87 protein-coding genes and 2 pseudogenes (1 of these 89 running past the window's edge) are annotated in these 115,343 nt (G+C 60.5%); 54 read left to right on the forward strand and 35 right to left on the reverse strand.

Translation table 11 applies throughout. From position 1 onward, the window contains the following. Positions 1-270: transposase (locus tag ACWIKB_RS23190; protein ID WP_475269609.1), on the forward strand; the 270-nt coding region annotated here is incomplete at its 5' end. 77 nt (positions 271-347) lie between these two features. Here ACWIKB_RS23190 and ACWIKB_RS23195 read toward each other — a convergent pair. Next, complete coding sequence (locus ACWIKB_RS23195; protein WP_123509581.1) at positions 348-1,673, reverse strand: sigma-54 dependent transcriptional regulator; 1,326 nt, start codon at positions 1,671-1,673, stop codon at positions 348-350. Positions 1,674-2,015: 342 nt separating this feature from the next. On the opposite strand from ACWIKB_RS23195, the gene ACWIKB_RS23200 reads away from it, so the two are divergent. The 3 genes from ACWIKB_RS23200 (at position 2,016) to nhaB (ending at position 5,412) form a co-directional block, all read left to right on the forward strand. Continuing rightward, a complete protein-coding gene (locus ACWIKB_RS23200; protein ID WP_475269610.1) occupies positions 2,016-2,282 on the forward strand; it encodes a hypothetical protein in 267 nt (88 codons plus the stop codon). A gap of 274 nt (positions 2,283-2,556) precedes the next feature. Then, on the forward strand, positions 2,557-3,846 hold the full coding sequence (locus ACWIKB_RS23205) for an NHL repeat-containing protein (RefSeq protein WP_475269611.1): 1,290 nt from the start codon (positions 2,557-2,559) through the stop codon (positions 3,844-3,846). A 63-nt stretch (positions 3,847-3,909) separates the two neighbouring features. Next, complete coding sequence (gene nhaB / locus ACWIKB_RS23210) at positions 3,910-5,412, forward strand: sodium/proton antiporter NhaB (RefSeq protein WP_475269612.1); 1,503 nt, start codon at positions 3,910-3,912, stop codon at positions 5,410-5,412. Between the two features lie 117 nt (positions 5,413-5,529). Here nhaB and ACWIKB_RS23215 read toward each other — a convergent pair whose 3' ends face one another. From ACWIKB_RS23215 to gnd, 3 genes are read right to left on the reverse strand one after another with little or no spacing between them, the layout of a single operon-like run. Continuing rightward, on the reverse strand, positions 5,530-6,351 hold the full coding sequence (locus ACWIKB_RS23215) for an HAD family hydrolase (protein WP_475269613.1): 822 nt from the start codon (positions 6,349-6,351) through the stop codon (positions 5,530-5,532). Next, on the reverse strand, positions 6,348-7,871 hold the full coding sequence (gene zwf / locus ACWIKB_RS23220) for a glucose-6-phosphate dehydrogenase (protein ID WP_475269614.1): 1,524 nt from the start codon (positions 7,869-7,871) through the stop codon (positions 6,348-6,350). The genes ACWIKB_RS23215 and zwf overlap by 4 nt, the downstream gene beginning before the upstream one ends. Continuing rightward, entirely contained in the window at positions 7,868-8,848 is a 981-nt protein-coding gene (gene gnd, locus ACWIKB_RS23225; protein ID WP_475269615.1) for a phosphogluconate dehydrogenase (NAD(+)-dependent, decarboxylating), read from the reverse strand. Before gnd ends, zwf begins: the two co-directional genes overlap by 4 nt. Before the next feature lie 273 nt (positions 8,849-9,121). On the opposite strand from gnd, the gene ACWIKB_RS23230 reads away from it, so the two are divergent. The 4 genes from ACWIKB_RS23230 to ACWIKB_RS23245 all read left to right on the forward strand — a co-directional run bounded on the left by ACWIKB_RS23230 (position 9,122) and on the right by ACWIKB_RS23245 (position 14,468). Then, positions 9,122-9,301 carry a DUF6026 family protein gene (locus tag ACWIKB_RS23230; protein ID WP_054614859.1) on the forward strand — a complete coding sequence of 60 codons (180 nt, stop codon included), beginning with the start codon at positions 9,122-9,124 and terminating at the stop codon, positions 9,299-9,301. A gap of 360 nt (positions 9,302-9,661) precedes the next feature. Then, entirely contained in the window at positions 9,662-11,410 is a 1,749-nt protein-coding gene (locus tag ACWIKB_RS23235; RefSeq protein ID WP_475269616.1) for a phosphoethanolamine transferase CptA, read from the forward strand. A 227-nt stretch (positions 11,411-11,637) separates the two neighbouring features. Continuing rightward, positions 11,638-13,878: a TonB-dependent siderophore receptor gene (locus tag ACWIKB_RS23240; RefSeq protein WP_475269617.1), complete on the forward strand. Its 2,241-nt coding sequence runs from the start codon at positions 11,638-11,640 to the stop codon at positions 13,876-13,878. 383 nt (positions 13,879-14,261) lie between these two features. After that, positions 14,262-14,468, forward strand: coding sequence for a DUF2790 domain-containing protein (locus ACWIKB_RS23245; protein WP_475269618.1), 207 nt, complete (start codon positions 14,262-14,264; stop codon positions 14,466-14,468). Between the two features lie 85 nt (positions 14,469-14,553). Here ACWIKB_RS23245 and ACWIKB_RS23250 read toward each other — a convergent pair whose 3' ends face one another. The 5 genes from ACWIKB_RS23250 to ACWIKB_RS23270 all read right to left on the reverse strand — a co-directional run bounded on the left by ACWIKB_RS23250 (position 14,554) and on the right by ACWIKB_RS23270 (position 18,200). Further along, positions 14,554-15,045 (reverse strand): GNAT family N-acetyltransferase, encoded by a 492-nt coding sequence (locus ACWIKB_RS23250; RefSeq protein ID WP_475269619.1) that lies wholly within the window; start codon positions 15,043-15,045, stop codon positions 14,554-14,556. 142 nt (positions 15,046-15,187) lie between these two features. Then, positions 15,188-15,769, reverse strand: coding sequence for a DinB family protein (locus tag ACWIKB_RS23255; RefSeq protein ID WP_475269620.1), 582 nt, complete (start codon positions 15,767-15,769; stop codon positions 15,188-15,190). An 18-nt stretch (positions 15,770-15,787) separates the two neighbouring features. After that, on the reverse strand, positions 15,788-16,906 hold the full coding sequence (gene zapE, locus ACWIKB_RS23260) for a cell division protein ZapE (protein ID WP_475269622.1): 1,119 nt from the start codon (positions 16,904-16,906) through the stop codon (positions 15,788-15,790). 183 nt (positions 16,907-17,089) lie between these two features. Continuing rightward, on the reverse strand, positions 17,090-17,431 hold the full coding sequence (locus tag ACWIKB_RS23265; RefSeq protein ID WP_163909999.1) for a nuclear transport factor 2 family protein: 342 nt from the start codon (positions 17,429-17,431) through the stop codon (positions 17,090-17,092). Positions 17,432-17,483: 52 nt separating this feature from the next. Beyond that, complete coding sequence (locus tag ACWIKB_RS23270) at positions 17,484-18,200, reverse strand: helix-turn-helix transcriptional regulator (protein ID WP_475269624.1); 717 nt, start codon at positions 18,198-18,200, stop codon at positions 17,484-17,486. A 191-nt stretch (positions 18,201-18,391) separates the two neighbouring features. On the opposite strand from ACWIKB_RS23270, the gene ACWIKB_RS23275 reads away from it, so the two are divergent. After that, positions 18,392-19,444: an aldo/keto reductase gene (locus ACWIKB_RS23275; RefSeq protein ID WP_475269626.1), complete on the forward strand. Its 1,053-nt coding sequence runs from the start codon at positions 18,392-18,394 to the stop codon at positions 19,442-19,444. Between the two features lie 125 nt (positions 19,445-19,569). Here the strand turns inward: ACWIKB_RS23275 and speB are convergent, their stop codons facing one another. Together speB and ACWIKB_RS23285 are read right to left on the reverse strand one after the other, a co-directional pair. Further along, complete coding sequence (speB, locus tag ACWIKB_RS23280; protein WP_475269628.1) at positions 19,570-20,529, reverse strand: agmatinase; 960 nt, start codon at positions 20,527-20,529, stop codon at positions 19,570-19,572. Between the two features lie 13 nt (positions 20,530-20,542). Continuing rightward, positions 20,543-21,634: a polyamine ABC transporter substrate-binding protein gene (locus tag ACWIKB_RS23285; RefSeq protein ID WP_475269630.1), complete on the reverse strand. Its 1,092-nt coding sequence runs from the start codon at positions 21,632-21,634 to the stop codon at positions 20,543-20,545. A gap of 99 nt (positions 21,635-21,733) precedes the next feature. On the opposite strand from ACWIKB_RS23285, the gene ACWIKB_RS23290 reads away from it, so the two are divergent. The 3 genes from ACWIKB_RS23290 (at position 21,734) to ACWIKB_RS23300 (ending at position 25,007) form a co-directional block, all read left to right on the forward strand. Continuing rightward, positions 21,734-22,627, forward strand: a complete 894-nt coding sequence (locus ACWIKB_RS23290; protein WP_475269632.1) for a LysR family transcriptional regulator — start codon at positions 21,734-21,736, stop codon at positions 22,625-22,627. A gap of 221 nt (positions 22,628-22,848) precedes the next feature. After that, on the forward strand, positions 22,849-24,297 hold the full coding sequence (locus tag ACWIKB_RS23295) for a nucleobase:cation symporter-2 family protein (protein WP_475269634.1): 1,449 nt from the start codon (positions 22,849-22,851) through the stop codon (positions 24,295-24,297). 53 nt (positions 24,298-24,350) lie between these two features. After that, entirely contained in the window at positions 24,351-25,007 is a 657-nt protein-coding gene (locus tag ACWIKB_RS23300; protein WP_475269636.1) for a TetR family transcriptional regulator, read from the forward strand. A 100-nt stretch (positions 25,008-25,107) separates the two neighbouring features. Here ACWIKB_RS23300 and ACWIKB_RS23305 read toward each other — a convergent pair whose 3' ends face one another. From ACWIKB_RS23305 to ACWIKB_RS23320, 4 genes are all read right to left on the reverse strand, one after another. Continuing rightward, entirely contained in the window at positions 25,108-28,680 is a 3,573-nt protein-coding gene (locus ACWIKB_RS23305; RefSeq protein WP_475269638.1) for a molybdopterin cofactor-binding domain-containing protein, read from the reverse strand. A 16-nt stretch (positions 28,681-28,696) separates the two neighbouring features. Continuing rightward, complete coding sequence (locus ACWIKB_RS23310) at positions 28,697-29,173, reverse strand: (2Fe-2S)-binding protein (protein WP_475269640.1); 477 nt, start codon at positions 29,171-29,173, stop codon at positions 28,697-28,699. Between the two features lie 319 nt (positions 29,174-29,492). Continuing rightward, positions 29,493-29,978, reverse strand: a complete 486-nt coding sequence (locus ACWIKB_RS23315) for a MarR family winged helix-turn-helix transcriptional regulator (RefSeq protein ID WP_475269835.1) — start codon at positions 29,976-29,978, stop codon at positions 29,493-29,495. Between the two features lie 187 nt (positions 29,979-30,165). Further along, the gene (locus tag ACWIKB_RS23320; protein WP_475269642.1) at positions 30,166-31,218 is read right to left on the reverse strand and encodes a 2,5-dihydroxypyridine 5,6-dioxygenase; all 1,053 of its coding nucleotides are present in this window, start codon (positions 31,216-31,218) and stop codon (positions 30,166-30,168) included. A gap of 310 nt (positions 31,219-31,528) precedes the next feature. Here ACWIKB_RS23320 and ACWIKB_RS23325 point away from each other — a divergent pair, with 310 nt between their 5' ends. The 7 genes from ACWIKB_RS23325 (at position 31,529) to ACWIKB_RS23355 (ending at position 38,526) form a co-directional block, all read left to right on the forward strand. Next, complete coding sequence (locus ACWIKB_RS23325; RefSeq protein WP_403018981.1) at positions 31,529-32,677, forward strand: FAD-dependent monooxygenase; 1,149 nt, start codon at positions 31,529-31,531, stop codon at positions 32,675-32,677. Continuing rightward, positions 32,674-33,480 (forward strand): alpha/beta fold hydrolase, encoded by an 807-nt coding sequence (locus tag ACWIKB_RS23330; RefSeq protein ID WP_475269644.1) that lies wholly within the window; start codon positions 32,674-32,676, stop codon positions 33,478-33,480. Before ACWIKB_RS23325 ends, ACWIKB_RS23330 begins: the two co-directional genes overlap by 4 nt. 18 nt (positions 33,481-33,498) lie before the next feature. Next, positions 33,499-34,251 (forward strand): maleate cis-trans isomerase family protein, encoded by a 753-nt coding sequence (locus tag ACWIKB_RS23335; protein WP_123598219.1) that lies wholly within the window; start codon positions 33,499-33,501, stop codon positions 34,249-34,251. Between the two features lie 229 nt (positions 34,252-34,480). Then, positions 34,481-35,113 (forward strand): N-carbamoylsarcosine amidohydrolase, encoded by a 633-nt coding sequence (locus ACWIKB_RS23340; RefSeq protein WP_475269646.1) that lies wholly within the window; start codon positions 34,481-34,483, stop codon positions 35,111-35,113. A gap of 277 nt (positions 35,114-35,390) precedes the next feature. Continuing rightward, positions 35,391-36,701 carry an MFS transporter gene (locus ACWIKB_RS23345; RefSeq protein ID WP_123598221.1) on the forward strand — a complete coding sequence of 437 codons (1,311 nt, stop codon included), beginning with the start codon at positions 35,391-35,393 and terminating at the stop codon, positions 36,699-36,701. Positions 36,702-36,846: 145 nt separating this feature from the next. Further along, positions 36,847-37,926 (forward strand): nucleoside hydrolase, encoded by a 1,080-nt coding sequence (locus tag ACWIKB_RS23350; RefSeq protein WP_475269648.1) that lies wholly within the window; start codon positions 36,847-36,849, stop codon positions 37,924-37,926. A 126-nt stretch (positions 37,927-38,052) separates the two neighbouring features. Continuing rightward, a complete protein-coding gene (locus ACWIKB_RS23355; protein WP_475269650.1) occupies positions 38,053-38,526 on the forward strand; it encodes an LEA/WHy family protein in 474 nt (157 codons plus the stop codon). A 128-nt stretch (positions 38,527-38,654) separates the two neighbouring features. On the opposite strand, the gene ACWIKB_RS23360 is transcribed toward ACWIKB_RS23355, so the two are convergent. Further along, positions 38,655-39,578 (reverse strand): carbon-nitrogen hydrolase family protein, encoded by a 924-nt coding sequence (locus ACWIKB_RS23360; protein WP_475269652.1) that lies wholly within the window; start codon positions 39,576-39,578, stop codon positions 38,655-38,657. An 85-nt stretch (positions 39,579-39,663) separates the two neighbouring features. On the opposite strand from ACWIKB_RS23360, the gene ACWIKB_RS23365 reads away from it, so the two are divergent. Continuing rightward, the gene (locus ACWIKB_RS23365) at positions 39,664-40,608 is read left to right on the forward strand and encodes a LysR family transcriptional regulator (protein ID WP_475269654.1); all 945 of its coding nucleotides are present in this window, start codon (positions 39,664-39,666) and stop codon (positions 40,606-40,608) included. A 129-nt stretch (positions 40,609-40,737) separates the two neighbouring features. Here the strand turns inward: ACWIKB_RS23365 and ACWIKB_RS23370 are convergent, their stop codons facing one another. After that, a complete protein-coding gene (locus tag ACWIKB_RS23370; protein ID WP_054046380.1) occupies positions 40,738-40,989 on the reverse strand; it encodes a hypothetical protein in 252 nt (83 codons plus the stop codon). A 164-nt stretch (positions 40,990-41,153) separates the two neighbouring features. Between ACWIKB_RS23370 and ACWIKB_RS23375 the strand changes: the two genes are divergently transcribed. After that, positions 41,154-41,471 (forward strand): ElaB/YgaM/YqjD family protein, encoded by a 318-nt coding sequence (locus ACWIKB_RS23375; RefSeq protein ID WP_475269656.1) that lies wholly within the window; start codon positions 41,154-41,156, stop codon positions 41,469-41,471. A 121-nt stretch (positions 41,472-41,592) separates the two neighbouring features. Here the strand turns inward: ACWIKB_RS23375 and ACWIKB_RS23380 are convergent, their stop codons facing one another. Further along, complete coding sequence (locus tag ACWIKB_RS23380) at positions 41,593-42,624, reverse strand: Ldh family oxidoreductase (RefSeq protein ID WP_475269658.1); 1,032 nt, start codon at positions 42,622-42,624, stop codon at positions 41,593-41,595. A 202-nt stretch (positions 42,625-42,826) separates the two neighbouring features. Here ACWIKB_RS23380 and ACWIKB_RS23385 point away from each other — a divergent pair, with 202 nt between their 5' ends. Further along, a complete protein-coding gene (locus tag ACWIKB_RS23385) occupies positions 42,827-47,608 on the forward strand; it encodes a dermonecrotic toxin domain-containing protein (protein ID WP_475269660.1) in 4,782 nt (1,593 codons plus the stop codon). Between the two features lie 42 nt (positions 47,609-47,650). Here the strand turns inward: ACWIKB_RS23385 and ACWIKB_RS23390 are convergent, their stop codons facing one another. Then, positions 47,651-47,920 (reverse strand): PepSY domain-containing protein, encoded by a 270-nt coding sequence (locus tag ACWIKB_RS23390; RefSeq protein ID WP_054046388.1) that lies wholly within the window; start codon positions 47,918-47,920, stop codon positions 47,651-47,653. Between the two features lie 152 nt (positions 47,921-48,072). Between ACWIKB_RS23390 and ACWIKB_RS23395 the strand changes: the two genes are divergently transcribed. After that, on the forward strand, positions 48,073-49,074 hold the full coding sequence (locus ACWIKB_RS23395) for a FecR family protein (RefSeq protein ID WP_475269662.1): 1,002 nt from the start codon (positions 48,073-48,075) through the stop codon (positions 49,072-49,074). A 55-nt stretch (positions 49,075-49,129) separates the two neighbouring features. Here ACWIKB_RS23395 and pvdQ read toward each other — a convergent pair whose 3' ends face one another. Beyond that, the gene (gene pvdQ / locus ACWIKB_RS23400) at positions 49,130-51,475 is read right to left on the reverse strand and encodes a bifunctional acylase PvdQ (RefSeq protein ID WP_475269664.1); all 2,346 of its coding nucleotides are present in this window, start codon (positions 51,473-51,475) and stop codon (positions 49,130-49,132) included. A 252-nt stretch (positions 51,476-51,727) separates the two neighbouring features. On the opposite strand from pvdQ, the gene ACWIKB_RS23405 reads away from it, so the two are divergent. Then, on the forward strand, positions 51,728-52,132 hold the full coding sequence (locus tag ACWIKB_RS23405; RefSeq protein ID WP_475269666.1) for a fe2+ zn2+ uptake regulation protein: 405 nt from the start codon (positions 51,728-51,730) through the stop codon (positions 52,130-52,132). Here the strand turns inward: ACWIKB_RS23405 and ACWIKB_RS23410 are convergent. Beyond that, the gene (locus ACWIKB_RS23410; RefSeq protein WP_054046397.1) at positions 52,122-52,310 is read right to left on the reverse strand and encodes a hypothetical protein; all 189 of its coding nucleotides are present in this window, start codon (positions 52,308-52,310) and stop codon (positions 52,122-52,124) included. The genes ACWIKB_RS23405 and ACWIKB_RS23410 overlap by 11 nt on opposite strands. Positions 52,311-52,889: 579 nt before the next feature. On the opposite strand from ACWIKB_RS23410, the gene ACWIKB_RS23415 reads away from it, so the two are divergent. From ACWIKB_RS23415 to ACWIKB_RS23435, 5 genes are read left to right on the forward strand one after another with little or no spacing between them, the layout of a single operon-like run. Further along, positions 52,890-54,113 (forward strand): MFS transporter, encoded by a 1,224-nt coding sequence (locus ACWIKB_RS23415; protein ID WP_475269669.1) that lies wholly within the window; start codon positions 52,890-52,892, stop codon positions 54,111-54,113. 21 nt (positions 54,114-54,134) lie between these two features. Then, positions 54,135-55,265, forward strand: a complete 1,131-nt coding sequence (locus ACWIKB_RS23420) for a LuxE/PaaK family acyltransferase (protein ID WP_475269671.1) — start codon at positions 54,135-54,137, stop codon at positions 55,263-55,265. A 1-nt stretch (position 55,266) separates the two neighbouring features. Further along, entirely contained in the window at positions 55,267-57,696 is a 2,430-nt protein-coding gene (locus ACWIKB_RS23425; RefSeq protein ID WP_475269673.1) for an acyl-CoA reductase, read from the forward strand. After that, positions 57,693-58,982: an AMP-binding protein gene (locus ACWIKB_RS23430; protein ID WP_475269675.1), complete on the forward strand. Its 1,290-nt coding sequence runs from the start codon at positions 57,693-57,695 to the stop codon at positions 58,980-58,982. The genes ACWIKB_RS23425 and ACWIKB_RS23430 overlap by 4 nt, the downstream gene beginning before the upstream one ends. After that, positions 58,979-59,902 carry a GNAT family N-acetyltransferase gene (locus ACWIKB_RS23435; RefSeq protein WP_475269677.1) on the forward strand — a complete coding sequence of 308 codons (924 nt, stop codon included), beginning with the start codon at positions 58,979-58,981 and terminating at the stop codon, positions 59,900-59,902. The genes ACWIKB_RS23430 and ACWIKB_RS23435 overlap by 4 nt, the downstream gene beginning before the upstream one ends. Here the strand turns inward: ACWIKB_RS23435 and ACWIKB_RS23440 are convergent. Then, positions 59,891-60,817, reverse strand: coding sequence for a LysR family transcriptional regulator (locus tag ACWIKB_RS23440; protein ID WP_475269679.1), 927 nt, complete (start codon positions 60,815-60,817; stop codon positions 59,891-59,893). The two genes, ACWIKB_RS23435 and ACWIKB_RS23440, sit on opposite strands and share 12 nt — an antisense overlap. 118 nt (positions 60,818-60,935) lie before the next feature. On the opposite strand from ACWIKB_RS23440, the gene ACWIKB_RS23445 reads away from it, so the two are divergent. Next, positions 60,936-61,931 (forward strand): aldo/keto reductase, encoded by a 996-nt coding sequence (locus ACWIKB_RS23445; RefSeq protein ID WP_475269681.1) that lies wholly within the window; start codon positions 60,936-60,938, stop codon positions 61,929-61,931. A gap of 45 nt (positions 61,932-61,976) precedes the next feature. On the opposite strand, the gene ACWIKB_RS23450 is transcribed toward ACWIKB_RS23445, so the two are convergent. Next, entirely contained in the window at positions 61,977-62,495 is a 519-nt protein-coding gene (locus tag ACWIKB_RS23450; RefSeq protein ID WP_475269683.1) for a hypothetical protein, read from the reverse strand. A gap of 385 nt (positions 62,496-62,880) precedes the next feature. On the opposite strand from ACWIKB_RS23450, the pseudogene ACWIKB_RS23455 reads away from it, so the two are divergent. The 20 genes and pseudogenes from ACWIKB_RS23455 to ACWIKB_RS23550 all read left to right on the forward strand — a co-directional run. Then, positions 62,881-64,008: pseudogene (locus ACWIKB_RS23455) on the forward strand (HAMP domain-containing protein); the annotation flags it as partial. Between the two features lie 336 nt (positions 64,009-64,344). After that, positions 64,345-64,872, forward strand: a pseudogene (locus tag ACWIKB_RS23460) (methyl-accepting chemotaxis protein); the annotation flags it as partial. Between the two features lie 227 nt (positions 64,873-65,099). Next, the gene (locus ACWIKB_RS23465) at positions 65,100-65,546 is read left to right on the forward strand and encodes a DUF411 domain-containing protein (protein ID WP_475269685.1); all 447 of its coding nucleotides are present in this window, start codon (positions 65,100-65,102) and stop codon (positions 65,544-65,546) included. Further along, positions 65,546-65,980, forward strand: coding sequence for a YqaA family protein (locus tag ACWIKB_RS23470; protein WP_475269687.1), 435 nt, complete (start codon positions 65,546-65,548; stop codon positions 65,978-65,980). The genes ACWIKB_RS23465 and ACWIKB_RS23470 overlap by 1 nt, the downstream gene beginning before the upstream one ends. Positions 65,981-66,154: 174 nt before the next feature. Then, positions 66,155-67,174: an alpha/beta fold hydrolase gene (locus ACWIKB_RS23475; RefSeq protein ID WP_475269689.1), complete on the forward strand. Its 1,020-nt coding sequence runs from the start codon at positions 66,155-66,157 to the stop codon at positions 67,172-67,174. A gap of 13 nt (positions 67,175-67,187) precedes the next feature. Continuing rightward, positions 67,188-68,141, forward strand: a complete 954-nt coding sequence (locus tag ACWIKB_RS23480) for a D-2-hydroxyacid dehydrogenase family protein (RefSeq protein WP_475269691.1) — start codon at positions 67,188-67,190, stop codon at positions 68,139-68,141. A 566-nt stretch (positions 68,142-68,707) separates the two neighbouring features. Next, entirely contained in the window at positions 68,708-70,294 is a 1,587-nt protein-coding gene (gene glgA / locus ACWIKB_RS23485) for a glycogen synthase GlgA (RefSeq protein WP_475269693.1), read from the forward strand. A 16-nt stretch (positions 70,295-70,310) separates the two neighbouring features. Then, entirely contained in the window at positions 70,311-72,104 is a 1,794-nt protein-coding gene (treZ, locus tag ACWIKB_RS23490; RefSeq protein WP_475269695.1) for a malto-oligosyltrehalose trehalohydrolase, read from the forward strand. Further along, positions 72,101-74,179, forward strand: coding sequence for a 4-alpha-glucanotransferase (gene malQ, locus ACWIKB_RS23495; protein WP_475269697.1), 2,079 nt, complete (start codon positions 72,101-72,103; stop codon positions 74,177-74,179). Before treZ ends, malQ begins: the two co-directional genes overlap by 4 nt. Next, positions 74,176-76,971 (forward strand): malto-oligosyltrehalose synthase, encoded by a 2,796-nt coding sequence (locus ACWIKB_RS23500; RefSeq protein WP_475269699.1) that lies wholly within the window; start codon positions 74,176-74,178, stop codon positions 76,969-76,971. Before malQ ends, ACWIKB_RS23500 begins: the two co-directional genes overlap by 4 nt. 21 nt (positions 76,972-76,992) lie before the next feature. Further along, complete coding sequence (locus tag ACWIKB_RS23505) at positions 76,993-77,334, forward strand: DUF2934 domain-containing protein (RefSeq protein WP_475269701.1); 342 nt, start codon at positions 76,993-76,995, stop codon at positions 77,332-77,334. 252 nt (positions 77,335-77,586) lie between these two features. Further along, complete coding sequence (gene glgX / locus ACWIKB_RS23510; RefSeq protein ID WP_475269703.1) at positions 77,587-79,746, forward strand: glycogen debranching protein GlgX; 2,160 nt, start codon at positions 77,587-77,589, stop codon at positions 79,744-79,746. 1 nt (position 79,747) lies between these two features. Continuing rightward, the gene (locus ACWIKB_RS23515; protein ID WP_475269705.1) at positions 79,748-80,737 is read left to right on the forward strand and encodes an acyl-CoA dehydrogenase; all 990 of its coding nucleotides are present in this window, start codon (positions 79,748-79,750) and stop codon (positions 80,735-80,737) included. Next, entirely contained in the window at positions 80,734-81,492 is a 759-nt protein-coding gene (locus ACWIKB_RS23520) for a PIG-L deacetylase family protein (protein WP_475269707.1), read from the forward strand. The genes ACWIKB_RS23515 and ACWIKB_RS23520 overlap by 4 nt, the downstream gene beginning before the upstream one ends. Beyond that, positions 81,489-82,088, forward strand: a complete 600-nt coding sequence (locus tag ACWIKB_RS23525; protein WP_265045597.1) for a nodulation S family protein — start codon at positions 81,489-81,491, stop codon at positions 82,086-82,088. The genes ACWIKB_RS23520 and ACWIKB_RS23525 overlap by 4 nt, the downstream gene beginning before the upstream one ends. Next, positions 82,085-82,744, forward strand: coding sequence for a glycosyltransferase family 2 protein (locus tag ACWIKB_RS23530; protein WP_475269708.1), 660 nt, complete (start codon positions 82,085-82,087; stop codon positions 82,742-82,744). Before ACWIKB_RS23525 ends, ACWIKB_RS23530 begins: the two co-directional genes overlap by 4 nt. Positions 82,745-82,922: 178 nt before the next feature. Next, positions 82,923-83,681 carry a PIG-L deacetylase family protein gene (locus ACWIKB_RS23535; RefSeq protein ID WP_475269710.1) on the forward strand — a complete coding sequence of 253 codons (759 nt, stop codon included), beginning with the start codon at positions 82,923-82,925 and terminating at the stop codon, positions 83,679-83,681. Between the two features lie 308 nt (positions 83,682-83,989). Continuing rightward, positions 83,990-84,778, forward strand: a complete 789-nt coding sequence (locus tag ACWIKB_RS23540) for an endonuclease/exonuclease/phosphatase family protein (protein WP_475269711.1) — start codon at positions 83,990-83,992, stop codon at positions 84,776-84,778. A 150-nt stretch (positions 84,779-84,928) separates the two neighbouring features. After that, a complete protein-coding gene (locus ACWIKB_RS23545) occupies positions 84,929-87,628 on the forward strand; it encodes an autotransporter family protein (RefSeq protein WP_475269713.1) in 2,700 nt (899 codons plus the stop codon). Positions 87,629-87,949: 321 nt separating this feature from the next. After that, positions 87,950-89,017 carry an autotransporter domain-containing protein gene (locus ACWIKB_RS23550; RefSeq protein ID WP_475269715.1) on the forward strand — a complete coding sequence of 356 codons (1,068 nt, stop codon included), beginning with the start codon at positions 87,950-87,952 and terminating at the stop codon, positions 89,015-89,017. A gap of 150 nt (positions 89,018-89,167) precedes the next feature. Here the strand turns inward: ACWIKB_RS23550 and glgB are convergent, their stop codons facing one another. The 3 genes from glgB to ACWIKB_RS23565 all read right to left on the reverse strand — a co-directional run bounded on the left by glgB (position 89,168) and on the right by ACWIKB_RS23565 (position 96,924). After that, on the reverse strand, positions 89,168-91,399 hold the full coding sequence (gene glgB / locus ACWIKB_RS23555) for a 1,4-alpha-glucan branching protein GlgB (protein ID WP_475269716.1): 2,232 nt from the start codon (positions 91,397-91,399) through the stop codon (positions 89,168-89,170). 2 nt (positions 91,400-91,401) lie between these two features. Further along, positions 91,402-94,743 carry a maltose alpha-D-glucosyltransferase gene (gene treS / locus ACWIKB_RS23560; protein WP_475269718.1) on the reverse strand — a complete coding sequence of 1,114 codons (3,342 nt, stop codon included), beginning with the start codon at positions 94,741-94,743 and terminating at the stop codon, positions 91,402-91,404. Positions 94,744-94,926: 183 nt separating this feature from the next. Beyond that, entirely contained in the window at positions 94,927-96,924 is a 1,998-nt protein-coding gene (locus ACWIKB_RS23565; RefSeq protein ID WP_475269720.1) for an alpha-1,4-glucan--maltose-1-phosphate maltosyltransferase, read from the reverse strand. Positions 96,925-97,141: 217 nt separating this feature from the next. On the opposite strand from ACWIKB_RS23565, the gene ACWIKB_RS23570 reads away from it, so the two are divergent. Beyond that, positions 97,142-97,306, forward strand: coding sequence for a hypothetical protein (locus tag ACWIKB_RS23570; RefSeq protein ID WP_475269721.1), 165 nt, complete (start codon positions 97,142-97,144; stop codon positions 97,304-97,306). Positions 97,307-97,478: 172 nt separating this feature from the next. Here the strand turns inward: ACWIKB_RS23570 and ACWIKB_RS23575 are convergent, their stop codons facing one another. Next, entirely contained in the window at positions 97,479-97,979 is a 501-nt protein-coding gene (locus ACWIKB_RS23575; RefSeq protein ID WP_475269722.1) for an MgtC/SapB family protein, read from the reverse strand. Positions 97,980-98,101: 122 nt separating this feature from the next. Here ACWIKB_RS23575 and ACWIKB_RS23580 point away from each other — a divergent pair, with 122 nt between their 5' ends. The 3 genes from ACWIKB_RS23580 to mapR all read left to right on the forward strand — a co-directional run bounded on the left by ACWIKB_RS23580 (position 98,102) and on the right by mapR (position 101,541). Beyond that, the gene (locus tag ACWIKB_RS23580) at positions 98,102-98,335 is read left to right on the forward strand and encodes a DUF3203 family protein (RefSeq protein ID WP_475269723.1); all 234 of its coding nucleotides are present in this window, start codon (positions 98,102-98,104) and stop codon (positions 98,333-98,335) included. A 195-nt stretch (positions 98,336-98,530) separates the two neighbouring features. Then, the gene (gene ccoG / locus ACWIKB_RS23585; protein WP_475269724.1) at positions 98,531-99,961 is read left to right on the forward strand and encodes a cytochrome c oxidase accessory protein CcoG; all 1,431 of its coding nucleotides are present in this window, start codon (positions 98,531-98,533) and stop codon (positions 99,959-99,961) included. A 170-nt stretch (positions 99,962-100,131) separates the two neighbouring features. After that, positions 100,132-101,541, forward strand: a complete 1,410-nt coding sequence (gene mapR / locus ACWIKB_RS23590; RefSeq protein WP_054046464.1) for a GntR family transcriptional regulator MpaR — start codon at positions 100,132-100,134, stop codon at positions 101,539-101,541. Between the two features lie 149 nt (positions 101,542-101,690). Here mapR and ACWIKB_RS23595 read toward each other — a convergent pair whose 3' ends face one another. The 8 genes from ACWIKB_RS23595 to ACWIKB_RS23630 all read right to left on the reverse strand — a co-directional run. After that, positions 101,691-102,437, reverse strand: a complete 747-nt coding sequence (locus ACWIKB_RS23595) for an SDR family oxidoreductase (protein WP_475269725.1) — start codon at positions 102,435-102,437, stop codon at positions 101,691-101,693. A gap of 182 nt (positions 102,438-102,619) precedes the next feature. Continuing rightward, a complete protein-coding gene (locus tag ACWIKB_RS23600) occupies positions 102,620-104,701 on the reverse strand; it encodes a putative bifunctional diguanylate cyclase/phosphodiesterase (RefSeq protein ID WP_475269726.1) in 2,082 nt (693 codons plus the stop codon). A gap of 337 nt (positions 104,702-105,038) precedes the next feature. Then, entirely contained in the window at positions 105,039-106,520 is a 1,482-nt protein-coding gene (locus tag ACWIKB_RS23605; RefSeq protein WP_475269727.1) for an efflux transporter outer membrane subunit, read from the reverse strand. After that, the gene (locus ACWIKB_RS23610; protein ID WP_475269728.1) at positions 106,517-109,624 is read right to left on the reverse strand and encodes an efflux RND transporter permease subunit; all 3,108 of its coding nucleotides are present in this window, start codon (positions 109,622-109,624) and stop codon (positions 106,517-106,519) included. Before ACWIKB_RS23610 ends, ACWIKB_RS23605 begins: the two co-directional genes overlap by 4 nt. After that, positions 109,621-112,725 (reverse strand): MdtB/MuxB family multidrug efflux RND transporter permease subunit, encoded by a 3,105-nt coding sequence (locus ACWIKB_RS23615; RefSeq protein ID WP_475269729.1) that lies wholly within the window; start codon positions 112,723-112,725, stop codon positions 109,621-109,623. Before ACWIKB_RS23615 ends, ACWIKB_RS23610 begins: the two co-directional genes overlap by 4 nt. Continuing rightward, complete coding sequence (locus tag ACWIKB_RS23620; protein ID WP_475269730.1) at positions 112,722-114,032, reverse strand: MdtA/MuxA family multidrug efflux RND transporter periplasmic adaptor subunit; 1,311 nt, start codon at positions 114,030-114,032, stop codon at positions 112,722-112,724. Before ACWIKB_RS23620 ends, ACWIKB_RS23615 begins: the two co-directional genes overlap by 4 nt. 177 nt (positions 114,033-114,209) lie before the next feature. Further along, positions 114,210-114,710, reverse strand: coding sequence for a thiol peroxidase (tpx, locus tag ACWIKB_RS23625; protein ID WP_008030203.1), 501 nt, complete (start codon positions 114,708-114,710; stop codon positions 114,210-114,212). A gap of 255 nt (positions 114,711-114,965) precedes the next feature. Beyond that, on the reverse strand, positions 114,966-115,343 hold the 3' portion of the coding sequence (locus tag ACWIKB_RS23630; protein WP_475269731.1) for an SRPBCC family protein. The gene runs 66 nt beyond the window's last position; the window shows 378 of its 444 coding nt (coding positions 67-444); the start codon falls outside the window, past its right edge; its stop codon occupies positions 114,966-114,968.

Here is a 115,343-nt window from a genome sequence, read left to right on the forward strand (position 1 = left end):
AATCCAGAACTCCGAGAATCGGGGCTCCTCAAGGGCCGCAGCCCGATCTCGAAGATCGGCTCAGCGCGCTTGCGCGCAGGCCTGTACATGCCGGGCTTGGTCGCGTTGCAACACAACAAGGCGATCATCGCCATGAAAGATCGCCTGAAGGCCAACGGCAAGGCCCCCAAACAGATCATCTGCGCCGCCATGCGCAAGCTGCTGCACTACGTTTACGCAGTGCTCAAATCGGGCCAGCCATATGACCCGGAATTTGCGCTTGCTCGGTGAGATTCAAGACGGTATCTACAGGGTGAACGCATTCCAATGTAGGAGCTGCCGAAGGCTGCGATCTTTTGATCTTGTGTCTAACGTATCTGATGCTTGTGCAATAAACGGTAGAAGGTAGGCCTGGATATCCCCAGCACCTTGGCGGCGATGCTCAAATTGTCGCTGTGGCGGTTAAGTACATCGCACAGGGCCTGGCGTTCGGCGCGGGTCTTGTAGTCTTCCAGCGTGCCCATCGGCGCAGCGATGGTCTGCTGGCTGATCAGCCCCAGGTCTCGCGCTTCGATCTGGCGTCCCTCGGCCAGTACCAACCCGCGACGCACCCGGTTGGCCAGTTCGCGAACATTGCCCGGCCAGTCATGCTTACCCATGGCGATCAACGCGTCTTCGCTGAAGCTGCGCGGGCGGCGACCGGTTTCATGACTATAGAAATGGGAAAAGTGGTTGGCCAGCATCGATAGATCGCCGTGGCGTTCACGTAGCGGCGCGGTGACCACTTGCAGCACGTTGAGGCGGTAGTACAAATCTTCGCGAAAGCGTTTCTTCTCGATGGCCGCCTCAAGGTCGACGTGCGTCGCCGCCAATACCCGTACATCCACCGGAATCGGCGTACTGCCGCCGACATGCTCGATGTGTTTTTCCTGGAGGAAGCGCAGCAGATTGGCTTGCAGCTCCAACGGCAAGTCGCCGATTTCATCGAGAAACAGCGTGCCACCGTTCGCGGCTTCGATCCGCCCGATCTTGCGTTGATGCGCGCCGGTGAAGGCGCCTTTTTCGTGGCCAAACAGTTCGGACTGAATCAGGTGTTCGGGAATTGCCCCGCAGTTGATCGCCACAAACGGCTTGCTGTGGCGCTGGGATTGCCTGTGCAGGGTGCGGGCGACCAGCTCTTTGCCAGTCCCGCTTTCGCCGCGGATCAATACCGGCGACTCGGTGGGTGCCAGTTTGCTCAACAGCTTGCGCAGTTCGCGGATCGGCTTGCTGTCACCCAGCAACTCGTGCTCCGGCTGATCGATGTGAATCGTGCCCTGCCCACGCAGCCGCGCCATGCCGAATGCGCGCCCGAGGGTCACCTGGACCCGTGACACGTCGAACGGCAAGGTATGGAAGTCAAAAAACCATTCGCACACAAAATCCCCGACGTTTTGCAGTCGCAGGACTTCCTGGTTGAGCACGGCAATCCATTCGGTGCCGCTGCGGCTGATCAATTCTTTGACGGCTTCGGGACGTTCCAGATGGAACGGCTGCAATCGCAAGAGGCCGACATCGCAGGTTCGATCGGCGGCGTTTTCCAGCGTACAGCTGTCAACGTCCCAGCCTACAGAGCGCAGCCCCGGCAAAAGACGATGGCAATCGTCGCAAGGATCAACCACTAACAGACGTCGTAAGGCAGGCGCTTCGATCATGACTGTTCCTTGGCGCCAAATTTAAGGAAATATTATTAAAAACAGTCATTTGGCGGACCTGGCTGTAACATTAGCAAGAATTTGACGGGACCTTGTATCGTTTGATTATAGGAGTCTTAACTAATTAGTTATAAGTAGGCACTTTGTTAGTTACCTAACGACTGAAGCTTTCAACCAGCTTTCAAAAACTGCCTGAACATTGAGTATATGAAAGAAAGTTGAATTTTCTTTGGATTGTGTGTGACCCAACCCCCTATTGAGGGCATCAGTACAAGTAACCAGCCGAACGGTAAGCCCAACCGACGGCACATCACTTGATTGGGCATACAGAGAGAAGATCCCATGACCGCCCCGCTCCGTATCAACGAAGCTCTTTTGATTGCCGACCGCGCGTTCAAGCCATTTCAATGCGTGGCCTGGGCTCCACAAGACGGCAACGGCGAACTCTGCCTGAGCGTGATCGACCGCACCAATACCCGCATTGGCCGCACGCAAATCCCAAGCAGTGCTTATTCCGATCCGGTGCAACTAGAACATCTGCTGGAACAGGCACGTGCTGCACTCAGCGAAGATGGCTACACGCTGCAATCGTGGTCCATGCCTCATTAATTAAAGATCAAAAGATCGCAGCCTTCGGCAGCGCCTACATTGGAATATGCGTTTCCTTGTAGGCGCTGCCGAAGGCTGCGATCTTTTGCTTTATAACGGCTCGATTGTTGGCACCCTCTTCAGTGGTTCCAAAAGACACTGTTCTGGCACAAAGCGACCCTCCGCCTGTTAGTTATGACAGTTGTGCATCCAGGCATTCAGGGATTGAATGTTTCGCACGCGCAGTCACCCTCCCGGTTACCGGAATGAGGTCGACTGGCAAGGAGATGCGTGCATGCCAACCCAGACCGCTTTTGCTCGCCCTGCCACATTCAGCCCAGCCGGGCATCTCGATCCAGATTTTGCCGCCGGCGGCAAAACCCAGGTGTATTTCGCCGGCAGCTCCTCAAGCATGGCCAACGGTATCGCCATCGATTCACAAGGCCGTTTGCTGGTCGCGGCCAAGGTCGGAACCCATGGCGGTAGCCGCTTTGGCCTCGCTCGCCTGCTGGAGGATGGTTCGGCGGATCTGGCCTTTGGTCATCAGGGCAGTCTGATCGGCCAGTTCGCGCCGGGCTTCGAGGCGATGGCCAGTAAAGTCCACGTCCTGCCTTGCGGCTCCATCCTGTTGGCCGGCTTGCACTACGAAAGCGCTCACCGCACTTTGCCCGCCCTGGCGCTGTTTGACCCCGATGGCGAACCGGTTCGCAGCTTTGGCGACAATGGCCGCGTGGTGGTGCGACTACCCGGCGATCTATCCCGCGGCTTGCGGGACGACTGGTTGCCACCCGGCGTGCCGGGCGCCGAAGCCTGCGATATTTGTGTGCAGGACGACGGGCGAATCCTGCTGCTAGCCAATCACCATTTCGAACTGGCCGATCACGTCGGCCTGCTGATCCGCCTCAACACCGACGGCACTCTGGACAGCGACTTCAACGGTCGAGGTTTCGTGGTGGTTCGGCATTTATTGATGAACACCTGGCTCGGCAGCCTGACGGTGCAACGAGACGGGCGAATCCTGGCGGGTGGCTCAATCAATTTCCCCGCAGAAGGATTGCTGGCGCGCTATCACGCCGATGGCCGGCTTGACGAAAGCTTCGCGGTAGATGGATTTATGACCTTCAAGGCGCACGGGCGCGGCGCTCAGGTCAGCCAGATCATCCAGCAGGACAATGGCGACTTGCATTGCTTTGGCAGCAGCCGCGACCCGATGCACTGCCTGACGTTGAAGGTGCACAGTAACGGCCGGCCGGATATTCATTGCAACGGCGGCCAGCCGCAACGCCTGGAGATCGGCCACAGTGGCAGCCAATGGACCGCCGCCCAAGTGTTGCCGGACGGGAACGTACTGGTCGCCGGCGCCACGATCGGCGGCGTCGAAGCCGACTTTATCCTGGCTCGATACCTGCCACAGGGACTGTTGGATCGCAGCTTTGCCAATGGCATCGGCTGGGTTCGCACACGCCTGGGCCGCAGCCTGGACACTGCGACATCCCTGGCCGTGCAGGACAACGGCCGCATCGTCGTCGGCGGTTACTCACTGGACGGAAACTACCGGGCGGTGGTGGCGCGATACCTGAACTGATACGGGTTGATCTTCATCGGCACTTACGGCAAGTTGCGCGCTTCTTAATACAAGGAGTAGCCGATGTCCGGTTCAATGGCCCAGGCGTTCGCGCACAACTTTCTCGGGCACTCGCCCCGCTGGTACAAGGCGAGCATTGTCGGCTTCCTGATCCTAAACGCCCTGGTGTTGTGGACGGTAGGCCCGGTAGCCGCCGGATGGTTGTTGGTCCTGGAGTTTATTTTCACCCTCGCCATGGCACTCAAGTGTTACCCGCTGATGCCCGGCGGCCTGCTGCTGATCGAAGCGCTGCTGTTGAAGATGACCACGCCCCAGGCGCTGTATGACGAACTGGTGCACAACTTCCCGGTGATCCTGCTGCTGATGTTTATGGTGGCAGGCATCTACTTCATGAAAGACCTGCTGCTGTTCCTGTTCTCGCGCCTGCTGCTCGGGGTTCGCTCCAAGGCATTGCTGGCGTTGATGTTCTGTTTTCTGTCGGCGTTTCTGTCGGCGTTTCTCGATGCCTTGACCGTCACAGCAGTCATCATCAGTGCTTCGGTAGGGTTTTACTCGGTGTATCACCGCGTCGCCTCAGGCAACGATCCGCGCCAGGACAGTGAGTTCAGCGACGATCAGCACCTGCCGACTCTCCATCATGAAGACCTCGAACAGTTCCGCGCCTTCCTGCGCAGCCTGCTGATGCATGGCGCCGTGGGCACGGCACTGGGCGGTGTGTGTACGCTGGTTGGCGAACCGCAGAACCTGTTGATTGGCCACGAGATGGGTTGGCATTTCGCCGAGTTTTTCCTGAAGATCGCCCCCGTGTCCCTGCCGGTGCTCGTCGCCGGCCTGGTGACCTGCGTCCTGCTGGAGAAACTGCGCTGGTTCGGTTACGGCACGCTGCTGCCGGATAACGTACGCGCGGTGCTGGCCAACTACGCCGCCGAAGACAACGCCGAACGCACCTCTCGCCAACGTGCGGCGCTGCTGGTCCAGGGCGCGGCGGCGCTGATCCTGATTGCCGGGCTGGCCTTTCACATTGCCGAAGTCGGGTTGATCGGCTTGATGGTGATCGTGTTGATTACAGCGTTCACGGGTATCACCGATGAGCATCGCATCGGTAACGCCTTCAAAGACGCCATGCCGTTCACCGCGCTGCTGGTGGTGTTTTTTGCCGTGGTGGCGGTGATTCACGATCAGCAACTGTTCACGCCGTTGATTCAGTGGGTACTCGCCCTGCCGGCGGATCAACAGCCGGGCATGCTCTTTATTGCCAATGGCTTGTTATCGGCAATCAGCGACAACGTGTTTGTGGCGACGATTTACATCACTGAAGTGAAACAGGCGTTCATCTCCGGCCACATGAGCCGCGAGCATTTCGAAACCCTGGCGATTGCGATCAATACCGGGACCAACCTGCCGAGCGTGGCGACGCCCAATGGTCAGGCGGCGTTTCTGTTTCTGCTGACGTCGGCGATTGCACCGCTGATTCGCCTGTCGTATGGGCGGATGGTGTGGATGGCGTTGCCATATACCGTGGTGATGGGGGTTTTGGGGTGGTATGCGGTGAGTTATTGGCTGTAAACACCGGCCCAATGTGGGAGCGGGCTTGCTCGCGAAGAGGTCGTGTCAGACAACATTGATGTTGAATGACATACCGCTTTCGCGAGCAAGCCCGCTCCCACAGGGGGAATGGTGGTGTTATTGGGGGAGAATGTACTTCTCGATCGCCTGCGCTGCGCCGTCTTCGGTGTTGGCGCCGGTGACCACATCAGCCTGACGCTTCACCGCCTCTTCGGCCTGGCCCATGGCAATCGACAAGCCGGCACGATGGAACATCGCCGGGTCGTTGCCGCCGTCGCCCAGTGCGGCGGTCTGCTCCAGCGGCACACCGAGAAACTCGGCCAGTGTCGCCAGCGCCGCACCCTTATTGGCTTGCATCGCGGTCACGTCCAGATAAATCGGCTGTGAACGAGACACCTGAGCCTGGCCTTCCACCTTGGGCAGCAACAGCGCTTCCAGCTCGATCAACAACTGCGTGTTGTTGCTGGTGGCGACGATCTTGTCGATGCGCTCCAGGTAGGGCTCAAAACTCTCGACCACCACCGGCGGATAGCCCAGACCGTGCTGTTCACGGGGCACCATCGGGCCATTCGGATCTTTCAGCAGCCAGTCGCCACCACTGAACACCCAGATTTCGATGTCCGGCCGGTCGGCAAACAGCGCCAATGCGGTCAGTGCCGCAGTGGCCGGCAAGTAATGGGCGACCAGCAAACTGCCGTCCGGATTAACGATGGTGCCGCCATTGAAGGCTGCGGTCGGTAGGTCGACGCCCAGGGCCTCGATCTGCTGCAGCATGGCTTTGGGCGGTCGGCCGGTGGCCAGGCTGAACAGCACGCCGGCCTCACGCAACGCGCGCACCGCTTCGATGGTGCGATGGCTGAGGCTGTGATCGGGCAGCAACAAAGTGCCGTCCATATCACTGAGCAGAAAACGGATGGGTTGTTTCAGCGTTTCACTCATCCGAGGCTGTGCCAGACGCGACCGTCACGGGTCAGCAGGTCTTCGGCGGATTGGGGGCCGTCCTCACCTGCCGGGTAACTCTGCACGCTCGCGTCCTGCTGCCAGGCGTCGAGGAACGGCTGCACCGCGCGCCAGCCGTTCTCGATGTTGTCGGCGCGCTGGAACAGCGTCTGGTCGCCGGTCAGGCAATCGTAGATCAGGGTTTCGTAGCCGGTGGACGGCTGCATCTCGAAGAAGTCCTTGTAAGCGAACCCCAACTCGATGTTGGCCATCTTAAGCGCCGGCCCCGGCCGTTTGGCCAGCAGATCGAACCACATGCCCTCGTTGGGCTGGATCTGGATTCGCAGATAGGTCGGCTGCAACTCCTCAACTTCGGTGTCGCGGAACTGCGCATACGGCGCCGGTTTGAAGCAGATGACGATCTCGGTGTCGCGCACGCTCATGCGCTTGCCGGTGCGCAGGTAGAACGGCACGCCGACCCAGCGCCAGTTGTCGATCATGACTTTCAGCGCGACATAGGTTTCGGTATTGCTGTCCGGCGCCACGTTGCCTTCCTGGCGATAACCAGCCAACGGCTTGCCGTCGACTTCGCCAGCGGCATATTGACCGCGTACCGAGTTAGCCCGCGCATCTTCGACGGACCAGGGGCGGATCGCGCCGACCACCTTGGCTTTCTCGCCACGCACCGCATCGGCGCCAAACGCCGCCGGCGGTTCCATGGCCACCATCGCCAGCAACTGGAACAGGTGATTGGGCACCATGTCCCGTAAGGCGCCGGTGTGTTCGTAAAAACTGCCACGGGTTTCCACGCCGACGGTTTCGGCGGCGGTGATTTGCACGTGGTCGATGTAATGGTTGTTCCAGAACGCTTCGAACAGGCTGTTGGAGAACCGGCTGACCAGAATGTTCTGCACGGTCTCCTTGCCTAGATAGTGGTCGATTCGGTAGATCTGCTTTTCCGACATGACCTTGAGCAAGCAAGCGTTCAAGGCTTCGGCGGTTTGCAGGTCAGAGCCGAACGGTTTTTCGATCACCACCCTTCTAAAAGCTTCGGGGGCTTCTTCGAGCAAACCGGCACTGCCGAGTCGGCGCACCACTTCACTGAAGAAACGCGGCGCGGTGGCCAGGTAGAACACCGCATTGCCGGTGCCGCTGTCGGCGATTTTTGCCGCCAGGGCTTGATAGGTGCTGTCGTCCAGGAAGTCGCCCTGGACGTAGCTGATGCCTTTGGCCAGTTTGGCCCACAAAGCCGGATCAAGGGCTTCATCGCCCTTGCCGACCTTGGCGGCCGCTTCGGTGCGAATGAAGTCTTCGAGCTTTTGCGCGAAGGCTTCATCGCTGATGGCGTTGTGGTCAACGCCGATGATCCGCAGTCCATCGCCAAGCAGGCCGTCGCGACTGAGGTTGTACAGGGCCGGCATCAACAGACGCTTGACCAGGTCACCATGGGCACCGAACAGGAACAGCGTGGTCGGTGGTGCGGGTTCTGCCTTGGATTTCCTGCGGATCGTATTGGTCATTTTTTCGAAGTCTCCACGTGGCCGCCGAAGCCGAAGCGCTGGGCCGAGAGAATTTTGTCGCCAAAGGTGCCTTGCCCACGCGAACGGTAGCGGGAGAACAGCGAGTTCGACAGCACGGGTACAGGCACCGATTGCTCCATGGCGGCTTCGATGGTCCAGCGACCTTCACCGCTGTCAGCCACCGAGCCGGAATAACCGTCGAGTTTCGGGTCGCTGGCCAGAGCGTCAGCCGTCAGGTCCAGCAGCCAGGAGGACACAACACTGCCACGACGCCAGACTTCGGCGATGTCGCCGACGTTGAGGTCGAAGCGCTGGTCTTCCGGCAGGTTCTCGCTGGATTTGGTCTTGAGAATGTCGAAGCCTTCCGCGAAGGCCTGCATCATTCCGTACTCGATGCCGTTGTGGATCATCTTGACGAAATGGCCAGAACCCGCAGGGCCGGCGTGGATGTAACCGCGCTCGGCACGATCGTCGTCAGACTTGCGGTCCTTGGTGCGTGGGATGTCGCCCAAGCCCGGCGCCAGGCTTTCGAACAGCGGGTCGAGGCGTTTGACGGTCTCGGCGTCGCCGCCGATCATCATGCAGTAACCGCGCTCCAGGCCCCAGACGCCGCCGGACGTACCAACGTCGATGTAGTGCAGGCCTTTTTCCGACAGGGTCTTGGCCCGGCGGATGTCATCTTTATAGAAGGTGTTACCGCCGTCGATGATGGTGTCGCCGGCTTCGAGCAGGTTGCTCAGGGTTTCGATGGTGTCTTCGGTCGGTGCGCCGGCCGGCAGCATGACCCAGATTGCACGCGGCTTGGCCAGGCCTGCGACCAAGGCCGGCAGGTCGGCAACGCCGGTGGAGCCTTCTTTGGCCAGGTTCTCGACGAAGGCGGTATTGCGGTCGTAAACAACGGTGGTATGCCCATTGAGCATCAGGCGCCGCGCAATATTACCGCCCATGCGGCCCAGTCCAATAATCCCGAGTTGCATGTGCTGATGCTCCTTACTGCAAATAATGTGTGTCAAAGGTTATAGCCCAACGCGGCTCATGTGGGTTAGTCCAGAGCGGCGGGATGAAGTTTCCGGGCATTGTGCCCGATCCAGACTGATAACGTCGGGAATCGTGCCAAAGACACACCGACCATGAAAAATAAAAAAGTTCCATTCAAGGGCAAAAGAAATCAAAATCGGCGCCGATAGTGTTTATGTCGCTCGCAAGAACGACACAATCACAGTTGATGCAGGCCATTTGCGAGGTGAGCAATGGACACAATCGTTACCGCACGTCCCCCACAAACTCTCTACGTCACGATTCGTCGTGATGAACTGCGCCAATTGAAAGACGAGCGTGACACCTTGAAGACCCAGGTGGCCCAGCTCAGGCAATTGTTGCAGCAACAGGCTCAACTGTCCGGGCAACCGATGCCCTCGCTTAGCGCCTGATTTTCAGTAAGGCCCACTCTGCGAATACGTTTCTTTGTGGCGAGGGAGCTTGCTCCCGCTGGACTGCGCAGCAGGCCCTGCTTTTTGGGGTCGCTTCGCAACCCCGCGGGGGCAAGCCCCCTCGCCACAGCAAGCCCTTCCTCCACAAAAAAGCACTCTCTCCATACCATCCCTCCCCCACATGAAATGCCATTGGCGTCATCGCTTCCTGTCGCGTCCCTGAACAAAACTCACAAAGTTTTCACATTCGTCTAGCGATACTCCCGATCCTTGTGGCTGTTCGGTTCTCGGACAGTGGTTTCTCGTGGGTTCGTTTGATGACGCCGGTGACTCCATGACGCCGGTGGGAGTACGTACTTAATGGCATTGCTCAAACGCAGCAAAACGTCTGCGAAAGGTTTCGATTGGGCCGGGTTCATCTGGCTATTTGTATTCTTCTGGTACTTTTCCGGCATCACCCAGCTGCTCATCCAACTGACCGGCACCTCAGGCTTCACGGGGTTTCGCCAGGCCTTTGTGATGAGCGCCGTATGGCTGGCGCCGATGCTGCTGTTCCCCAATCGCACCCGCCTGATGGCCGCGCTGATCGGCGTTGTGCTGTGGGCCTGCTCAATGGCCAGCCTGGGCTACTTCTTCATCTATCAGCAGGAGTTTTCCCAGAGCGTCATCTTCATTATGTTCGAGTCGAACATCTCTGAAGCCGGCGAGTACATGACCCAATACTTTGCCTGGTGGATGGTGCTGGCGTTCCTCGCTCATACCGCGTTCGCCTACTTCCTCTGGACACGCTTGCGCCCGGTGTATATGCCGCGCTGGCAGGCATTCGTTGCCGCAACCGCGATTCTGGTGGCCGTGGTCGGTTACCCGCTGATCAAACAAACCGCCCGTACCGGTAGTTTTGCCGGCGGCTTCGAGAAGTTCGAAACCCGCATCGAGCCGGCAGTGCCATGGCAGATGGCCGTGGCCTATCACCGCTACCTCGAGACCTTGGCGGGCATGCAAGACATGCTCGACAGTGCGAGCAAGATCGCACCGCTGAAAAACCTCAAGGACACGGCGGCCGATCAGCCGTCCACCCTGGTGCTGGTAATCGGCGAGTCCACCAACCGTCAGCGCATGAGCCTGTACGGCTACAACCGGGAAACCACCCCGGAGCTGGACAAGCTCAAGGATCAATTGGCGATTTTCAATAACGTCATTACCCCGCGCCCCTACACCATCGAGGCGCTGCAACAGGTACTGACTTTCGCCGATGAAGAGAATCCGGACCTGTACCTGTCGACACCGTCGCTGGTCAGCATGATGAAACAGGCGGGTTACAAGACCTTCTGGATCACCAACCAGCAGACCATGACCAAGCGCAACACCATGCTCACCACGTTCTCCGAACAGGCCGACGAGCAGGTGTACCTGAACAACAACCGCAACCAGAACGCCGCCCAGTACGATGGCGACGTGATCGAGCCGTTCAACAAGGCTTTGGGTGATGCGGCGCCGAAAAAACTGATCGTCGTGCACCTGCTTGGTACGCACATGAGCTACCAGTACCGGTACCCGCCGACGTTCGACAAGTTCAAGGACCGCACCGGGGTTCCAGCCGGCGTGAACGACGACGAAGTGCCGACCTACAACAGCTATGACAACGCGGTGCTGTACAACGACTTCGTGGTGTCGAGCCTGATCAAGGATTACGCCAAGGCTGATCCGAATGGCTTCCTGTTGTACCTCTCCGACCACGGCGAAGACGTCTTCGACTCGGCTGGCCACAACACCTTGGGGCGCAACGAGAACAAACCGACGGCACCGATGTACACCATTCCGTTCATGGCCTGGGCCTCGCCGAAGTGGCGTGAAACCCACAACTGGAATTTTGCCGCCGACCTGAGCCGCCCTTACAGCAGCTCGCAGTTGATCCACACCTGGGCCGATCTGGCGGGCTTGAGTTTCGATGAACTGGACCACAGCAAAAGCCTGGTCAGCGACAGCTTCAAGCCGCGGCCATTGTTGATCGGCAACCCTTATGAACGTCAGCAGCGCCCGCTGATTGACTTCAGCCTGATCAAACCCAAACCTGCAACGGGTGAAGATCCGGCAGTGGTCAAGCAGTAACACCGCAAAACCCCATGTGGGAGCGAGCCTGCTCGCGAAGACGGCAGCACATTCAACATTGATGTTGAAGCTGCCGGCCTCTTCGCGAGCAGGCCCGCTCCCACATTTTTTTTGCGCGTTGAAACATCCAGAGATGACAATTATTCTCGTTTATCGCTAAATCCCTCCGCTCCCCTTCGTCTTTGAGCAAACGGAAATTTTCCCTCGAAGACAAGGAGTCGGCAGCGATGTTCGCGCCTATCACCCGTTCCATGACCTTGACCCTAGGGCTGTGCACCGCCGCCCTAAGCCCGGATTTGCTGGCTGAAACCGACCCCGACAAGGAGCCGGCAAGCAGCGCGCTGGAACTCGCCACCACCAGCGTCACCGCCGAAGGTCTGGGCAGCACCACCGAGCACACCGAGTCCTACACCACCGGCGCCATGAGCACCGCCACGCGGCTGAACCTGTCGATCAAGGAAACGCCGCAATCGGTGTCCGTGGTCACCCGCCAGCAGATGGACGACTTCAAACTCGGCACGCTCTCCGAAGCCATGAGCCAGACCACCGGCGTGGTGGTCCAGCACAATGACTCGGATCGGGTGAGCTATTCGTCCCGTGGCTACGAGATCAACAATTTCCAGATCGACGGGATGCTCAACACCTTCGGCCGGATGAAGTCCGACTCCGACACCATCATCTACGACCGCATCGAAGTGGTTCGCGGCGCCACCGGGTTGACCACCGGCGCAGGCGATCCATCCGCCACCATCAACATGGTGCGCAAACGACCGACCGCGCAATGGCAAGCCCAGACCGGCGTCAGCGGAGGCAGTTATGACGATTACTACAGCTACGTGGACGTTGGCGGCCCGCTGGCGTTCGACGGACGTTTGCGCGGGCGCAGCGTGCTGGCTTATCGCGACAGCCAGTCCTTCCGCGACCATTACCAGATGCAGCGGGAAGTCGGCTACGGGGTGCTTGAGGCCGATATCACCGACGATACGCTACTTGCAGTGGGTTACGACTACCAGGATAAACAGGTCCAGGGCACGTCCTGGGGCACGGTGCCGTACTGGAATTCATCCGGTGGCAAGGCCAACCTGGGGCGCTCCACCAATATGGCGACGTCGTGGAGTTCCTGGCCGCTGAAGGACAAGACCGCCTTCGCCAACCTAGATCAGCAACTGGGCGGTGGCTGGCATCTCAAGGCCGCCTACACCCACCGCGACAGCGATACCGACGGCAAGGTCTATTACGGCGGCGGAGGCTTCCCGAATGACGATCGTAGTGGCATGAGCGCCTACCGTGGCCACATGCTCGGCACGCAGAAAATGGAAACCTATGACTTCAACGTGGCCGGCCCCTACGCGCTGTTCGGACGCGAGCATGAACTGATGTTGGGTTATGGCGAAGCCGAACGCAGTTCAAACTCGCCGTACACGGTCGCGGGCGCTGTGCCTGCAGGGTACGGCAACATTCCTGACTGGAAATATATGGGCGGGATTGCCAAGTTCCCCGACACCGTCACCGGCCTCACCGGCTCATCGGACAGCACCCACCAGAAGGCTGGCTACCTGGCCACCCGACTCAACCTCACTGACCGGTTTCACGCCGTACTCGGCAGCCGTTACGGCAGCTGGAAAACCTCGAGCAAGCGCAACACTTACGACGATAACCTGCAACTGAACGGCGTCGAACCCCCCCCCCAGCAACAAAGCGATATCTGGACGCCGTACGCCGGTTTGCTCTACGACCTCACGCCCGAGTACACCGTCTACGTCAGCTACACCGACATTTTCAAACCCCAGGACAACCGCGACGCCAACCGCAAATACCTGGAACCGGTGGTCGGTAGCAACTATGAACTGGGCCTCAAGGGCAGCCTACTGGAAGAGCGCCTGAATATCGCCACGGCGGTGTTCTGGAGCAAACAGGACAACGTCGCCGAACTCGACGATTCCGTACCGCCAGATCCGGCAACCGGCGAAGAGTTTTACAAATCCGGGGGCAAGGGCCAGAAAGTCCAGGGCTTCGAGGTCGAAGTCTCCGGCGAGATCATGACCGACTGGAACATGACCGCCGGTTACACCTACACCCACGCGGCCAACGGCGAAAAGCAGCGCGCAAACACCGCTGAACCTTTAAACATGTTCCGGCTGTCCACGGCGTACCGACTGCCCGGCGACTGGCATGCGCTGACCGTAGGTGGCGCGGTGAACTGGCAAAGCGATATTTGGGGCAACTCCCGTCGGCCGGTCGGACGGGATGCCGAAGGCGAGTTGATCACCGAAAACGCGAAGATCCGCCAGGAGGCCTACACCGTAGTCAAACTGATGTCGCGCTACGAGTTCGACAAGCACCTGTCCGCCTCGCTCAACGTCGACAACCTGTTCGACAAGAAGTATTACGACAACGTCGGCTTCTACAACGGCGTGTTCTGGGGCGACCCGCGCACCGTTACGCTGAGCCTGGACTGGAAACTCTGAACCACACCAAGCCTCCACTGTAGGAGCGAGCCTGCTCGCGAAAGCGGTGTGTCAGTCGACAGAGATGTTGAATGTCCCAACGCCATCGCGAGCAGGCTCGCGCCCACAGGGATTGAAGCTGGATGCAGTAGTTGCGTTCACCACAGATCCATTGTGGGAGCGAGCTTGTGTGGCGAGGGAGCTTGCTCCCGCTGGGTTGCGAAGCAGCCCCAAAAAGAAGCGAGCGCTGCGCACTCGAGCGGGAGCAAGCTCCCTCGCCACACAGGCTCGCGCCCACACTTTGATCGGTGTTAATTCAGACTTAATGGGGTCTGCCGATACTGCGCCCACGCCCTTGAATCACGGATGAAAGGCACACCGTCATTCTTAGTGGGAGATACACCATGAAACGAGTCAGCCTGATCTTCGCCGGCCTGCTTCTCGTCGGCTCCGCCAGTGCGTTTGCCGAAGGTGGCGCAGAACGGATGAAGCACCATTGGGACAACTTTCCGGTCCACACGGCGCAAAGCCAGACCGATCAACGTCAGAGCCATGAACTCCGGGTCCCAGACGATCAAACCGCACAAGTGACCGAATATTACAAATCCTGAACCATGGACCTCTGACGGCCCCTGCTCCGCCGTCAGAGTTGACACGTTGGGCGTCCTGATGGACGCCCTTTTTTATGCCCGCGGTTTATAACGCCTTGATCCAGAACAGCATGCGCCCATGGGCCGGGTCGAACATGCCGGCGGCAAAACCGAACTTGGCATAGGACGCCTGGGCGACGTCGTTGCCTTCCAGGACTTCGAGGGTGATCTTGCAGCAACCGCGCTGGCGGGCGATGTCCTCGACCTTTTGCAGCATCTTCTGGCTCAGCCCCAGGCCGCGAAACTTCGGCACCACCGCGACATCGTGCACATTGACCAACGGCCGGCAGGCAAAGGTCGAGAAACCTTCAAAACAGTTCACCAGCCCCGCTGGCTCTCCGCCCACAAAGGCCAACACACTGAACGCATACGGGCGCTTGGCCAGTTCCGCCGGCAGTTGCCGCAACACCTCGGCGTCCAGCGGCTCGCCGCCGCCCATAGGGTCTTCGGCGTAGCTGTTCAACACCAGGCAAATGGCCTCTGCATGCACCGGGTTGGTGTAGCTGGCCTGTAGGATAAGTACTTCTGCGGATTCCATTTCCACCCTCGATCACACATCAAATTGGCCACGGACATTAGCGCGGGTGGCGGAGTGGATCAAGGTCAAAAGTTCGCAGCCTTCGGCAATTCCTACGGGTGTACACAAATCCACTGTAGGAGCTGCCGAAGGCTGCGATCTTTTAATGCCCCCACACCAACTCTTCGGTCCAGCCTAGTTCGGCAAAATCCTCTGCCCGCAACCCCGCCTCTCCGGCGCAGAAAAACTCATCCAGTTGCGGCGGTTTGACCGACGTGTCGCTGAGCATGGCGTGAACCTGCCCACGATGATGAATCTGATGTTCAAACAAATGAGAAAGCATGCGCAAACGGCTGTCGTGCTGCGGCGTATCCCTGGCGATGGTCACCATCTGCCCGAGATCGGCGTCACGCAGTTGTTCGCAATAAGCGATCAGCCGTCGGTCCACGTTGGCCTGCTCGTGCTTGAGGTCATCTGCGTCCGTGAACGGTTGTTCATCCATGAAAAACACATAGCAATCGGGATGCGGCACATCACCGCGCAACTCGCGCTCCAGTGCGTCCACGTAGAACCAGTCACACGTCAGAATGTGGTTGAGGGTTGCACAGATGCTCGGGAAAAAACTGACCCGCGGCGCCGTCAGTTCCGACCCGCTCAACTGCCCCCAGGCCTTGGCCAGTCGGTGGTTGGCCCAGGCGTTCTGGTAGGCCATGGTCAGCAAATGGTGAGACAGTGGCTGATTCATCGTCGCTCCTTTTGGTGCTCAAGCGTCGGCAAAGCGCTGCAGCTGCATTTCCTGCAAGCGACTCAGGGTGCGGCGGAACGGAAACTCGAGATAACCCTCGGTGTACAAGGCGTCCATCGGCACCCGGGCTTCGAGGTACAGCGGCACCTTGCGGTCGTAGCACTCGTCCACCAGAGCGATGAAGCGTCGCACACCGTCGTCGTGCACCGACAACTGCGGCAACTCACGGTCGCCGGCCACCACCCGCTCCACGCCGTCTTCCGTGCCCCGGGCGATACGCCCTTCGCGTTTTTGCGCGCTGAGGTTGGGCACTTCACTCATCAGGATAGCGCTGAAGGTGTCGCACAGGGCCATGAAGTCCATAGCGGCAAACGGTTGCTCACAGAGATCGGCGTAACGACACCACAGCACCGTGGCGCTGGCCTGCACCACGTGGACGCTGCGATAGCCGACCTGGATGGGATCGCTGGACACCGACTGCCCGGCCGTCAGGGCCTTGAACGCTTCGGCCAACCCGCTGGGCTGATCGAGTGCCCCGACCCAATACCGCTGCAACGCCGCGCCGGGATGCAGGCGATGATCTTCCCCGCCATCCACCGCAATCACCTGCATGTGCTGCTTGATCGCCTCAATGGCCGGGGTAAAACGGTCGCGGTTGAAGCCATCGGCATACAGTTGATCCGGCGGCTGGTTGGAGGTACTGACCACCACCACGCCTTCTTCGAACATCACTTGGAACAAACGGCCGAGAATGATCGCGTCGCCGATGTCGTTGACGAACAACTCATCGAAACACAGCACCCGAACTTCCTGAGCCAACTCCCGGGCCAGGGCTTTGAGCGGGTCGGCGGTGCCGGTCAGTTGAAACGAGCGCTGATGCACCCAGCCCATGAAGTGATGGAAATGCTGACGCCGGGCCGGCACCCGCAGGCTTTCGTAGAACTGATCCATCAACCAGGTTTTGCCTCGACCGACCGGGCCCCAGAGGTAAACGCCGGTGATCGACTTGCGCCCTTCGTGCAGGGCTTCGTGGCACTTTTGCAGGGCCCAGACGGCATGTTCCTGAGCCTCGTCCTGGACGAAGCCCTTCTGTTCAATGGCGTATTGCCAAGCGCTTAACGGGGAATCGAAAGTCATGAGGGCCGCGCTTCAGGTCTGAAGCCACGCAGTATGCCAGCCGCCCGATTATTTGAAACACCACAAATCCCCCCACTGTGGGAGCGGGCTTGCTCGCGAAGGCGTCGTGTCAGTCGACATCGATATTGACTGACGCGCCGCTTTCGCGAGCAAGCCCGCTCCCACAGGGTGGAGTGTTGGGTGTCAGAGGGAAATGTCCAACCGAGCAATCTTGCCCTGTTCGTTCAAGCGGAATGTGTAGCGCAATTCCAGCGGACTACCGGGAAACGTCCCGGAAATCAGGTTGTGTACCAGCACCTTGCCGGTGCGCAATTGCACGTCAAGCACCTCGACCCGAGGCTGATAACGCTGCGCCGTGTCTTGCATCCATTGGGCGATGGCCTGGGTGCCGACCTGATGCTCGCCTTCATCGAAGACGTTGGCATCCTCAGCGAAAAAACTGGCGACCCGTGAGGTGTCACGGGCATTGGCGGCGGCGATGTAATCGGCGATGGCCGGTGCCAGTGAAGTGGCTGGATTAGACATGGTGAAGGCTCCTTGTTGTTTGATTCTGGAACCATGTTAAGGCACTGCTGTGTCAGTTCTTGTCAGGAGTGAAACGCCCCGCTTCATCCAACTGCATGTGCTTGCGCCAGGTGCGCAACAGGTCGCTGCGACGGCCCGGATAGCGATCGCCCTGCTCGCTCGTTGCCGATATCCGGTCGGTGCGAAAGGTCCGGTAAGCACTGCGCAATTCGCACCAGGCAACGATGATCCGCACCTCGTTGAGAAAGCCCAGGGCCAGCGGCCAGATCAGCCGCTGGGTCGGCACCTGGTTGGCATCGGCGTAATCGATATGCAGCTTGGCCTGATCGCGAATGGCCTGGCGAAACACATTCAACGGCACCGCATTCTGCGCGAAGCCGTAACCCGGTGGGCCGGGCAAGACCGTCGGGTTGTGCAACGCCTCCAATGCTTCAGGGGCCAGCACCGCCGCGATCTTGGCCAACGCATCCGCCGCCGCTTTGCTCAACACCTCATCGCCACGCTGATCGACATAACGCAAACCCAGCACGATGGCTTCGGTTTCGTCGGCGTTGAGCATCAATGGCGGCAAAAACAGGCCGCTGCGCAGCACGTAACCGATCCCCGCTTCACCGTAAATCGGCGCGCCGAGGGCCGTGAGTTCGGCGATATCGCGGTACAGCGTGCGTTCGGAAATCTCCAGCTCGCTGGCCAGTGTGGCCGCGGTCACCGGACGGCTTTTACCCCGCAGCACTTGCAGCAAGGTCAGTAATCGAGTGGTTCGCGACACGATCGGCACGCTCTGTCCGGGAAAGTTGTCGCAGCTTAGCAAAGGCTGCTGTCAGAAACTGGCAGGAGTGAAACGCCCGATGATCGCCTCTTGAAAAAGCGTCTTGACGCTGGATATTACTCGCATCATATTAAATACATGTTGATGAACATTTATATTCAACCACAGCGTCTTTCATCAGGAGTCACCCCATGCATTACAAAGTCTTCGGCCGCAAAACCGGCCTGCGTGTTTCGGAACTGGCGCTGGGCGCCGGCAATTTCGGCACCGGTTGGGGCCACGGCGCCGAGCGCGATGAAGCCAAGCGTATTTTTGACGGTTACCTGGAAGCTGGCGGCAACTTCATCGACACCGCCAACGGTTATCAGAATGGCCAGTCCGAGGCCATGCTCAGCGAGTTCATCGCCGCAGAACGGGATCGTCTGGTCATCGCCACCAAATACACGATGGGGACGGATCGGGTTGCCGGTATTTCCTTCACTGGCAACAACCGCAAAAACATGGTGCGTGCCGTGGAAGAAAGCCTGAAACGGCTTAAAACCGATCACATCGATCTGTTCTGGGCGCACATCACGGACGGTGTCACGCCGATGGAAGAAATCCTTCGCGGCTTCGATGACCTGGTGCGCGCCGGCAAGATTCACTACGCCGGGCTGTCGAACTTCCCGGCCTGGCGCATCGCTCGCGCTGACGTACTGGCCGAAGTGCGCGGTTTCTCGCCGATTGCCGCAATCCAGACCGAATACAGCCTGGCCGAACGCACCGCCGAACGTGAATTGCTGCCGATGGCCGAAGCGCTTGGCTTGGCCGCCACCTTGTGGTCACCGTTGGGTGGTGGCTTTCTTACCGGTAAATACCGCACCAACGACGAAAACAACCGCGCGGCCAAACTGGGGATGTTGATCCACGCCGAAAAAAGCGCCCGGGAAACAGCCCTGCTCGACACCTTGCTGGCCGTGGCAACGGAGCTGGAATCGACCCCGACGCATGTAGCGATTGCCTGGTTGCGTGAGAAAGCCAAGCGTTCGACCACGGCGCTGATTCCGATTCTGGGCTCACGGACGCGGGAGCAACTGGATGCGACGTTGGGGGCGTTGAACGTGGCGTTGAGTGATGAGCAACTGGCGCGACTGGATGGTTCCAGCGCTGTGGAACTGGGTGTGCCCCATGTCATGATCGCCGGGTCGGCGGCGCGGTATACCGGGGTTGAAACGCTGGATCTGCCGAAGATTCCGGTGGCCTGATAAGGCATACACAAAACAATTGTGGGAGCGGGCTTGCTCGCGAAGGCGTCGTGTCAGTCAGCATTTTTGTCTACTGACACACCGCTTTCGCGAGCAAGCCCGCTCCCACATTTTTGAACCGCGTATTACCGGTCGACTTTGTGTTTCGCCGCATACAGGCACAACATTTCCATCGCCAACGTTGCCGCCGCCAGTGAGGTGATGTCCGCGCTGTCGTAAGCCGGGGCCACTTCCACCACGTCCATCCCCACCAGGTTGATCCCGCGCAAACCGCCGAGGATTTCCAGCGCCTGCACCGTGCTCAACCCGCCGCACACCGGAGTTCCGGTGCCCGGAGCGAACGCCGGGTCCAGGCAATCGATGTCGAACGTCAGGTACACCGGGTTATCACCGACCCGCGCCCGAATCGCCTCGACAATCGCCTCGCAGCCCTGGCGATGCACCTGCCGTGCGTCCAGCACCTGAAAACCCATGTGATCGTCGTTGGTGGTGCGCAAGCCGATCTGCACCGAGCGTGACGGGTCCACCAGCCCTTCCTTGGCTGCGTGCCAGAACATCGTGCCGTGATCGACGCGCTTGCCCTCCTCGTCCGGCCAAGTGTCGCTGTGCGCGTCGAAGTGGATCAGCGACAACGCACCATGTTTACGAGCGTGGGCCTTGAGCAGCGGATAGGTGATGAAGTGATCGCCACCGAACGTGAGCATCGCGCTGCCGGCATTCAGAATGTGCTCGGCATGGGCTTCGATGCTTTCCGGTGCTGACTGCGGCGTGCCGTAGTCGAAGTCACAATCGCCGTAATCAATCACCGCCAAGTGATCAAACGGGTCGAAGGTCCACGGCCAGTGGCGTTCCCAGGCGATCCCGGTGGACGCCGCACGAATCCCGCGCGGTCCGAAACGCGCGCCCGGGCGGTTGCTGGTGGCGGTGTCGAACGGCACGCCGCTGACGGCCACATCGACCCCGCGCAAGTCGCGGCTATAGCGTCGGCGCATGAAACTGGTGATACCGGCGTAGGTGCTTTCGGCGGCAGTCCCGTAGAGGCTGTCGCGGGTCATGGCCTGATCGTTTTGCACAGGGACATCCATGGTGAGTTCCTTATTATTGGCGGCTACGGAAAGTGGTCCAGAGGCGAGTGCGTTGGCGCATGTCCTTGAGGTTCATGCTTTGGTCGGCGTACAAGCGGTCGCGCACATCGGCGGGCGGATAGATGTCCGGGTTGGTGCGCACCGACTCATCCACCAGCGGTGTTGCGGCCTGGTTGGCGTTGGCAAAAAACAGCGTGTTGGTCAGCCCGGCGACAGATTCGGGGCGCAGCATGAATTCGACAAACGCCCGCGCCGCTTCCGGGTGCGGGGCGTCTTTGGGGATCGCCAGGTTGTCCTGCCAGACCAGCGTGCCGCCCTTGGGAATGCGGTACGTCACTTCAAACGGCTTGTTGGCCTTTTGCGCCTGATCGGCGGCCATGCTGGCGTCACCGTTGTAGGCCAACGCCAGGCAAACGCTGCCGTTAGCCAAGTCGCTGATCTGCCGGCCGGTGGCGACGTACAGCACATTCGGCTGAAGTTGATGCAACAACGCCTCGGCAGCTGTCAGATCGGTCTTGTCTGTGCTGTAGGGATCTTTACCGAGATAGTGCAGCGCCAAGCCGATCACTTCCTGAGGTGAGTCGATAATCGCGATGCCGCAATCTTTCAGCTTGCTGGCGTATTCAGGCTTGAACAGCAGGTCGAGGCTGTTGAGCGGCACGTCCGGCAGACGCTTCTTCACCGCCTCGACATTCAGCCCCAAACCCAACGTGCCCCAGGTATACGGCACGCCAAAACGGTTCCCGGGGTCGGTGGCAGCGGCCTTTTTCAGCAAATCCGGATCGAGGTTGGCGTGGCCCTTCAGACTCTCGAGGGGAATCGGCTTCAACGCATTGGCGGCAATCCCGCGCGCCATGACGCTGGAAGAAGGCACCACCACGTCATAGCCGCTGCCACCGGTCAGCAACTTGGTTTCCAGGACTTCGGAGCTGTCGAAGGTGTCGTAACGCACCTGGATGCCGGTTTCCTGCTCGAACTGCTTGATGGCCTCGGGGGCAAAGTAATCCTGCCAGCTGTAGAGGTTGAGAATCTTTTCCTCAGCCTGGGCCGACATGGCAACAGCGAATAACAACGCGGGGCAACACAGCTTGAAGAGAGGAGCCATGACGAACACCTGACCAGTTGGAGTGGTTGCAGCGTGCGCCCTCGGATACATTGGTGAAATATCAAGTTTATTAACCTGACTTTATCCAGGAGTAATGTGATGCTCGGCCAACTCCATGATCTGGACCTGCAACTGCTGCGCCTGTTTGTCAGCGTGGTCGAGTGCGGCGGCTTCAGCGCCGCCCAGGGTGAGCTGGGTTTGAGCCAGTCGAGCATCAGCCAGCAAATGGCCAAGCTGGAAACCCGTCTCGGTTATCGTTTATGCAGTCGCGGCAAGGGCGGTTTCCGCATCACGCCCAAAGGCGAGCAACTGTTGATCGCCATCCGTGGACTGTTTGAATCCATCGAAGCTTTTCGTCATCAATCCAACGGCGTGGCCGGGCGTTTGATTGGCGAGGTGCGTTTGGGGTTGTCCGAAGCCCTCGATCAATCGGTGCTGCAACGGGTGGCGGACGCAATCCGGCGCTTTCGCGAGCGGGACGAGTCGGTGCGTATCGAGCTGATCAGCGCCATGCCGGGGGAAATGGAGCGGCTAATGCTGCAACAACGGCTGGACCTGGCGATTGGATATTTCTCACAAGTGCAAAGCGCTTTTGACTACCGCGAGTTGTTCAGCGAAACCCAACATTTGTATTGCGCGCCGGGGCATCCGCTGTTCAGCAATGAGGCGCCGGATGATCAGGCGTTGCAGGCGAGCGACCGGGTGGATCATCCGTATCGGTTTTTGCGCAGTGATGAGCCGTTTCAGGGGAAGTTGTGCTCGGCGCGCTCGGAACAGGTTGAAGGCACCCTCGCCTTCATTCTGTCCGGTAAACACGTCGGTTATCTGCCGAGCCACTTTGCCCGTAGCTGGGAGGAAAAAGGTTTGCTGCGGGCGGTGCGGGTCGGGGAAATGAGTTTTGATGTGGGATTTCACCTGGCCCGGCATCGGGCGCAGGTGCCGGGGGATGCGCAGAAGGCGTTTGAAGAGGATTTGCTGGCGGCGTTTGCTTGAGCACACCACTAATCCCCTGTGGGAGCGGGCTTGCTCGCGAAGAGGCCGTATCAGTCGATAGAGATGTCGACTGGCACACCGCCTTCGCGAGCAAGCCCGCTCCCACAGGGGTTTTGCATAGGGATTTGTAATAGGGGTTTCCCACAGGGATTTGTGTCAGGTTGTAAGTTTTCTGGCATCCTGCGCCTCCATTTTCTGACCTGGCCCCTGGCGCTTTCCTCGTGACCCCATCTGAACCTGCAAAACCCCAGCCCCGCTCCGACCTGATCTACGGCCTCAACGACCGCCCTCACCTGACCGCCACGGTCTTCGCCGCCCTGCAACACGTACTGGCCAGCTTCGTCGGCATCATCACCCCGACCCTGATCATGGGCGGCGCGCTGGGCCTGCAAAGCGAAATCCCGTACCTGATTAGCATGGCGTTGTTCGTCTCCGGCCTGGGTACGTTCGTTCAGGCGCGGCGCTTCGGTCCGGTGGGTTCCGGGTTGCTGTGCCTGCAGGGCACCAGTTTTTCCTTTATCAGCGTGATCCTCAGCGCCGGGTTCATGGTCAAGGCCCGGGGTGGCGGCACCGATGAAATTCTGTCGACGATCTTCGGCGTGTGTTTTTTCGCAGCGTTCATCGAAGTCGTCCTGAGCCAGTTCATCGGCAAGCTGCGGATGCTGATCACTCCGGTGGTCACTGGCACCATCATCACGTTGATGGGCCTGTCGCTGATCAAGGTCGCGATGACCGACATCGCCGGCGGCTTCGGCGTAGCGGACCTCGGCGCCAGTCATCATCTGGCCCTGGCGGCACTGGTGCTGGGCACCATCGTGGTGTTGAACCGCGTCGATGTACCGTTCCTGCGCCTCGGCGCGATCGTGATTGGCCTGACCCTCGGCTACGTGGTCGCCTGGCACATGGGCGACGTCGATTTCGCCAGCCTGCCCGCCGTGCCACTGGTGAGTGTGCCGGTGCCGTTCAAGTATGGCTTTAACTTCGATTGGGTAGCGTTTGTGCCGGTGGCGGTGATTTTCCTGGTGTCGCCTCTGGAAGCGGCTGGCGACCTGACCGCCAACTCGATGATCTCCAAGCAACCGGTCAAAGGCCCGATCTACATTCGCCGGATCAAGTCCGGCCTGCTCGCCGACGGCCTCAACTCGGCCATGGCGGCGGTGTTCAACAGCATGCCGATGGTGACCTTCGCCCAAAACAACGGCGTGATCCAGCTCACTGGCGTGGCCAGTCGTTACGTCGCATTTTTCATTGCCGGCATGTTGGTGTTGCTGGGGTTGTTTCCGATGATTGGCGCGGTGCTGCAACTGATGCCCAAACCGGTGCTCGGCGGCGCGGAGCTGGTGATGTTCGGCACCGTGGCGGTAGCCGGGATCAAGATCCTCGCCGAAGCCGGCCTGCATCGGCGCAACATGCTGATCGTGTCGATTTCCCTGGGCATGGGCCTGGGCATCGCCGCAGTACCGGAAGTGCTGCGCGAATTGCCGCTGGCGCTGCACAACATCTTCGAATCGCCGATCACCGTCGGTGCGCTGTGCGCGATCATCCTCAACGTATTCCTGCCGGAAGAATTCATGGAACTGGAAGAGGATGATTTCGACCCGGAAGCCTCGATCCTGCAAGTCATGGAAAACCCGCCGGCCAGCGAATCGGCGCCAAGCCTGAACCGCTGAAAGGACCGTGCTACATTCGATGCGACTCTGTCTGGCACAAGGTTGACCGCACGTTGAACAAGAAGACCGGTATCCGGGCCGCCCAGGCCCAGCAGACCCGCACACGGATTCTCGAAGCGGCGGTGAAAGTGTTCACCCGCGACGGTTATTCCGGGGGACGGGTCGAGAGTATTTCCCGGGAAGCCGAGTCCAACGACCGCATGCTCTATTACTACTTCGGCAGTAAGGAGCAGCTGTTTATCTGCGTGCTGGAACACACCTACGAGCAATTCAACAAAGCCGAAAGCCGCCTCAAACTCGATCTCAGCCAGCCGTTGGTGGCGTTGCAGGATTTGGTCGCGTTCGTCTGGCATTACTACGTCAAGCACCCGGAATTCGTGGCGATCCTGAGCAATGAAAACCTGCACAACGGCAAGCATGCGCAGCAGTCCAGCGAGTTGCGGCGGTTGTCGGGGGAAGCGGTGGGGGTGTTGCGGCCGATCATTGAAGCGGGCCAGGCCCAGGGGCTGTTTCGCGAGGTGCTGGACATCAAGCATGTGTATTTGATGATTGCCTCGCTTTGTTATTTCTATAACTCCAACCGGCATACGCTGAGCTCGTTCCTCGGGGAGGATTTGGCGGACAAGGGGCAGCAGCAGGATTGGTTGGGGTTTATTCAGGATTTGGTGGTGCGCGGGGTGATGAGGTTGCCCGAGCAGGATTTGCGGTGATTGGGCCGGCCCCTTCGCGGGCAAGCCTCGCTCCTACAGGTTATGCGCGATATTGAAATAAACGCTGAACCTGTAGGAGCGAGGCTTGCCCGCGAAGCTTTTAATGGCTCCCCGGATTCGCCCGCAGATGCGCCACCTTCGACTCCAACCCTTCCCACCCCGGCGCATTCCCCGCAAACCGACTGCGCAAATACGCCGCCAATTCCGCCACCTGAGTATTCGACAAACTGTCCTTAAATGCCGGCATGTATCCCAGATCCTTGGTCGCCGGCGTATCGATGCCTTGCAGGATGACTTTGATCAAATTGTCCGGCAGGTCACTGTGCACATTGGTGTTGGTGGCCAGCGACGGACTCACGCCAAACAGCTTCGGCCCCAAGCCATCGGCATGACAGGCCTTGCACGAACCTTCGAAAACCCGCTGGCCATTGCTCAACGACAGACTCGCCACTGGACGCGTAGCCTTTTCCACCACGTGCGCTTCAGCCTGCGCGCCATTGAGTGACGCCAGGTACACCGCCATCGCCCGAATGTCCGCCGTGGGCAGCTTCGCCAGTTCCGTGACCACCGGCCCCATCGGCCCAGTCGCCACGCCATGCTCAGCGGAATATCCGGTGCTCAGGTAACCGAATAATTGCTCCTCGGTCCATGGCGTCGGCGACTTGGACAACCCGTTCAGCGCCGGTGCTTCCCAGCCATCGACCATCCCGCCCGCGAGAAACGAAGCTCCGCCCTTCTCCGCGCCCATCAAATTGCGCGGCGAATGACACGCCGCGCAGTGACCCAAACCGTTCACCAGATAAGCGCCGCGATTCCACTGCTCGCTGCGCTGCGGCTGTACGCTGATTTCACCCTTGCGCAGAAACAACGCATTCCACCCCGCCATCAACGGCCGCAGGTTGAACGGGAAGCGCATGTCGTTGGCCTTCGCCGGTTGACTGACCGGGGTTTGCGACATCAGGTAGGCGTACAACGCCTGCATGTCCGCATCGTTGATGTTGCGAAATGCGGTGTAGGGAAACGCCGGATACAGATTACGCCCATCGCGGCCAATGCCATCGCGCATCGCCCGTTCGAACGCCGAGTACGACCAACTGCCGATCCCGGTTTTCACGTCGGGTGTGATGTTGCTGCTGTACAACGTGCCGAATGGCGTCTGCATCGCCAGGCCTCCGGCATTGGTCGCACCGCCGGGCGCGGTGTGGCACACCGCGCAATCGCCGACCGCTGCCAGCAAGCGGCCGCGCTCCAGGGTGGCGGTGGACCAGGTGCCCGCGCTTGGCGGCGCAATCGGCGCGATTTCACCGTGGAATGGCCACGCGGTCGCGGCCATGCCGAGCACCGCGCCGAACGCGGCAAACAGTGAACCGAACAGCCATTTCGAACGCTTGGTCGGGGACTTCGGCGGCTCATCACAAGTGCCGGCATTCAACGCCGCCAAGACCCGTTCCGGGGTGATCGGCAGTTCACGAAAACGAATCCCGGTGGCGTCATAAATCGCGTTGGCAATCGCCGCTGCGCTGGGTACCGAAGCCGATTCGCCAGCGCCCATCGGCGGTTGGTCCTGACGCGGCATCATCAATACGTCGATTTGCGGCACTTCCGGGAAAGTCAGGATCGGGTAACCGCCCCACTCCTTGCTCGCCACCGTGGATTCTTCGAAGGTCACGCGCTCCTTGAGCACGCGACTGGTGGACTGGATGACGTTGCCATGGATCTGATGCTGCACACCCGCGGGGTTGATCATCATCCCCGAGTCATGGCCGATCACCACCCGCGTAACCGAAACATCACCCGTCGTGCGATCAATCGCCACGTCCGCCACCCACGCCGCCCATGCAGCGCCGAAACCGGGAAACTTGCTGTGAATGTAACGCGCATAGGCAAAGCCGCGACCGCGCAACAACTGGTCCTCATTCGGTGTTTGCATCGGCGCGGTGCGCGGCGTCCAGGCGGCGCGTTCGGCGGTGGATTTGACCAGGTCGATGGCGCGTTCATCGTGCAGATAACGCAAACGGTATTCCACCGGATCGACGCCGGCGGCGAACGCCAGCTCATCGATGTACGACTCGTGGGCGAAGGTGTTGGGCAGCGCTGAAACCCCGCGCATCCACGAGGCGCGAACAATCGGCGCCATGTCGTTGATGGTCACGCGCATATTTTCAAAGTCATACGGCGGGATCGACGTGCGGTCGCCCATTTCGAACATCGCAGCCACCGGCTCAACCCGCCCGGTCAGCAGCAAGGCCAGGGTCGGTGCGCCGTTGGACGGGTAACTGGTCTGGAAGTCATAAGCGGCGACGCTGCCATCGGCGTTCAAGCCGCCATCGACGTCCATCAGTTGCGCAGTACCTTTGGGTTCCCACAAGTGCTCCTGCTCACGGGTCAGTTGCACCCGCACCGGTTTGCCCACGGCGCGGGACAACAGCAAGGCGTCGGCACACACGTCGTCCGCACAGTTGCGCCCGTAACAGCCGGACGCTTCCATGCGAATGATCTCGATGGATTCCTCTTCGCACTCCAGCAACCACGCCAGATCGGCCCGCAGCAAATGTGGATTCTGGCTGCCGGACCACACGCGGCTGCCGGATGGCTGATAATCCGCCACCCCGCAGGATGGGCCGATGGAACCGTGCATCTGGTACGGCCACATATAGGTGCGCGGCATGCGCTGACTGGCACCGGCCAAGGCTTCGTCAACGTTGCCCTTGTCGAGCACCACACGTTGCACGCGCGGGTTGTCGCGCAGAGCTTGTTCGACATCGCTCAGATCCGGCAACCCTTGATTCCAGGCTTTCCAGGTAATTTTCAAGGCCTGGGCAGCCTTGATCGCCTGTTCTTCGCGTAGCGCGACAATGCCGACAAAATCGCGGATCACCACCACGGCGACGATCCCGGCGATATGCGCGATGGAGGACTCGTCGACTTCCAACAGGCTGTTGCCGACGAAGTCACCGCAGTCGAGCCCGGCGTACGGCGGGCGAATCACCCGGCCGTGGAGCATGTCCGGCACGCGCATATCATGGACGTAGGTCAGCTCGCCGGTGGCTTTGGCCGGGATGTCGACCCGCGCGGCGCCCTTGCCCACCAGTCGATAATCTGCTGCAGGTTTGAGCGGTGCGGTGCCGGAGATGCGCAGTTCAATGTGTCCGCCGGTGACAAGCTCGGCGTACGTCGCGGTTCGACCGTCCGGCGCGAGAATCACCCCGGCTGCGATTTTTAAAAGACCTGGCTCCAACTCCCAACGCTCGGCCGCCGTTTCCAGCAGAAAACGTCGTGCCTCAGCGGCGGCATTGCGCAACGGAATCGCGGAAATCTGCAATGTCGCGCTGGCAATCGTCGCGCCCTGATTCGGCGCGCGCTCGGTGTCACCGAGCACCATGCACACCTGATCCAGTTGCAGGTCGAGTTCTTCGGCAACGATCTGCGCCAATGAGGTGCGAATGCCGGTGCCGAGGTCAACGTGCCCATTGAACGCATACACGCGCCCGTCGTCGCTGATGGCAATGAACAGCCCCAGCTCCTTGGGCTTGATCAGCGGCGTACCGCCCTTCGCCACCGGGCCGGACGGCGGCAGGATGTCGTCGACGATCAGCAGCACGCCGGTCTTGGCCAGCAGTTGGTCGCGGGTTGATATGGAGAGCGGGATGGAGGGGGGGATGGAGTCAGTCATGGTCATTGATCCACCTTCAAGGCATTTGGCGGGCGGCACGCAGCACCGCGCGGAGGATTTCGATGTGGGTGCCGCAACGGCAGAGGTTGGCCGAGAGCTCGTTGCGGATCTGGGTTTCGCTGGGGTGCGGGATGCGGTCGAGCAAGGCCTTGGTGGTCATGATCATGCCGTTGAGGCAATAGCCGCATTGCGCCGCTTGTTCGTCGATAAAGGCTTGTTGCACCAGATGCGGATCGGCGCGGGTGCCGAGGCCTTCGAGGGTGACAATCTGTCGGTCGACGGCCCCGGCCAGCGGAAAAACGCAGGAGCGCGCCGCCACGCCGTCGATGATCACCGTGCACGCGCCGCACTCGCCCAGGCCGCAGCCGTACTTGGGGCCGTTGAGGTGCAGGTCATTGCGCAAGATCAGCAATAACGGTGTGTCCGCCATCGCGGTGACGGTGGTGGTGAGGCCATTGACCTCAAGCGCTACGGTGATTTCCTGGCTGCTCATTCGCTTCGCCTGCTTCGTTTGATGAAGTGGCTACTACACCAAAAGGTCGAAAAAAACGTCGCGGGCCGGATGGGGTTGTGGCGTCGCGACACACTCGACTGGTGAAGTGGCTACTACATGAAACAAGAGCAAAAACGATGCCAGTACCAACGTGTAGCAGCTGGCGAAGCCTGCATTCGGCTGCGAAGCAGTCGTCAAACCTGAGCTCACAGTCTTCCTGAAACACCGCGGTGCCTGATTTTCACGACTGCTTCGCAGCCGAACGCAGGCTTCGCCAGCTGCTACATGAGCCGAACAGCTCCTACCGGTCGCGCACGGTTTATGAGTCCTGCGGGTCGTCGATCATTTTGCGCAGCAGGAACAGCACCGCGACCCGTTCGGCCGGGTTGAGATTGCTCAGGGTCAGTTCGGTGATTTTCCCGGCGCAGGGCACGGTTTGCTGCACCAAACGGTCGCCCGCTTCGGACAGGCCGACGATGACTTTGCGCCGGTCTTGCGGGTCGGGTTCGAGGGTAATCAACTCCCGGGCCTTGAGCCGCTCAACGATGCCACGAATGGTCGCCTGGTCCACGGCGGTGGCCTTGACCAGTTCCGTCAGGGAGCTGGGACCGTGATCGCGCACGGCGCACAGGGTCACGAATTGCACCGCCGTGAGCTGCGAATCACCGACATTCTGCTGAAAAATCGCCATGTGTCGCTGATAGGCCTTGCGCAGTAGATGCCCGACTTGTTCGGAAAAAACATAGGAAGAATCAGGAGTTTCAGGCACGGCGGACTCGAAAGACGATGAGTGGTGGGGAGGCATGATGGACAGGTTGGGGGGCGGACTCAAGAGATGAACCATTTTGCGAAGTGTTCACAACCCCCTGTAGGAGCTGCCGAAGGCTGCGATCTTTTGACTTTGATTTTTAAAAACAAGATCAAAAGATCGCAGCCTTCGGCAGCTCCTACAGGGTGCAGCGTGCAACCAAAGCAAGCAGATGTTCAGCGAGTTAGCGAACCCGCGAAGCCTCCGGCGCCACCACATCCCCGCCAATCACTACCGCTTGGTCATCCAGGTACACATCGCAGTTGCGCAGTGGAATATCCAGGTGGCACGGGGTTTTGCGCTTGCCGCCGACTTCAGTGTTCGGCCCGGTGGAGAACAGGAAGTTGCCGTAGAACGCCCGGGCGTCCATGCACATGCCATCGTTCTTGTCGTGCAGGCCCATGGCGGTCCACTGGGCTTTTGGCTGCAAGCCCCAGCCGATGTGGGAGATGCCGTACACCTCGGGATCGTTGAAATACTTCATGTAGTCGCGCAGGTATTCGGCCTCGAAGCCGCCGTGGATCGAGGTGATGAAGCCCTTCTCGATTTCCAGGGTGATCTTCTCCCGGGTGTAGGTCTTGAACGGCAGCAGGATGTCGCCGATATCGAGCACCAGCACGCCTTCGGCGGTTTCTTCATTGGGCCAGGAGAACAGGAAACCGCTGGGCCAGTGGTCCCAACGCCCCGGCTCATCGGCGAAACCGTACTCGGTGACCGCCGGATATTGCCCCAGCGCCGCACGGAAATCGCTGCCGGCGCGGGACGTGACATGGATCGAACGCGCCTGTGTCAGCAGCTTCTCCGCCGCCATTACCCGCACCTTGTCGGCCTCGGTCGGCAGCATCCGCGCCAGTACTTCCGGGGGCTCCACGGCCAATAGAATCCGCGTGCCGGTCTTGAGGATCTGCTCCTGTTCTGGCGAGTGCAGCAACATCATCGTGTCGACGATCAGGTCCGCCGCTTCCAGCGCCCGCTGCGCCGCGTGATTGCCGGTCAGCGCGGTGTCGCCGCAGTAGGCGGTCATGTCGTTGCCCATGGCCGTCGGGTGGTTGAACGACGGCAATTCCACCGCGTAAACCTTGGCGCCCAGGCGCTGCGCGGCGTCCATCGCGGCGCGCACGGTGCGCGGGTCGGAATAGTGGCTCTTGAGCACGGCGACGCTTTGGGTCGGGTCGACCTTCGACAGCTTCAACACGTGTTCGAACATTTGGGTCAGTTCGCAATCGCTTACCGGCATTTCCTGTCTCCTCAATCGTCTACTGCGCACCAAGTCGAGGCGCCCTGCCTCACCCTAGTGCATTTTTATAGCGTATACGCCATTTGTTATCGATAAAACATCAAATGCGAGCGGACTGCAAGAGCCAGACCATAACGTTACAAACCCACACAAACCCAACAAACAAAGGTTACATTCGGTGGCGCTCGCTAAAAACCGCTGAAAATTAATTTTTATCAGCGGCTCTTTCTTTTTGAAAAATACAGCGTATACACTTTAAAACCTTGCGGCGACCCAGCCAGCGACCATTCGAAGAAGAGGAACAAGCCCCATGGCCAATACGCAAAAAATCGCCATCGTCGGTGCAGGTCTTGGCGGTGCAGCCGCCGCGACGTTGTTGCAACAAGCCGGGTTCCAGGTGGACATCTACGAACAGGCCCCGGAGTTCTCCCGCCTCGGCGCCGGGATCCACATGGGCCCGAACATCATGAAAATCTTCCGGCGCATGGGCATCGAGCAGCAGCTCGACCTGATGGGCTCGCACCCGGATCACTGGTTCAGCCGTGACGGCTTGAGCGGCGACTACCTTTCACGCATTCCGCTGGGGGATTTCGCCCGCAAGGAATACGGCGCGTCCTACGTCACCGTGCACCGCGGCGACCTGCACGCCTTGCAGATGTCGACGATCAAACCCGGCACCGTGCACTTCAACAAACGCCTGGAAACCCTCGAAGAAACCGACAGCCAGGTACGCCTGACTTTCAGCGACGGCGAAGTCACCTACGCCGACATCGTCATCGGCGCCGACGGGATCAATTCGAAGATTCGTGAAGAGTTGCTCGGCGCGGAAAAACCGCTGTACAGCGGCTGGGTCGCGCACCGCGCATTGATCCGGGGCGATCAACTGGCCAAGTACGATTTGAAGTTCGAGGACTGCATCAAGTGGTGGACCGAGGACCGGCACATGATGGTCTACTACACCACCGGCAAGCGCGATGAGTACTACTACGTCACCGGCGTGCCGCACCCGGAGTGGGATTTCCAGGGCGCGTTTGTCGATAGCAGCCGCGAAGAAATGTTCGAGGCGTTCCAGGGTTATCACCCGACCGTGCAGGCGCTGATCGAGTCCACCGAAAGCGTCACCAAATGGCCGCTGCGCAACCGCAACCCGTTGCCGCTGTGGAGCCGGGGTCGCCTGGTGTTGCTCGGCGACGCCTGCCACCCGATGAAACCGCACATGGCCCAGGGCGCCGGCATGGCCATCGAAGACGCGGCGATGTTGACCCGCTGCTTGCAGGAAACCGGCCTCGGCGACTACCGCACCGCGTTCGAACTCTATGAAGCCAACCGCAAGGAACGCGCCTCCCGCGTGCAGTCGGTGTCCAACGCCAACACCTGGCTGCGCACCCAGGAAGATCCGGCCTGGGTCTACGGTTATGACCTGTACGCCCAACCGCTGAAATCGGGGGTGGCCGCGTGAGCACTTTCGTCCATGGCGGCAACGTCCAGGCCAACGGCATTCGCCAGCACTACTTGCGCTACGGCGGCAAAGGCCCGGCGCTGGTGCTGATTCCCGGCATCACCAGTCCGGCGATCACCTGGGGGTTTGTCGCGGAACGCCTCGGTGAGCACTTCGACACCTACGTGCTCGATGTGCGCGGTCGCGGCCTCTCCTCCACCGGGCCGGATCTGGATTACAGCGCTGACACTTGCGCCGACGATATCGGGGCGTTCGCCGAAGCTATGCAGCTCGACAGTTATCACTTGGTCGGCCATTCGATGGGCGCCCGCTTTGCCGTGCGCAGTGCCGTGAAGCATCCGGCCGGAGTCAATCGTCTGGTGTTGATCGACCCGCCCGTCTCTGGCCCTGGCCGCCGTGAATACCCGAGCAAACTGCCGTGGTATGTCGATTCGATTCGCCAGTCGTTGATCGGGATGAACGCCGAGGCGATGCGCGCCTTCTGCGCCACCTGGACCGATGAGCAACTGCAACTGCGCGCCGAATGGCTGCACACCTGCTACGAACCGGCGATCGTGCGGGCCTTCAACGATTTCCATGACGTGGATTTCCATCAGGACCTGCCAAAACTCCAGCAACCCGTATTGCTGATGATCGCTGGCCGTGGCGGTGTGATTCAGCCCGAGGACGAAGCGGAAATCCTCGACCTGCAACCGAACATTCGCAGCGTCCACGTCGCCAACGCCGGACACATGATTCCCTGGGACGACCTCGAAAGCTTCTTCGCAGCTTTCGGTGACTTCCTCGGCCCACGTCTGATTTAAACGACTTCGGAGACTTTTATGCTCAAGCCTTACCGCATCGGCCAGATTGTGCCGAGTTCCAACACCACCATGGAAACCGAGATCCCGGCGATGCTCAATGCGCGCCAGTTGATCCGCCCGGAGCGCTTCACCTTTCACTCCAGCCGCATGCGCATGAAGCAGGTGCGCAAAGAAGAACTGGCGGCGATGGACGGCGAATCCGACCGTTGCGCAGTGGAGTTGTCCGACGCCAAGGTCGATGTGCTGGGTTATGCCTGCCTGGTGGCGATCATGGCCATGGGGCTCGGTTATCATCGCCAGTCGGAACAGCGGCTACGCAAGGCCACCGCCGACAACGACGCGAATGCCCCGGTGATCACCAGTGCCGGCGCCTTGATCGAGGGCCTGAAAGTCATGGGCGCCAAACGCATCGCCATTGTCGCGCCATACATGAAGCCGTTGACCGAACTGGTGGTGGATTACATTCGCGAAGAAGGCTTTGAAGTGGTGGATTGGCGTGCTTTGGAGATCCCCGACAACCTCGCCGTGGCCCGGCACGACCCGGCGAACCTGCCCGGCATTGTGGCTGGCATGAATCTGGAAGGGGTTGATGTGATCGTGCTCTCGGCGTGCGTGCAGATGCAGTCGTTGCCGGTGGTGGCGCAAGTCGAAGCGCAAACCGGCAAACCGGTGCTCACAGCGGCCATCGCCACCACCTACGCCATGCTCAAGGCCCTGGACCTGGAACCGATCGTTCCCGGCGCCGGCGCCCTGCTTTCTGGCGCCTACTGAAGTTGCTCGTTGTAAACCGCTTTTGTGGCAGTCGGGATTTTGTGGCGAGGGAGCTTGCTCCCGCTGGGATGCGCAGCAGCCCCCCAAACCGGCCACGAAGTTTTGTCTGAATTAACGCGGTGACGGTATTGGGGCTGCTTCGCAGCCCAGCGGGAGCAAGCTCCCTCGCCACAGGTTATTTGCAACGCCAAAGAGCGTATTGGCAAGGCCAAGAAATGAGGACACAGAAATGAGCGAACAAACCGCCAACGACAACTATCAAGGCGTGTGGGGCCAGCGTATCGGCTTCGGCCAAAAAGCCGCGTTGCTGATGATCGATTTCATGCGCGGCTACACCACCGAAGGCGCGCCACTGTTTGCGCCCGGCGTGGTCAGTGCGGTGGCCGAAAGTGTAGAGCTGCTGGCCAGCGCCCGCAGCAAAGGCATCCCGGTGGTGCACACCAATATTCGCTACCATCCCGGCCATTTCGCCGACGGTGGGATCTGGGTGAAAAAAGCCCCGGTGATGAAGGACATGGTCGAGGGCAATCCCTTGGCGGCGTTTTGCGAAGAGGTGCTGCCCCAAGCCGATGAAGTGGTGATCAGCAAACAGTACGCCAGTGCGTTTTTCGGCAGCAGCCTGGCCTCGATGCTGCACGCCCAAGGGATCGACACCGTGGTGCTGGCCGGTTGCTCGACCAGCGGCTGCATTCGGGCGACGGCGGTGGATGCGGTGCAACACGGTTTCCGCACCATCGTCGTGCGTGAGTGCGTCGGCGACCGGCATCCGGCGCCCCACGAGGCCAATCTGTTCGACATCGACAGCAAATACGGCGATGTCATCAGCAAACAGGAGGCCATCGCCCACTTCGAAAATATGTAATGCGTGCCACAAGAACCGCGCCATAGAGCGCAGGTCTTGGTAAAAAGCTGAGGCTTGCACCTGTAGGAGCGAAGCTTGCTCGCGAAGGACGTTAACGATAACGCGCTCATCAGGAATGAACGCGGCGTCCTCTGGTCCTTCGCGAGCAAGCTTCGCTCCTACACAGGGTGCGACCTCAATCTTCTGACACTGCCTTTGGACGTCGCTTTTGCAGCGCGCCAGAGCGCTGGAAAAAGCGGCTGTATAAAAACCATAAGTCACCGCCAGGAGACATCCGATGCCCATTGCGAACGCAGCACCCGCGACCACGGTCGCCGACCCGATTCAAGCGCTGTACCACAAGATCACCTGGAAGCTGATTCCGTTCCTGTGTTTCTGCTACCTGGCCGCGTACCTCGACCGGATCAACATCGGCTTCGCCAAACTGCAGATGCTCGATCAACTGCATTTCAGCGAAACCGCGTTCGGCCTTGGCGCCGGGCTGTTCTTTGTCGGCTACATCCTGTTCGAAGTGCCGAGCAACCTGGTGCTGGAAAAGGTCGGCGCGAAAATCTGGATCGCCCGGATCATGATCACCTGGGGCCTGCTCTCGGCCTGCACCATGCTGGTGACCTCCACCACCCAGTTCTATGTCCTGCGTTTCCTGCTCGGCGCCGCCGAAGCGGGTTTCCTGCCGGGCGTCTTGTATTACCTGACCACTTGGTTTCCGACCTATCGACGGGGCCGCATCATTGCGCTGTTCATGATCGGCTTGCCGCTGTCCAGCGTGATTGGCGGGCCACTGTCCGGTTGGGTGATGAGCCATTTCGACAGCCTCGGCGGTTTGCGTGGCTGGCAATGGCTGTTCCTGATCGAAGCGGTGCCCAGCGTGTTGCTCGGTGTACTGACCTTCTGGGCGCTGCCTAACAGCTACCAGCAAGCCAAGTGGCTCAACGATGAAGAGAAAGCCCTGCTGGAACAGGAACTGCGCGCCGACGAAGCGAGTGCCGGCGACAGTAAACACAGCTTTCGCGACGGCTTCTTCAACCTGAAAGTGTGGATGCTCGGCGGCATCGATTTCTCGATTCTGCTCAGCGCCTACGCCATGGGTTTCTGGATGCCGACCTTCATCCGCAATGCCGGGATCGTCGACACCTTCCACATCGGCATCCTCACCGCATTACCGAGCGTCGCCGCGCTGCTGGGCATGCTGCTGATCGGCGCCAGTTCGGACAAACACCGCGAACGCCGCTGGCACATCATCGTGCCGTTCCTGGTCGGCGCGGCAGCCATGGCCACTGCACCGTTCTTCGTGCACAACGTGGTGGCGACCGTGGCGTTGTTCGCCATTGCTTCGGCGGCAATCATCGGCGCGGTGCCGGTATTTTTCAGCCTGCCGGCGACCTTCCTCAAAGGCACGGCGGCGGCCACCGGGTTTGCCCTTGCCTGTTCGTTGGCGAACATTGCCGGGTTGGTCAGCAACTCGCTGATGGGCGTGGCAATTGACGTCACCGGCAGCAGTGCCGGGGCGTTGTGGTTCTTTGCCGGGTGTTTGATCCTCAGCAGTTTCTTGGTGATCGCCCTGCCGGCCAAACTGGTAAACCGCTGACACCAAACACCTCCCCCTGTGGGAGCGGGCTTGCTCGCGAAGGCGTCGTGTCAGTCAGTATTTATATCAACCGACACACCGCATTCGCGAGCAAGCCCGCTCCCACAGGGGATTTGTATTCCAAAAATTATCCAGGTGAGTATCCATGCAAGGTTTGATCAAACGCTGTGCCCTGCTTGTCGCCGCTGGCCTGTGCGCCGGTTCTTTGCAAGCAGCGGAAAAAGTCATTTTCGACACCGATTTCAACGTACTCAACGATGACGGCCAGGCCTTCATCATGCTCGCCCAGTTGCACGCGCAAAAACGCATCGATCTGCTCGGCATGACCCTGGTCAGCGGCAATGCCTGGGTCGATCAGGAACAGGTCGATGCGCTCAAGGCTGTAGAGCGCATGGGCGTGGAAAAGGACATCGGCGTGTATTCCGGGGCGGCGTATCCGCTACTGCATGACTTCGCCACCTATCCGCAGGAACAAGCGCTATTCGGCGCCGGTTGGCCGGGGGCGTTCAAGGCGCCGCGTCCGACCTCCGCCGCGCAACTGGTCGCACCACCGGATGGCCTGGCCACCCACACCCAACTGCGCAAGGAAACCGCCGCGCAGTTCATCGTCGACAGCGTGCGCGCCAATCCCCATGAAGTGACGCTGCTGGCGGTCGGGCCGCTGACCAACATTGCGCTGGCGATCCGTTCCGCGCCGGACATCGTGCCGTTGATCAAACGCATCGTGTACATGGGCGGCGCCCTGGAGATTCCGGGCAACACCACGCCGGCTGCCGAGTTCAACTGGTGGTTCGACCCCGAAGCGGCGAAGATCGTCCTGCGCTCGCCGATCGAACATGTGATTTTCCCCAATGATGTCTGCGAGAAGGTCACCTTCGATGCCTCGGTGTACAAGCGGGTGATCGCGAAACCGGGGGCCATTGCTGATCTGTACAAACACGAATTCGGCCCGTTGTTCGACAAGGACCCGACGTATCACAGTTTCACCTGGGACAGCCTGCCGGCGTTGTTTCTGGTGGAACCGGGCATCGTCACCGAGTCCCGGGATTTGTGGGTGGATGTGGACGCGCAGTTCGGCGCTGATTACGGCCGCGCGCTGGGTTACAAGAAAAGCCCGCCAGTGGGCACGCAAAAAGCCAAGGTGGTATTCGCCATCGACCAGCAGAAATTCTGGGACGGTTACGTCAATCTCGTGACCTTGCCGACGCCGGTCAAGGGCAACTGAAACCCCTGGCAATCATGAACAAGTGACAGCCCGGGGCGAACCCCTCACAGTGAGCGTGGTCGCACAGGTGAACCGCCAGACAATATTCAATGGCGGTTCAGTCCCTTTTTCTGTCGAGAGCCTTACATGCGCAGACTTCTTGCCCTGTCCCTTTCCCTACTGTTGCTCTCTCTGAGCGCCTGCGCGCTGTTCCCCAATCGCGATCCGCTGAACATCAACGTGGTCGGCATCGAGCCGATGCAAAGCCAAGACCTGGAAGTGCGTTTTGCGGTGAAGATCCGTGTGCAAAACCCGAATGAAACCGCCATCGACTACAACGGCGTGGCGCTGGATCTGGAAGTCAACGGCCAGCCGTTGGCATCTGGTGTCAGCGATCAGTCGGGGACAATCCCGCGCTTCGCCGAAACCGTGTTGACCGTACCGGTGAGCGTCTCGGCGTTCTCGGTATTGCGCCAGACCCTCGGCCTGACCCAGACCCAAACCCTAGACAACCTGCCCTACGTGCTGCGCGGCAAACTGGCGGGCGGATTGTTCGGCACGATGCGGTTTGTCGATACCGGCAAACTAAGCTTTCCGGGGCCGAGTGCAGCGACCTGGTAAACCCGACGAGCACCGTCCCTCGTAGGAGCTGCCGAAGGCTGCGATCTTTTGATCTTGATTTTCAAAGGCAAGATCAAAAGATCGCAGCCTTCGGCAGCTCCTACAGGGTTTCAGCGGTCCACCATGGGTTACGCGGTGAATCGCACGCCCGGTTTGGCCCGTTCATCCACGCTCAGCTCAAACACATCCGGCCGCGCATAGTGCCCGACTACATCGAAGTCGTAGCGAGCGCGAATCAGATCGTCGGTATCGATTTCAGCGGTCAACAAACCGGGGCCACCCCTTAGCGGCCCAGCCAAAACATCCCCCATCGGCCCGACAATCACACTGCCGCCGGCAATCAACGGCCGATCCACCGGCCAGTTGGCGATCTCGACGCCCAAGGCTTGCGGTGATTCCTGCACCTGGCACGCGCTGACCACAAAGCAGCGACCTTCATGGGCGATGTGGCGCATGCTGACTTGCCACATCTCGCGCTCATCCACCGTCGGTGCGCACCAGACCTCTACGCCTTTGGCATACATCGCTGTGCGCAGCAGCGGCATCATGTTTTCCCAACACACCACCGCCGCGAGGCGCCCGACCTGGCTGTCGATCACCGGCAGCGTCGAGCCATCGCCCTTGCCCCAGATCAGCCGTTCGGTGCCGGTCGGCATCAGTTTGCGGTGCTTGGCGACCAGACCAGCCTGCGGATCGAAGTACAGCGCGGTGCAATGCAATGTGCTGCCCGCGCGCTCGATCACGCCGATCACCAGATTGGCCCCGGTGCGCGCCGACAACCCGGCCAATGCTTCGGTTTCGACGCCAGGCACATCGATGGCGTTGGCGAAGTACCGCGCAAACGCTTCACGTCCCTCCGGCAAGCGGTAACCCAGTTGCGTGCCAAATGCCTCGCCTTTGGGATAGCCGCCGAGCAGCGCTTCCGGCATCACCACCAGCGCGGCGCCGGACTCGATGATCGCGTTTTCCCAGGAAAGAATCTGTTCCAGTGTTTCACCCTTGCCACCGGGCAAGGCGCCGATTTGCAAAGCGGCAACGATTGACTTGGACATGTCTGTAACTCCGACGGCAATGAGGTGTTGCTGATTTTCCGCCCGCGCTGGATCATGAATAAAGCCCCGTTCGCTGCTGAATGATATGAACACCATGAATATCGCCACCGTCGACCTCAACCTGCTCAAAGTCTTCGAAGCCCTGCACGAAGAATCCAGCGCCAGCCGCGCCGCCCTGCGCCTGGGCGTTACGCAATCGGCGGTCAGCGCTGCGTTGCGGCGGTTGCGAGAGTTGTATGGCGATCAATTGTTTGTGCGTACTGGCCGGGGTTTGGCGCCGACGCTCAGGGCCAATCAGTTGAAACCGGTGGTCAGTGATGCGCTGAACAAATGCCGGCAGAGCCTGGCGATGATCGACCCGGCCGCCAATCATTACGAAGGACGTTCGGTCACCGTGGGTTTGTCAGATGATTTCGAAATTGCCTACGGGCGGCGACTGATGGAGGAGATCGCCCGCCGTGCGCCGAAACTGCGGCTGATTTTCCGCCAGACGCATAGCCAGATCGTCGCCCATGCGTTGCTGGATCGCAGTATCGATCTGGCGATTACCGCTGGCGGATTTGCCGAGCGCTTGCTCAGCCGCCAGGTGTTGGGTGAAGGGGGGTATTTGTGTTTGGTGGACCCGCTCAGCCTGACGGAGGCACAGCAGGTCATCAGCCTGGAAGAGTTCGTCTCGCGGGAACACATTCTGGTGTCTTCCGGCGGTTTTATCGGGATCACCGATGAGGGGTTGGCGGCACTGGGCCTGAGTCGGCGGGTGTGTGCCTCGACTACGCATTTTGCCGCGTTGCCGCATTTGCTCAAGGGCAGTCAGGCGGTGGCGACTATTCCGGCCCACGCCGCGCAAAGCATCGCGGCGCTTACGGGACTGGCGCTGCTGCCCTGCCCGCTGGCGCTGCCGCGTTACCCGATCGAACTGGGCTGGCGCACCAGCACCCAGCTCGATCCGGTGGTGTTGAAGGTGCGCGAGGCGATTGCCGCGAGCTTCGCCCACAATGGCGGCAACCCTGTGAACGACATGCCCTTGTAGGAGCGAGGCTTGCCCGCGAAGGCGTCCTTGAGATCGCTATCGCGGGCAAGCCTTGCTCCTACAGGTCGTGTTCTTGAGATCGCCTTCGCGGGCAAGCCTCGCTCCTACAGGGATCGGTGTTATCGGAAATTATTTGGCGGCCATCAAACGGTTCACTTCACTGCGCACCATGTTGGCGTACTCGGGCGGCGACAGCAGATCGAGTTCGGAGCGGACCCATTCGGCCCATTTGCCTTTGCGTTTGGCCCGCTCACCAAACAACCGCGCGGCTTCGCCCTTGGACTTGCCCAGGTTGCTTTGCCAAAGGTCGAACAGACGGGATTTTTCGTCTTCAAGCGCAGCGCGCTCAGCAAGGGGTTTGTCGGCCAGATTGAAGCTCATGGGAAATACCTGCGGCGTAAATAGGCGACATCTTACACTGTAGGAGGAATCCTCCGACCCTGGATTTTTCTCCGGGGTTGAGTCTGCGCGCAAATTCACTGCAACTTTTTCAATCGCCGCAGACTCCATTGTTCACTGCCCACTTAACCGCAAGGAGTTACTCAATGGCCCGCAAAACAGCCGTACAAACCGCCGCAGACCAAATCAAGGACCAGGCATTCAGTGAACTTCAGGCGCTGATCGAAGAATCAGACAAACTGCTCAAAAGCAGCGCGTCACTGGTCGGCGAAGAAGCCGATACGTTGCGTGGGCAAGTCGCCCAGAAGCTGCAACAGGCACTGGAATCCGTGACCAGTGTGCGCGAACGCACCAAGCCTGCGGTCGACGCCACTGAAACCTACATCGGTGGCCACCCGTGGCAGACCGTAGCCATCTCCGCCGGTTTCGGCCTGGTGGTGGGGTTGCTGCTCGGTCGTCGTTAAAACACACTTCCCCTGTGGGAGCGGGCTTGCTCGCGAAGGCGGTGTGTCAGTCAACATTTACCTCGACTGACATACCGCCTTCGCGAGCAAGCCCGCTCCCACATTGTTTTTGAGGTGACTTTTAGAGACCAGCCAACTCCCGCAGATTCGCCAACACTTCCGGTTCCAACCGAATCCCATCAGCCGCCGATTTAGCGCGCTGATGATGCCGCCGATCCCCCGGCAACCGCTTGAGCCCAACCCCGTGCATCTGCCGCACCAGTTCCTGGCTGCGCTCGGCGAAGCTCTGCCCGGCAGCCTTGCTCGGATCAATCACGATCAGCAATTGCCCGGTCCACGGCGTCTTGGCACCCGGATGGTTCGACCAATCGAACTCGAAGGAGAAATTGCCGCCGGTCAACGCCGCCGCCAACAACTCCACCATCATCGATAACGCCGAACCCTTGTGCCCGCCGAACGGCAGCAACGCGCCGCCTTCCAGAATGGCTTTGGGGTCCTGCGTCGGCTGGCCGAGGCTGTCCACGCCCATGCCCGGCGGCAAGCGCTCGCCCTTGCGCGCGGCGATCTGCACGTCGCCGTGGGCAATGGCGCTGGTGGCCAGGTCGAAGACAATCGGATCGCCGTCAGCCCGTGGCGCGGCAAAGGCAATCGGGTTGGTGCCGAACAGCGGACGATCCGCGCCATGGGGCACCACGCAGGTCATGCTGTTGACCACGCTCAGGGCCACCAGGCCTTCATAGGCAAAGGGTTCGACATCTGGCCAGAGCGCGGCGAAGTGATGGGAGTTGCGGATCGCCAGCACGGCAATCCCGGCGCTGCGGGCCTTTTCCACCAGCAAGGCGCGGGCAGCGGCGAGCGCGGGCTGGGCAAAACCGTTGGCGGCATCGACCCGGACAAACCCCGAGGCCACGTCCTCGACCACCGGCACGGCTTGACCATTGACCCAGCCGCTTTTCAGCGTCGACACATAACCGGGAATGCGGAATACGCCGTGGCTGTGGGCACCGTCACGCTCAGCACCGGCGCAGTTGAGTGCCAGGGTCCTGGCGACGTCGGCCGAGGTGCCATGGCGCAGGAAGACTTGCTCGAGCAACACAACGAGTGAATCGAAATCGAGAGGTTCGGTGTTCGAACTGACGGGTGTTGCGGTCATCTGAGGCTCCAGTTTTATTATTGAGTTCGGGCTACAGGCTGAAACGGGGTTGTGCGGCAACCCGTTAATACATCGGCGATTAATCGCTGTTCTAGAGGTGTCCTGTCAAGCCTCGGCAACAGGATCGACTCAAGCAATATGTACCGCACCAAGGCTTCGCGCCCGCCTTACTGTTTTTCCTCAACCTAACCGAGGAAAAACCATGACAGCTCCCCCACTCCCCTATTTTTTTGACGAAGCCGAAACGGCGGCCATTGCCCGGCAGCCCGGTGATCGCGAAAAAGCCCTGAACTTCAGCATCGACGACCTCAAGTGGCTGAAGGCGGTTTACCTGGCCACTGATACTGCCCGCGCAGCCCACAAGCCCGGCATGCAGGTGCATCGGCTGTTGCTGACCCCGGACAAAGGATCGGCGATCACCCTGGCCGGGGCTTTTTCCATGAGCAGGCCCGACGACGGTGAAGCGACGCTCTACACCCCGTGGAAAGGCTTGATCAAATACGCGGACTTCAATGACCTGAAGAACACAGTGAAACGATGGCTAGGCGAAACCGCAGGCAAACGCGAGTTGCTGCGTTATCTGTCCATCGAACAGCGCTGCACCGTCCTGGCCGCCAGAAGCCTGAACATCTCCATCCAAGCGATTGACGGTGCAGTTTTCCAGGATCAGGAAGCCGTGATAGAGGGCAATCAGAACCACAACATCACGACGATGCTGGCGGAACTGATCAAGTGCCCAACCCTGCGCACCATGCTCGACGACGTCCTCAAGAACGCCCTGGCCAGGCACTTCCCGACACTTGACCAGCGCCGCACCCGCCTGGACAGCTTTGTCGGCAATACCCCACAGCGCAAAATATCTTCGCTGTCGTTAAGCGAAGCCGTGCTGCACTACTACCTGAACAATCAGTGGCCGGACGGCGATTCCAGGGTTTTCATCCACCCGGCACGAAACGCCAGTAGCGACACCGACAACCTGGCCTGGGAAGCGGCAATCAAGGAGATCGCGCAAAGTCTGACGCCCCACCTGCGCAGCCTGCTCGACACGTTCTGGAACAGCCCCATGGGCAACGGCCTGGCACGCTCTGAGTTTTTCGCGCAAAGCCTCGGCGACACCTATTGCGTGGACCTCTTGCTCAAACGCCAGAAAGGCATCCTGACCAGTGAGGAATACCTGCGGTTGATGGACGTCAGCCTGGCGGGCACCGGTGATTTGCCTGCCTCCAACGATCCGGTGCGGATTGAAAAAGTCCGGATCAGTGCACCGCTCAAACATTACGTCGAACCGGCCTGCACCCTGATGATCGGCACCGACAAGACCAGCGCTTTTCTGTACACCCAGACAAGAGGTGTGGAAACCAGCGGCAGCCTGAGCCAGATCAAGAACACCTTGCTGGGCATGCTGAAAAGCGAGGGCCACGATGACAATCTGTTCAACTTTCTGGCCCTCGAAGAACGCGGCCTGTTTCTGTCTTTGGAGGAACAGCAGCGGGCTATTGTAGGTGCGCCAATCAACGGCCCGGTGTTCGCACACTTGATGACGGGCGTGATGGCCAAGCAACGGCAGAACCTGACCTACGCCTTGAGCCGTTACCGGGAAAGCGCCGGCGTTCTGGACCCGCATGCGCTGCTCGACAATGCGCTGGACGTACGCGCCCTGATCGATAAACGACTGATGCCCGTCGAGGCCAATGGTCGCTGGAGCACTCGCGCCGACCGGCGCTGGAGCGCGCAACCGGCCACCGTGCGCGCGGACTCGGCCAAACAACAACTGGCGCTGCTGGCCAGCGTCGAAAACTCCCTGGAACAGCAACTGCAAATACACCCGGCCATTCCCGGCACCGTCACCACGCTTGCGCAGGCTGAAGACGGTGCTCGCGCTTCGCTGGAGCTGCTCAAACCCAAGTTCGCCCACACGCTGTCGACTGCGTTGCGCAGCGAATTCAAGCTGCGAAGCCTGAGCCGTACGTTGGGCAGCGTGGAGCAAGCGATGGTGCAGAGCGTTCTCGATACGCCGGTGCGCCTCAAGCGCGCTGCCCTGAACGGCTTCCTGCCGGATGTGTTTGGCCTGGCGCTCAAGGCCGACAGCGCTGACCCGTTGAAACTGGCGAGTTGTTTCGCGCTCACCGAACGTGGCGGCCTGGATCCTGAGCATTCCGGCAAAACCGTCCTGTGGACCCCGGCCCTGGGGTTTGAGGCCTTCCCGTCATTGACACCGATGCGGGCCGAACTCAACCGCCGCCTGCTCAGTGATTTTGAGCGCCACGGTTTGCTGGAGAACCTGGAGAGTGACGAGCGCGTCCCTGGCCGATCCTTTACCCTCGCCCCGCTGCAACTGATTCATGAAGACTTTTTTGAACATCTGCAAAAGCCCCATGTTCGGCTGGATAAAACCCTCGTCGAGCGCGCACTGGTCTCCAACCTGCCCACTCAGCATCGAGCAGACCTGCTGAGCCTGACCGCACTGGGCCTACCCAAAACCGGCCTGCAACGGGCGACGGACATTGCCCAGTCGCTGATCACCCGACAAAAACTCCCGGCGTGGCTGGCCAATGCTTCGCTGGAAGATCAGATCCTGCACACCGAACTGTTGGCGCAATACCTGAACAACGTCACGGACGACAAGGATTACCTGAGCGGCATCCGCTCCCTGGAGCGTACGACTCATCATGAGTTGCACAAACAACTCAAGGCCGACAAGCACAACCTCGACCCGGACACCGTGGAGATCCGCATCAGCCCCCGCGCGACGTCCGATGCTCGAACCCAGACCTTGCCGGCGTTTGCCTTGAGTCACCTGCACGATCTGGACACGCTCAGCTTCAAACCGGCATCGCTGACCAACAAAGCGCTGCCTGCCGGGCTCGATGAAACCTACATCAAGAACCTGATCCGCAACCTCAAGCCCGGGGAACATCAGCGCGCCGAGCTGACCCAGGCCTTCGCCGAATCCCATGCCGATGCCGCGACGCGCAGAAAGCGCTTCGCCACGCAATTGCCCTGGCAACTGCTGCATTACGCCCATGCCGAGAAACTCCAGGAACGCTTGAGCGCCACCGGGTTTGACCTGATCCGGCAAGTCATCGACATGCCCGATGCGATTGCCCGTGACGCGGTGGAAGGCAGCAACGCGATCATCCGCCCGCTTGAGCTGTCAGGTGCCAACAGTGAAACGGCGATCAAAGTGCCCGGGGTCTATCTGATCGGGCCTAAAAAAGACGCGGACGGACCTCAGGTGTTGCTGGCGCCCTACAGCCCGGAACACGGGGTCAAAGAATATGAAAACGAAAACACGTTGCTGACCGAGCTGAAAACCACCGGAGCACTGCAGCGCTGGGTGCTCAACAGCCTGTCCCCGGCAGACAGGACACGGTGCAAAAACCGCCTGGCCACCACCGGCACGCCGGCCAGCGTCGCGTCCAGCCCCATCAAAGGCTCGTTGTTCATGCAGTTGTTCAAAGACAACGCCGATCTGTTGGCCCGGCTACTGGGCTGCCAATCGGACAAGGATGGGCAAAGCGAATGGGCAACGATCAAACATGTATTGGGCGAAGACCTGAACCAGGCGTTGACCTTCGTTTCCGGCAAACTGGCTTACCCGGTCACCGTATGGCGCAGTTATCGCGATATCAAGGCGTCGGCCGAAGACCTGCAACAACACAAATGGGGGGCCGCACTGGATGCCTTTATCCGCGGTATGGCGCAACTGGCCACGTTGCGCGAATCGATGGACCCCCGCGAGCCTGCGCCGCCCGCCCCCGACACGGCCACAGCCTGTGAACGGATCGACATCACCGCCCCCGCACGCACACGCTTGCAGCGTCACGAAAACACTGACGTCGACCTCGGCGCCCTCACGCTGGACAGCAAGCTGGGGCTCTACACGGACGCGACCAGCAAGCAGCATTACGCGCCGATTGACGGCAAGGTGTATCCGATCCAGAAGCGCGGCAAGCGCTGGGTCATCCGTAGCGACAAGCTCGACGGTCCTTATGCGCTACAGAACGCCGAGAAAAAATGGGTTCTTGACTCAGAGGCCCAGGCGCCACGCTACAACTTGCTGCGACGGCTACAGACCTGGGACGCCGTCAACTATGGGATGAATGTCCAGGCCGATGGCATGTCAGAGATCCGACGGCTCTTTCCGGTCAGGGCTCGACTGATCGACGAAGGCCTCGATCTGGCGACCACCTACGCCTGGAACAGCTTCCGCAATCTGCAGTTATTGAAGAACTCGTCCACGCGAGCAACGCCGGTCCATTTGCTGATCAGGGATTTTCTGGGTGTACCTGAGGTGCTGCCCGAGCACGTGAAGATGATTGAAAAAGTCGTGCAAGAGATCCTGGGGGCGCTGCTTGATCCGACGCTCAGGAAAGAGAAATCCACGCGGTTTGTCATCGGCAGGGCCAAGGATGAACCGGAAAACGTCTTTGCGTTTGCGATCCCCTCTGATCAGAGGAACAAGATCTACCTCGCGGAGAAGTTCTTTTTCCCCAAATTCGATTTCTACCGTAGTTACCTGAAAGACGCCTCTTTCCCGATCAGTACCCACGCCCGGGCGGCGACGTTGATCCATGAGTTGTCGCACATGATCTGCAAGACCGAGGACATAGCGTACCTGGACACGCCGAGGCCCTTTGTGGACCTGTTCGAAACCACTACCTTGCGAGCGATAGAGCTCAAGACCGCACTGACGGACGTTCAGAACAAGGCACTGTCGAGCCGAACGCCGCTGACGGAGTTGTTCACGGTCTTCAATTCCGAAGACGATATCTGGGAAGATTTTGGCGACACGACGTTCGAACTCACTGACCGGCGCCTGAAACACGTATTGAGATTGACCGGCAAAAAAAACCTGGACGAGGCCAGGACAATTTTCATGAGCGATGCGACGGTAAGGCTGGCGGTGCAGTTGGGTAATGCTGACTCGGTGTCCTGGCTGATCTGTCACCTGGGGCGCCAGCTCCACACCCGTACACCGTAAGTTGGAAAGTCAGGGCACTGTGGCGACAGTGCCCTGATCGGTTCAGTCTTTCTGATCGCGCAGGATGTTCCCCGAGGCGCCATCGATGCGGAATTCATAGACCACACCATCGGCCTTGCGGCCCTCGCCTTTCCAATAGCCGTTGTTATCGGCTTCTACTTCATAGACCTCGACATAGCCTGCCTTGGTCTTCGCCGTTTCAATGGCCTTCTCGATCGAAATCCAGCCTGCACCGGGACGATCGGCCATGGCGGCACCGGCACTCAACAACGTTGCGGCGGCAATGACAGCGGCAAAGGTTTTCTTGATCATTTTTTCACTCCATTTGTGGATACTGTGTATTGAGGTCCTGTTTTTAGGGCCCTGCCGGGAAAAATAAGTTCCACTTTGATGGGTAATTGCCATGACGGATGTTCTCGCCACCTCGCCCTCAAGGTTAGAATGCAGCAAATCAGGATGAGTCAATGACCGAACACACCCTCTCGGAAGCCGAATACGACGCCATCACCGATGCCGCTGCGCACTGGTGCATGCGTCTGCACGCCATCGACTGCACCTCTGAGGAGCGTCAGGCGTTCGAGCAATGGCGGGACGCTCATCCGTTGCATGCCTTCGAATACGAAGCGATGCTGGAGATCTGGGATGTCGCCGGGGACCTGCCGCGTCCGGAGTCTGCGACGCCGCCGCTGCACGTCAAGCCTCCAACGTCGTGGCGCACTGTCGGCATCACCGCCGCCGTCTGTGCCCTGGCGCTGCCATTGGCGGCGTACACCGGCTGGAACCTCGGCTGGCTGCCTGACTCCTATCAGCATTTCGAAGCCAGCGACAATGTACGTCAGGTCACCCTGAGCGATGGCAGCCAGGTCGAACTGAACCTGGGCAGTGAGCTGACCTTCCGCAATTACAAGGATGAGCGCCGGGTCACACTGAAAAAAGGTGAAGCGTTTTTCAGCGTCAGCCACGACATGACTCACCCCTTCATCGTCAAAGCGGCCGAGGGCAGGATTCGGGTGACCGGAACCAAATTCAACGTCTGGCTGTATGAAGATCAGGTGCGGGTCAACCTGATTGAAGGCTCTGTCCTTGTGACCAGCAATGACGCCCTGGCAGGCGACGGTTTGCGCCTGGAGCCGGCGATGCAAGCGCGTTTCCGGCACGGTGATTACATGCCGCAAATCAGCCAGACCTACGCCAATGACAACGCACTGGCCTGGCGCAGCGGCAAACTGGTGCTCGATGACCTGCCGCTAAGCGACGCGTTGCCGCTGATCAATCGCTACCTGAGCAAACCGGTGATGGTGGCCGATAGCAGCACCGCTTCGATCCGAATCGGCGGCATCTATAACATCAAGGAACTCAATAACCTGGTGGCGACCCTGCCCCGGGTGTTGCCGGTCTACCTGACTCGTAACGAAAACGGCAATCCAGTACTCAACTCGATTCCGCGCCAAGCGCCAAAAAGCTGAAGACCGCTACCCCTGAGGGGTGCGGCCTTCATGTTTGCAGCCAGTAGCGCGGCGTTTACTGTGCCGCCACCTTCCCGGCTTTTTCATCCGACTCGCGAAGCGTCTGCACTTGATACTGCGGATCAGCCTTGATCTGTTGTTCGGTGAACGGCAACACGCTCAATTGTTTCTTCGAGAAGGCCTGCGTCTGGTCCCGGGCGTACTTCGACGCCGGATCACTGGACAACGAGAACGCCAGCAAACCTTGAGCATGCGGACCTTTTTCATCGAAGGTCACGATTTGCAGGTAACTGGTGCCGCTGACCACTTCAAGTTTGCCGTCGCTTCTCGGTACGCTCTGGATCGCGTTGTAAATCCCCAACGTACCTGGCCCACCGTGAATCGCCGTTTGCTGTCCACCGCTGCTGACCACCTGAATGTCGCCCCAACGGCTGTCCGGCTTGAGTCCCATTTTGCTGCCCAGTTCCACCGACGCGAGCATCGCTTCGCGAAGGGCTTTCGCCACTTCTGGCCGCTCAAGCGCCAGCCCGCGCGGGGTGTGCTGCGCATCTTTCGGGTCGAAGGCCACGCGCCAGATGTCAGGCGATGGTTGCAGCGCTTCCATGACATTCTGGAAGTGCACCAGGCCCGGGCCGCTGTCCAGATTCGCCCGGCCATCCCACGCCTTCAGGCTGACGCACAACGGCGTGAGCGCAGCCGCATCGGCGCCCAGGTCGGCGCTGCAAAACCTCAGCAGGTCCGGCATGACTTGCGCCGCCTGATAGACCTGATCATCCATCACCATGCGTTGCAGATCCGCCGCTGCCACTGGTCCGGCCTTGGCCAGCGAACCCAGGCGATCCAGGGCAAACCGCGAACGCAGCCCCAGCGGTTGGCTGTCCTGACTGATCAATGGCGAGAAACCGGTGAGCGGTTGCGCCGGGTTGGCCAGCCACGCAGAGTCATTGGAATGCTGCACAAAGTCTTTGCGCAGCAATTGCGGTAACTGGTCCGATGCATAAATGCCCTTTTGCGCGGCGTTCGGATCAATGTCCCAAGCGCAGGCACTGTTGGAGCCGTCGAGCACGATCATCTTCAACCCGACGCGTGGATCGCTGCACTTGGCGAGCTTGTCAGCACTGACGTTCGGCACCACCGACAGGTTCATGTAGAGCGTCTGCCCCTGATCATCCGCCGCCAGGGTGTTGACCCATGGAATGCCCTGGATTTTGTGCACCGATGCTTGCAAATCCTTGAGGCTGGTGGCGCGGTTCATCGCATACCACTGCTGCAGGACGCGGTCGTTTTCCAGGTTGGCATCGCGCAGGCTGTAGGCGAACTGACGGTCCCAGTCGAGCTTCCCGGGCCACTGCACCACGGGGCCGAACACCGAACTGTAGACCACATGGGAAACCGGCTTGACCTGGCCATCGGGCTGTTTCACGTCCACCGTCAGGGTCTGTTTATCCAGCGGCAACGACTTGCCATCGAGCAGATAACGGGTCGAATCCTTCGGGTCCAGTTGCAGGCGATACAAGGTGAAATGCTTGGATGAATCCACCGTGTGGGTCCAGGCAAGGTGCTGGTTGAAACCGATGTTGATCATCGGCAGGCCCGGCAACGCGGCGCCCATTACATCCAGTTTGCCGGGAATCGTCAGGTGCATCTGGTAGAAGCGCATCCCGCCCACCCAGGGAAAGTGCGGGTTGGCCAGGAGCATGCCGCGACCATTGAACGAGCGCTCGCTGCCGATGGCCACCGCGTTGCTGCCACGGTCCAGCGCAAAGCGTTGCTGACGTTCGGCGGCAAGCTGGAACGACTGCGCGCCCGCTACCGTTTGAGCGACCGCAGCCGGTGGCGTGGCGCCGGCCAGCGCTTCGGCGAACTGCCCGACCCCGCCTTCTACCAACAGTCGCCGCGTGAGCTTCACCAAGTCCTCGGCGGCAATCGGGCGCACCCAGTCACCCTGGCACTGCGCCGGCAAACCCTGGGCCTGACGCTCGGCCAGCGAGCGGTTGTAACCGGCCACGTAACCGTCGATCAGATCACGCACTTCAGGGGTTTGTGCCTGCCAGAATCCGGCCACGGCCTGCGGGGTATTCAACCAGTTGAAAAACAGGTCGCTGGCCGGGTTCGCACGTTCTTCGATGGTGAATTGATCCGGGCCGAAATACCGCGAACGCTCGCCGTTGACGGTGACGATCTCGTTGGCCATCAGGCACAGGTTGTCCTGGGCGTAGGCATAACCGATACCGTAACCGAGCCCGCGCTCATTTTCGGCGCGAATGTGCGGCACGCCGAAACTGGTGCGACGGATATCGACGGCCGAAGACTCTGGCTGGCTGCGGGCGCTTGCCGCAAGACTCAACCCCAGCATTACACCTGCAAGACTCAACCGGGTTAACTGCCTGCTAATAATCACGCTCGCTCCTGATGGACATGGCCTGGGAAAATCACATCCTGCGTACCACGGAATGTGCCTGGCCTTAGGAACGAAAAAATCATCAGGAAATTTAGCCGGCGCAACGGTTTACCGGTGCCACATCACATGGCGCTCACATGGCGTCGACAAATTTTCTACATCAAAGCCTTCATGATTTGCCGTGCTCGTTCGTCTTAATGATTGAGAGCACCATCACTTTTTCCTGATCAGGCTCTGAAAAGGAGTTTTTGCATGTACAACTCGCAACTGCCAACGGACGGTAGCCATGCGTCAAAAGGCATCTCCATGACCTCTGGTGCAGGGATCTTCGAACAAAGGGCCGAGCGCCATGGAAACGAACGAATCAGGGTACTGCTCAAGAGCTTTGGCCTGAGAACCAGTCTGATTCGCCTGAAAGTCATCGACGCCTTGCTGAGCGCCGCCCAAAGCGAGCGCAACCTGGGCGTGCGCGGCGTGCACACGTATTTGCTGGACCTGGATATTCCCCTGTCCTTCCTGAGTGTGCGGGAGGTCTTGAAGCGGTTATGCAGTGAGGGCGTGATTACGCTCAATCCGGACAAGAGCTACAGCCTGCATCCGCAGGCTATTGCCATTCTCTACAGCGAATCAGCCTCGGGCGCGTCGCTCAAGGCTTGACCTTGCGGCGCATCACGCCATTGACGACCACGACGATCACGGCCACGCCAATGGCGATGTACTGAAACAGCTTCTCGCTGATGATCCCTGCGTTTTGCAGATACGAAAGGCCGAACATGATCCCCAGGACGACCAGGGAGATCAGAATCGAGTATTTCAAACGTTGCGACTGGGTCATTGCGGGTTCCTGAATCTTGAAATGTATCCGGTTTGTATCCGTTTGCATGCCAAGCCCCTACCTTCGGGCGGGGATAAACGCCGGCAAACGCAGTCTCATGTTACAGCCGATGAAGAGTTTTGGCTTCATTGCGGCGATAACCATGAGGATTTTGAAATGCTCCGTCGAATCACACTGCTGATTCCCCTGATCGCTCTGCTTTCCCTGAGCGGCTGTATCATTTTCCCCCACGGCGGCTGGCACGGTGACCACCATTATGATCGTGGCGGACCGGGTTATTACCAACATCGGTAGTCCACACAGTTAGATTGCGTAAGACAAAGAAGCCGTTATTAAAAACCTGAACAAATGCCCGCCCTGTTGCGGGCATTTTTCTTACAACGGATTGTTCGCATTTTTGTAAGTTTGGATCCATATCAACTCGCAAATTCGGCTATTCCGCCAACGTGCAATACGTGGCAACCCATTGAAATTCCAAGTCTCAATCGCTCTCTAGGGTGCCGCCCCATCGATGATTATTCTTTCGATACACCGATACAGGAGTTCCCTCCTTAAAGTTTAAGTATCGACAAGGAAGTCATGTACACATCATCAATAAACCTGCGCCCCTTTCAACTGATCGGTTTCTGTCTGGCCATTGCAGCGTTCGAACTCCTGACCTATATGGCCAGCGATTTGATCATGCCCGCCATGCTGGGCGTAACCGAACAACTGGAGGCCAATCCCAGGCATGTTCCGTATGCCTTCACCCTGTATTTGACCGGCGGTGTTCTGCTGCAGTGGCTGGTCGGCCCGCTGTCCGATCACTACGGACGCCGTCCTCTGCTGCTGATCGGCAGCGCGTTATTTGCGCTGGCGTGCGGCGCGGCGTATTGGGTGCAGGGTATCGAGGCGTTCAATGGTTTGCGATTGATCCAGGGCATGGGCCTGGGCTTTGTCATCGCGGTCAGCTACCCCGCCCTGCAAGACGTGTTCTGCGAAGCCGATGCCGTGCGGATCATGGCGTGGCTGGGCAACATCGCCCTGCTTTCGCCGCTGCTCGGCCCCTTGCTCGGCAGCCTGTTATTGCAGTGGCTCTCGTGGCGGGAGCTGTTCCTGTTGCTGGGTATCGCCGCCTTCGCGGTCTGGCTTGGTTTGTATGGGTTCATGCCGCGCACCCAAGGCCCCCGAACGCTGACCGAGCCCTTCGACTTGCGCGGCACGCTGCGTCGCTACGGTGAGTTGTTACGCAACCGAGGGTTTGTGCTGTCGTCCATCTCCCTTGGGCTGATGAGCTTGCCGCTGATTGCCTGGATCGGTCTGTCGCCACTGTTGTTGATCCACGGCCAGGGCTTGTCGTCGCTGCAGTACGGGCTTTGGCAGATTCCGGTGTTCGGCGCAGTGATACTCGGCAATCTGCTGCTCGACCGACTCATCGCCGGTAGGGCCCTGACGCAACTGATCCGTTTTGCACTGTGGCCGTTTTGTGGCGGGCTCGTCGCCCTGCTGATCGTTGGCTTTTATGGTGCTTCGACCGGCTGGCTGGTCGGGTGCCTGGCGCTCTACGCCGTCGGCCTGGGCATGAGCAATGCGGCGCTGTATCGGCTGGCGCTGTTTTCCAGCGAAGACAGCAAAGGGTTGGTGTCGGCCATGATCGGCATGATCTCAATCTCGATCATGGGGGGCCTCGGGTCATTGATCGCGGCGCTCGGTGCCGGTGACAGCCTCGACTCGTTTGCTTTCATCGCCAGTATCGCCGGCCTTGCCTGCCTCCTGCCCTTGCAACATTTCCTGCAAGGCTGCCGCAACACGTCAGCCGTCTGAGTTAAACAAAAAGGATATTTGATGATCCACCTTCCCTACACCGACGCACTGTGTGCGCTGGCGCAGCCTTACGACCTGGATTCGGTACCGCCGGGCTTGTTCGAACGCGCCATGGCTGAAATCAGCCTGTTTCATTGCCATCACACCCCGGGCTACGAGCGTTGGCTGAACAGCCACGGTCTGGAAGCGCAGACCCTGGATCAGCTGGACGACTGGTCGCTCCTGCCGCCGATCTTCGCCAATTTTTTCAAACAGCAACTACTGATGAGTCCGACCGCTGAAGGCGCGCTGGAGCTGACTTCGTCCGGCACCAGCGGCCAGAAAAGCCGCATGCGTTATGACACCCGCAGCATGGCCGCCGCCCAGGGCATGGTCACACGGATTTTTCAGCATTATGGCTGGGACACGCCGGACACGCCGTGCAACTACCTACTGCTGAGCTACGAACCCGAAGACGACAACCGTCTGGGCACCTCTTACACCGACCAGTTTTTGTGTCGTTACGCGCCGGTCAACCAGATCGTTTATGGTCTGCGCCGAACCGGTAGTGGCCACGAATTCGATCTGTTCGGCGTGATTCGCGCCTTACAGGAGTTCGCCGAGCAGCCACATCCCGTACGCATTTTTGGCTTCCCTGCTTTCCTCTGGCAGGCGCTGCAACGCATGGAAGCGACCGGCATTGCACCGCTTGCCTTGCCGACAGGGTCGTTGGTGTTTCTCGGCGGCGGCTGGAAAAACCACGCCGCGCAGGAAATTCCCCGGGCTCGGCTGTATGAGCGCATCGAGCAACAACTGGGCATCGAACCGACCCGTTGTCGCGACGGCTACGGCGCGGTCGAGCACGCGGTGCCTTACATCGAATGTGCCCATCATCATTTTCATGTACCGGTTTACTCGAAGGTATTCGTGCGCAATCCATCAGACTTCAGTGTCCAGCCTTACGGTCAAAGCGGGCTGCTGACATTCGTATCGCCTTATATTTCGTCGAGTCCGGCCCATGCCGTGGTCATGAGTGACCTGGCCACTTTGTACCCCGGCAAGACATGCGGCTGCGGACTGTCCAACGACTGGTTCCAGTTGCACGGACGCGCCGGCACCAGCCCCGGCCGCAGCTGCGCCATGGCCGCAGCCGAACTGATCGGGAGGGCTTGAGATGTTCCTGATCAATGGCCAACTGCACGCCGACCTCGCCCTCGATACTGCCCTCGAGAGTCTGCACCAGGCCTTGCCGCGACTGCTGATGGCGCCTGTCGACAGCGACACGGTGGTCGCCGCGGCCACTCGCTTTGCCGAGCGCTTGCGAACGCGCGAACTGGACTTCGACCTGGAAGATAGTCAACGCCTGGCGCTGATCGACTTCTGCCAACCCGACCATCTGAACAGCAAACTTGAGCGCGAACTGGGGACGCAGCCGCGATCCCTGAGGCGTATCGATTACCAGCAACCGCACTTCGAAAGTTGGCACCCGCTGGGGCTAGTGGTGCATATCACTCCGGGCAATGCGCCGACGCTGGCATTTTGTGCGGTACTGGAAAGCCTGCTGGCGGGCAACATCAACTGGCTACGCCCCAGTTCCAGCGATTTGGGGCTGACGGCACGTCTGCTTGACGGCCTCGGCCGGTGTGACAGCAGCGGCAGGCTGACCGACTTTATCGCGGTGCTGCCGGTGGCGACTGCGCACATTGCGCGCCTCTGCACCCGGGCCGATGCAGTAGCTGCCTGGGGCGGTGAAACCGCGCTCAAGGCTATTCGTCAGCAGTTACCCGCAGGCTGTCGCTGGATCGACTGGGGTCACCGGATCAGCTTCGCTTATCTGAGCCCCGACTCTGCGCAACCCCAGGCATTGGATGCCTTGGTGGATGAAGTCTGTCGCCTGGATCAGCAGGCTTGCTCCAGCCCGCAATGGGTGCTGGTAGACAGCGATGACCCGGCTGTTTTACGGGCTCTGGGTGCACGCCTCGCCGAGGCGTTCGAACGTCGCAGCGCACACTGGCCGGCGCTGGTGCCCACCGATCAGGAAGCCTCGCAAATCACCACTCACTGCGCGATGGCGAAGCTGGATCAATGTTTTGCCGGGCAAACCGGTGAAGTCTGGGCCGCAGCGGGATGGCGGGTGATCTGGGAGCATCACCGAACCCTCGCGCCCTCACCATTGTTTCGCACCCTGATGCTCAAACCGGTGCCGCAGCCTTTGATTCCCGAAACCCTGCTGCCCTGGCGCACCGTCCTGCAAAGCTGCGCATTGATCTGCCCACCAGCGCAAACCCCGGCGCTGGTACGCACGCTGGTCAACGCCGGAGTCACCCGCATTGCGCCCGCCCGGTCGATCCATGATGGCTACGCCGGTGAGCCCCACGACGGCGTGTACGCGTTGACGCGTCTGAGTCGCCGCCTCTCTGTGAGTTTGCCTGCGGACGTGTTGAGCACACACGCAACACTCGATGCACTGCCGACGGCCACTGACACGGCAGGTTTGCCGATCATGGACAAAACCGCGTTCCAGTCCCAGCCCATCGACCGAACGGCCCAGTTGTACTTCCGTTCCGGTGGCAGCAGTGGCGCCCCGGCGCTGGCCGGTTTCAGCTACCTCGACTTCCACCGGCAAATGCGCGCAGCGGCGGACGGGCTGTTAGCCGCCGGGCTGGAACCGGCACAGGATCGGGTCATGAACCTGTTCTACGGCGGCAACCTGTACGGCGGTTTTTCCAGTTTCTCCTGGATCTTGCAACAGATGGGCGCGACACAGTTGCCCATGGGCGCGCCCCATGACGATGACTTCAGCGAAATCGCCCAACTGATCGTGCAGCAGCGGGTCAGCGTGCTGATCGGCATGCCGAGCACCCTGCACCGTTTGTTTCTCAAGGAGCAGACAACTTTGCGAGCGTACGCGGGTGTCCGCAAGGTGTTCCTCGGTGGCGAACATCCGGGATTGGCCAGCCGCCAATTGATGGAAAGCTGCGGCGTTTCGACGATCCGCTCGGCGATTTATGGCTCCGTCGATGCCGGCCCCTTGGGCCACGCCTGCGCGGCAACCTGCGACGGCATCTTCCATTTGATGGGCGATATCCAGCATCTGGAAATCGTTGAACTGGAACAGGACGTGCCGGTTCAGGATGGCGAGGTCGGGCGCCTGCTGTTCACTTCGCGAGCTCGCCAGGGTCAGACCGTGCGCCGCTACGAAGTCGGTGACACCGGGCGCTGGGTGCCAGGGCAGTGTCCCTGCGGGTTGAGTTCGCCACGCTTCGAATTGCTGGAGCGTCATGGGCAATGGTTGCGGATCGGTACTGAGTTCATTTCCCCTTCACAACTGGCTCGCTACGCCGGGGTGCCCATTCAGATAGTGCTCGACCACACGGCCAACGGGGTCGAACACCTGGTGGTGCGTGCCGATGCCGAGGCCGATCACGTTTACCAACAATTGCTGTCCGACACCGCGCTGAAAAATGCCGTGGATGCCGCGCTATTGGTGCTGCAAGTGAACACCTGCGCCGCCACTCAATTCGAGCGCAACAAACACAGCGGCAAGATGCCGTTGGTGATCGACCGGCGCCAACGCCAGACAACGGAAAAGGCATTCCAATGAACGAATTGCTTACGCTAGAGCAACTGGTGCAGTACATACGCGAACACTCGCGTTTTTATAACAAGTACCTTGAACACTTACCTCTACGGGGATTTACCCCGGGCGATATCCCCTTGATCGACAGCGATACTTATTGGGCCGGCAGCCATGATCTGGCGCTTTGGCCAGTCCTCACGGCACCGGTCGACGATGCGCTGTTGTTTAAAACCGGGGGAACCACCAGCCAGGGAAAACTGGCGGTCTACACCCACGCGGAATGGCAAATACTGGTCACAGCGTTCGGTAAAAGCCTCTCCTCGCAACTGAACAGCCACGACCGGGTGGCCAATCTGTTTTTCACCGGAGACCTGTGCGCCAGTTTCCTGTTCATCCACGACTCACTGGCCCACGTCAACGTCCCGATCAGCGAGTTCCCCTTCACTGGCAATGCGAATTTTCCAGGGTTGACGGCGGCGATTCGCGACCATCGGATCAACGTGCTGGCAGGCATCCCGGCGCAGTTGCTGAAGTTCGCGGCCTATCTGATTGAGCACAACCAGGTGTTGAGCGGCGTCGACACGCTGCTGTATGGCGGGGAAAGCGTATTTGCGGGACAACTGGCGATTTTCGCCCAGGCCTTTCCCAATGCCCGCGTCGCCTCCATCGGCTATGCCAGTGTTGACGCCGGGTTGATTGGCAGCAGTGATCGCGACTGTGCCCTGGGCGAACATCGGGTGTTCGATCAGCACACGTTGCTGGAAATCATCGACGAACACAGCGGCGACATCATCGAAGAATGCGACCGTGTGGGCCTGTTGGTGGTGACCAATCTGAGTCGCCGCTTGATGCCGCTGTTGCGCTATCCAGTGGGCGACCGCGCCTGCTGGCTCGACCCCGTTGCCAGCCCGAGGCGCAAGTTCGCCCTCAGAGGCCGCAGCGCCCATAGCCAGCGAGTGCGGGTGGGCGTGATGTCACTGCTGACAGATGAAATACACGCGATTGTCCAGCGAGTAACCGGTAGCGATCAGTGGCAAATACGTATTGAACAGGTGGAGTACATCGATCAATTGAGCGTGAATTGGGTGCCCGAGACCGGTGCCTCGGCCATCGAACACTTGAGTATTGCGCTGCGCGATGCACTGGTCGCCCACCACCCGGCCATCAGCACCTTGAGCCATGACGGCTTGCTGGTTTTCCAGGTCAAGACGTGTGCCACCACCGATCTCGCACTGCACCCGCGCTCGGGCAAGCAACTGCGGGTTCTGGACTTGCGGGTGTACGTGTCCGAGCCGCAGGTCGGGCCATGATTTTCCGTCCCTTCAGGGCCGCCGACGCCCAGGCCGTCAGTCAGTTGTTTCGTCTGGCCTACGGGGATCATTACGTGCAGCCGGACGTTTATCTGCCGAAGCTGATCACCCAGCACAACAGCGATGGTCGCTGGCAATCCATGCTTGCGGTGGCCGGTTCACAGGTGCTCGGTCACGCTGCGTTGTGCCGCGACAGGCAACCGACCGCCAGCGCCGAACTGGCCCTCAGCGTGGTGCACCCAGCGGCCCGTGGCCAGAGCATCGCCACCTGCCTGGGCCGCGAGTTGCTGAAACACGCCGGGGCTGTCGCGGGTCGCTGCGTGCTGATCAAGCAAGTCACTCATCACCCGTATACCCAGCGCATGGCGCAAACACTGGGGTTCCACTGCACCGGGTTACTGCCGGACTACGTGCCGTCGCCTTTTGCCGGTCCATCGGCTGAAAGCATCGTGATCGGTGTCCATCCGCTCGACGTCCACGCTTGCCCGCTACCGGACATCGTGTGGCCAGACAGCTGCCGTGGACTCATCCAGCATCTGCGCTCAGTGTTCGGCAGCGGCAACAGCGTGGCGGTTTATCCGGCGCAGCCCCTACACATGCAACAGCATCAACACAGGATCGATGTGGTCGTTGAGCGCCTGGACAAACGCTTGCTCGATCACCTGGTTCAGTTGCCCGAGGCATGGCTTATTTCGCTCAGGCTTGCCCTGTCACCGGGCTTTGCCAGGGACTGTCAGCGTTTGAGCATCAAGGGCTTCGTCTTCACAGGGTTGATGCCCGCACCCGATCAGGGCCGATGGTTCGCCCTGTTCCATCGCGGCGCCCGGACGCGGGATCTGCAACTGCACTGCCCGCACATGCAACGACTGCATGACACCCTGCAGGGAACCGTACCCGAGGCCGGTCGCTCAGCCGCCTGAATCGCTTCGATAAAAGTGCTGGCCCGGTTGCTCGCAGAGCTCAACCAGCCAATCGACAAACACCCGCACCCGCCGGGATAACTGGCGGTGTGGCGGGTAAAGCGCCGTCAGTGGCATGCCAGGCGGTGGCGCGTCCCTGAGCACTTCACACAGTCGCCCTTCGCTCAACTGACGGGCAACGTGGTAGTACGGAGCCTGGACCAGGCCGTACCCGGCCTCACACGCCGCCATGTAACCATCGGCGCTGTTGACCGAAACCTGTCGGGGCAGATTGACCTCCTGGACCTGCCCGTCGACAACAAACTCAAGCCCGAAGCGCGTGCCAGTGGTCGCGGAGAAATACTCCACCATCTGATGCCCTTGCAGATCCGACGGATGCTCGGGCACGCCATGTCGCTGCAAATACTCGGGGCTGGCACAGGTGACCTGATCCAGCACAACCAGCGGTCGCGCCACCAGTGAGTCGTCCAGCGGCGAGCCGCCCCGCAGCACGCAATCCACCCCTTCACGAATCAGGTCCACCGTGCGGTCGTTCAAGCTGATTTCCAGTTCGATCAACGGGTACCGGGCAGTAAATTGCGGTAATGCCGGAATTACGATCAGCCGCCCGATACCTGCCGGCATGTCCACCCGCAACAAGCCCTTGGGGTTGTGTCGGGCGGCGGAAAACACCGCTTCGGTTTCCTCAAGGTCCGCGAGCAAACGTACACAACGGGGGTAATAGGCTGCGCCATCGAGGGTCAGACTGATTTGCCGGGTGGTTCGCTGCAACAGTTGCACCCCCAGATGCGCCTCCAGTTGCTTGATCAGAATGGTCACCGAGGCACGGGGCATTTGCAGGCTGTCCGCAGCCTTGGCAAAGCCGCCCAGCTCGACGATCCGGGTAAACACGCGCATGGCGTTGAGACGGTCCATGGTTTTTCTGCACCACTGATTATTTAGATTTTACGAATAGTGATAGCAGTTTTAGCCGGTTTATCTTGTTTCTGTCGAGAGGAACAATGGCGGCTCACATTTTCAAGGAGCTGATCTCATGCAAACACGTCAACTGGGCAAGAACGGACCGCTGGTGAGCGCCATCGGATTGGGCTGCATGGGCATGACCGATTTCTACACCACCGGCACCGATACCCGCGAAGCCACCGCGACCCTGCACCGGGCGCTGGAGCTGGGCATCAACCTGCTCGATACCGCCGACATGTACGGCCCGCACACCAATGAGGAGCTGATCGGCAAAGCCATCGTAGGCAAGCGCGACCAAGTGTTCCTGGCCAGCAAGTTCGGTATCGTGCGCGACCCGGCTCACCCGGCCGCACGGGGTGTCGACGGTCGTCCGGAATACATTCGCCAGTCTATCGATGGCACTCTCAAGCGCCTTGGCGTGGACACCCTGGACTTGTACTACCAACACCGGATCGACCCGCAAGTCGCCATCGAGGAAACGGTCGGCGCCATGGCCGAACTGGTGAAGGCCGGCAAGGTGCGTTATCTGGGGTTGAGCGAAGCCTCGGCGGCGACACTGGAGCGGGCGCATAAGGTCCATCCGATCAGCGCACTGCAAAGCGAATACTCATTGTGGAGCCGCGATCAGGAAGACAACGGTTGCCTGGCCGCGTGTCAGCGCCTGGGTATCGCGTTTGTCCCTTATAGCCCACTGGGCCGCGGCTTTTTGACTGGTGCCCTGAAAAGCCCGGACGATTTTGCCGCCGACGATTACCGCCGCTTCAGTCCGCGGTTTCAAGGGGAGAATTTCGCGAAAAACCTGCTGCTGGTGGAGCAAGTGCAAGCGCTGGCTGCCGACAAGGGCGTGACCGCCGGGCAACTCGCGCTGGCCTGGGTGCTGGCGCAAGGCGACTACGTGATCCCGATTCCCGGGACCAAGCAGCGTAAATACCTGGAGGAAAATGTCGCGGCGCTGGAGGTGAAGCTCAGTGCCGGCGAGTTGCAGGCGCTGGAGGCGATCTTCCCGGCCGATGCCACTGCCGGTTTGCGCTATCCGGAAGCGGTGATGCAAATGCTCGACCGCTGAGCCCTAAACTTCTGCCCCGCTCAGTGCAGTGAGCGGGGCAGACGATCATTTGTCCTTTTTCTTGACCGTCGAACCGTTACCTTCGCCGTAGGTCTTCAAGTTCTGCAGCACGTAAATGGCTTTCTTGAACTCAGGGACCAGGTAGTTGGCGTACTTGTTGCCCTTGAGGTTGTTGTTCTGGATGGAGTCCAGCTGCGTGGCAAAGTAATCCAGCGCATTGAACTTCGCTTCGGGGTCATTCGGGATGCCGAACTTGTCGAACTTGTCACCCGCGTTGAGCAACGTCAGGGCGGTGACATCGCCAATGATGCCTTTCTGCTTGAGGAAGGTGCTCATGTTGCCCAGTTGCTTGGCCGAGATGTTCGTCGGATCAAAGCCCTTGACCTGCTTGAACAGCTGCATGGCGTCCATTTTCGTGCGGTCGAGTATCGTCGGATTGGTGCCGACCATGGTCAGGATTTCCCGCACCTTGGCGCTCTGGGACACCGGTTTGGCATTGGGCGAACCCTGGCGAACCAGCAGGCCCGATTTAGCAGTCCAGTTGCCGACCAAACCAATAGTCATGACCGTACTCCTTTCGACTGGAACATAAAAAATCCTTGTTTAAACGAGATGATTGCGGGGAAGTATCGGCGTGCAGGGAGCATCCACCTACTAATATTTCTACTTTTTACAATTCTCGTACATTTTCGATACAAATCACCAAGTGCCCGGTTTCATTGGCCTATATGAATTTTTCGATCTTGGTATAGCCGTCACATTGATTGTCATTTTTTACAGAGTCAGTCTGTTTGTACCGGTTGTGATACTCACGCTTCGCGGACCGTCCGTCCCCCGCCGCCCTTTCTTGTACGCCCGTACCTAAAGCTTGCCCCGAGCGAGCCGATAAGCCTTGGATAGCCCAACTTCCAGACACCAACAATAAAAACGCAGCACAAGGACCGGTCCCATGCCCGCATTCCGTACCATTCAGGCTCGCTACACGCTGTTTCTGGTCCTGTTCATCCTGCTGCTTTCCGTACTCACGGTGGTGGGTATCAGTCAGTTGGTCGCGCCGAAGCTGCGACACACCGAAGAACAGGTGGCCCTCAACCGCATCGCTGAAGTCGCCGAGCAAATCCAGGGCGAGTTGAACAAGGTTCAAGCCCAGCAACGCAGCATCACCCAGACCATCCCCCTGCTCGACAGCGCTGCCATCGATACGGTTCTGCCAGGTCTGGTGGATCAGTACGGCGAGCTGAAAGTGTTTGGCGGCGGGATCTGGCCATTGCCCGGCCAGCGTGAAGCAGGCCGCAACAAGTTCAGCACCTTCTGGCACCGCGACAGCTCCGGCAAACTGGCGGTAAACACCTTCTGGAACAGTGACGCGGCGCCCAACTATTACGACCAGACCTGGTACAAGGGCGGCATGCAAACCCCGCGCGGCCAGTGCGCCTGGGCCGCTGCCTATAAAGATGACGCCAGTGCCGAGCCACGCACCAACTGCGCCATGGCCATCCAGAAAAACGGCGCGGCCTACGGCGTGTCGACCATCGACGTGACCCTGGGCTTCTTCAACGACCTGATCGCACGCAAGGAAAAAGACCTCGGCGCCGAGATGCTGATCGTCGAGGCCGACGGCAAAATCATCAGCAACAGTTCGCGCATCAGCGGGCCAGTCGTGCTGAAGAACATCAGTGAACTGGCCGGTAACTCGCCGTTCGCCAGCCAGGTCAAAGCCGGACTGCAAAATCGTGACCAGGCCCAGCGCGTCGAATTCGACAACAAAGGCGAAGCCAGTACCTTCTTCATGCGCCCGATCGAAGGCACGCCGTGGTACCTCGCCACCGCCCTGCCGACCAAGCTGATTACCGCACAACGTGACGATGTCCTGAACACCTTGAGCCTGTTGCAGATTCCGATGGTGATCCTGCTGGTACTGCTGCAGATCTATGCGATTCGCCAACTGATCCATCGGATGAAAATCCTCAAGGCCAACATCGACGCGCTGTCTGCCGGCGATGCCGACCTGACCAAGCGCATCACTATCCGCGCCGAAGACGAACTCGGCGCCATCGGCCATTCGGTCAACGCCTTCATCATCTACTTGCAGAACATGATCGGCGAAGTCACCCAGGCCACTGGCGCCATGGCGTCGAGCCTGGACAACCTGCAACGGACCTCGGCACACACCAGTCAGATCCTGGTGCGTCACGCTTCGGAAACCGATCAGACCGTCACCGCCATCACCGAAATGAGTTCCACCGCCGACAGCGTGGCGCAGAACGCGGCCGAAACCGCCTCGTTCACCCAGCGCGCCAGCGAACACGCGGATCGCTCGCGGGTGGTGGTGGGTGAAGCGTCCAGCAGTGTGGTGGCGTTGATTGAAGAAGTGGCCAGCGCCACGCATAAAGTCGAAAACATGCAGCAAGACGCGCAACGGATTACCGAGATTCTCGGGGTGATCGGTGCGATTGCCGGGCAAACCAACCTGTTGGCGCTTAACGCTGCAATTGAAGCGGCACGCGCCGGTGAACAGGGTCGTGGCTTTGCGGTGGTGGCCGATGAAGTCCGCGCCCTCGCCGCCCGGACTCAGGCCAGCACCTCGGAAATCAACGAAATGCTCAAGCGCCTGACCCAAGGCGTGAGCTCGTCGGTGGCGGCCATGGAAAACACCCAGGCCAGTTGCCAGTCCGCCGCCGATGCGACGGCGCGGGTGAACTCCGGTCTGGATGAAATGGCTGGTTCCGTCAGCCACATCAACAGCCTCAGCACACAAATCGCCACCGCCGCCGAACAGCAAAGCGCGGTGACCGAAGAGATCAACCGCAGCATGGTGCAGATCCGTCATATGGTGGATGAACTGGTGAAAAGCGGTCACGCCAGCGAACTCAACACCCAGCAATTGCTGGAAGCGAATAGCCGGGTGAGCTCGATCATGGGGCGGTTCAAGGTTCGCTGATCCAACCCTCCCATTGTGGGAGCATCCCATGTGGGAGCGGGCTTGCTCGCGAAGAGGGAGTGTCAGTCGCCATCAATGTTGACTGATACACCGCTTTCGCGAGCAAGCCCGCTCCCACAAGGGGCCATGCCCTTCTGCATTACTTCGAAACACTCTCGCCCCGCGCGGTCGGCTAAAGTCGTCAAAATGGCTCTTTTTTTGACCGCCACCCGAGTCGAGATCCTCCCATGCGAACCCACCTGCGTCTGGTCGCCCTGAGCGCCCTGTTCCTCTCCTCCCTGGCCCACGCCGCCGCCCCAATCCCCATCGAAGTCCACCGCGACGCCAATTGCGGCTGCTGCAAAAAATGGATCAGCCACCTGGAGGCCAACGGTTTCAAGGTCGAGGACCATGTCGAAGCCGACATGAGCCAGTTCAAGCAGCAGCACGGCGTGCCACCACGCCTGGCGTCGTGTCACACGGCGCTGATCAACGGCAAGTTCGTCGAGGGTCATGTTCCGGCCGAGCAAGTGCTGGCCTTGAGCAAGCGTGATGATCTGCTGGGGGTTGCCGCGCCGGGAATGCCCATGGGTTCGCCCGGCATGGAAATGGACGGCATGAGTGACGCTTATCAAGTAATTGGCCTGAAAAAAGACGGGACTGACACGGTGGTGGCGGACTACCCCGCCCATTGATGTCCGGCGCGTACATCGGGCTGTTCCTGGCAGCGTTCGGTGCCGCGACGCTCCTGCCGTTGCAATCCGAAGCGGTGCTGGTGGGGCTGTTGCTCAGCGATCGTTATTGGCTGTGGTCGCTGTTGGCGGTTGCGACGCTGGGCAATGTGCTTGGCTCGGTGCTGAACTGGTGGCTGGGACGCTGCATCGAGCGCTTTCGTGAGCGGCGCTGGTTTCCAGTCAAGCCCCAGCATCTTGCAACAGCCCGAAAGTACTATCAGCGCTACGGTCATTGGTCGTTATTGCTCAGTTGGGTCCCGGTGATCGGTGATCCGCTGACGCTGGTGGCTGGCGTGATGCGCGAACCGCTGGGGCGATTTCTGCTAATTGTGACCTTTGCCAAGGGCGCCCGATATGCGGTACTGGCCTTGGCAACCCTAGGCTGGATGAGTTAATTGAACCAGTGGGAGCGAGCCTGCTCGCGAAAGCGGTATATCAGCCAACATTTATTTTGAGGCAACCACCCCCTTCGCGAGCAGGCTCGCTCCCACATGGATTGCATTGCCTGTGTTTAATGTCGCCCTAATCGTGCCGTCCCAGCATCGACGAATTTCCCATGGAGTCCACCTATGTCCCCGTCCCGCTGGCTGCCCAGCCTGCTATTGACCGCCGCCCTGCCGCTTCTGGCTCACGCCGAAGGTCCGGAGTATGGCCCGGAACTCCAGGGCTTCGACTACCCCTACACGGTCAAGCACTTTGCCTTTCAATCCCAGGGCAAATCCCTGCAAATGGGTTACATGGACGTCGCCGCCCATGGCAAGGCCAACGGGCGCAGCGTGGTGCTGATGCATGGCAAGAATTTCTGCGGCGCCACCTGGGACAGTTCGATCAAGGCCCTGAGCGACGCCGGTTACCGGGTGATTGCCCCGGACCAGATCGGCTTCTGCACCTCAAGCAAACCGGACAACTATCAATACAGCTTCCAGCAACTGGCGACCAACACCCAGCAGTTGCTCAAGGCCCTGGGTATCCAGAAAGCCAGCGTGCTCGGGCACTCCACCGGCGGCATGCTCGCCACCCGTTATGCGTTGCAGTACCCGGAACAAGTCGAGCAACTGGCGCTGGTCAACCCTATCGGCCTCGAAGACTGGAAAGCCCTCGGCGTGCCGTATCGCACCGTTGATCAATGGTATGAGCGCGAACTCAAGCTCAGCGCCGACGGCATCCGCACCTATGAGCGCAACACCTATTACGGCGGTCGCTGGAAGCCGGAATTCGATCGCTGGGTCGACATGCTTGCCGGCCTGAACAAAGGCCCGGGGCATAAACAAGTGGCGTGGAACTCGGCGCTGATCTACGACATGATCTTCACCCAACCGGTGTATTACGAGTTCAAGAACCTGCAAATGCCAACCTTGCTGCTGATCGGCACGTCCGACACCACGGCCATCGGCAGCGACATCGCCAGCCCCGAGGTCAAGGCGAAGCTCGGTCACTACGACGTGCTCGGCAAGCAAGTGGCGAAACTGATTCCCCACTCGACCCTGGTGGAATTCCCCGGCATGGGCCACGCGCCGCAGATGGAAGAGCCGACGCAATTTCATCAGGCCCTGCTCGCCTGGCTGAACAAAACCAATCCCGTTCGTTGATGAGGTAAGGCTGATGGCTGTGCAGATTGCGGTGATCGATGACTGGCAGGACGTGGCCAGCGGCGTAGTGGACTGGTCGGTGCTGGAAAGCATCGGCCAGGTGAGTTTTCTCCATGACTACCCGGCCGACAACGCCGCCCTGGCGGAACGCCTGGGTGCGTACGCAGTGATTTGCGTGATGCGCGAACGCACGCGGTTCGACGAAGACCTGCTGCGCCGTTTGCCGAAACTCAAACTACTGGTCACTGGCGGCATGCGTAACGCGGCGCTGGACTTGAAAGCCGCCGCCGCGCTGGGCATTCAGGTCAGCGGCACCGACAGCTACAAACACGCCGCCCCGGAACTGACCTGGGCACTGATCATGGCCGCCACCCGCAATCTGGTAGCCGAAGCCAACGCATTGCGCGCAGGCCAGTGGCAACAAGGCCTGGGCGGTGACCTGCACGGCAAGACCCTGGCGATCCTCGGCCTGGGCAGCATCGGCCAGCGGGTCGCACAATTCGGTCAGGTGTTCGGCATGCGGGTGATCGCCTGGAGCGAAAACCTCACCGCCGAACGCGCCGCTGAAGTGGGCGTGACGTACGTCAGCAAGCAGGAACTGTTCGAGCAGGCCGATGTGCTCTCGGTGCATCTGGTGCTCAGTGACCGAAGCCGCGGGATCGTCGACGCCCAGGCACTGGACTGGATGAAACCCACCGCCCTGCTGGTCAACACGGCTCGCGGGCCGATTGTCGATGAACTGGCGCTGATTAAGGCGTTGCAGAAGAATCGCCTGGCGGGCGCGGCGCTGGATGTGTTCGAACAGGAGCCGTTGCCCGAGCTGCATCCGTTCCGCACGCTGGACAATGTGCTGGCCACGCCCCATGTCGGGTATGTCAGCCGGCAGAATTACCAGCAGTTCTTTTCGCAGATGATCGAAGACATACAGACTTGGGCGGCGGGTGCGCCGGTTCGGTTGTTGAGTTAAAGCAAAGATCAAAAGATCGCAGCCTTCGGCAGCTCCTACAGGGGAATACATATTCATGTAGGAGCTGCCGAAGGCTGCGATCTTTTGGCCGCACCCTCGAAATATCCTGCGCACCACATTGGTGCGAACACCAGTTTCCCCTCGCACACCCATGTGACTCCCACGTGACATTTTGGCCCGCCATTCCAAAAAAACATGCCCTTCGTCGGTGCGTTTGCCCCCCGTATTTGCACGTCCGTACCTCTTCAAACCGATTGTCGAACAATTTTGCCATTTGGTCTGTGACGCTCTAAGTTCTGGCCTAGACTGATTTTCGCGGGTCGAAACCGGTCGGTCACAAAGCGGGAAAAAAGTCGAAACTTTTACCTGTCGTGCAGAGTCCTCTCTTAGACAGGTGCATTGCGACTGGTGCAATCCTTGCAACAGCCCTTCCACCCTTTGTGCTTTAGCGTATTGGGCAGCCATTGCTCCTCGATGCGTAGCGCGTTTGCGCCCGGCCACAGGATTTGGCCACGAACACCGTTTGTGCCAGGCCTAGAATTAGATCAACAACACGGGAGATTCATATGATCAGTGCGGCTTTAGATATTCAGGGAGAACGTGCTCATCAGCAGGTCGGCGAATCGAGCGCCGTGAATGCCCCGAGCACCAAGACGATCAGCGTTCCAGGCACCAAGACGCTGGCACCGGTCGCCAGTCAGAACCCCAACAAGAAAAAAGTCCTGTTCGTTACCTCGGAAATCGCCGACCTGGTGAAGACCGGCGGTCTGGGTGACGTCTCGGCGGCGCTGCCACGGGCCATGGCTCACCTGCACGACGTCCGTGTGCTGATTCCCGGTTATCCGCAAGTGCTGCACAGCGAAAATCCAATCCACATTATTGGTGAACTCGGCGGCCATGCCGCGTTGCCGCCCTGCAAGATCGGGCGCATGGACATGCCTGATGGCCTGGTCATTTACGTGTTGATCTGCCCCGAACTTTACGAGCGCGAAGGTTCGCCCTACGGTGCCAACAACGGCCGCGACTGGCCGGACAACCACATTCGTTTCGCCCGCCTGGGCCTGGCCGCTGCCGATATCGCCGCCAACCTCGCGCAAATCCACTGGTGCCCGGACCTGGTGCACGCCCATGACTGGCCGGCTGGCCTGGCGCCGGCTTATATGCACTGGCGTGGACAGCGCACCCCGACGCTGTTCACCATCCATAACCTCGCCTATCAGGGCGTGACCAGCCTCGGCTCCTGCCCGGAACTGGGTATTCCCATGCACGCGCTGCAACAGGAAGGCATGGAGTTCTACGGCAAGATGTCGTTCCTCAAGGCCGGCATGGCTTATTCGAGCCACATCACCACGGTCAGCGCCACCTACGCCCAGGAAATCACCACCCCGGCCTTCGGCTGTGGCCTCGATGGCTTTCTTGCCGCCAAGACCCAGCAAGGCCTGCTCAGTGGCATTCCCAATGGCATCGACGAGAGCTGGGACGCCGCCACCGATCCGCACCTGTTCTGCCCGTTCACCATCGGCGACTGGGACGGTAAAGCGGTCAACGCCGCCCATGTCCGTGAGCTGTTCGGCCTGGAAGATTCCGAAGGTCCACTGTTCGCCGTGGTGTCGCGACTGGTCTACCAGAAAGGCCTGGACCTCACCGAAGCGGTGGCCGAGTTCATCGTCGAACAAGGTGGCCAGATTGCAATCATCGGCCGTGGCGAGCCGGAAGAAGAACAAGCTATGCGTGAACTGGCCCTGCGTTTTCCCGGCCAGGTCGGCGTGCGCATCGGCTTCAACGAAACCGATGCCCGGCGCATGTTCGCCGGCAGTGATTTCCTGCTGATGCCTTCGCGTTACGAACCTTGCGGCCTGAGCCAGATGTATGCCCAGCGTTTCGGCTCGTTGCCGGTGGCACGCAATACCGGCGGCCTGGCCGACACCATTGAAAACGGTGTGACCGGTTTTCTGTTCGACGAATCCACCGTCGAGAGTTACCGCGAAGCCGTGAGCCGTGCGTTCAAAGTCTTCGCTTTCCCCGATCTGCTGCACGCCATGCGTTGCCGCGCCATGGCCGCACCGTTCAACTGGTGCAAGGCGGTCGAACCCTACGCCGAACTCTACGAAAAACTGGTGGCTAAAGCCTTGGGTAAATCGGGCCATAAATAATTAGAGGTTTTCAAAGATGCCGTTACGGACCCTTGAGACTTGGCCCCACGGCGCAATCATGCTGGACGCTGAACACACGCGTTTTGCCTTGTGGGCGCCAGATGCGTTAAACGTCAGTCTCGAACTGGATGATGGACAATCAATACCGCTACTGCCCCAGGCCGATGGCTGGTTTGTGATCAAGACCCGCTGCCCGGCCGGCACGCGATATCGCTACAACATTGATGGCGAACTGGAGGTGCCCGACCCGGCCTCCCGCGCCCAGGCCGGAGACCTCGACCGCCACAGCGTGGTGGTCGATCCCCTTGCCTACCATTGGCAACACAATGCCTGGCAAGGGCGGCCGTGGAATGAAGCGGTGATCTACGAACTGCACGTCGGTGCGCTCGGCGGTTTCAGTGAAGTCGAGCAGCACTTGGCACGTCTGGTCGAGCTGGGCATTACCGCGATCGAACTGATGCCCCTGGCGCAATTCCCCGGTGAGCGCAATTGGGGTTACGACGGGGTCCTGCCCTACGCGCCTCAAGCCTCCTACGGCTCCCCCGAACAACTCAAACACCTGATCGACACCGCCCACGGTCATGGCCTGGCGGTGATTCTCGACGTGGTCTACAACCACTTCGGCCCCGACGGCAATTACTTGCATCGCTACGCCAAAGGCTTCTTTCGCGAAGACAAACATACGCCGTGGGGCGCGGCCATCGACTTCCGGCGCCGCGAGGTGCGGGACTTCTTTATCGAAAACGCCTTGATGTGGTTGCTCGAATACCGCTTCGACGGTTTGCGCCTGGACGCCGTGCACGCCATCGAAGACCCGGACTTCCTCCAGGAACTGGCGCAACGGGTACGCCGGCAAACCGCGCCGGGCCGCCACGTGTGGCTGAACCTGGAAAACGAACACAACCAGGCCAGCCTGCTGGAGCAAGGTTTCGATGCGCAGTGGAACGACGACGGCCACAACGCCCTGCACGTGCTGCTGACCGGCGAAACCGACGCCTACTACGCCGACTACGCCGAGAACCCCACGGAACAACTGGCGCGCTGCCTGAGCGAAGGCTTCGTGTTCCAGGGCCACATCAATCGTCATGGTGAAGCACGAGGCGAACCCAGCGGTCACCTGCCGCCGAGTGCCTTTGTGCTGTTTCTGCAAAACCACGACCAGATCGGCAATCGCGCCTTTGGCGAACGCCTGCATCAACTGGCGCCGACCGACGCGTTGAAAGCGGCGACTGCGCTGCTGCTGTTGTCGCCGATGATTCCGCTGATGTTCATGGGCGATGAATTCGCTGCCGAGCAACCGTTCCTGTTTTTCACCAGCCATCACGGCGAACTGGCGGAGTTGGTACGCGAAGGCCGGCGCAACGAATTCGCGGCGTTCAGTGCCTTCCAGGACCCGCACAAACGCGAGCAGATTCCCGATCCGAATGCGCCGCAGACCTTCGAGGCGTCGCAGCCCAAACCCGCCGATGAGCCGGCCCAGCAAGCCATGCATGACCTTTACCGGCAGCTGTTGCAACTGCGTCATCAACACATCATTCCTCACCTGCCCGGCGCCCTGGCCCTGGGTGCCGAGGTGCTGGCCGAGGGCGCGGTGAGCGCTCGCTGGCGGCTCGGCAACGGCAGTCTGCTGCGTATTGACCTGAACCTCAGCGACGCGCCTGTGGTCCACCCTCCACAGGCCGATGCTTCGCTGTTGTTCGAACACCCACCCGCGTCCGGCCTGTTGAACCAGAGCAGCCTCGCCCCTTTTTGCGTGCTCGTCAGCCTCACGGCTGCAAACCCTTTGCTACCTGATGGAGAGCGCCTATGAGCGATGCGCAACTGGAAATACTGGCCAGCCGTGCTGGCCTGGCAGTCGACTGGATCGACGCCAACGGACGCCCACAGAAAGTCGCCCCGGCCGTGTTGCGTGCGGTCCTGATCGGGCTGGGCCACCCGGCCAGCACCACTCAGGAAATCGACACCAGCCTGCTGCAATTGCAGCAAGTGCAACAGACCCGCCACCTGCCGCCGCTGATCACCGCCGACGTGGGCAAGGGCCTCGACCTCGCCCGTTATTTCGAGCCTGAAACCCCGTGCGAAGTGCACCTCGAAGACGGCGCGCGCCTGAGCCTGAAACTCGATGCCAATGCGATCCTGCCGGGCCTGATCCCGGTCGGCTATCAACATGTCAGCATCGACGGCCAGTCCTTCACGTTGGCCGTGGCCCCCGAGCGCTGCTACAGCGTCGGCGATGCGGTCGACAGTCCGATCCCGCGCACCTGGGGTTTGAGCGTGCAGCTGTATTCGCTGCGGCGCCCCGGTGACGGTGGCTTTGGCGATACCCAAGCCCTCGAAGACCTGGCCCGCGTCGCCGGTGAGCGCGGCGCCGAGGCGCTGGCGATCAGCCCGATGCACGCGATGTTCAGCAGCGACACCCATCGCTACAGCCCATATTCGCCGTCCAGCCGCTTGTTCCTCAACAGCCTCTACGCCGCGCCGGGAGCGATCCTTGGCGAGCGCGCCCTGCGTGATGCGATTGACGCCACCGGGCTGGCCGAACAACTGCAAGAGCTCGAAGCCCTGCCGCTGATCAATTGGCCGGTCGCCGCCGAAGCCAAGCATCGGCTGTTGCAGGCGCTCTACGAAGGTTTCGTCCAGGGTGAACACCCTTTGCACGAAGACTTCAGCAGCTTCCGTCATGCCGGCGGTGAAGCGCTGGAAAACCACTGCCGCTTCGAAGCCATCCAGGAAGCCCGCGCCGCTCGCGGTGAAGACCTGGACTGGCGTCACTGGCCAGAACAATGGCAAGACCCGCGCAGCGCTGCCCTCGCTGACTTCGCCGAAGAAAACGCCGGGCGCATCGGCTTCTTCGCCTTCTGCCAATGGCTGATCGACCGTTGCCTGGCCCGGGCGCAAAGCGCAGCGGTCGGAGCAGGCATGAGCATTGGGCTGGTGGCCGATCTGGCGGTCGGCGCCGATGGCGGTGGCAGCCAGGCCTGGAGTCGCCAGGACGAATTGCTCGCGTCCCTGACCGTCGGCGCTCCACCGGACATCCTCAACCGTTCCGGTCAGGGCTGGGGCATCTCGGCGTTTTCCCCGGAAGGCCTGGTGCGCAACGGTTTCCGCGCATTCATCGAAATGCTGCGGGCCAACTTCGCCCACGCCGGTGGCCTGCGCATCGACCATGTGATGGGCCTGCAACGGCTGTGGGTGATCCCCAACGATGCACCGCCAGCCGATGGCGCGTACCTCTATTACCCGGTGGACGACATGCTGCGTTTGCTGGCCCTCGAATCCCATCGACATCAAGCAATTGTCCTCGGCGAAGACCTGGGCACAGTAGCCGACGGCCTGCGGGAAAAACTCATCGCTCGCTCGATCCTTGGCATGCGCGTGTTGCTGTTTGAACAGGACAACAGTCACTTCAAGTCGACGCTCGAATGGCCGGACAACGCCCTGGCGACCACCAGCACCCATGACTTGCCCACGCTCAACGGCTGGTGGCATGGCCACGATATCGACTGGAATGCCCGGCTCGGGCTGGTCGATGCCAACGGCGAGATCGAGTGGCGCCATCACCGTGAGCGCGAGCGCGAAGGCCTGCGCCGGGTGCTGACCGAGGACCCGCAGAACTTCCGCGAAGAGTCCCACGAAACCGATCAGGTGCTCGACGCCGCGATCCGTTTCCTCGGCCATACCCGCGCGCCTCTGGTGTTGTTGCCGATGGAAGATGCCTTGGGTATCGAACAGCAAGCCAACCTGCCCGGCACCATCGATACGCACCCCAACTGGTCACGGCGTTTGCCCGGTAACAGTGAAGCGTTGCTTGATGACCCGGACGCCGCCCGACGCCTTGAACTGCTCGCCTGCGCGCGACTCCAGGCGGCCGAGCGTGACCAATGAGCCAGGCGCTGATCCAACCGCTGCGGGCGACCCTGCGGCTGCAGTTTCATAAAGGCTTCACCCTCGACGATGCGGTGCCGCTGGTGCCGTATTTCGCCAGCCTGGGCATCAGCCATGTCTATGCGTCGCCGCTGCTCAGCGCCCGCGCCGGTTCCATGCACGGCTACGACGTGGTGGACCCGACCACGGTCAACCCGGAACTCGGCGGGGAAGCGGCGCTGCGGCGTTTGGTCGATGCCCTGCGCCAGCAGAAGATGGGGCTGATCCTCGACATCGTCTCCAACCACATGGCCGTTGGCGGTGGCGATAATCCCTGGTGGCTGGACTTGCTGGAATGGGGACGCCTGAGTCCTTACGGCGAGTTTTTCGATATCCAGTGGCATTCCCCCGACCCGCTGATGGAAGGCCAGTTGCTGCTGCCGTTTCTGGGCAGTGACTACGGCGTCGCCTTGCAGGACGGCACCCTGCCCTTGCGCTTCGATGCCGAGCACGGCGCGTTTTATGTCGAGCACTACGATCATCACTTTCCGATCTGCCCGACCGGGTACGGAGAACTGCTCAAGCCTGACGATCAACTGAATGCCGAACAAACCGAGCAACTGAAGTTTTTGGCGGATCGTTTTGCCGCCCTGAGCTACCAGACCGACGCCCACAGCCTGGCGATTCCCCTGCAAGAGGAACTGCGCGAGTTGGCAGGCGACCCAGCCATGCTGCACGCCATCCAACAGCAAATCAGCACTTATGACTCGCTGACGACAGAAGGCTTTCAAAACCTGCACAACCTGCTGGAGCGCCAGAGTTATCGACTGGCCAGTTGGCGCACGGCGGCGGACGACATCAACTGGCGGCGCTTCTTCGACGTCAACGAACTCGGCGGTCTGCGCGTTGAACGCCCGGCGGTGTTCGAAGAAACCCACGCGAAAATCTTCGAGCTGATTGCCGAGGGTCTGGTGGACGGCTTGCGCATCGACCACATCGACGGCCTCGCCGACCCTCGGGGTTACTGCCGCAAACTGCGCCGTCGGGTCGATAGCCTGTCACCGCAGCGGCACCTGCCAATCTACGTCGAAAAGATCCTCGGCGAAGGTGAAACCCTGCATCGCGACTGGTCGGTGGACGGCACCACCGGTTACGAGTTCATGAACCAATTGTCGTTGCTGCAACACGATCCCGCAGGCGCCGAAACCCTCGGTGAACTGTGGAACCGCCACAGCGAACGGCCGGCCGAGTTCATCCAGGAAGCGCAACTGGCGCGCCAGCAGATCCTCAACGGTTCGCTGGCCGGGGATTTCGAAAGCGTCGCCCAGGCCTTGCTGCAAGTGGCCCGGGATGACGTGATGACCCGCGACCTGACCCTCGGCGCGATCCGCCGGGCGTTGCAGGAATTGATCGTGCACTTCCCGGTATACCGCACCTACATCAGCCCGCGTGGTCGCTCTGCCGAAGACGATGTGTTTTTCCAGCAAGCCATGGACGGTGCACGCCAGACGTTGGGCGAGGCCGACTGGCCGGTGCTCGATTGCATCGCCGGCTGGCTCGGTGGCGAACCCTGGCGCAAACGCCCGGTGGGCCGCCAGCGCAAGATCCTTAAACATGCCTGCGTGCGCTTCCAGCAACTGACTTCGCCAGCGGCGGCCAAGGCAGTGGAAGACACCGCGTTCTATCGTTCGGCGGTGTTGCTGTCGCGCAATGACGTGGGCTTCAGCACTGAACAGTTCAGTGCACCGGTCAGTGATTTCCACGACGCCTGCCTGCAACGCTTTGAAGCCTTCCCGAACAACCTGCTGGCCACCGCGACCCACGATCACAAGCGCGGCGAAGACACCCGGGCGCGGCTCGCGGTGTTGAGCGAGCGCAGTGGCTGGTACGCCGAACAGGTCGAGCACTGGCGCAGCCTGGCGCGCGAACTGCGCACTGATGACAACTCACCCTCGGCCGGTGATGAGTTGATTCTCTATCAAGCGATCCTCGGCAGTTGGCCACTGGAGTTGCGCAGCGATGATCAACCGGCGCTTGCGGACTACGCCAAACGCCTCTGGCAATGGCAGCAAAAAGCCCTGCGAGAAGCCAAGTTGCAAAGCAGCTGGAGCGCGCCGAACGACGCTTACGAACAGGCTACCGAAGCCTTTCTCAATCGCTTGCTGCTGAGCCCCGAAGGTCAGCCGTTGCGTTCGGCCCTTGGTGAAGCAGCACAGGCCATTGCCGCGCCCGGCGCGTTGAATGGCTTGGCGCAAACCTTGCTGCGCATGACCGTGCCGGGGGTGCCGGACCTCTATCAGGGCAACGACTTCTGGGACTTCACCCTGGTCGATCCGGACAACCGCCGACCGGTGGATTACGCCGCTCGACAACAGGCTTTGCAGGCGCCACTCGACCTGTCCGGGCTGTTGGCGAACTGGCGTGACGGGCGCATCAAGCAACGCCTGATCGCCCGCACCCTGAACGTGCGGACCGAGCATGCCGAACTGTTTCGCCAAGGGACCTATCAAGCCCTTGAAGTGGTCGGCAGCGAGGCTCATCGCGTGTTGGCGTTCATGCGTTCGCTGGAAGGCAAACGCGCCATCGTGATCGTGCCGATACGCTGTGCCGGGTTGCTGGAAAACAGTGCCACGCCTCAGGTGGACGCGCTGCGATGGGGCGATACACGGGTGAAATTACCGTTCACCACCCCGAACGAAAACCTGAAGGGACTTTTTTCAAACGCCGCAGTCACAAAAAACATGGAGCTGGAAATCAGCGCCGCGCTGGGGGACTTCCCGGTCAATCTCTTTATCCAAACTATCGACACTTGAGTTCAGTTCAGGAGCATTGCGATGAGTACCGAAGATAAACGCGTTCGCGAATTTGCCTATCAAATCTGGGAGTCGGAAGGGAAACCCGAAGGCCAGGAAGCACGCCACTGGGAGATGGCGCGCAAGCTGGCTGAAGCCGAAGCCTTGGCGCCGAAAAAATCGCCGAAAGCTGCCGGCAGCAAAACTGCTGCGGCCAAACCGGCCGCCGCCAAGACTGATAGCAAACTTAACGGTCAGGCCGATGGCAAGGCTGCAGCGTCGAAAGCCAAGGCCAAACCTGCTGCGGCCGCCAAAGTAACCCCGCCGGGTGAAAAGGCTCCCGAGAAAAAACCTCGCGCCGCGAAAAAACCACCAACGGTTTGACGCTAAACGCCTTGTCCTGATTGATCTCGTGGCGAGTTCGCTCGCCACTGTGGGCGCACTCGCCCGGAATAAAGAGCGTTTGAACTGAAAAACTGCAATCCCTGTGGGAGCGAGCCTGCTCGCGAAAGCGAACTGTCAGCCGGGATTGATGGTGACTGACACACCGCTTTCGCGAGCAGGCTCGCTCCCACAGGGTCTGCACCAGACCAACTGACATCACCGTACTCGTACCCCTTTTTTGCAGGAGCATCTATGACCAATCCAAAGAAAGCCGCGCCAGAACCTCAAGCCGAGGCCTCGCGAATTCGTGAAGGCTTGCCCTTCCCGCTGGGCGCGACCTGGGATGGTTTGGGGGTTAACTTCGCACTGTTCTCCGCCAACGCCACCAAGGTTGAACTGTGCATCTTCGACGACGCCGGCGAAGTCGAACTGGAACGTATCGAACTGCCGGAATACACCGACGAGATCTACCACGGCTACCTGCCCGACGCCCATCCGGGGCTGATCTACGGCTACCGTGTCTATGGTGCCTACGACCCGGCCAACGGCCATCGCTTCAACCACAACAAATTGCTGATCGACCCCTACGCCAAACAATTGGTCGGCGAGTTGAAATGGTCCGAAGCGCTGTTTGGCTACACCATCGGCCACCCTGACGCCGACCTCAGTTTCGATGAACGCGACAGCGCGCCATTCGTGCCGAAATGCAAAGTCATCGACCCGGCGCACACCTGGGGCCACGACCATCGGGTCAGCGTGCCGTGGGACAAGACGATCATTTATGAGACTCACGTGCGCGGCATCAGCATGCGTCACCCTTCCGTCCCCGAGAATCTGCGTGGCACCTTCGGCGGGTTGATGGTCGATGACGTACTCGAACACATCCGCAAGCTCGGCGTGTCGACCGTGGAATTGCTGCCTATCCACGCGTTCGTCAACGACCAGCACCTGCTGCACAAAGGCATGACCAATTACTGGGGCTACAACAGCATCGCCTTCTTCGCCCCGGACCCGCGTTACCTGGCCAGCGGCAAGATCGCCGAGTTCAAGGAGATGGTTGCGCACCTGCACGAAGCCAATCTGGAAGTGATCCTCGACGTGGTCTACAACCACACCGCCGAGGGCAACGAACAAGGTCCGACCCTGTCGATGCGCGGTATCGACAACGCCTCGTACTACCGCTTGATGCCTGACGACAAGCGCTTCTACATCAACGATTCCGGCACCGGCAACACCCTGGATTTGAGTCACCCGTGCGTGCTGCAAATGGTCACCGACTCGTTGCGCTACTGGGCCACGGAAATGCACGTGGACGGTTTCCGCTTCGACCTCGCGACCATTCTCGGGCGCTACCACGACGGTTTCGACGAACGCCACAGCTTCCTCGTTGCCTGCCGCCAGGACCCGGTATTGCGCCAGGTGAAAATGATCGCCGAGCCCTGGGACTGCGGCCCCGGTGGTTATCAGGTCGGTGGTTTCCCGCCGGGCTGGGTCGAGTGGAACGACAAGTTCCGCGACACCGTGCGCGCGTTCTGGAAAGGCGACGACGGCCAACTGGCGGACTTCGCCAGCCGCATGACCGCGTCCGGCGAGATGTTCAACCAGCGTGGACGCCGGCCATATGCGTCGGTGAACTTCATCACCGCCCACGACGGTTTCACCCTCAACGACCTGGTGTCGTACAACGACAAACACAACGAAGCCAACGACGAAAACAACCAGGACGGCAGCAACAACAACCTGTCCTGGAACCACGGCGTCGAAGGCCCGACCGACGATCCCGAGATCAACGAACTGCGCCTGCGGCAGATGCGCAACTTCTTCGCCACGCTGCTGCTGTCCCAAGGCACGCCAATGCTGGTGGCCGGTGACGAATTCGCCCGGACCCAGGACGGCAACAACAACGCCTACTGCCAGGACAGCGAGATCGGCTGGGTCAACTGGGACCTCAGCGAAGACGGCAAGGCCTTGCTCAAGTTCGTCAAACGGCTGATCAAGCTGCGCCTGGCCTATCCGATCCTGCGACGCGGGCGGTTCCTGGTGGGCAATTACAACGAGGACATCGGTGTCAAAGACGTCACCTGGCTGGCCCCGGACGGCAGCGAGATGAGCACCGAACAATGGCAGGAAGCCCACGGTCGTTGCCTGGGCATGCTACTCGATGGTCGCGCGCAGGAAACCGGCATCCGCCGCAAGGGGGGCGATGCGACGCTGCTGCTGGTGGTCAACGCCCACCACGACATCGTCAACTTCACCTTGCCGGAAGTGCCGGACGGCGGTCACTGGACTTGCATGATCGACACCAACCAGCCGTCGATTCGCGGCCAGGAACGCTTCGAGTTCGGTCACGAATATTCGGTCACCGGCCGCTCGCTGCTGCTGTTCGAATTGCAGCATGAGGAAGAAGAGTGAAATGGACCTTCAAGCGTTCCTTCAACAGCAACCACCGGACTACGCCGATACTCAAGCGCTAGGCCGGTGCCTGCGAGCGCTGGTGGAGGCGGGTCTTGATCAGCTTCCACAACCCGGCAGTGGCCGGACGCTGGAGCGATTTCAGCGACTGGCCGAGGTCGGCGGTCACGACCTCGGGTTGTGCAAATTGTACGAGGGGCATACCGACGCGCTGGCGATCATCCAGCAACTCGGTGGCTCGCCAACGCCTGCCAGTACCTGGGGCATGTGGGCCGCCGAACCGCCGCAGGCCAAGGTTCGAATCAGCCCTTCGGGGCACTTGGTGTTGCTCAATGGGCGCAAGGCGTGGTGCTCGGGCGCGGCGGTACTCAGCCACGCCTTGCTCACCGCGTGGGATGAACAGGATCGCCAGCAATTGGTGGCGGTGGCGCTGGATCAACCGGGAGTGAACATCACCGCTGACGGCTGGCACGCCGTGGGCATGCGCACCACTGGTAGCGTCGAGGTGCTGTTCGAAGGGGCCGAAGCGCAAGCCATCGGTAACCCCGGCGACTATTTGCAGCGTCCGGGTTTCTGGCAGGGCGGGATCGGGATTGCCGCGTGCTGGTATGGCGCAGCGCAGAGCATTGCCGAACGCTTGCGCCGTCACTGTGCGCAACGGCCGGAACCGCATGCCCTGGCGCATCTCGGCGCGGTGGACAGTGCCTTGCATGCAGCGGCACAAGTGTTGCGGGTCAGTGCTTTGACCATCGACGCTACGCCGCTGGAAGACGCCGAATTACTCGCCCGGCGCGCCCGTGCAGTCGTCGAACACAGCGCCGAACTGGTTATCCAGCACGTCGGCCACGCCCTCGGCGCCGGCCCGTATTGCAAGGATCGGCAGTTCGCACAGTTGATCGCTGACTTGCCGGTGTTCCTGCGGCAAAGCCACGCTGAACGGGACCTCGCCGCCCTCGGCGAACAGGTGGTCAGCGGAGGGTGGACGCTATGAAACCCAACCCCATCGTCGGCCAGGGTACGCCGCTGCACCTGTGGCAAACCTCCCAGCATCTGGCGCAATTACCGGTGATCGACATTCTGGAACTCGTGCCGGAAGGTTCGCGCGCGGTGATCATCGCTCCGCATCCCGACGACGAGGTGCTGGGCTGCGGCGGTTTCCTGCAACTGCTCGCCGCCGCCGGCCGGGCATTGCAGCTGATCTCCGTCACTGATGGCAGCGCCAGTCACCCCGGCTCCCGACGCTGGCCCGTGGAGCGCTTGAGCGCCGTGCGCCCGCAGGAATCCGCCGAAGCCCTGCGCCGGCTCGGCTTGCCACTGCACAGCCTGAAGTGGCTGCGTGGCGGCTTCGCCGACAGTCAGGTGGCGGCGCGGGAAGTCGAGTTAAGCGCGTTCATCGAACGTCACTTACGACCCGACGACGTAGTCTTCACCACGTGGCGCGAGGACGGCCATTGCGACCACGAAGCCGTGGGCCGAGCCAGCACCGACGCGGCCAATCGAGTCGGCGCGACCTTGCACGAATTACCCGTCTGGACCTGGCACTGGGCGACCCCGGAAGACAGTTTTGTGCCGTGGGACCGCGCACGGAAAATTCTGCTCGACCCTCACCTTGTCGCCCGCAAGCGCCACGCCATCCATGCTTTCGCCAGTCAGTTGGAGGGCGACCCGCAAGTCGGCCTACCGCCGGTACTCGCCCCTTACGTGCTGGACCGACTGCTGCAACCCTTCGAAGTGGTGTTTCTATGAGCGTCGAGGATCGCTATTTCGACGGGTTGTTCTCAGGCAACGATGATCCTTGGGCGTTTCGCCAGCGCTGGTACGAACAACGCAAACGCGCGATCACCCTCGCCGCCCTGCCCCGACCGCATTATCGTGCGATCTTCGAACCCGGCTGCGCCAACGGTGAACTGAGCGCCGAGTTGGCCAGCCGTTGCGACCGCTTGCTGTGTTGCGACACCGCAGCCGCCGCCGTCGCACTGGCCCGCACGCGCCTGAGCCTGTTCGACCACGCCGAAGTCCGCCAAAGCCGTTTGCCGGGCGAATGGCCCGAAGAGAAATTCGACCTGATTGTCATCAGCGAGATCGGTTACTACCTGGATGCCGACGACCTCAAACGCCTGATCGTCTTGGCCGAACAATCGCTGACCGCCGACGGCCAACTGCTCGCCTGCCACTGGCGCCCGCCCATCGACGGCTGCCCGCTGAACGCCCGCCAGGTCCACGACCTGCTCCACGAACATTTGCACTTGCCGCGTCTGGTCCTGCATCAGGAAGCGGATTTCCTGTTGGAACTCTGGAGCCGGGAACCGCGCTCCGTTGCGGCTCTGGAGGGCTTGCGATGATTGGAATCCTGATCCCGGCGCACAACGAAGAAGACTTGCTCGAAGCGTGCATCCGCGCGGCCCTGCGTGCCGGCTGCCATGAACGGCTGGAGGGCGAATCGGTGATGGTGCTGGTGGTGCTCGACAGCTGCACCGACCGCTCCGCGCAGATCGTCGCGCAATACCCGGTGCACAGTCTGGCGATCGAGGCTCGAAATGTCGGGGAAGCCCGGGCCGCCGGGGCACGGTATCTGCTGGAACAGGGCGCGCGCTGGATTTCCTGCTCGGATGCCGACAGCCTGGTTTCAAAGGACTGGCTGGTGGCACAACTGGCCCTCGGCGCCGACGCGGTGTGTGGCACGGTCACCGTCGATCAGTGGACCGCCGATTTCGACGAGTCGGCACAGATTCGCTATCACCAGCACTACCAGGCCCGCGACGGTCACCGGCATATACACGGCGCCAACCTGGGCATCAGCGCCGAGGCTTACCAGCGGGCTGGCGGGTTCGAACCGCTGGCGTGCGATGAAGATGTGCAACTGGTCCGGCAGCTCGAACTCTGCGGCGCGAATATCGCCTGGAGCCATCAGCCGCAGGTGCTGACCAGCGCTCGTCTGGACAGCCGGGCACAGGGTGGTTTCGGGGATTTTTTGCGAAACATGGTACAGATTGACTAAAAAAACCGTATCAGATGAAACGGTGACGCGACGAAAACGGATGTATGAGCAATACTCTGTTCGCTGCAATCCAGGGTTCGGAGCGCGGCATATTGCTATCAACCAGCCTTCACGGGTCGGCCAGGCTTGAACATTCAAGTGGCACGACTGAGGGCGAGACAGAACAAGGACGTAGCCCATGAAAACGGTTTACCTCAACGAAAGCAGCCTGCCTGTCCAGATCTGGAACAACGCCCCGCAACTGGACAACATCCCGGTCATCAACACTCAAACCCTGATCCCGGAAGGCGCACGCGCCGTGGTGATCGCGCCCCATCCCGGCGACGAAGTGGTCATGTGCGGCGGCTTGCTGCAGTTGCTGTCCACCCTCGGCCATCCCCTGCAATTGATCTCGATCACCGACGGCAGCGCCAGCCATCCAGGCTCGCAGCAATGGTCGGAAAAACGCCTGAGCGTGTTCCGCCCCCAGGAAAGTGTCGAGGCCATGCGCCGCCTCGGGTTGCCAATGCATAGCCTGAAATGGATTCGCGGCGGTTTCACCGATAACGCCCTGGCCGAGCGCGAACAGCAACTGAGCCACTACATTGCGCGCTACTTGCGACCGGGGGATGTGGTGTTCAGCACCTGGCGCGAAGACGGCATCGATGACCATGACGCGGTCGGCCGGGCTGCTGCCAGGGCTGCAGCGATTGTCGGTGTGGCGTACAACGAAATCCCGGTCTGGGCCTGGCACTGGCCGATGCGCGAGCAAGGGCAGATCCCCTGGCACCGGGCGCGCAAGGTACGTCTGGACACCTGGACCATTGCCCGCAAAAGCCACGCCACCCACGCCTACGCCAGCCAGCTCGACGGCGAACCGGCCATCGGCATCGCCCCGCTACTGCCCAGGGTGCTGCTGGAGCGGATTCGATTGCCGTATGAAATCGTGTTTGTCTGAACACAATCATCAAAATCACAGAGATCCCCTGTGGGAGCGAGCTTGCTCGCGATAGCGGTATGCCAGTCGATATTGATGGCGACTGATACACCGCTATCGCGAGCATGCTCGCGAATGCGGTGGGTCGTTCCCCATCAATATTGGCTGGCAGATCGCATTCGCGAGCAGGCTCGCTCCCACAGTTGATGTGTGTTGGACACAGGTTTTGTGGATACACACTTATCGAGGATATCCCTGCAATCGGGCTGAACTGCCCGCACTCGCATCAGTCGCATTACTTGAGCAGCCCCGATTTTTGAGGAGCCAATGTGACCAGCGATTCACTGAAATCCGTGCCCCTGAACACCCCCACAGCCATCCATCGACTGCGAGTGCTGACGGTCAACACCCACAAAGGGTTTACCGCGCTTAACCGGCGTTTCATTCTGCCGGAACTGCGCGAAGCGGTACGCAGCACCTCGGCGGATCTGGTGTTCCTGCAGGAAGTGGTCGGCGAACACGAGCGGCATTCTTCCCGTTACAACGAATGGCCGCAGATGTCGCAATACGAGTTCCTGGCCGACAGCATGTGGAGCGATTTCGCTTATGGCCGCAACGCGGTCTACCCCGACGGTCATCACGGCAACGCGTTGCTGTCGAAGTACCCGATCCGCGAATTCCGCAACCTCGACGTTTCGATTACCGGCCCCGAGCGTCGTGGCTTGTTGCATTGCGTACTGGACGTGCCCGGCCACGCCGAAGTCCATGCGATCTGCGTGCACCTGAGTCTGCTCGAAAGCCATCGCCAGTTGCAGTTGCAGCTACTCTGCCAACTGCTCGAATCCCTGCCCGACGATGCGCCGGTGATCATCGCCGGTGATTTCAACGACTGGCAGTTGCAAGGCAATGCCGCCCTCGCCCGGCGCGATTATCTGCACGAAGCCTTCGAACGCCATCATGGCCGCCCCGCGAAGACCTACCCGGCGCGCTTCCCCCTGTTGCGCCTGGACCGGATCTACCTGCGTAATGCGACCAGCCATCACCCGAAAATACTCGGCACCAAGCCCTGGACGCACCTGTCGGACCATTTGCCGTTGGCGGTTGAAGTGCACCTGTGATCAGCCCCACGGGCTGATTGATCAACGCTCCCCTTCCACCTGTCATATCTGACAGTAGCGACGCTGTAAGGCTGTTGCTACGGTGTGCCTGTCCATATCGGACCACCGCGCAGCCAAACGCACTTTGGCCGTCACTGTGGGAAGACGAGCATGATTTCTTCGACAGAACGACCAAAGTACGGGGTCTGGATTGCTTCAGCCTGCTTATGCTTGGGCGGCACGCAGGTCTCTTACGCGAGTTGCACGCTCACGCCGTCGTCCGGCAACGATTCCTTCATCTGCGACAGCGGCACCAGCGGTCCATTGACCGACCTGGCGGGCAACAACAGCCTGAGTTTTCCCGCCAACGGCACCGGGCGCGTCAACGGCAATGTGACGTTCGGCGCCGGGATCGACTCAGTGCAGATGGACTCCGGCACCCTCGCCGGCGCGCTGGATCTGGGCAACGGCAACGACAGCCTGCGCATCACGGGCGGGCAAATCACTGGCGCCGTCAGCCAGGGTGACGGCATCGATAATTTCGTCATGAGCGGCGGGACGATCCAGTCCCTCGCCCAGGGCGACGGTCGCGACACGTTCCTGATGACCGGCGGCACGATCACCGGCGCGTTCGAGGACGGCGATGTGGCGAGGATGACCAACGGCACCATCGGCAGGGTCGACATGAAGCTCGACAACAATATTTTCGACCTGTCCGGCGGGCAGATCCTCGGCAACCTGGTGACCGGGTTCGGTACCGACACCATCATCGTCTCGGGAGGGCGAATCGGCGGCAATATCAGTGTCAGCGGTGGCAACGACAGTATTACCGTCACCGGCGGCGAGATCGTCGGTGAAATACGCGCCAGTGTGGGCGACGACACCCTGACCTGGAATGGCGGCGGCATCATCCGCTCGGCGATCCTGATGGACGTCGGCAATGACCGCGCGACCCTGAGCAACCTGAATGAAAGCATCCTCGCCCTGACCCCGAGCCTCGACGGCGGCCCCGGCAACGATGTGTTGACCTTCGACCGCACCACCGCCAGCAGCCCCGCCCGCTACATCAACTGGGAAACGGTCAACCTGAGCAACGGCGCGCAATTGGACCTTGCCGGCAACTTCGTACTGGGCGACAGCGCCAGCGGCACCGGTGTGTTCAACATCGATGGCAGCAGCACCCTGACCTCTGCCCAAGGCAGCATCCAACCGTTCACCGCCGGCCAGTTCGCAACCCTGAACAACGCGGGGGTGATCGACCTCACCCGCAGCAATACCCGCACCAACGACACCCTCACGGTGCAGGGCAACTACGCCGGCAACAACGGCCAGTTGCTGTTGCAAAGCGTGGTTGGCGACGACACTTCCCCCAGCGACAAACTGGTGGTGAACAACGGCACTTTGACCGGCAGCACCGTGATCAGTGTCAGCAACCTCAGCGGCGTCGGCGGTCTGACCCAGCAGAACGGCATCCCGCTGGTCCTGGCCCAAGGCACGGCCGTCAGCGATAACAGCGCGTTTGTCCTCAGCGGCCCGATATCGGCGGGTGCCTACGATTACCGTCTGTTCAAGGGCGGCGTGACGGCGGGCACCGAGAACAGTTGGTACCTGCGCTCGGCGGTGGTCGCGCCAGCGATCTTGAGCACGCCCAATCCCGATCCGGCCCTGCCGCCGATTGTCGCCCCGGCAGCAGCGACACCCGAGGCGGCGCAAACGCCGACGATCGTGAGCATCCCCAATCCCGACCCGACGTTACCACCGATCCTCGTGGCAGCCGCCGCGACGCCCACAGTCATCAGCATCCCCAATGCCGACCCGACGCTGCCGCCAACCCTCGTCACAGTGCCAGCGGCGCCGGCCGGCAGTTCGCCGCTGCCGGTGTTGCCTGCCGCCGTGCCGGGTGCGGCGCCGATTCCCTTGTACCGCCCGGAAGTCCCGACCTGGTCGGTGCTGCCACCCGCCGCCGCGCAACTGACCCTGAGCGCCCTCGGCACGTTTCACGACCGGCAAGGCGATCAGCGCCTGCTGACGGAAACCGGGGCCTTTAGTGCCGGCTGGGCTCGGGTCTACGGCAAGAACGTCGATCAGACCTGGGCCGGCACCGTGACGCCACGGCTCAACGGTTCGCTCAACGGTTTCCAGGTGGGCAACGATTTGTACAGTTCGCAAACCGACAGCGGGCAAACCCAGCGCACCGGGTTCTTTGTCGGCCACACCCGCTTGCAGGGCGATGTCGATGGTTTCAACGAAGGCTTTGAAGGCAAGCGCGCCGGCAGCGTCGAACTGGAAGGCGACAGTTACGGTTTGTACTGGACGCTGACCGATCCCAAGGGCTGGTACGTCGACACGGTGGTCATGGGCACTCGGTTTGATGGCGACAACCGTTCCGAACGCGGCCTCAAGCTCGACAACCGTGGGCATGCCCTGACGCTCTCGGCCGAGGCCGGCTACCCGATCCCGCTGGCCGGCAACTGGGTGGTGGAACCCCAGGCGCAAGTGATCCACCAGAAGATCTCCCTGGACAGCCAGGACGACGGCATTTCCCGGGTGTCCTTCGACTCCGACGGCGCCTGGACCGGTCGCCTCGGCGCTCGCCTCAAGGGGCGCTACGCCGTGAGTGGCCGCCCGCTGGAGCCGTATGTGCGGGCCAATTTGTGGCACACCTTTTCCGGTACCGACACGGTAACGTTTGATCACGTAGACCGGATCGAGAGCGAACAGAAATCCTCCAGCGCTGATCTCGGTGTCGGCGTGATCCTGAGCCTCGCCCCGTCCGTCAGTGTGTATGCCAGTGCCGATTACACCAGCAATATTGACAGCAATCAGCTGCGTGGCGTGGTCGGCAACGTCGGTGTCCGGATGAGCTGGTAGGTGTTTAGCCAACTATCAAACGCGTCTAGCCTGATGGTTTTTTGATGATTTTTCGTACAAACAATCACTTATGTACATGCCAAAAAACAGACACTTGCAATCGCTAAAATAGCCCTACCATTTATCGGCCATTTTCTTGACGCAAGGTCACAGGTCTTCTTAGCTACACGTTACTACCCCCGGAAATACACCCGGGACAAACCTTCAGACACCCGTTAAAACGGGCGGCCTCAGGCTTGCCTCAATCCATTCGGTCGCCCCTCATTCGGGGTAGGAGAGACGCCAAAGCGAGAACGGCATGCGTTTGCAAGGTAGACCTCCATGAAAACGTCATTCACCCCACAAGAGATCAAAATCACTTTTTGCACCGTCTCGAGCACCCTCCTGCTCTGTTCGTCCATGGACGTTCAGGCCGGCCCTGCCGAGGATGACACCACCCCCTGGTATCGCCAGGAGGTGCCGACACTGACCTTGCCCAACGTCGCCGCCACCTACCCGGGACGCTATAACTTCAGCCCCGACTTGCGAAGCTCCCACCTGACAACCGAAGACGCCACACCTACTGCCTGGGATCAACTCTATGGGCAGGCGTCACGCCAAGCACAAAGCGATTTTCAGTCCGAGGGTTTTGCGATCCCCGGCGCAGACGATTTCAAAGGCCCGGCCATCCTGACCCTGCAAAGCGGCAGCGGTCATGTGCAACGAGTCGGCCTGGTCGGGGGCACCAGCCAGTATCAGGGCAACAGCAACGGTTTGACGACCAGTCGCGCCCTGACCGATCCCGGCAACGACACCCTCAACCTGCAGGGCCAAAGCCTCGGCGCTTACTGGAGCCTGACGGGCCCCCAAGGCTGGCACGTGGACTTGACCGCCAGCGGTGGCCGGGTCAACGGTTACAGCCGTGATGCCCAGGGAATGCGGCAAACGGCCGAGGGCAGCGCGATGACGGTGTCGGTGGAAGGTGGTTTCCCCATCGGTTTGGGTGAGAACTGGGTAGTGGAACCCCAAGCGCAATTGATCAATCAGCGCATTACCCTGGACACGCCTTATGCCGGCGCCAACAACGGGACATCCAGCGACCTGTCGTCCTGGAGCGGCCGGGTCGGTGCGCGGTTGAAAGGTAGTTACGACATCAATGGCCTGCCGGTCGAACCCTATGTGCGGACCAATTTGTGGCACACGGTGTACACCGGCAATACAGTGACCCTGGACCAAGTGGACAAGATCAGCAGCAGTCGCAATTCGTCGACCGTGGATTTGGGTCTGGGACTGGTGGCCAGAGTGTCGCCCACAGTGAGTCTGTACGTCAGCGCCGACTACAGCAGTAGTGTGGATGACAATGATTTGAATGGGTTGATCGGGAGTCTGGGGATTCGGATGCGGTGGTGAGGGTCAGGCTTCATGGGATGTTTTGTCAGTGCTGACGCCTTCGCGGGCAAGCCTCGCTCCTACAGGTGACAGGTCGCGGCGAAATGACGTGACCCACACAATTCCTGTAGGAGCGAGGCTTGCCCGCGAATGGAGCGACGCGGTGTTAGATCAACCCTCCGGCCGCAAGATCAACACTGCCAACGGCGGCAGGTTCAACACCAAAGACAGCGCCTGGCCATGGCTTGGCTCTTCTTCGGTAAACGCCCCGCCGCTATTGCCATAATTGGAACCGGCATAGGTGTCGGCATCGCTGTTGATCACCTCGCTCCAGCGCCCGGCAAATGGCACGCCGATACGATAAGCCTGACGCGGCACCGGGGTGAAGTTGGCCACGACCAGCACCGGCCGACCTTCTTTGCTCCAGCGCATAAAGGCGTAGACGCTGTTGATCGCGTCATCACCGATCAACCACTGGAAGCCCTGCGGCGCATCGTCCTGATCATGCAGCGCCGGTTCTTCGCGGTACACCCGGTTAAGGTCACCAACGAGTTTCTGCACGCCTTTGTGCTCGGAGTACTGCAACAGGTACCAGTCCAGTTGCTGATCGTGATTCCACTCCCGCCACTGGCCAAACTCGCAGCCCATGAACAACAGCTTCTTGCCCGGATGCGCCCACATGAAGCTCAGATACGCGCGCAGATTCGCGAATTTCTGCCAGCGGTCACCGGGCATTTTGTCGATCAGCGAATGCTTGCCGTGCACCACTTCATCGTGGGAAATCGGCAGGATAAAGCGCTCGGACCAGGCGTAGACCAGGCCGAAACTCAGCTCATTGTGATGATGGGCGCGGTACACCGGGTCCTGCTGAATGTAATGCAGAGAATCGTGCATCCAGCCCATGTTCCATTTGTAGTCGAAACCGAGACCACCCTGTTGCGTGTTCTGGCTGACACCTGGCCACGCCGTGGATTCTTCGGCGATCACCAGCGCGCCGGGCGCTTCGAGGTCGACGACGTCGTTGAGGTGGCGCAGGAAGTCGATGGCTTCGAGGTTCTCCCGACCGCCATGGCGGTTCGGCACCCACTCGCCAGCCTTGCGCGAGTAGTCGCGATACAACATCGACGCCACGGCATCGACCCGCAGGCCATCGACGTGGAAATGCTTGAGCCAGTGCAACGCCGAAGCGAGCATGTAGCCGTGCACTTCGGTGCGGCCAAGGTTGTAGATCAGCGTGTCCCAATCCTGGTGGAAACCTTCCATCGGGTTGGCGTATTCATACAGCGCCGTGCCGTCGAACTGCGCCAGGCCGTGGGTATCGGTCGGGAAATGCGCCGGGACCCAATCGAGGATCACGCCGATGTCAGCCTGGTGGCAGGCGTTGACGAACGCGGCGAAGTCATCTGGCGAACCGTAACGGGCGCTCGGGGCAAATTGCGACAGCAACTGATAACCCCAGGAACCGCCGAACGGGTGTTCCATGATCGGCATCAGTTCGATGTGGGTGAAACCGAGTTCCTTCACATACGGAATCAGCCGTTCGCCCAATTCGTGCCAGGTGTACTGACGCGCGACTTCGCCCAGATCGTCCAGCTCGCATTGCCACGAACCGGCATGCAATTCGTAGATCGACAGCGGTGCACTGGGCTTGTGCTTGTCGGCACGAGCCTGCATCCACTCATGGTCCTGCCAATCGATGCTCAGCGGCGCAGCGACTTTCGAGGCGGTGTCCGGCGGCAATTGCGTGGCCAGGGCCATCGGGTCAGCCTTGAGCGGCAGAATGCCCTGGGAACCGAGGACTTCGTACTTGTACGCCTCCCCCGCTTGCAGGCGCGGGATAAACAACTCCCAGACCCCGGTCGGATGACGCAGGCGCATCGGATGCCGGCGACCGTCCCAAACGTTGAAATCGCCTACAACCGAAACCCGTTTCGCATTCGGCGCCCACACGGCAAAGCGCACACCATCGACGCCATCCACGTTCTTCAGCTGCGCACCGAGGCAGGCACTGAGATCGCGGTGATTGCCCTCGGCAAACAGGTACAAGTCCATCTCGCCGAGCAACGGCCCGAAACTGTAGGGATCTTCGGCGACTTGCTCGCCACCGGCCCAACGGGTGCGCAGCAGATACGGCTGCGCCCGGTCGAAGTGGCCGACGAACAGCCCCGGTGTCTGGGTGGCTTCAAGGCTGCCCAGCTCTTCGCCGGAATCCTTGGCCAATACCTGAACGCTCAGCGCGTCCGGCAAATAGGCCCGGATGAATTGTCCGCCATGGTCATCGCCGTGGGGGCCGAGGATGGAAAACGGATCGTGGTGTTCTGCGCGTACCAGCGCATCAATGTCCCGCGCCTTGGGCAACAGCGCTTCTTTGTGATGCCCCTGTTCCTTGTTCGAGAAACTCATGACTACTCTCCACCAAGATCGGAAAAGGGTTTGAGCCCACTCAATAACCCATACAAACCGTGCAACGGCACCGGCAGCCAAGTAGGGCGATTCTCCGCCTCATAAGCCACCTCATAGGCCGCCTTCTCCAGGCCGAACAACGCCAGTGCGGCGTCCTCGCCCTCAGGATCTTGCCACGCATGAGCAAGACTAGCTGCCGCCAGCCGATAAGCGTCGATAAATGCCTGTTGCGCTTCATTTAGATAGCGATCAGCCACCCGTTGCCGTGCGGCCTGGGCGTCGTCGGTGTTATCGACGTTGTGCACGTTGATCGCCATCGCAGCGGCGTAGTCGAAGGAACGCAACACGCCGCTGACATCTTTATACGGACTGTGCTTGCCGCGACGTTCGCTGAGCGGCCGTGCCGGCTCGCCTTCGAAGTCGATCAGGTAAGCATCGCCCTTGATCACCAGCACCTGGCCCAAATGCAAATCGCCATGGACCCGAATCCGCAAACCACCGGCCGCTTTTTTGCCCAGTTCCTGAACATGACCGAGGATGGTTTTTTTGTTGTCCAGCAAGCGAGTGACCAGTGCTTGGTCCGCCGGGTTCAATTCGTTTTGATGCTGCTTGAGCAACTTCAGTGAATGTTCCAGTTGCGCCGCCACGTCCTTGGCCGAGGCCAGGGCTTGTTTCTCCGTGGTGACCTGCGGGGCAAAGTCCGGGTTGTCGGTGGTCGATGCCAGCACCACGTGCATTTCCCCCAGGCGCTGGCCGAGCATGCCAGCGAAATCTTTCAGTTCACCCAACGCGTTGTAGTGCTGCTCCTGCTCGGACATGGCATCGGCCAGTTCATCGCGCAGGGCGCGTTCGAGGTTGTTCTGGGTCCACTCCCAGGCGTCACCCTGATTGCTCAAGTAGCCTTGGGCAATCATCAGCAGGTTGTCTTCGCCCTGTGCGTCGCGACGAATGACCGAGCCCAGCAACGGGGAAATGTTGGCGAACCCGGCGCCGGTCAGGTAGGCGCTCATCTCCAGTTCCGGGTGCACACCCGAGGCTACTTTGCGGATCAGCTTGAGCACCATGCTTTTGCCAACCACCACCGAACTGTTGGACTGTTCGGCGGACAGGTAACGCACTTCGGACTCCGCTGTCAGGCCGAGCTTCGCCAGTTGCGCCGTCGGTTCGAAACGGATTTCGCCGCCATCTGACGGCAACACCGTGTTGCTGTGCATGCCCTCGACCACGGCACGGATAAAGTTTTCCAGGGCAAACGCATCGGTGATCAAGCCGACCTGCGGCCCGCGTCGAACCCGTGACAACGCCAATTGTTGCGGCAACGCGGGACCGACCTGATCGTCGGCAATAAAGCCGAACGGCAATTGATAGCGGCTGGTCTGGCCACCGCTGGTGACTTCGATTTCGCTCAACAGCACCGGATGCTGCGGATCGCCGAAGCGTACGCCATAGGCCAGATTGATATGCTCGATGGGCGCGTCCTTGCCAGCGAACCAGCGACGATTCTGCAGCCAGTTCGGCAAGATGCCCTGCTCCAGCGTGTCGCGGGACGGCGCTTCGAGCAGTTCTTCCATGCGTTTCTTCAGCACCAGGGTGGTGAAGTCCGGCAGGCTTTGCGCCGGTTCCACGTGCCAACTCGGCATTTGATTCTCCGCTGCCAGTACAAACCAATAGAAGCCGTACGGCGCCAGGGTCAGGAGGAAATTCAATTGGCCGATCGGCGGGAAAGCGTTACCGCCGAGCATTTCCACCGGGACCATGCCGGCGTAGGCCGACAGGTCGAGTTCGGCCGCTTGCGCACTGCGGGATACGTTGGCCACGCACAGAATGATTTCGTGCTTGCCATCGGCGCCGGTGAATTCACGGGTGTAGGCCAGAATCCGCCGGTTACTCGGCGAGAGCATTTTCAGCGTGCCACGACCGAACGCCTTGGATTGCTTGCGCACCGCGAGCATGCGTCGGGTCCAGTTCAGCAGCGAATGCGGGTCGCCGGCCTGGGTTTCGACGTTGACCGACAGGTAACCGTATTGCGGGTCCATGATCGGCGGCAGCACCAGGCTGGCAGGGTCGGCGCGGGAGAAGCCGCCGTTACGGTCGATGGACCATTGCATCGGCGTGCGCACGCCATCACGGTCGCCAAGGTAGATGTTGTCGCCCATGCCGATCTCATCGCCGTAATACATCGTCGGCGTGCCGGGCATCGACAGCAGCAGGCTGTTGAGCAATTCCACGCGGCGACGGTCGCGCTCCATCAGCGGCGCGAGACGGCGGCGAATCCCCAGGTTAATCCGCGCCCGACGGTCAGCCGCGTAGTAATTCCACAGGTAATCGCGCTCCTTGTCGGTGACCATTTCCAGGGTCAGCTCATCGTGGTTACGCAGGAAAATCGCCCACTGACAGTTGGCCGGGATCTCCGGGGTCTGGCGCAGGATATCGGTGATCGGGAAACGGTCTTCCTGGGCCAGCGCCATGTACATACGCGGCATGAGCGGGAAGTGGAACGCCATGTGGCATTCGTCGCCGTTCAGGCCGATAGCGTCGGCATCACCGAAGTACATCTGAGTGTCTTCCGGCCATTGGTTGGCTTCGGCCAGTAGCATGCGGTCGGGATAATTGGCGTCGATTTCGGCACGGATCTGCTTGAGGACGTCGTGGGTCTCGGGCAGGTTTTCGTTGTTGGTGCCGTCGCGTTCGATCAAGTACGGGATCGCATCCAGCCGCAGACCATCGATGCCCATGTCGAGCCAATAGCGCATCACCGACAGTACCGCTTTCATGACTTGCGGGTTATCGAAGTTCAGGTCCGGTTGGTGGGAATAGAAGCGGTGCCAGAAGTATTGGCCGGCGACCGGGTCCCAGGTCCAGTTGGACTTTTCGGTGTCGAGGAAAATGATCCGAGTGCCGGCGTACTTTTGATCGTCATCGGACCAGACATAGAAGTCCCGCGCGGCCGAGCCTTTCTTCGCTTTGCGCGCGCGCTGGAACCAGGCGTGCTGGTCGGAAGTGTGGTTGATGACCAGTTCAGTGATCACCCGCAGGCCGCGATTGTGTGCCTCGGCGATAAAGCGCTTGGCATCGGCCATGGTGCCGTAGTCAGGGTGCACGCCACGGTACTCGGCGATGTCGTAGCCGTCGTCCCGGCGTGGCGAAGGATAGAACGGCAACAGCCAGATGGTGTTGACGCCCAGATCGGCAATGTAATCGAGTTTGGCGATAAGACCGGGAAAGTCGCCGATCCCGTCATTGTTGGAGTCGAAAAAAGACTTAACGTGAACCTGATAAATCACAGCGTCCTTGTACCAGAGCGGGTCCTTGATGAACGTTGTGGCCTTGGGTTTCTTCGCCATTTGAAACTCCTGTGAATTCGATAAAACCGCTAAGGCGCAATACCTGCCTCTGTAGGAGCTGCCGAAAGCTGCGATCTTTTGATCTTGATTTGTGCTGCGGCATACATCGCAAAAGATCAAAAGATCGCAGCCTTCGGCAGCTCCTACAGGGTCATCCCGCAGAGGTGCTGCCTCAGGGGGGGTTCAGGAAGTGGTAATCCGCCAAATCCCGAACGGCTGATGGGCCGGGTCGATCCGCATGGACTGGTACTTGCCGTACCACGTCCAGCGATGGCCGCTCATCAAGTCTTCGCCCTGGGTATGTGCGTCGTCAGGCAAGCCCATTTCCCACAGTGGCAATTCGAAATTCGCTTCCTGGACGTTATGCGGGTCCAGGCTGACGGCCACCAGAATGAAGTTGCTGCCGTCGGCACTGCGCTTGCCGAAATACAGGATGTTGTCGTTCCAGGCGTTGTAAATCTTCAGCCCCAGATGCGTGTGCAGCGCCGGGTTTTGCCGGCGGATGCGGTTGAGCTGGGCGATCTCGGCAATGATGTTGCCCGGCGCGTTGAAGTCCCGTGGACGGATCTCGTACTTCTCGGAGTTGAGGTATTCCTCTTTGCCCGGTATCGGCGCCGCTTCGCAGAGTTCGAACCCGGAATACATACCCCACAGGCCGGAACCCATGGTCGCCAGTGCCGCGCGAATCAGAAAACCGGCGCGCCCGGATTCATGCAAGAACGCCGGGTTGATGTCCGGGGTATTCACAAAGAAATTCGGACGGAAGCACTCACTCCAGGGCGACTCATTGAGCTCGCTGAAATAGGTGGCCAATTCCGCCTTGGTGTTGCGCCAGGTGAAGTAGGTGTAGCTCTGGGAATAACCAACCTTGCCCAACCGCGCCATCATCGCCGGGGTGGTAAAGGCTTCGGCGAGGAAGATCACTTCCGGGTGCAGCGCCCGCACATCGGCAATCAGCCATTGCCAGAACGGCAGTGGCTTGGTGTGCGGGTTGTCGACACGAAAGATCTTCACGCCCTCCTCGACCCAACCGACCACGATGTCGCGCAATTCAACCCAGAGGCTGGGGATCGCGTCGGCAGCGTAGAAATCGACGTTGACGATGTCCTGGTATTTCTTCGGCGGGTTCTCGGCGTATTTGATCGTGCCGTCGGGGCGCCAGTTGAACCAGCCCGGGTGCTGCTCCAGCCACGGATGGTCCTGGGAACACTGGATCGCGAAATCGAGGGCAATTTCCAGCCCGTGATCCGCTGCCGCGACCACCAGCCTGCGGAAGTCTTCGCGGGTACCCAACTCGGAGTGAATCGCCTCGTGTCCGCCTTCGGCGCTGCCGATGGCGTACGGGCTGCCCGGATCGTCGGGACCTGCGGTCAGGGAATTGTTCGGACCTTTGCGGTAGCTTCGGCCGATCGGGTGGATCGGCGGGAAGTACAGCACGTCGAAGCCCATGTCCTGGATCATCGGCAACCGTGAGTGCACGTCGTTAAAGGTGCCGTGACGGGCAGGATCGTCGGTGATCGAGCGCGGAAACAGCTCGTACCAACTGGCGAACTGGGCGATGTCCCGTTCCACATCCAGCGGGAATTCCTGGCTCAGGCTCAAGAAGGCCCGGTGATCGGCCTGGGCCATCAGGTCGGCGCTACGCTGGTGCAGGAACAGCGCGACCTGCTCGGTTTCGAGCAGCCCGGACAATTCATGGTGCAACCCGGCCAGTTGCTCGCTCAGTTGGCCGTCACTGCGTTCGGCGGCGTGCTGGACCATGGTCCGGCCTTCCTGCAACTCCAGGCTCACCGGTACGCGGGCGGTGTGTTTCTTTTCCAGCTCATAACAGAAGCTGGCGAACTGATCGATCCAGGCTTCGATGCAGAACACATGGCGGCCCTGGCGCTCGACGCGGAACTGGCCCTGCCAGCCATTGTTGCCCAGGTCATCCATGGCTTCGCTGTGCCAGGACTCCTCACCCTCGCCGCGCCAACGAATGCGTACGGCCAATTTGTCGTGGCCGTCGGCAAAGACTTTGCTGGTGACCAGCACGTCCTGCCCCACCACGGCTTTGACGGCAAACTGCCCACCATCGAGGGTCGGCATCACGTTTTCAATGGCAATGCGCGGCAGCAATAACGCCTGCGACAGCGGCATATGCGGGTTGTAACTGAGTTCTGTCGGTTTTTCAGCGATCATCGAGCATCTCTCCTTTACGCCCCAAGGACGCTCTTGTGCTTGATATTCATTCACATGGGCCGGTCTGTCCCGGAATGAACTCACTTAGGTTCCGAGCGACAGGTGCCGGTAAAAGTTCACGGGGATTTGCCTGAGTGTTGGTGGGAATCAAATCCTCTGCGCGGTGGTCAACAAACTTAAGCACGAGTTACGCCATGTGCCACAAGGAGGCTTCACGATGAGCATACCGATCCCCGCTGAAACGCCCGATCCGAACATCGACAACCCGACCATTCCGCCGACCGAGCCGGACCCGGTGCCCGAGCAAGAGCCGCCGGGGACCACCCCGCCGCCCATGGAAGAGCCACCGACCACCATGCCGCCGGTGATTGTCAGCCCATAACGTTTGCACACCCCCGCGTGGGCGGCATTTGCACAATCCCACGTAGGAGCTGCCGAAGGCTGCGATCTTTTGATCTTGGCTTTTGGCGCCTCAGAAATTGCCGAAGATCAAGAATCAAAAGATCGCAGCCTTCGGCAGTTCCTACAGGGAGCGTGCGGATCTTCAGCGATGTTCACGGGTTGCGGTCCTTGTCCAGGAATCGCACAACGGCGGGCATTACGCTGAATACTCCCAATGCCAAAAAGGTGCTAAGCACCGCTGTCGCTTCACGTCCCATACCTGCTGCGACGCCAATCGCCGCCGTCATCCACAACCCGGCGGCGGTGGTCAGGCCTTTCACGTGACCCTCATCGCCCTCGGTGTTTTTCAAGATCGTCCCGGCACCGAGAAACCCGATCCCGGCGATCACCCCTTGCACCACCCGGCTCATGGCATCGGCCTGAGAGCCGGACATCTGCGGCACCAGTACAAACAACGCCGCGCCCAGGGCCACCAGCATATGGGTGCGAACCCCGGCCGCCTTGCCCTTGTGCTCGCGCTCGAAACCGAGAATGCCGCCCAGCACGGCGGCCATCAGCAAGCGCACGGTAATGCGCGTCAGTTGCGAAGCGTCGCCAACGTCGGCGAACTCCGCTTGCAGCGTCACCCAAACCTCATGCCACCAGGCGTCCATGGCGCGGTCCTTTGTATTGATTGATAGAGGATGGACCGCGCCGACCATTAATCGGTTGCACAGAACGATGGTCGTCCCGAGTGACCTAACGTTTTAGTCTCCGCTGAAAAAAGGACAGTCCCATGACCGTGCGCATCGAAAACCAGACCTGCTTTTTCACCATAGAGAACGGCGAAGAGATTCGCCTGTGCCCCGACGTCACCATCATCACCGACTCGGAAAAAGCCATGTCGGCGGTGGAGATCAACGGCCAGCGCGTCTACATCACCGAAGCAGAAGCCGACGCATTGACCGTAGCAGGCGCGGTCGACGGTCGTAAGCATTTGAAGGCCACTGACAGTGATTCGGTGATTTGACTGACCCGGATCAACAACCGCTGCGAACGCCTGAGATAGGCGCCCGCAGCCTGCGTTGGCGGGTGCATCAAGTTGTCGCAGGCACTCGTTCACGATCCATCTGATCCGCTTTTTATTGCAATACCTGAGTCTGTTATGCAAACAGATCGCCGCTCATAGTGCACCGGCCTGATGGAGGCTGATGAGCGAACGACCATGAGCGAGAGAATCCCCGTCCGAACCGTAGAAAGCGCCCCGGCAGTCCAGCGCTATGAGCCTTCGCGTCCAAAGATGAAGGCCAAATCCAGCGACACCCTGATCCACACCCGCAGCTTCACCGGTCTGTTCCGCACCCTGCGCATGAGCGGTGCCGGTTTTCTGTTCCTCGCCTTCTTCGGCACAGTGTGGTTGAACTGGGGCGGCCGCCAGGCAGTGCTCTGGGACCTGTCCGAAAGCAAATTCCACATTTTTGGCGCGACCTTCTGGCCGCAGGATTTCATCCTGCTTTCGGCGCTATTGATCATCGCCGCGTTCGGCTTATTCGCGATCACCGTGTTTGCCGGCCGGGTCTGGTGCGGCTACACCTGCCCGCAAAGCTCCTGGACCTGGATCTTCATGTGGTGCGAGAAAGTCACCGAAGGCGAACGCAACCAGCGCATCAAACTGCAAGCAGCGCCCTGGAGCCTGAACAAACTGCTGCGCCGTTCGGCCAAGCACACGATGTGGCTGGGCATCAGCCTGCTCACCGGCCTGACTTTTGTCGGCTACTTCACGCCGATCCGGCCCCTGGCCGAAGAACTGCTGACCCTGCAAATGGCCGGCGTCAGTCTGTTCTGGGTGATCTTCTTCACCGGCGCGACCTACATCAATGCCGGTTGGCTGCGCGAAGCGGTGTGCATGCACATGTGCCCGTATGCGCGGTTCCAGAGCGTGATGTTCGACAAAGACACCCTGACCATTTCCTACGACGTGGCCCGTGGCGAAAACCGTGGCCCACGCAAACGCGAGGTGAAACCGGCCGACGTCGGCCTCGGTGATTGCATCGACTGCCAGGTCTGCGTGCAGGTCTGCCCCACCGGCATCGACATCCGCGACGGCTTGCAGATGGAATGCATCGGCTGCGCGGCGTGCATCGACGCCTGCGATTCGATCATGGACAAAATGGGCTACGCTCGCGGCCTGATCAGCTACACCTCCGAGCATGAATTGCAGGGCGGCAAGACCCACCTGCTGCGGCCACGATTGATTGGTTACACGGCGGTGCTGTTGCTGATGATCGGTGCGCTGGCCCTGGCGCTGGTGGAACGGCCGATGGTGTCCCTGGACGTTACCAAGGACCGTGGCATGTACCGCGAAAACAGCGAGGGCCAGATCGAAAACATCTACAGCCTGAAAGTCATCAACAAGACCCAGCAGCGTCAGGACTATCGCCTGAGCCTGGAGGATGGCGAGGGCTTCCAGTTGCAAGGCAGAACTGAACTGAGCCTGGCGCCGGGTGAAATTGTTGATGTGCCGGTGTCGGTGGCGATGACCACGGAACGGCCAAGCAGCAGCTCACAGACCCTCAGCTTCAAGATTGTCGACAGCGATGAGCCGGACATCTACAGCGTGGCCCAGAGCCGGTTTGTTGCGCCGATGAATCGTTGAGCCGTTAAGATGCCGGCCATTGTCAGGCGCGGTCCATTGTGGCGAGGGAGCTTGCTCCCGCTCGGCTGCGAAGCAGTCGCAAAGATTTTGGGGGCGCTGCGCACCCCAGCGGGAGCAAGCTCCCTCGCCACAACGGCGCACCACATAAATAACTTCAACCCAGGCACTCGATGAAACGCTACGAAAAATTCGCCGATGACATCGCTGAACTGATCCGCTCCGGGGTCCTCGGCCCCGGTCAGCGCGTGCCGTCGGTGCGCTACGCCAGCCAGACCTACGGAGTCAGCCCGTCCACGGTGTTCCAGGCTTATTACCTGCTGGAACGTCGCGGCCTGATCCGCGCCCGGCCGCGTTCCGGTTACTTCGTCAACACCCACGCCCCGAGCCCGTTCTCCGAGCCGGTGATCAGCAGCCAGGTCAACGAATCCACCGAAGTCGATGTCAGCGAACTGGTGTTCTCGGTCCTCGACTCGATCAAGGACCCGACCACCGTACCGTTCGGCTCGGCTTTCCCCAGCCCGACGCTGTTCCCGCTGCAACGCCTGTCCCGCTCCCTGGCCAGTGCCGCCCGGGAAATGGACCCGCGCATGGTCGTTACCGACATGTCGCCGGGCAACCCGCAACTGCGCCGGCAAATCGCCCTGCGCTACATGGTCGGCGGGTTGATGCTGCCCATGGAGGAGTTGCTGATTACCAACGGTGCCCTCGAAGCCCTGAACCTGTGCCTGCAAGCCGTCACCGAGCCCGGCGACCTGGTGGCCATCGAAGCCCCGGCGTTCTACGCCAGCCTGCAAGTGTTGGAACGCCTGAAGCTCAAAGCCGTGGAAATCCCGGTGCACCCGCGGGACGGCATCGACCTCGGCGTGCTTGCGCAAACCCTGGAACGCCACCCGATCAAGGCCTGTTGGTGCATGACCAGTTTCCAGAACCCGATGGGCGCAACCATGCCCGAGGCAAAGAAGCAGGAACTGGTGGAACTGTTGCGCAGCCATCAGGTGCCGCTGATCGAGGACGACGTCTACGCCGAACTCTATTACGGCCAGCAAGCACCGAAACCGGCCAAGGCGTTCGACACCGAAGGTTTGGTGATGCACTGCGGTTCGTTCGCCAAGAGCCTCGCGCCAGGCTATCGCATCGGCTGGGTCGCCGCCGGGCGCTACGCGCAGAAAATCGAACGACTGAAACTCATGACCTCGCTCTGCGCCTCGATGCCGGCCCAGGCGGCGATTGCCGACTACCTGCAACACGGCGGTTATGATCGACACCTGCGCAAACTGCGCTACGCCCTGGAAGAGCAGCAAAGCGCCATGCTCGCCGCCATCGCCCGCTATTTCCCGGCACAGACCCGCGTCAGCCAACCGGCCGGCGGCTACTTCCTGTGGCTGGAACTGCCGCCGCAAATGGATTCGCTGAAGTTGTTCCAAATGGCGCTGGCCCAAGGCATCAGCATCGCGCCGGGGCCGATCTTTTCACCGACCCAGCGTTTCAGGAATTGTATTCGGTTGAATTACGGCAGCCCTTGGGATGAGGCGGCGGAAAAGGCGATGGAGACGTTGGGCAGGATCGTCAGGTCGTTCTGACAGTGCGATGTCGCTTGATAGATGGCTATCGCGAGCAAGCTCGCTCCCACAAGGATCGGCTGTGTTCACAACTAATGTGTTCACCTCAATCCACTGTGGGAGCGAGCTTGCTCGCGATGACGTCAGACCAGACAACGCAAATCCAAGGGTTAGCGCCCACCCCCAAGATCAACGAAAGTCCCGGTCGCATACGAGGCCTTGTCCGATAACAACCAAACAATCGCTTCCGCCACTTCATCCGGCCGTCCGCCCCGAGCCATCGGAATAGCGGACTCAAGCTTGCTGACCCGATCCGGGTCGCCACTGAGCGCATGGAAATCGGTGTAGATGTAGCCAGGGCGCACCGCGTTGACGCGAATCCCCTCGCCCGCCACTTCCTTGGACAAGCCCAAGGTAAAGGTATCCAGCGCGCCTTTGGACGCCGCGTAGTCGACGTATTCGCCCGGCGCGCCCAAGCGGGCTGCTACCGACGACACATTGACGATGCTGCCGCCCTGCCCGCCATGCTTGGGCGACATGCGCAGGATCGCGTGCTTGGCGCAAAGGATGGGTGCCAGGACGTTGGTCTTGAGGATTTTGAGAATGCGGAACTCGGACATTTCGTCGACCCGGGACTTGTGCCCGACGGTGCCGGCGTTGTTGACCAAAGCGGTGACCCGCCCCAGCTCGGTGTCGACGCGGTGGAACATGGCGATCACTTCGTCTTCGATGCTGACGTCGGCCCGTACTGCAATGGCGTGCACACCGAGGGCGCGGACTTGCTCCAGCACACTCAAGGCGGCGACTTCGTCAGCCAGATAGTTGATACAAATCCGATAACCTTGCTCGGCAGCCAATAATGCAGTCGCGGCGCCGATGCCACGGCTGCCTCCGGTGATGATGATGACTTTTTCCATGCTGCTTTTCCCCCATCTCAAGCTTTAGCGGTCGGGGGCAAGAATAACCGTCATTGGCGGGTTTTGCATGGGCTCTGTGGTGTCCGGGAGGACGCCTTCGCGGGCAAGCCTCGCTCCTACAGGATTGCGCGCACCTGTAGGAGCGAGGCTTGCCCGCGAAGAACGATAACGCGGTCCGTCTATCAGCCCGCCGCCATTTGCTCGCCACGGTGAATGTCGAGCATGAAGCGTTCTGCCGGCAGCGGATGCCCCAGCAGGTAACCCTGCAGCGAATCACACCCGAGTTTCGTCAGAAAGTCTTGCTGCACACCGGTTTCGACACCTTCAGCGACGATCCGCAACCCCAACGCCTGGCCGAGGGCAACGATGGCCGAGACGATGGCAGCATCATCGCTGTCGTGCTCCAGGTCCCGGACAAAACCGCGGTCGATTTTCAGCTCATTGGCCGGCAGACGCTTGAGGTACATCAAGCTCGAATAGCCGGTACCGAAGTCATCAATCGACAAATCGACGCCCATTTCCGACAGTTCCTGCAGCACCGTCATACTCGCATCAGCGTCGCTCATGGCGGTGGTTTCGGTGATTTCCAGGGTCAGGCTGTTGGCCGGCAAATGGTGCGTGGCCAACGCCTTGGCCACACTCTGGACCAGGCCGACATGACAGAACTGCAACGCCGACAGGTTCACCGCGATACGCCAGTCGGTGTAGCCGAGCACATACCATTCGCGCATCTGCCGGCAGGCCTCGTTCAGCACCCACTCACCAATGGGAATGATCAACCCGGTCTTTTCCGCCAAATCGATAAACTTGTCCGGCAGCAACATGCCCTGGGTCGGGTGCTCCCAGCGCAACAAAGCCTCCGCGCCGACCGGGCGGCCATTGCTGGCGTCGAACTTGGGTTGGTAATACAGGCTGAACTGTTGCTGCTCGAGGGCGGCGCGCAGGTCTTGCAGCAGTTGCAGTTGTTTACGGGCGTTGCTGTTCATCGACGCGTCGAAGAAGCTGTGGCCGTTTTTCCCGGTGCCTTTGGCGTGGTACATCGCGGCGTCGGCGTTCATCAGCAGTTCTTGCGCAGTCTGGCCGTTGCCAGGATAGAGCGCGATGCCGACGCTGGCGGAAATCTGCAGGTCATGTTCGGCCACCCGGAACGAGCGCGCGATCAGGGCAACCTGGCGGGCCGCGAGGTTCAGTGCGTCGTCGGGCTCACTCAAGCGCACCAGCAGCACGAATTCGTCGCCACCGATCCGCGCCAGGGTGTCCTGGCTGCGTAAATCCTCGCGCAGTCGCAACCCGACCTCACGCAATAACTGGTCGCCCATGTGGTGGCCGAACGCATCGTTGACCGGTTTAAAACCGTCGAGATCGATGAACATCAACGCAAAACAACCACCCTGCTCTTGCACCTTGGACATGGCCAACTCGATGCGATCAGCCAGCAACATGCGGTTCGGCAGGCCGGTCAAGGTGTCGTGCAGGGCCAGTTGGGTGAGTTCGCGGTTGGCTTCGGTCAGCGATTTCGCCAGGTCGGCAGTGCGGGCTTCCAGGCGTGCGTCCAGAATCGAAGTCAGCAAGGCGATGCTCAATACCGCAAGAGTGGTGATCAACACCAGATTGTCCAGGCCTTTGCCGCTCAAACCACTGAGGGCGGCACCACAAAAGCTGCCGTCGGGAAAGCGCGCCGCCGCCATGCCGGTGTAGTGCATGCCAACGATGGCGAAACCCATGATCACCGCCGCACCGCCACGGATCAGACCCACGTAAGGCGTGTGCTGGCGCAGGCGGAAGGCGATCCATAAGGCCGCTGCCGACGCACCGACGGCAATCAGCAGCGACGCGCTGAACAGCGTCGGGTCGTAATCGATGCCCGGCAGCATGAGCATGGCCGCCATGCCGGTGTAATGCATGGCGCTGATGCCACTGCCCATGACCAGCGCGCCAAATGCCAACTGCCACACAGGCAGCTTCGGCTGACTGACCAGCCACAGGGCAAAGCCGCAGGACAGGATCGCGATGGCCAGCGACAGCACGGTGAGGCTGAGGTCGTAGCCCAGATCGATCGGCAATTTGAAGGCGAGCATGCCGATGAAATGCATCGACCACACGCCTATGCCCATGGCGACTGCGCCACCGGCGGTCCACAGATGAACAGCCCGGCCCTTGGTGGTGGCGATCCGGCCAGTCAGGTCCAGGGCGGTATAGGAAGCGAGAATCGCCACGCACAGCGAGATGAAAACCAGCGTGGGGGAATAAGTGCCGATAAGCATGATATTTCTCGTGACGGCCCACTGTACTGCATCCGTTCTCGGGGGGCAAAGTCGGCGATTGTACTGATTGCGCGGAAGAACGCACTGACAAAATTATCAATTGGCCATCAAGCCGATGAAACGCTTGTTTGAAGTCAAAACCCCGTCTGACTCAACGCGATTTACTGTGGCGAGGGGGCTTGCCCCCGTTGGGTCGCGCAGCGGCCCCCGGCACTTTCCAGTTTCACCGAGTTGCCTGGATTTACGACTGCTACGCAGCCGAACGGGGTGGTGCGGCACTCCGACAAGCCCCCTCGCCACAACATCTCTTCGGCACAACCTTCATTCCAGGGTAGGGTTACTTGTTATCGCTCATCTCAAGCTGCCCATCCCACCCACCGCCCAGCGCCGCAATCAACTGCACACTGGCAATCAACCGGCTCTGCAACACGTTCAATACGCTTTGTTCATTGCTCAACGCCGTGGCTTGAACCACCACCACGTCCAGATAAGCAATCAACCCGGCCTTGTACTGGTTCTCGGTCAGGCGCAAGGAATCCCGGGCGGCGTCCAGCGCTTCCTGGCGAACCGCCGCTTCGTTCTCATACACCTTGAGCTGCACCAGGTAGTTTTCCACCTCGCGGAAACCATCGAGTACGGTCTGGCGGTACTTGGCCACGGTTTCGTCGTAGAGCGCTTCGTTGCGATCAACCTCTGCCGAGCGCGCGCCACCGTCGAACAACGGCAAGTCCAGTTTTGGCCCCACCGACCAGAAGCGGTTCGGCAAGCTGATCAGGTTGCTGGATGTACTGCTGCTGTAGCCGCCACTCAGGCTCAGGCTCAAGTCCGGGTAGTAAGCGGCTTTAGCCACACCGATATTGGCGTTGGCGGCAATCACCGAACGTTCGGCAGAGGCAATGTCCGGCCGGCGTTCGAGCAGTTGCGACGGCAGGCTCAGGGGAATCTGCGGCAGTTTCGGAATGTCCTGGGTTTGCGCCAGGTTGAACTCCGCCGGTGCCTTGCCGATCAGCACAGCAATCGCGTTTTCGAACTGTGCCCGTTGCCAGATCAGGTCCACCAGATTGGCCTGGGTGGTTTTGAGCTGCGTCTGAGCCTGGGCCACCGCATCCCGCCCGGAGACGCCGGCGCGGTACTGGTTCTGGGTCATTTGCAGCGAGCGCTCGTAGGCCACGACCGTTGATTCCAGCAAGCGTTTCTGCTGATCGATGACCCGCAACTGTAAGTAGTTCTGCACCAACTCGGACTGCTGGCTCAGGCGCATGGCGGCCAGATCGGCGAAGCTTGCCTGTGCGCTGGCAGTATCGGCTTCCAGGCCGCGACGCAGCTTGCCCCAGATGTCCGCTTCCCAGCTGACACCCAACTGAGTGGTGTAGGTATTTCGAATACCGCTGGCCGAACTGCTCAGGCTTGAACTGCTGCTGCCGGCACCCTGGCTGGAGCGGGTCTTGCCCGCACTCAGGTCCACCGTGGGGTAAAACGCCGCGCGGGCGCTTTCCACCAAGGCTTGCGACTGACGATACCGGGCGTCGGCCTGGGCCACGGTCTGGTTGGCGCTGTTGAGTTGCTCGATCAGGCCATTGAGCTGGCGGTCGCCGTACAACTCCCACCAGGCACCACGGGCCAGGGAATCGCTCGGACTGGCCTGACGCCAGCCCTCGGCTTCCTTGTACTGCGCCGGCTCGGCGGTGGGCGGACGCTGGTAATCCGGGCCGACGGCGCAGGCGCTGATCAGGGCCATGCACAGCGCCAGGCTCAACAAACGCGAGCCCCGGGCCATGGCGATCGGTGCAGCCAGGGTGATAAGCGAACGGTCAGTCATAGCGGAGTTTCCAGAGCTGCATCGGTACGTACCCCACGCCATTTATTGAAGCGATGGCGCAGTTTGTCGAGATAGAGGTAAACCACCGGGGTGGTGTAGAGGGTCAGCACCTGGCTGAAAATCAGCCCGCCGATGATGGTCAGGCCCAATGGCTGGCGCATTTCCGCCCCTTCGGCACGGCTGAGCAACAGCGGCAGTGCGCCGAGGATCGCCGCCAGCGTGGTCATCAGAATTGGCCGCAGACGTTGCAGACAGGCGCTGCGAATCGAATCCAGCGGACTCATGCCCTGATGCCGCTCCAGCTGCAACGCCAGGTCGATCATCAGAATGGCGTTTTTCTTCACCACGCCGATCAGCAGGAACAGCCCCAGCAGCGAGATCAGGCTGAACTCGCCGCCCAAGGCATAGATCGACAGCAACGCGCCAACCCCGGCCGACGGCAAGGTCGACAGAATAGTCAGCGGGTGAATGTAGCTTTCATACAGCACGCCCAGCACCAGATACACCGCCACCAGCGCGCCGAGAATCATGAACGGCTGGCTCTTTTGGGTCGCGGCGAAGGCGTCGGCGGTGCCGGCCATTTTCACGATCACGTCTTCCGGCATGCCGAGCTTGGCAATCGCCCGCTCGATGGCCGCCGTGCCCTGCTCCACCGTGACGCCTTCGGCCATGTCGAAGGAGATGCTCTCGGAAGCGAACTGGCCTTCGTGGCTGACCCGGTCGTCTTCCAGGCTGTTTTCGTAGTGAGCGATGGTCGACAGCGGAATCCGCGCGCCGGTGGAGGTGATCACCTGCACCTGCTTGAGGGTGATCGGGTCCTGGGCGTATTTCGGGTTGACCTCCATCACCACCTGGTACTGGTTGAGGCTGTCGTAGATCGTCGAAATCTGCCGCTGGCTGTAGGCGTTGTTCAGCACTGCGGTGACCATGTCCATGTCGACACCCAGGCGTTTGGCCTGGTCGCGGTCGACAATCAAGGTCACCTGCTGCGCGCCGCGTCCTTCACGGGCGTCAATCGCGGTTAATTCCGGCAAGGCCCGCAGCGCCGTGACGACTTTCGGGTACCACTCGCGCAACGAGCCCAGGTCGGCGCTTTGCAGGATGTAGGAATACTGCGAAGTAGTTTGCTCACGACCGCCGCCGAATTGCAGGTCCTGGTCCGCCATCAGCATCAGCTGTGCACCGGCGACCTTGGGCATTTCCTTGCGCAGGCGTTCGATAACCTTTTGCGCCGAGATGTTGCGTTCCTTGATCGGCTTCAACCGCACCAGCATGAAGGCATTGTTGGTGCCGTTGGTGCCGCCGATGAAGCCGGCCACGCTTTGCACCGCATCGTCCTTGAGCACCGCACGGCGGAAGATTTCCATCTTCGGCTGCATGACGCTGAATGACAGGCCATCGTCGCCGCGCACAAAACCGATCAACTGGCCGGTGTCCTGCTGCGGCATGAAGGTTTTCGGTACCACCACGTACAGCGCGACGTTGACGCCCACGGTGATGATCAGGCTGAGCAGGGTCAGGCGCCGATGACGCAACACCCAGTCGAGGCTGGTGGCGTACTTGCCGACCATCCATTCGTTGGCGCGCTGACTCCAGCGTTGCAAACGGTTTTCCTGCCCTGGCGTGTGCGGCTTGAGCCAACGGGCGCAGAGCATCGGGGTCAGGGTCAGCGAGACGATCAGCGAGACAACGATGGACGCCGCCAAGGTGATGGAAAACTCGCGGAACAGGCTTTCGATGATCCCGCCCATAAACAGAATCGACAGGAACACTGCCACCAGCGAGACGTTCATCGACAGCAAGGTGAACCCGACTTCCTGGGCACCGAGGTACGCAGCCTTCATCGGCGGCACGCCTTCGTCGATGTGCCGGGAAATGTTCTCCAGCACCACGATGGCATCGTCCACCACCAGACCGGTGGCGAGGATCAGCGCCATCAGCGACAGGTTGTTCAGGGAGAAACCGTAGAGGTACATCACCGCGAAGGTGCCGACCAGTGACACCGGCACCGCCAGCGTCGGAATCAATGAGGCGCGGAAATTACCGAGAAACAGGAACACCACCAGAATCACCAGCGCCACGGCAATCAGCAGGGTCATTTCCGCTTCGTGCAACGTGGCCTTGATCACTGGCGAGCGGTCCATGGCCAGGTTCAGCTTGACGCTGGCCGGCAACACCGCCTGCAACGCCGGCAACTGCGCTTTGATTTCGTTGACCGTTTCGATGATGTTGGCACCGGCCTGCCGGTTGATTACCAGCAACACTGCCGCGTCGTCGTTGAAGAAACCGCTGTTGTAGCGGTCCTCGACGCCATCGCTGACCGAAGCCACATCCTTCAGGCGCAGGGCCGCGCCGTTGTTGTAGTGGATGATCAGCGACTCGTAGTCCTTGGCCTTTTCCAGTTGATCGTTGGCCTGCACTTGCCACAAACGCTGGTCGTCCTCGACCGAGCCTTTCGGCCGGCGCACGTTGGCGTTGGCGATGGTGTTGCGCACGTCATCCAGGGCCACGCCGTACTGGTTCAATGCCTGGGGTTCGAGTTCGATACGCACCGCCGGCAGGGAGCTGCCGCCGATCTGCACTTCGCCCACGCCCTGCACCTGGGACAGGCTCTGGGACAGGATCGTCGAGGCCAAATCGTAGAGTTGGCCTTTCTCCAGCACATCAGAAGTCAGCGATAACACCATGATTGGCGCTTGCGACGGGTTGACCTTCTTGTAGGTCGGCATGCTGCGCATCCCGCTGGGCAGCAGGTTGCGCGAGGCGTTGATCGCCGCTTGCACTTCCCGCGCCGCGCCGTTGATGTCGCGGTCCATGTCGAACTGCAAAATCACCCGGGTCGAACCCTGGCTGGAGCGGCTGCTCATGGTGTTGACCCCGGCGATGGCGCCGAAGGAACGCTCCAGCGGCGTGGCCACGGTCGAGGCCATCACTTCCGGGCTCGCACCGGCCAGACTGGCCTGGACCACGATCACCGGGAAGTCCATCTGCGGCAGCGGCGCCACCGGCAACAGGCCGAAGCTCACGCCGCCCAGCAGCATGATCGCCAGGCTCAGCAGCATGGTGGCGACCGGGCGCTTGATGAAAGGTCCGGACAGGTTCATGGCTGCTCTACCGCTTCCACGGTGTCAGACTTGCGACCCCAGCGCCGACCGAGGCGGTCGAAGTACAGGTAGATCACCGGGGTGGTGAACAAGGTCAGCACCTGGCTCACCAGCAAGCCGCCAACCATCACCAGGCCCAACGGTTGACGCAGTTCTGCGCCGGAACCGGTGGCCAACATTAATGGCACCGCGCCGAACAAGGCGGCCAGGGTAGTCATCAGGATCGGTCGGAACCGCAGCAGCGCCGCTTGATAGATCGCCTGCTCCGGGGCCATGCCCTGGTTGCGTTCAGCGTCGAGGGCGAAGTCGATCATCATGATCGCGTTCTTCTTCACAATGCCGATCAACAGGATGATGCCGATGATCGCGATCATCCCCAGGTCATTGCCGGTTAACAGCAGCGCCAGCAAGGCGCCGACCGCCGCCGAGGGCAAGGTCGAGAGGATGGTGATCGGGTGAATGTAACTCTCGTAGAGCACGCCGAGCACGATGTACATGGTCACCACTGCCGCGAGGATCAGCAGCAAGGTGCTCGACAGCGATGCCTGGAACGCTTCCGCCGCGCCCTGGAACTGGGTCTGCACGCCAATCGGCATGCCGATGTCTTTCTGCACTTGATCGATGACTTCAACCGCATGCCCCAACGCCACGCCGGGCGCCAGGTTGAACGACATCATCACTGCCGGGAACTGGCCGATGTGGGTGATCGCCAATTGCGTCTGCCGTTGCTCGACATGCGCCAGGCTGGACAGGCGCACCTGCCCGCCATCGGTAGTCTTGACGTGAATCTGGTTCAGCGCGTCCGGGCCGATTTTCTCGCCGGACTGCGATTGCAGGACCACGCGATACTGGCTGGCCTGGGTGTAAATGGTGGAAATCTGCCGCTGACCGAAGGCGTCATACAGTGCATCGGTGATGTTCGACACCGACACCCCGACCCGTGACGCCGCATCGCGGTCGATCACCAGGTACACCTGCAAACCCTTGTCCTGCAAATCGCTGGCAACGTCGGTCAGTTCCGGCCGTTGCACCAGGGCTTCCACCAGCCGCCCGCTCCACAGACTGAGCAATTCCGAATCCGGGGACGACATGCTGAATTGGTACTGCGTGCGGCTGACCCGGTCTTCGATGGTCAAGTCCTGCACCGGTTGCATGAACAGGCGGATGCCGACCAGTTTGTCCACTTCCGGTTGCAGACGCGCGATGATCTTGGTGGCGCTGAGGTCCCGCGCACTGTGGGGCTTGAGGTTGATCAACATGCGACCGCTGTTGAGCGTCGAGTTGTCACCGTCCACACCAATGTAGGACGACAGGCTCTCCACCGCCGGGTCGGCGAGGATCACTTTGGCCAGCTCCTGCTGGCGCTCGCTCATGGCGGCAAAGGAAATCGACTGCGGCGCCTCGGAAATGCCCTGGATCACCCCAGTGTCTTGCACCGGAAAGAAGCCCTTGGGCACGACCATATAAAGGAAGACGGTCAGGCCGAGGGTGGCGATGGCCACCAGCAAGGTCAGCGGCTGGTGCTTGAGCACCCACTGCAATTTGCGCCCGTAGGCGGCGATCATCCAGTCGATGGTCGCGCCGCTGGCCCGGTAGAAACGGCCTTGCTCTTCTTCCTTAGGTTCACGCTTGAGCAGCCGCGCGCACATCATTGGTGTCAGGGTCAGGGACACCACCAGGGAAATCAGGATCGCCACCGCCAGGGTGATGGCGAATTCACGGAACAGCCGCCCTACTACGTCGGCCATGAACAGCAGCGGAATCAGCACCGCGATCAGCGACAAAGTCAGGGAAATCAGGGTGAAGCCGATTTGCTTGGCGCCCTTGAGCGCAGCATTTAGAGGACTGTCGCCCTCTTCGATAAACCGGGAAATGTTCTCCAGCATCACGATGGCATCATCCACCACAAAACCGGTGGCGATGGTCAGGGCCATCAGGGTCAGGTTATTGACCGAGAACCCCGCAAGGTACATGACGCCGAAGGTGCCGATCAGCGACAACGGCACCGCAACCGATGGAATGATTGTGGCGCTGGCCCGGCGCAGGAACAGGAACGTGACCATGACCACCAGCGCGATGGCGATCAGCAATTCGTGTTGCACGTCGGTGACCGAGGCGCGGATGGTCTGGGTGCGGTCGGTGAGAACCGTGACTTCAAGACCGGCCGGCAGGTTGTCGGTGATGCTCGGCAGCAAGGCCTTGATCCGGTCGACCACTTCGATGACGTTGGCCCCGGGCTGGCGCTGGATGTTCAACAAAACCGCCTGGTTTTCATTGGCCCACGCCGCCAGCCGTTCGTTTTCGGCACCGTCGACGATCTCGGCCACGTCCTTGAGTCGCAACGGCGCGCCGTTGGCATAAGCGAGGATCAGGTTGGCGTAGTCCTTGGGCGAGGTCAGCTGATCGTTGGCGTCGAGCATCGACACCCGGGTCGGACCGTCGAAGTTGCCCTTGGGCTGGTTGACGTTGGACGCGCCGACCAGGGTGCGCACATCCGACAGGTTCAAGCCATTGGCCGCCAGGGCCTCGGGGTTGACCTTGATCCGCACCGCCTGACGCTGGCCGCCGGCAATGCTGACCATGCCGACGCCGCTGATCTGGGCAATTTTCTGCGCCATGCGCGTATCGACCAAGTCATTGAGTTTGGGCAGCAGCATGGTTTTGGAGGTGATGGCCAGGGTCAGCACCGGGGTGTCCGCCGGGTTGACCTTGTTGTACACCGGCGGCGCCGGCAGGTCCTTGGGCAGCAAATTGGTCGCGGCGTTGATCGCGGCTTGCACCTGCTGTTCGGCGACGTCCATGTTGATGTCGAGGCTGAACCGCAAGGTCAACACCGAGGCGCCGCCCGAGCTGGTGGACGCCATTTGGGTCAGGCCGGGCATTTGCCCGAACTGGCGCTCAAGGGGCGCGGTCACCGCACTGGTCATCACGTCCGGGCTGGCGCCGGGATAGAGCGTCATGACGCGGATGGTCGGGTAATCGACCTGGGGCAGCGCCGACACCGGCAGCAACCGGTAGGCGATGATGCCGGCCAGAATAATGGCCAGCATGCTCAGGGTCGTGGCGACCGGGCGAAGGATGAACAGCCGCGAGATGTTCATGCGCCCTTCTTCACCTTGTCGTTGGCGGTCGCTTCAGTGGTTTTCGCCGCGGATTTACCTTGCAGGTGTTCGGTCGGGGTGGTCGGTACATCCTGACTGTCGTTGACGACTTCCACTTCGCTGCCTTCCTTCAGGCGGTCGGTGCCTTCCAGGACCACACGATCACCGACGGCCAGGCCTTCGGTGATAACGGTGTTATCACCGTCGCTGGCGCCGACTTTCAACTGGCGAATGGTGACTTTCTTGTCCCCGTCCATGGCGTAGACGAAGGTGCCGTTGGTGCCGAACTGAATCGCTGCCGACGGCGCGAGCACTACGCCTTTGAGGGTATCGGCCAGAAGATGCACGTTGACGAACTGATTGGGGAACAGCACTTGATCGCGATTATCGTAGCGCGCCTTGAATTTCAGCGTGCCGGTGGTGACGTCGATCTGGTTGTCCAGGCTTTGCAAGACACCGCTGGCCTGCATTTTCATGTCGCCACGGTCCCAGGCTTCCACCGGCAGTTTGGCGCCGGAGTGGTAACGGGCCAAAACGGTGTCGAGGCTGTTTTCCGGCAAGGTGAAGACGACGCTGATCGGCTGGGTCTGAGTGATGATAGCCAGCGCGGTGGTGTCGTTGGCGGCGACGAGGTTGCCGACGTCCAGTTGACGCAAACCGACGCGCCCGGTAATCGGCGCGCGGATCTTGGTGAATTCGAGATTGAGCTTGGCGTCGTTAACCGCTGCCTGATTGGTCTTGACTGTGCCTAGGTATTGGCCGACCAACGCTTCGGCGGTGTCCAGCGTCTGCTTGGCGATGCTGTCTTCTTTAAACAGACCGCGATAGCGCTCGACATCGACCTGGGCGTTTTTCAGTTGTGCCTGGTTTTGCAGCAAGGTGCCTTCGGCCTGGAGCAAGGCGTTCTGGTAAGGGCGTGGATCAATTTCGGCCAACAAGTCGCCGGCCTTGACCATCTGCCCTTCCTCGAAGGCAATCTTCATCAATTCGCCCGCCACCCGGCTGCGCACATTGATGGTATTCAGCGCCGTGACCGTGCCCAGTGCCTTGTAATACAGCGGGAAGTCACCCTTGACCGCCGGGGCCACCCGCACCGGGATCGGCCCGGTCGCACCGCCGAAGCCTGGACGCATGCCCCCGGCCTTACCCGTATGCCCGGCAACGGCTTTCGGCTTTTCGCCCGCTTTATGGTCAGTACCGGCAGGCCAGAACTTCCAGCACACACCAGCGACGACCAACAGGACAAGCAGGCCGAACAGCCAGCGACGGGGACTACGGGGGGAGGATTGCATTGAATGATCAACCATTGGGCGCGTGGGCTTCTTCTACGGGAGGCTGAACGATAAGCACTGGAGGGCATTAAGCAAAGCGCCTTTACCGGCAATTTACCTTCGGCTTACGTAACAGGAGATTTATCTAAGACACTGAAGCACAAATGAAAACGGCCTAGCGAGTGCCAGGCCGTTAACAATTGTAAAAAGCGCTTACTTCAGAACAGCGAGTGCTGCTTCGTAGTTCGGCTCTTCTGCAATTTCTTTAACCAGTTCGCTGTGCAGCACGTTGTCGTTTTCATCCAGCACTACGACGGCACGGGCAGTCAGGCCTTTGAGCGGGCCGTCAGCAATGGCCACGCCATAGTTTTCGATGAACTCGGCGCCACGCAGGGTCGACAGGTTCTGGACGTTTTCCAGGCCTTCGGCGCCGCAGAAGCGTGCCTGGGCGAACGGCAGGTCAGCGGAGATGCACAGCACGACAGTGTTGGCGACGTCGTTGGCCTGGGCGTTGAACTTGCGAACCGAAGTCGCGCAGGTCGGGGTGTCGACGCTTGGGAAGATGTTCAGCACTTTGCGCTTGCCGGCGAAGCTCGCCAGGGTCACGTCCGACAAATTGCCGGCAACCAGGGAAAAGGCTGGCGCCTTGGAACCGGCTTGTGGCAGTTGGCCGTTGACTTGAACCGGGTTGCCTTTAAGAGTGACTTGAGCCATGAACGGAGTCCTTCTGATGGTGTTGTTGGAAATCTGAAGAGGCCGAAGTTAACCACGAAATTGTCCGACGACCTATGGTCAGATACAAATTGTGAAGTGTCGCTGCAGAAATTGGATACAACTCGCACAAATGACACAAATCTCCTGTGGGAGCGGGCTTGCTCGCGAAGGCGTCCTGTCAGTCAGCATCTCTGTCACTGATACACCGCTTTCGCGAGCAAGCCCGCTCCCACAGTGGACCGCGTGTACATCGCGCTATTTCAGCAACCGCAACATATTGCGATGCCGCGCCTCGAAAATACGTCGCATGTAGCCGTTGACCAGCAACCACTCCAGCGGTGCGCCGCCGATGGCCGAATACGTCACCCGGTCGGTGTATAGCGTACCGCCCTCTCCCGCTGCCACCCGGTGTTCATGACGAAAGGCAGCCATCGGCCCCTTGAGCATTTCGTCGATGAAATGCGTGTCGCTGACCTCGCGAATCACCACCGTCCAGTTCGACGGAATGACGTTGAACATCCAGTGCCGAAAGCGAAACTGGCGACCGGCCTCGATGCGCAGGTTATTGATGTCGATATCGCCCAGCGGCGTGACGCGCTCAGGGAAGATCTTCGGAAAGTTGACACCTTCCAG

The sequence above is a fragment of the Pseudomonas sp. 5Vm1k genome (genome assembly GCF_056161485.1).

What these genes read in the sequence shown, in the direction of transcription:
- ACWIKB_RS23370 (WP_054046380.1), bottom strand. Translation starts at nt 40,989, where the DNA reads ATGAGCTTCAATCTGGCCGACAAACCCCTTGCTGAGCGCGCTGCGCTT.
- ACWIKB_RS23345 (WP_123598221.1), top strand. Translation starts at nt 35,391, where the DNA reads ATGCCCATTGCGAACGCAGCACCCGCGACCACGGTCGCCGACCCGATT.
- ACWIKB_RS23215 (WP_475269613.1), bottom strand. Translation starts at nt 6,351, where the DNA reads ATGAGTGAAACGCTGAAACAACCCATCCGTTTTCTGCTCAGTGATATG.
- ACWIKB_RS23525 (WP_265045597.1), top strand. Translation starts at nt 81,489, where the DNA reads ATGAGCGTCGAGGATCGCTATTTCGACGGGTTGTTCTCAGGCAACGAT.
- ACWIKB_RS23200 (WP_475269610.1), top strand. Translation starts at nt 2,016, where the DNA reads ATGACCGCCCCGCTCCGTATCAACGAAGCTCTTTTGATTGCCGACCGC.
- ACWIKB_RS23480 (WP_475269691.1), top strand. Translation starts at nt 67,188, where the DNA reads ATGGCTGTGCAGATTGCGGTGATCGATGACTGGCAGGACGTGGCCAGC.
- treS (WP_475269718.1), bottom strand. Translation starts at nt 94,743, where the DNA reads ATGGCGAAGAAACCCAAGGCCACAACGTTCATCAAGGACCCGCTCTGG.
- nhaB (WP_475269612.1), top strand. Translation starts at nt 3,910, where the DNA reads ATGTCCGGTTCAATGGCCCAGGCGTTCGCGCACAACTTTCTCGGGCAC.
- ACWIKB_RS23320 (WP_475269642.1), bottom strand. Translation starts at nt 31,218, where the DNA reads ATGCCGGTAAGCGATTGCGAACTGACCCAAATGTTCGAACACGTGTTG.
- ACWIKB_RS23390 (WP_054046388.1), bottom strand. Translation starts at nt 47,920, where the DNA reads ATGATCAAGAAAACCTTTGCCGCTGTCATTGCCGCCGCAACGTTGTTG.
- ccoG (WP_475269724.1), top strand. Translation starts at nt 98,531, where the DNA reads ATGAGCGAGAGAATCCCCGTCCGAACCGTAGAAAGCGCCCCGGCAGTC.
- ACWIKB_RS23235 (WP_475269616.1), top strand. Translation starts at nt 9,662, where the DNA reads ATGGCATTGCTCAAACGCAGCAAAACGTCTGCGAAAGGTTTCGATTGG.
- ACWIKB_RS23290 (WP_475269632.1), top strand. Translation starts at nt 21,734, where the DNA reads ATGCTCGGCCAACTCCATGATCTGGACCTGCAACTGCTGCGCCTGTTT.
- ACWIKB_RS23425 (WP_475269673.1), top strand. Translation starts at nt 55,267, where the DNA reads ATGTTCCTGATCAATGGCCAACTGCACGCCGACCTCGCCCTCGATACT.
- speB (WP_475269628.1), bottom strand. Translation starts at nt 20,529, where the DNA reads ATGGATGTCCCTGTGCAAAACGATCAGGCCATGACCCGCGACAGCCTC.
- ACWIKB_RS23600 (WP_475269726.1), bottom strand. Translation starts at nt 104,701, where the DNA reads ATGCTTATCGGCACTTATTCCCCCACGCTGGTTTTCATCTCGCTGTGC.
- tpx (WP_008030203.1), bottom strand. Translation starts at nt 114,710, where the DNA reads ATGGCTCAAGTCACTCTTAAAGGCAACCCGGTTCAAGTCAACGGCCAA.
- treZ (WP_475269695.1), top strand. Translation starts at nt 70,311, where the DNA reads ATGCCGTTACGGACCCTTGAGACTTGGCCCCACGGCGCAATCATGCTG.
- ACWIKB_RS23570 (WP_475269721.1), top strand. Translation starts at nt 97,142, where the DNA reads ATGAGCATACCGATCCCCGCTGAAACGCCCGATCCGAACATCGACAAC.
- ACWIKB_RS23520 (WP_475269707.1), top strand. Translation starts at nt 80,734, where the DNA reads ATGAAACCCAACCCCATCGTCGGCCAGGGTACGCCGCTGCACCTGTGG.
- ACWIKB_RS23450 (WP_475269683.1), bottom strand. Translation starts at nt 62,495, where the DNA reads ATGACTATTGGTTTGGTCGGCAACTGGACTGCTAAATCGGGCCTGCTG.
- ACWIKB_RS23430 (WP_475269675.1), top strand. Translation starts at nt 57,693, where the DNA reads ATGAACGAATTGCTTACGCTAGAGCAACTGGTGCAGTACATACGCGAA.
- ACWIKB_RS23530 (WP_475269708.1), top strand. Translation starts at nt 82,085, where the DNA reads ATGATTGGAATCCTGATCCCGGCGCACAACGAAGAAGACTTGCTCGAA.
- ACWIKB_RS23310 (WP_475269640.1), bottom strand. Translation starts at nt 29,173, where the DNA reads ATGAGCAGCCAGGAAATCACCGTAGCGCTTGAGGTCAATGGCCTCACC.
- ACWIKB_RS23335 (WP_123598219.1), top strand. Translation starts at nt 33,499, where the DNA reads ATGCTCAAGCCTTACCGCATCGGCCAGATTGTGCCGAGTTCCAACACC.
- malQ (WP_475269697.1), top strand. Translation starts at nt 72,101, where the DNA reads ATGAGCGATGCGCAACTGGAAATACTGGCCAGCCGTGCTGGCCTGGCA.
- gnd (WP_475269615.1), bottom strand. Translation starts at nt 8,848, where the DNA reads ATGCAACTCGGGATTATTGGACTGGGCCGCATGGGCGGTAATATTGCG.
- ACWIKB_RS23515 (WP_475269705.1), top strand. Translation starts at nt 79,748, where the DNA reads ATGGACCTTCAAGCGTTCCTTCAACAGCAACCACCGGACTACGCCGAT.
- ACWIKB_RS23265 (WP_163909999.1), bottom strand. Translation starts at nt 17,431, where the DNA reads ATGTCTAATCCAGCCACTTCACTGGCACCGGCCATCGCCGATTACATC.
- ACWIKB_RS23350 (WP_475269648.1), top strand. Translation starts at nt 36,847, where the DNA reads ATGCAAGGTTTGATCAAACGCTGTGCCCTGCTTGTCGCCGCTGGCCTG.
- ACWIKB_RS23285 (WP_475269630.1), bottom strand. Translation starts at nt 21,634, where the DNA reads ATGGCTCCTCTCTTCAAGCTGTGTTGCCCCGCGTTGTTATTCGCTGTT.
- ACWIKB_RS23375 (WP_475269656.1), top strand. Translation starts at nt 41,154, where the DNA reads ATGGCCCGCAAAACAGCCGTACAAACCGCCGCAGACCAAATCAAGGAC.
- ACWIKB_RS23575 (WP_475269722.1), bottom strand. Translation starts at nt 97,979, where the DNA reads ATGGACGCCTGGTGGCATGAGGTTTGGGTGACGCTGCAAGCGGAGTTC.
- ACWIKB_RS23365 (WP_475269654.1), top strand. Translation starts at nt 39,664, where the DNA reads ATGAACACCATGAATATCGCCACCGTCGACCTCAACCTGCTCAAAGTC.
- ACWIKB_RS23595 (WP_475269725.1), bottom strand. Translation starts at nt 102,437, where the DNA reads ATGGAAAAAGTCATCATCATCACCGGAGGCAGCCGTGGCATCGGCGCC.
- ACWIKB_RS23475 (WP_475269689.1), top strand. Translation starts at nt 66,155, where the DNA reads ATGTCCCCGTCCCGCTGGCTGCCCAGCCTGCTATTGACCGCCGCCCTG.
- ACWIKB_RS23380 (WP_475269658.1), bottom strand. Translation starts at nt 42,624, where the DNA reads ATGACCGCAACACCCGTCAGTTCGAACACCGAACCTCTCGATTTCGAT.
- ACWIKB_RS23580 (WP_475269723.1), top strand. Translation starts at nt 98,102, where the DNA reads ATGACCGTGCGCATCGAAAACCAGACCTGCTTTTTCACCATAGAGAAC.
- zwf (WP_475269614.1), bottom strand. Translation starts at nt 7,871, where the DNA reads ATGACCAATACGATCCGCAGGAAATCCAAGGCAGAACCCGCACCACCG.
- ACWIKB_RS23240 (WP_475269617.1), top strand. Translation starts at nt 11,638, where the DNA reads ATGTTCGCGCCTATCACCCGTTCCATGACCTTGACCCTAGGGCTGTGC.
- ACWIKB_RS23395 (WP_475269662.1), top strand. Translation starts at nt 48,073, where the DNA reads ATGACCGAACACACCCTCTCGGAAGCCGAATACGACGCCATCACCGAT.
- glgX (WP_475269703.1), top strand. Translation starts at nt 77,587, where the DNA reads ATGACCAATCCAAAGAAAGCCGCGCCAGAACCTCAAGCCGAGGCCTCG.
- ACWIKB_RS23535 (WP_475269710.1), top strand. Translation starts at nt 82,923, where the DNA reads ATGAAAACGGTTTACCTCAACGAAAGCAGCCTGCCTGTCCAGATCTGG.
- ACWIKB_RS23500 (WP_475269699.1), top strand. Translation starts at nt 74,176, where the DNA reads ATGAGCCAGGCGCTGATCCAACCGCTGCGGGCGACCCTGCGGCTGCAG.
- glgB (WP_475269716.1), bottom strand. Translation starts at nt 91,399, where the DNA reads ATGAGTTTCTCGAACAAGGAACAGGGGCATCACAAAGAAGCGCTGTTG.
- ACWIKB_RS23545 (WP_475269713.1), top strand. Translation starts at nt 84,929, where the DNA reads ATGATTTCTTCGACAGAACGACCAAAGTACGGGGTCTGGATTGCTTCA.
- ACWIKB_RS23440 (WP_475269679.1), bottom strand. Translation starts at nt 60,817, where the DNA reads ATGGACCGTCTCAACGCCATGCGCGTGTTTACCCGGATCGTCGAGCTG.
- ACWIKB_RS23250 (WP_475269619.1), bottom strand. Translation starts at nt 15,045, where the DNA reads ATGGAATCCGCAGAAGTACTTATCCTACAGGCCAGCTACACCAACCCG.
- ACWIKB_RS23420 (WP_475269671.1), top strand. Translation starts at nt 54,135, where the DNA reads ATGATCCACCTTCCCTACACCGACGCACTGTGTGCGCTGGCGCAGCCT.
- ACWIKB_RS23405 (WP_475269666.1), top strand. Translation starts at nt 51,728, where the DNA reads ATGTACAACTCGCAACTGCCAACGGACGGTAGCCATGCGTCAAAAGGC.
- ACWIKB_RS23360 (WP_475269652.1), bottom strand. Translation starts at nt 39,578, where the DNA reads ATGTCCAAGTCAATCGTTGCCGCTTTGCAAATCGGCGCCTTGCCCGGT.
- ACWIKB_RS23325 (WP_403018981.1), top strand. Translation starts at nt 31,529, where the DNA reads ATGGCCAATACGCAAAAAATCGCCATCGTCGGTGCAGGTCTTGGCGGT.
- ACWIKB_RS23435 (WP_475269677.1), top strand. Translation starts at nt 58,979, where the DNA reads ATGATTTTCCGTCCCTTCAGGGCCGCCGACGCCCAGGCCGTCAGTCAG.
- ACWIKB_RS23505 (WP_475269701.1), top strand. Translation starts at nt 76,993, where the DNA reads ATGAGTACCGAAGATAAACGCGTTCGCGAATTTGCCTATCAAATCTGG.
- ACWIKB_RS23255 (WP_475269620.1), bottom strand. Translation starts at nt 15,769, where the DNA reads ATGAATCAGCCACTGTCTCACCATTTGCTGACCATGGCCTACCAGAAC.
- ACWIKB_RS23565 (WP_475269720.1), bottom strand. Translation starts at nt 96,924, where the DNA reads ATGATCGCTGAAAAACCGACAGAACTCAGTTACAACCCGCATATGCCG.
- ACWIKB_RS23470 (WP_475269687.1), top strand. Translation starts at nt 65,546, where the DNA reads ATGTCCGGCGCGTACATCGGGCTGTTCCTGGCAGCGTTCGGTGCCGCG.
- ACWIKB_RS23605 (WP_475269727.1), bottom strand. Translation starts at nt 106,520, where the DNA reads ATGACTGACCGTTCGCTTATCACCCTGGCTGCACCGATCGCCATGGCC.
- ACWIKB_RS23465 (WP_475269685.1), top strand. Translation starts at nt 65,100, where the DNA reads ATGCGAACCCACCTGCGTCTGGTCGCCCTGAGCGCCCTGTTCCTCTCC.
- ACWIKB_RS23610 (WP_475269728.1), bottom strand. Translation starts at nt 109,624, where the DNA reads ATGAACCTGTCCGGACCTTTCATCAAGCGCCCGGTCGCCACCATGCTG.
- ACWIKB_RS23230 (WP_054614859.1), top strand. Translation starts at nt 9,122, where the DNA reads ATGGACACAATCGTTACCGCACGTCCCCCACAAACTCTCTACGTCACG.
- glgA (WP_475269693.1), top strand. Translation starts at nt 68,708, where the DNA reads ATGATCAGTGCGGCTTTAGATATTCAGGGAGAACGTGCTCATCAGCAG.
- zapE (WP_475269622.1), bottom strand. Translation starts at nt 16,906, where the DNA reads ATGACTTTCGATTCCCCGTTAAGCGCTTGGCAATACGCCATTGAACAG.
- ACWIKB_RS23195 (WP_123509581.1), bottom strand. Translation starts at nt 1,673, where the DNA reads ATGATCGAAGCGCCTGCCTTACGACGTCTGTTAGTGGTTGATCCTTGC.
- ACWIKB_RS23620 (WP_475269730.1), bottom strand. Translation starts at nt 114,032, where the DNA reads ATGGTTGATCATTCAATGCAATCCTCCCCCCGTAGTCCCCGTCGCTGG.
- ACWIKB_RS23340 (WP_475269646.1), top strand. Translation starts at nt 34,481, where the DNA reads ATGAGCGAACAAACCGCCAACGACAACTATCAAGGCGTGTGGGGCCAG.
- ACWIKB_RS23410 (WP_054046397.1), bottom strand. Translation starts at nt 52,310, where the DNA reads ATGACCCAGTCGCAACGTTTGAAATACTCGATTCTGATCTCCCTGGTC.
- ACWIKB_RS23550 (WP_475269715.1), top strand. Translation starts at nt 87,950, where the DNA reads ATGAAAACGTCATTCACCCCACAAGAGATCAAAATCACTTTTTGCACC.
- mapR (WP_054046464.1), top strand. Translation starts at nt 100,132, where the DNA reads ATGAAACGCTACGAAAAATTCGCCGATGACATCGCTGAACTGATCCGC.
- ACWIKB_RS23385 (WP_475269660.1), top strand. Translation starts at nt 42,827, where the DNA reads ATGACAGCTCCCCCACTCCCCTATTTTTTTGACGAAGCCGAAACGGCG.
- ACWIKB_RS23245 (WP_475269618.1), top strand. Translation starts at nt 14,262, where the DNA reads ATGAAACGAGTCAGCCTGATCTTCGCCGGCCTGCTTCTCGTCGGCTCC.
- ACWIKB_RS23305 (WP_475269638.1), bottom strand. Translation starts at nt 28,680, where the DNA reads ATGACTGACTCCATCCCCCCCTCCATCCCGCTCTCCATATCAACCCGC.
- ACWIKB_RS23615 (WP_475269729.1), bottom strand. Translation starts at nt 112,725, where the DNA reads ATGAACATCTCGCGGCTGTTCATCCTTCGCCCGGTCGCCACGACCCTG.
- ACWIKB_RS23355 (WP_475269650.1), top strand. Translation starts at nt 38,053, where the DNA reads ATGCGCAGACTTCTTGCCCTGTCCCTTTCCCTACTGTTGCTCTCTCTG.
- ACWIKB_RS23275 (WP_475269626.1), top strand. Translation starts at nt 18,392, where the DNA reads ATGCATTACAAAGTCTTCGGCCGCAAAACCGGCCTGCGTGTTTCGGAA.
- ACWIKB_RS23315 (WP_475269835.1), bottom strand. Translation starts at nt 29,978, where the DNA reads ATGCCTCCCCACCACTCATCGTCTTTCGAGTCCGCCGTGCCTGAAACT.
- ACWIKB_RS23445 (WP_475269681.1), top strand. Translation starts at nt 60,936, where the DNA reads ATGCAAACACGTCAACTGGGCAAGAACGGACCGCTGGTGAGCGCCATC.
- ACWIKB_RS23415 (WP_475269669.1), top strand. Translation starts at nt 52,890, where the DNA reads ATGTACACATCATCAATAAACCTGCGCCCCTTTCAACTGATCGGTTTC.
- ACWIKB_RS23205 (WP_475269611.1), top strand. Translation starts at nt 2,557, where the DNA reads ATGCCAACCCAGACCGCTTTTGCTCGCCCTGCCACATTCAGCCCAGCC.